The 109,663-nt window shown below is 70.4% G+C and carries 117 protein-coding genes and 2 tRNA genes (2 of these 119 only partly in view); 53 read left to right on the forward strand and 66 right to left on the reverse strand.

Features of this window, described 5'->3' with window-relative positions:
* From N0B31_RS09330 to N0B31_RS09340, 3 genes are all read right to left on the reverse strand, one after another.
* Positions 1-390, reverse strand: the beginning of a protein-coding gene (locus tag N0B31_RS09330) for an alkaline phosphatase D family protein (RefSeq protein ID WP_260643592.1). It extends 1,359 nt beyond the left edge of the window; only the first 390 of its 1,749 coding nucleotides appear in the window; the start codon lies at positions 388-390; its stop codon lies off the left edge, out of view.
* Between the two features lie 56 nt (positions 391-446).
* Positions 447-2,474, reverse strand: a complete 2,028-nt coding sequence (locus tag N0B31_RS09335; RefSeq protein WP_260643593.1) for a PAS domain S-box protein — start codon at positions 2,472-2,474, stop codon at positions 447-449.
* Positions 2,475-2,724: 250 nt separating this feature from the next.
* Positions 2,725-2,797, reverse strand: a tRNA-His gene (locus N0B31_RS09340).
* A gap of 120 nt (positions 2,798-2,917) precedes the next feature.
* Between N0B31_RS09340 and N0B31_RS09345 the strand changes: the two genes are divergently transcribed.
* Positions 2,918-3,370, forward strand: a complete 453-nt coding sequence (locus N0B31_RS09345) for a DUF5814 domain-containing protein (protein WP_260643594.1) — start codon at positions 2,918-2,920, stop codon at positions 3,368-3,370.
* A gap of 15 nt (positions 3,371-3,385) precedes the next feature.
* Here the strand turns inward: N0B31_RS09345 and N0B31_RS09350 are convergent, their stop codons facing one another.
* Positions 3,386-3,802 carry a DUF8146 domain-containing protein gene (locus N0B31_RS09350; protein WP_260643595.1) on the reverse strand — a complete coding sequence of 139 codons (417 nt, stop codon included), beginning with the start codon at positions 3,800-3,802 and terminating at the stop codon, positions 3,386-3,388.
* Between the two features lie 139 nt (positions 3,803-3,941).
* On the opposite strand from N0B31_RS09350, the gene hutU reads away from it, so the two are divergent.
* The 4 genes from hutU to hutH are packed head-to-tail and all read left to right on the forward strand — an operon-like array spanning position 3,942 to position 9,514.
* A complete protein-coding gene (gene hutU, locus N0B31_RS09355; RefSeq protein WP_260643596.1) occupies positions 3,942-5,699 on the forward strand; it encodes a urocanate hydratase in 1,758 nt (585 codons plus the stop codon).
* Positions 5,696-6,685, forward strand: a complete 990-nt coding sequence (gene hutG / locus N0B31_RS09360; RefSeq protein WP_260643597.1) for a formimidoylglutamase — start codon at positions 5,696-5,698, stop codon at positions 6,683-6,685. Before hutU ends, hutG begins: the two co-directional genes overlap by 4 nt.
* Complete coding sequence (hutI, locus tag N0B31_RS09365) at positions 6,682-7,908, forward strand: imidazolonepropionase (protein ID WP_260643598.1); 1,227 nt, start codon at positions 6,682-6,684, stop codon at positions 7,906-7,908. Before hutG ends, hutI begins: the two co-directional genes overlap by 4 nt.
* Positions 7,901-9,514 carry a histidine ammonia-lyase gene (gene hutH / locus N0B31_RS09370; protein WP_260643599.1) on the forward strand — a complete coding sequence of 538 codons (1,614 nt, stop codon included), beginning with the start codon at positions 7,901-7,903 and terminating at the stop codon, positions 9,512-9,514. Before hutI ends, hutH begins: the two co-directional genes overlap by 8 nt.
* Positions 9,515-9,532: 18 nt before the next feature.
* Here the strand turns inward: hutH and N0B31_RS09375 are convergent, their stop codons facing one another.
* From N0B31_RS09375 to N0B31_RS09385, 3 genes are all read right to left on the reverse strand, one after another.
* Positions 9,533-10,141 carry an RPA family protein gene (locus N0B31_RS09375; RefSeq protein WP_368389233.1) on the reverse strand — a complete coding sequence of 203 codons (609 nt, stop codon included), beginning with the start codon at positions 10,139-10,141 and terminating at the stop codon, positions 9,533-9,535.
* The gene (locus N0B31_RS09380; protein ID WP_260643601.1) at positions 10,138-11,073 is read right to left on the reverse strand and encodes a replication factor A; all 936 of its coding nucleotides are present in this window, start codon (positions 11,071-11,073) and stop codon (positions 10,138-10,140) included. Before N0B31_RS09380 ends, N0B31_RS09375 begins: the two co-directional genes overlap by 4 nt.
* Positions 11,074-11,212: 139 nt before the next feature.
* A complete protein-coding gene (locus N0B31_RS09385; protein WP_260643602.1) occupies positions 11,213-12,070 on the reverse strand; it encodes an alpha/beta fold hydrolase in 858 nt (285 codons plus the stop codon).
* Positions 12,071-12,172: 102 nt separating this feature from the next.
* Here N0B31_RS09385 and N0B31_RS09390 point away from each other — a divergent pair, with 102 nt between their 5' ends.
* Entirely contained in the window at positions 12,173-12,460 is a 288-nt protein-coding gene (locus N0B31_RS09390; RefSeq protein WP_260643603.1) for a DUF7091 family protein, read from the forward strand.
* A 93-nt stretch (positions 12,461-12,553) separates the two neighbouring features.
* Positions 12,554-14,587 carry a DUF7289 family protein gene (locus tag N0B31_RS09395; protein ID WP_260643604.1) on the forward strand — a complete coding sequence of 678 codons (2,034 nt, stop codon included), beginning with the start codon at positions 12,554-12,556 and terminating at the stop codon, positions 14,585-14,587.
* A gap of 9 nt (positions 14,588-14,596) precedes the next feature.
* Here the strand turns inward: N0B31_RS09395 and N0B31_RS09400 are convergent, their stop codons facing one another.
* The 6 genes from N0B31_RS09400 to N0B31_RS09425 all read right to left on the reverse strand — a co-directional run bounded on the left by N0B31_RS09400 (position 14,597) and on the right by N0B31_RS09425 (position 20,786).
* Positions 14,597-15,397, reverse strand: coding sequence for an enoyl-CoA hydratase/isomerase family protein (locus tag N0B31_RS09400; protein ID WP_260643605.1), 801 nt, complete (start codon positions 15,395-15,397; stop codon positions 14,597-14,599).
* Positions 15,398-15,669: 272 nt separating this feature from the next.
* Positions 15,670-16,497 (reverse strand): ABC transporter ATP-binding protein, encoded by an 828-nt coding sequence (locus N0B31_RS09405; protein ID WP_260643606.1) that lies wholly within the window; start codon positions 16,495-16,497, stop codon positions 15,670-15,672.
* The gene (locus N0B31_RS09410) at positions 16,494-17,666 is read right to left on the reverse strand and encodes a branched-chain amino acid ABC transporter permease (RefSeq protein ID WP_260643607.1); all 1,173 of its coding nucleotides are present in this window, start codon (positions 17,664-17,666) and stop codon (positions 16,494-16,496) included. Before N0B31_RS09410 ends, N0B31_RS09405 begins: the two co-directional genes overlap by 4 nt.
* A complete protein-coding gene (locus N0B31_RS09415; protein ID WP_260643608.1) occupies positions 17,667-18,533 on the reverse strand; it encodes a branched-chain amino acid ABC transporter permease in 867 nt (288 codons plus the stop codon).
* Positions 18,534-18,569: 36 nt separating this feature from the next.
* Positions 18,570-19,880 (reverse strand): ABC transporter substrate-binding protein, encoded by a 1,311-nt coding sequence (locus tag N0B31_RS09420; RefSeq protein ID WP_260643609.1) that lies wholly within the window; start codon positions 19,878-19,880, stop codon positions 18,570-18,572.
* A gap of 126 nt (positions 19,881-20,006) precedes the next feature.
* Positions 20,007-20,786 (reverse strand): SDR family NAD(P)-dependent oxidoreductase, encoded by a 780-nt coding sequence (locus N0B31_RS09425; RefSeq protein ID WP_260643610.1) that lies wholly within the window; start codon positions 20,784-20,786, stop codon positions 20,007-20,009.
* Between the two features lie 71 nt (positions 20,787-20,857).
* Here N0B31_RS09425 and N0B31_RS09430 point away from each other — a divergent pair, with 71 nt between their 5' ends.
* The 4 genes from N0B31_RS09430 to sod all read left to right on the forward strand — a co-directional run bounded on the left by N0B31_RS09430 (position 20,858) and on the right by sod (position 23,840).
* The gene (locus tag N0B31_RS09430; protein WP_260643611.1) at positions 20,858-22,264 is read left to right on the forward strand and encodes a cryptochrome/photolyase family protein; all 1,407 of its coding nucleotides are present in this window, start codon (positions 20,858-20,860) and stop codon (positions 22,262-22,264) included.
* A gap of 40 nt (positions 22,265-22,304) precedes the next feature.
* A complete protein-coding gene (locus tag N0B31_RS09435; RefSeq protein ID WP_260643612.1) occupies positions 22,305-22,511 on the forward strand; it encodes a hypothetical protein in 207 nt (68 codons plus the stop codon).
* A gap of 42 nt (positions 22,512-22,553) precedes the next feature.
* Positions 22,554-23,102, forward strand: coding sequence for a hypothetical protein (locus N0B31_RS09440; protein ID WP_260643613.1), 549 nt, complete (start codon positions 22,554-22,556; stop codon positions 23,100-23,102).
* Between the two features lie 126 nt (positions 23,103-23,228).
* Positions 23,229-23,840 (forward strand): superoxide dismutase [Mn], encoded by a 612-nt coding sequence (gene sod / locus N0B31_RS09445; protein WP_260643614.1) that lies wholly within the window; start codon positions 23,229-23,231, stop codon positions 23,838-23,840.
* A 90-nt stretch (positions 23,841-23,930) separates the two neighbouring features.
* Here sod and N0B31_RS09450 read toward each other — a convergent pair whose 3' ends face one another.
* A complete protein-coding gene (locus tag N0B31_RS09450) occupies positions 23,931-24,371 on the reverse strand; it encodes a DUF7522 family protein (RefSeq protein ID WP_260643615.1) in 441 nt (146 codons plus the stop codon).
* Positions 24,372-24,507: 136 nt separating this feature from the next.
* Between N0B31_RS09450 and N0B31_RS09455 the strand changes: the two genes are divergently transcribed.
* Positions 24,508-24,774 carry a DUF5827 family protein gene (locus N0B31_RS09455; protein ID WP_260643616.1) on the forward strand — a complete coding sequence of 89 codons (267 nt, stop codon included), beginning with the start codon at positions 24,508-24,510 and terminating at the stop codon, positions 24,772-24,774.
* Between the two features lie 13 nt (positions 24,775-24,787).
* On the opposite strand, the gene N0B31_RS09460 is transcribed toward N0B31_RS09455, so the two are convergent.
* On the reverse strand, positions 24,788-25,168 hold the full coding sequence (locus N0B31_RS09460; RefSeq protein WP_260643617.1) for a hypothetical protein: 381 nt from the start codon (positions 25,166-25,168) through the stop codon (positions 24,788-24,790).
* Positions 25,169-25,292: 124 nt separating this feature from the next.
* Here N0B31_RS09460 and N0B31_RS09465 point away from each other — a divergent pair, with 124 nt between their 5' ends.
* Entirely contained in the window at positions 25,293-26,108 is an 816-nt protein-coding gene (locus N0B31_RS09465) for an ATPase (protein WP_260643618.1), read from the forward strand.
* A 33-nt stretch (positions 26,109-26,141) separates the two neighbouring features.
* Here N0B31_RS09465 and N0B31_RS09470 read toward each other — a convergent pair whose 3' ends face one another.
* Both N0B31_RS09470 and N0B31_RS09475 read right to left on the reverse strand, forming a co-directional pair.
* A complete protein-coding gene (locus N0B31_RS09470) occupies positions 26,142-26,471 on the reverse strand; it encodes a DUF7562 family protein (protein WP_260643619.1) in 330 nt (109 codons plus the stop codon).
* Positions 26,468-28,078, reverse strand: a complete 1,611-nt coding sequence (locus tag N0B31_RS09475; RefSeq protein ID WP_380628454.1) for an NADH-quinone oxidoreductase subunit D — start codon at positions 28,076-28,078, stop codon at positions 26,468-26,470. Before N0B31_RS09475 ends, N0B31_RS09470 begins: the two co-directional genes overlap by 4 nt.
* 210 nt (positions 28,079-28,288) lie before the next feature.
* On the opposite strand from N0B31_RS09475, the gene N0B31_RS09480 reads away from it, so the two are divergent.
* Entirely contained in the window at positions 28,289-28,948 is a 660-nt protein-coding gene (locus N0B31_RS09480) for a helix-turn-helix domain-containing protein (protein ID WP_260643620.1), read from the forward strand.
* A 90-nt stretch (positions 28,949-29,038) separates the two neighbouring features.
* Complete coding sequence (locus N0B31_RS09485; RefSeq protein WP_260643621.1) at positions 29,039-29,413, forward strand: hypothetical protein; 375 nt, start codon at positions 29,039-29,041, stop codon at positions 29,411-29,413.
* On the opposite strand, the gene N0B31_RS09490 is transcribed toward N0B31_RS09485, so the two are convergent.
* The 7 genes from N0B31_RS09490 to N0B31_RS09520 all read right to left on the reverse strand — a co-directional run bounded on the left by N0B31_RS09490 (position 29,410) and on the right by N0B31_RS09520 (position 35,522).
* Positions 29,410-30,015, reverse strand: a complete 606-nt coding sequence (locus N0B31_RS09490) for an MBL fold metallo-hydrolase (RefSeq protein ID WP_260643622.1) — start codon at positions 30,013-30,015, stop codon at positions 29,410-29,412. The genes N0B31_RS09485 and N0B31_RS09490 overlap by 4 nt on opposite strands.
* 95 nt (positions 30,016-30,110) lie before the next feature.
* Positions 30,111-30,911, reverse strand: coding sequence for a creatininase family protein (locus N0B31_RS09495; RefSeq protein WP_260643623.1), 801 nt, complete (start codon positions 30,909-30,911; stop codon positions 30,111-30,113).
* Positions 30,912-30,977: 66 nt separating this feature from the next.
* A complete protein-coding gene (locus tag N0B31_RS09500) occupies positions 30,978-31,871 on the reverse strand; it encodes a mechanosensitive ion channel family protein (RefSeq protein ID WP_260643624.1) in 894 nt (297 codons plus the stop codon).
* A gap of 50 nt (positions 31,872-31,921) precedes the next feature.
* A complete protein-coding gene (locus tag N0B31_RS09505) occupies positions 31,922-32,584 on the reverse strand; it encodes a cyclase family protein (protein ID WP_260643625.1) in 663 nt (220 codons plus the stop codon).
* A gap of 39 nt (positions 32,585-32,623) precedes the next feature.
* On the reverse strand, positions 32,624-33,433 hold the full coding sequence (locus N0B31_RS09510) for an aldo/keto reductase (protein ID WP_260643626.1): 810 nt from the start codon (positions 33,431-33,433) through the stop codon (positions 32,624-32,626).
* A 72-nt stretch (positions 33,434-33,505) separates the two neighbouring features.
* A complete protein-coding gene (locus N0B31_RS09515) occupies positions 33,506-35,005 on the reverse strand; it encodes a PQQ-dependent sugar dehydrogenase (protein ID WP_260643627.1) in 1,500 nt (499 codons plus the stop codon).
* A 61-nt stretch (positions 35,006-35,066) separates the two neighbouring features.
* Complete coding sequence (locus N0B31_RS09520) at positions 35,067-35,522, reverse strand: pyridoxamine 5'-phosphate oxidase family protein (RefSeq protein ID WP_260643628.1); 456 nt, start codon at positions 35,520-35,522, stop codon at positions 35,067-35,069.
* A 133-nt stretch (positions 35,523-35,655) separates the two neighbouring features.
* On the opposite strand from N0B31_RS09520, the gene N0B31_RS09525 reads away from it, so the two are divergent.
* From N0B31_RS09525 to N0B31_RS09535, 3 genes are all read left to right on the forward strand, one after another.
* A complete protein-coding gene (locus N0B31_RS09525; RefSeq protein ID WP_260643629.1) occupies positions 35,656-36,414 on the forward strand; it encodes a DUF6498-containing protein in 759 nt (252 codons plus the stop codon).
* 131 nt (positions 36,415-36,545) lie between these two features.
* A complete protein-coding gene (thyA, locus tag N0B31_RS09530; RefSeq protein ID WP_260643630.1) occupies positions 36,546-37,568 on the forward strand; it encodes a thymidylate synthase in 1,023 nt (340 codons plus the stop codon).
* Positions 37,565-38,074: a dihydrofolate reductase gene (locus N0B31_RS09535; protein ID WP_260643631.1), complete on the forward strand. Its 510-nt coding sequence runs from the start codon at positions 37,565-37,567 to the stop codon at positions 38,072-38,074. The genes thyA and N0B31_RS09535 overlap by 4 nt, the downstream gene beginning before the upstream one ends.
* A gap of 6 nt (positions 38,075-38,080) precedes the next feature.
* Here N0B31_RS09535 and N0B31_RS09540 read toward each other — a convergent pair whose 3' ends face one another.
* Positions 38,081-39,016 (reverse strand): ADP-ribosylglycohydrolase family protein, encoded by a 936-nt coding sequence (locus N0B31_RS09540; RefSeq protein ID WP_260643632.1) that lies wholly within the window; start codon positions 39,014-39,016, stop codon positions 38,081-38,083.
* Between the two features lie 52 nt (positions 39,017-39,068).
* The gene (locus N0B31_RS09545) at positions 39,069-39,461 is read right to left on the reverse strand and encodes a DUF5518 domain-containing protein (RefSeq protein WP_260643633.1); all 393 of its coding nucleotides are present in this window, start codon (positions 39,459-39,461) and stop codon (positions 39,069-39,071) included.
* A 120-nt stretch (positions 39,462-39,581) separates the two neighbouring features.
* On the opposite strand from N0B31_RS09545, the gene N0B31_RS09550 reads away from it, so the two are divergent.
* The 4 genes from N0B31_RS09550 to N0B31_RS09565 all read left to right on the forward strand — a co-directional run bounded on the left by N0B31_RS09550 (position 39,582) and on the right by N0B31_RS09565 (position 44,777).
* Positions 39,582-39,767: an HVO_2922 family protein gene (locus tag N0B31_RS09550; RefSeq protein WP_368389225.1), complete on the forward strand. Its 186-nt coding sequence runs from the start codon at positions 39,582-39,584 to the stop codon at positions 39,765-39,767.
* A gap of 60 nt (positions 39,768-39,827) precedes the next feature.
* Positions 39,828-42,947, forward strand: coding sequence for an FAD-binding and (Fe-S)-binding domain-containing protein (locus N0B31_RS09555; protein ID WP_260643634.1), 3,120 nt, complete (start codon positions 39,828-39,830; stop codon positions 42,945-42,947).
* A 141-nt stretch (positions 42,948-43,088) separates the two neighbouring features.
* Positions 43,089-44,348 (forward strand): helix-turn-helix transcriptional regulator, encoded by a 1,260-nt coding sequence (locus N0B31_RS09560; RefSeq protein ID WP_260643635.1) that lies wholly within the window; start codon positions 43,089-43,091, stop codon positions 44,346-44,348.
* Positions 44,349-44,441: 93 nt separating this feature from the next.
* Positions 44,442-44,777, forward strand: coding sequence for a hypothetical protein (locus N0B31_RS09565; protein ID WP_260643636.1), 336 nt, complete (start codon positions 44,442-44,444; stop codon positions 44,775-44,777).
* Between the two features lie 27 nt (positions 44,778-44,804).
* Here the strand turns inward: N0B31_RS09565 and N0B31_RS09570 are convergent, their stop codons facing one another.
* Positions 44,805-45,713: a CHAD domain-containing protein gene (locus N0B31_RS09570; protein ID WP_260643637.1), complete on the reverse strand. Its 909-nt coding sequence runs from the start codon at positions 45,711-45,713 to the stop codon at positions 44,805-44,807.
* Positions 45,714-45,822: 109 nt separating this feature from the next.
* On the opposite strand from N0B31_RS09570, the gene N0B31_RS09575 reads away from it, so the two are divergent.
* Positions 45,823-46,473: a hypothetical protein gene (locus N0B31_RS09575; RefSeq protein WP_260643638.1), complete on the forward strand. Its 651-nt coding sequence runs from the start codon at positions 45,823-45,825 to the stop codon at positions 46,471-46,473.
* 39 nt (positions 46,474-46,512) lie between these two features.
* On the opposite strand, the gene N0B31_RS09580 is transcribed toward N0B31_RS09575, so the two are convergent.
* Positions 46,513-49,032 (reverse strand): hypothetical protein, encoded by a 2,520-nt coding sequence (locus N0B31_RS09580; protein WP_260643639.1) that lies wholly within the window; start codon positions 49,030-49,032, stop codon positions 46,513-46,515.
* A gap of 30 nt (positions 49,033-49,062) precedes the next feature.
* The gene (locus N0B31_RS09585; RefSeq protein WP_260643640.1) at positions 49,063-50,115 is read right to left on the reverse strand and encodes a hypothetical protein; all 1,053 of its coding nucleotides are present in this window, start codon (positions 50,113-50,115) and stop codon (positions 49,063-49,065) included.
* Positions 50,116-50,265: 150 nt separating this feature from the next.
* Between N0B31_RS09585 and N0B31_RS09590 the strand changes: the two genes are divergently transcribed.
* Positions 50,266-50,340, forward strand: a tRNA-Glu gene (locus N0B31_RS09590).
* Between the two features lie 76 nt (positions 50,341-50,416).
* Here the strand turns inward: N0B31_RS09590 and N0B31_RS09595 are convergent.
* The 3 genes from N0B31_RS09595 to N0B31_RS09605 form a co-directional block, all read right to left on the reverse strand.
* Positions 50,417-51,160 (reverse strand): HNH endonuclease, encoded by a 744-nt coding sequence (locus N0B31_RS09595; protein ID WP_260643641.1) that lies wholly within the window; start codon positions 51,158-51,160, stop codon positions 50,417-50,419.
* 1,617 nt (positions 51,161-52,777) lie between these two features.
* Positions 52,778-53,668, reverse strand: a complete 891-nt coding sequence (gene ppk2 / locus N0B31_RS09600) for a polyphosphate kinase 2 (protein WP_260643642.1) — start codon at positions 53,666-53,668, stop codon at positions 52,778-52,780.
* Positions 53,669-54,117: 449 nt separating this feature from the next.
* Complete coding sequence (locus tag N0B31_RS09605) at positions 54,118-56,058, reverse strand: methyl-accepting chemotaxis protein (RefSeq protein ID WP_260643643.1); 1,941 nt, start codon at positions 56,056-56,058, stop codon at positions 54,118-54,120.
* A 176-nt stretch (positions 56,059-56,234) separates the two neighbouring features.
* Here N0B31_RS09605 and N0B31_RS09610 point away from each other — a divergent pair, with 176 nt between their 5' ends.
* Positions 56,235-57,098: a hypothetical protein gene (locus N0B31_RS09610; RefSeq protein WP_260643644.1), complete on the forward strand. Its 864-nt coding sequence runs from the start codon at positions 56,235-56,237 to the stop codon at positions 57,096-57,098.
* Between the two features lie 21 nt (positions 57,099-57,119).
* Here the strand turns inward: N0B31_RS09610 and N0B31_RS09615 are convergent, their stop codons facing one another.
* A complete protein-coding gene (locus N0B31_RS09615; RefSeq protein WP_260643645.1) occupies positions 57,120-57,344 on the reverse strand; it encodes a hypothetical protein in 225 nt (74 codons plus the stop codon).
* Positions 57,345-57,512: 168 nt separating this feature from the next.
* Here N0B31_RS09615 and N0B31_RS09620 point away from each other — a divergent pair, with 168 nt between their 5' ends.
* Positions 57,513-58,355, forward strand: a complete 843-nt coding sequence (locus tag N0B31_RS09620; RefSeq protein ID WP_260643646.1) for a ZIP family metal transporter — start codon at positions 57,513-57,515, stop codon at positions 58,353-58,355.
* A 29-nt stretch (positions 58,356-58,384) separates the two neighbouring features.
* On the opposite strand, the gene N0B31_RS09625 is transcribed toward N0B31_RS09620, so the two are convergent.
* On the reverse strand, positions 58,385-58,921 hold the full coding sequence (locus N0B31_RS09625; RefSeq protein WP_260643647.1) for a hypothetical protein: 537 nt from the start codon (positions 58,919-58,921) through the stop codon (positions 58,385-58,387).
* Between the two features lie 104 nt (positions 58,922-59,025).
* Here N0B31_RS09625 and N0B31_RS09630 point away from each other — a divergent pair, with 104 nt between their 5' ends.
* The 7 genes from N0B31_RS09630 to N0B31_RS09660 all read left to right on the forward strand — a co-directional run bounded on the left by N0B31_RS09630 (position 59,026) and on the right by N0B31_RS09660 (position 66,718).
* Entirely contained in the window at positions 59,026-60,783 is a 1,758-nt protein-coding gene (locus N0B31_RS09630) for a MutS-related protein (protein WP_260643648.1), read from the forward strand.
* Positions 60,784-60,848: 65 nt separating this feature from the next.
* Complete coding sequence (locus N0B31_RS09635) at positions 60,849-62,033, forward strand: alpha-hydroxy-acid oxidizing protein (RefSeq protein WP_260643649.1); 1,185 nt, start codon at positions 60,849-60,851, stop codon at positions 62,031-62,033.
* Between the two features lie 625 nt (positions 62,034-62,658).
* Complete coding sequence (locus N0B31_RS09640) at positions 62,659-62,943, forward strand: hypothetical protein (protein WP_260643650.1); 285 nt, start codon at positions 62,659-62,661, stop codon at positions 62,941-62,943.
* A 103-nt stretch (positions 62,944-63,046) separates the two neighbouring features.
* Complete coding sequence (locus tag N0B31_RS09645) at positions 63,047-63,244, forward strand: hypothetical protein (protein WP_260643651.1); 198 nt, start codon at positions 63,047-63,049, stop codon at positions 63,242-63,244.
* A 258-nt stretch (positions 63,245-63,502) separates the two neighbouring features.
* Entirely contained in the window at positions 63,503-64,456 is a 954-nt protein-coding gene (locus tag N0B31_RS09650; RefSeq protein ID WP_260643652.1) for a transcription initiation factor IIB, read from the forward strand.
* A gap of 79 nt (positions 64,457-64,535) precedes the next feature.
* Positions 64,536-66,125, forward strand: a complete 1,590-nt coding sequence (locus N0B31_RS09655; protein ID WP_260643653.1) for a succinic semialdehyde dehydrogenase — start codon at positions 64,536-64,538, stop codon at positions 66,123-66,125.
* Positions 66,126-66,196: 71 nt separating this feature from the next.
* Positions 66,197-66,718, forward strand: a complete 522-nt coding sequence (locus N0B31_RS09660) for an Rv1443c family protein (RefSeq protein WP_260643654.1) — start codon at positions 66,197-66,199, stop codon at positions 66,716-66,718.
* 21 nt (positions 66,719-66,739) lie between these two features.
* Here the strand turns inward: N0B31_RS09660 and N0B31_RS09665 are convergent, their stop codons facing one another.
* Positions 66,740-67,609 (reverse strand): class I SAM-dependent methyltransferase, encoded by an 870-nt coding sequence (locus N0B31_RS09665; RefSeq protein WP_260643655.1) that lies wholly within the window; start codon positions 67,607-67,609, stop codon positions 66,740-66,742.
* A 92-nt stretch (positions 67,610-67,701) separates the two neighbouring features.
* Here N0B31_RS09665 and N0B31_RS09670 point away from each other — a divergent pair, with 92 nt between their 5' ends.
* Positions 67,702-68,115: a GIY-YIG nuclease family protein gene (locus N0B31_RS09670; RefSeq protein WP_260643656.1), complete on the forward strand. Its 414-nt coding sequence runs from the start codon at positions 67,702-67,704 to the stop codon at positions 68,113-68,115.
* On the opposite strand, the gene N0B31_RS09675 is transcribed toward N0B31_RS09670, so the two are convergent.
* The 5 genes from N0B31_RS09675 to lrpA1 form a co-directional block, all read right to left on the reverse strand.
* Positions 68,112-69,071, reverse strand: a complete 960-nt coding sequence (locus N0B31_RS09675) for a DMT family transporter (protein WP_260643657.1) — start codon at positions 69,069-69,071, stop codon at positions 68,112-68,114. The genes N0B31_RS09670 and N0B31_RS09675 overlap by 4 nt on opposite strands.
* A gap of 227 nt (positions 69,072-69,298) precedes the next feature.
* Complete coding sequence (locus tag N0B31_RS09680; protein WP_260643658.1) at positions 69,299-69,886, reverse strand: NAD(P)/FAD-dependent oxidoreductase; 588 nt, start codon at positions 69,884-69,886, stop codon at positions 69,299-69,301.
* Positions 69,887-69,960: 74 nt separating this feature from the next.
* Positions 69,961-70,437: an SRPBCC family protein gene (locus N0B31_RS09685; RefSeq protein WP_260643659.1), complete on the reverse strand. Its 477-nt coding sequence runs from the start codon at positions 70,435-70,437 to the stop codon at positions 69,961-69,963.
* Positions 70,438-70,505: 68 nt separating this feature from the next.
* Positions 70,506-70,766 (reverse strand): hypothetical protein, encoded by a 261-nt coding sequence (locus N0B31_RS09690; protein WP_260643660.1) that lies wholly within the window; start codon positions 70,764-70,766, stop codon positions 70,506-70,508.
* Between the two features lie 6 nt (positions 70,767-70,772).
* Positions 70,773-71,201 (reverse strand): HTH-type transcriptional regulator LrpA1, encoded by a 429-nt coding sequence (gene lrpA1 / locus N0B31_RS09695; RefSeq protein ID WP_260643661.1) that lies wholly within the window; start codon positions 71,199-71,201, stop codon positions 70,773-70,775.
* 301 nt (positions 71,202-71,502) lie between these two features.
* Here lrpA1 and ilvD point away from each other — a divergent pair, with 301 nt between their 5' ends.
* The 4 genes from ilvD (at position 71,503) to N0B31_RS09715 (ending at position 77,032) form a co-directional block, all read left to right on the forward strand.
* Entirely contained in the window at positions 71,503-73,254 is a 1,752-nt protein-coding gene (gene ilvD, locus N0B31_RS09700) for a dihydroxy-acid dehydratase (protein ID WP_260643662.1), read from the forward strand.
* Between the two features lie 53 nt (positions 73,255-73,307).
* The gene (locus N0B31_RS09705; protein WP_260643663.1) at positions 73,308-74,240 is read left to right on the forward strand and encodes a DUF3267 domain-containing protein; all 933 of its coding nucleotides are present in this window, start codon (positions 73,308-73,310) and stop codon (positions 74,238-74,240) included.
* A gap of 119 nt (positions 74,241-74,359) precedes the next feature.
* The gene (locus N0B31_RS09710) at positions 74,360-76,204 is read left to right on the forward strand and encodes an L-aspartate oxidase (RefSeq protein ID WP_260643664.1); all 1,845 of its coding nucleotides are present in this window, start codon (positions 74,360-74,362) and stop codon (positions 76,202-76,204) included.
* A 66-nt stretch (positions 76,205-76,270) separates the two neighbouring features.
* On the forward strand, positions 76,271-77,032 hold the full coding sequence (locus N0B31_RS09715; RefSeq protein ID WP_260643665.1) for a hypothetical protein: 762 nt from the start codon (positions 76,271-76,273) through the stop codon (positions 77,030-77,032).
* Here the strand turns inward: N0B31_RS09715 and N0B31_RS09720 are convergent.
* Positions 77,029-77,256, reverse strand: a complete 228-nt coding sequence (locus N0B31_RS09720; RefSeq protein ID WP_260643666.1) for a hypothetical protein — start codon at positions 77,254-77,256, stop codon at positions 77,029-77,031. The genes N0B31_RS09715 and N0B31_RS09720 overlap by 4 nt on opposite strands.
* Before the next feature lie 103 nt (positions 77,257-77,359).
* On the opposite strand from N0B31_RS09720, the gene N0B31_RS09725 reads away from it, so the two are divergent.
* Genes N0B31_RS09725 through N0B31_RS09735 form a run of 3 tightly spaced genes read left to right on the forward strand, consistent with a single transcriptional unit; the run spans position 77,360 to position 78,819 of the window.
* Positions 77,360-78,322 carry an alpha/beta fold hydrolase gene (locus tag N0B31_RS09725; protein ID WP_260643667.1) on the forward strand — a complete coding sequence of 321 codons (963 nt, stop codon included), beginning with the start codon at positions 77,360-77,362 and terminating at the stop codon, positions 78,320-78,322.
* 43 nt (positions 78,323-78,365) lie between these two features.
* The gene (locus N0B31_RS09730) at positions 78,366-78,497 is read left to right on the forward strand and encodes a hypothetical protein (RefSeq protein WP_260643668.1); all 132 of its coding nucleotides are present in this window, start codon (positions 78,366-78,368) and stop codon (positions 78,495-78,497) included.
* 4 nt (positions 78,498-78,501) lie between these two features.
* The gene (locus N0B31_RS09735; protein ID WP_260643669.1) at positions 78,502-78,819 is read left to right on the forward strand and encodes a DUF5658 family protein; all 318 of its coding nucleotides are present in this window, start codon (positions 78,502-78,504) and stop codon (positions 78,817-78,819) included.
* A 16-nt stretch (positions 78,820-78,835) separates the two neighbouring features.
* Here the strand turns inward: N0B31_RS09735 and N0B31_RS09740 are convergent, their stop codons facing one another.
* The 3 genes from N0B31_RS09740 to N0B31_RS09750 all read right to left on the reverse strand — a co-directional run bounded on the left by N0B31_RS09740 (position 78,836) and on the right by N0B31_RS09750 (position 80,502).
* The gene (locus N0B31_RS09740; RefSeq protein ID WP_260643670.1) at positions 78,836-79,300 is read right to left on the reverse strand and encodes a DUF8036 family membrane protein; all 465 of its coding nucleotides are present in this window, start codon (positions 79,298-79,300) and stop codon (positions 78,836-78,838) included.
* A complete protein-coding gene (locus tag N0B31_RS09745) occupies positions 79,293-79,607 on the reverse strand; it encodes a winged helix-turn-helix domain-containing protein (RefSeq protein ID WP_368389235.1) in 315 nt (104 codons plus the stop codon). Before N0B31_RS09745 ends, N0B31_RS09740 begins: the two co-directional genes overlap by 8 nt.
* Before the next feature lie 115 nt (positions 79,608-79,722).
* On the reverse strand, positions 79,723-80,502 hold the full coding sequence (locus tag N0B31_RS09750; RefSeq protein WP_260643672.1) for a hypothetical protein: 780 nt from the start codon (positions 80,500-80,502) through the stop codon (positions 79,723-79,725).
* A 177-nt stretch (positions 80,503-80,679) separates the two neighbouring features.
* Here N0B31_RS09750 and N0B31_RS09755 point away from each other — a divergent pair, with 177 nt between their 5' ends.
* From N0B31_RS09755 to N0B31_RS09770, 4 genes are all read left to right on the forward strand, one after another.
* The gene (locus N0B31_RS09755) at positions 80,680-81,804 is read left to right on the forward strand and encodes a thiamine pyrophosphate-dependent enzyme (RefSeq protein WP_260643673.1); all 1,125 of its coding nucleotides are present in this window, start codon (positions 80,680-80,682) and stop codon (positions 81,802-81,804) included.
* A gap of 93 nt (positions 81,805-81,897) precedes the next feature.
* Positions 81,898-82,587, forward strand: coding sequence for an RAD55 family ATPase (locus N0B31_RS09760; RefSeq protein ID WP_260643674.1), 690 nt, complete (start codon positions 81,898-81,900; stop codon positions 82,585-82,587).
* On the forward strand, positions 82,587-83,018 hold the full coding sequence (locus N0B31_RS09765) for a DUF8057 family protein (RefSeq protein ID WP_260643675.1): 432 nt from the start codon (positions 82,587-82,589) through the stop codon (positions 83,016-83,018). Before N0B31_RS09760 ends, N0B31_RS09765 begins: the two co-directional genes overlap by 1 nt.
* Positions 83,019-83,081: 63 nt before the next feature.
* On the forward strand, positions 83,082-83,723 hold the full coding sequence (locus N0B31_RS09770; RefSeq protein WP_260643676.1) for an HAD family hydrolase: 642 nt from the start codon (positions 83,082-83,084) through the stop codon (positions 83,721-83,723).
* Here N0B31_RS09770 and N0B31_RS09775 read toward each other — a convergent pair.
* Positions 83,720-83,890 (reverse strand): hypothetical protein, encoded by a 171-nt coding sequence (locus N0B31_RS09775; RefSeq protein WP_260643677.1) that lies wholly within the window; start codon positions 83,888-83,890, stop codon positions 83,720-83,722. The genes N0B31_RS09770 and N0B31_RS09775 overlap by 4 nt on opposite strands.
* A 187-nt stretch (positions 83,891-84,077) precedes the next feature.
* Between N0B31_RS09775 and N0B31_RS09780 the strand changes: the two genes are divergently transcribed.
* The gene (locus N0B31_RS09780; RefSeq protein ID WP_260643678.1) at positions 84,078-84,431 is read left to right on the forward strand and encodes a helix-turn-helix domain-containing protein; all 354 of its coding nucleotides are present in this window, start codon (positions 84,078-84,080) and stop codon (positions 84,429-84,431) included.
* Between the two features lies 1 nt (position 84,432).
* On the opposite strand, the gene N0B31_RS09785 is transcribed toward N0B31_RS09780, so the two are convergent.
* The 4 genes from N0B31_RS09785 to N0B31_RS09800 form a co-directional block, all read right to left on the reverse strand.
* Positions 84,433-84,855 carry a CBS domain-containing protein gene (locus tag N0B31_RS09785; RefSeq protein WP_260643679.1) on the reverse strand — a complete coding sequence of 141 codons (423 nt, stop codon included), beginning with the start codon at positions 84,853-84,855 and terminating at the stop codon, positions 84,433-84,435.
* Between the two features lie 9 nt (positions 84,856-84,864).
* Entirely contained in the window at positions 84,865-85,293 is a 429-nt protein-coding gene (locus N0B31_RS09790; RefSeq protein ID WP_260643680.1) for a hypothetical protein, read from the reverse strand.
* A gap of 150 nt (positions 85,294-85,443) precedes the next feature.
* Positions 85,444-85,875 carry a universal stress protein gene (locus N0B31_RS09795; RefSeq protein WP_260643681.1) on the reverse strand — a complete coding sequence of 144 codons (432 nt, stop codon included), beginning with the start codon at positions 85,873-85,875 and terminating at the stop codon, positions 85,444-85,446.
* A gap of 66 nt (positions 85,876-85,941) precedes the next feature.
* On the reverse strand, positions 85,942-87,282 hold the full coding sequence (locus N0B31_RS09800; protein WP_260643682.1) for a cytochrome P450: 1,341 nt from the start codon (positions 87,280-87,282) through the stop codon (positions 85,942-85,944).
* Positions 87,283-87,391: 109 nt separating this feature from the next.
* On the opposite strand from N0B31_RS09800, the gene N0B31_RS09805 reads away from it, so the two are divergent.
* A complete protein-coding gene (locus N0B31_RS09805) occupies positions 87,392-87,778 on the forward strand; it encodes a pyridoxamine 5'-phosphate oxidase family protein (RefSeq protein ID WP_260643683.1) in 387 nt (128 codons plus the stop codon).
* A gap of 16 nt (positions 87,779-87,794) precedes the next feature.
* On the opposite strand, the gene N0B31_RS09810 is transcribed toward N0B31_RS09805, so the two are convergent.
* Positions 87,795-88,256, reverse strand: a complete 462-nt coding sequence (locus N0B31_RS09810) for a DUF8743 domain-containing protein (RefSeq protein WP_260643684.1) — start codon at positions 88,254-88,256, stop codon at positions 87,795-87,797.
* A gap of 136 nt (positions 88,257-88,392) precedes the next feature.
* Between N0B31_RS09810 and N0B31_RS09815 the strand changes: the two genes are divergently transcribed.
* On the forward strand, positions 88,393-89,229 hold the full coding sequence (locus N0B31_RS09815; RefSeq protein ID WP_260643685.1) for a response regulator: 837 nt from the start codon (positions 88,393-88,395) through the stop codon (positions 89,227-89,229).
* A gap of 25 nt (positions 89,230-89,254) precedes the next feature.
* On the opposite strand, the gene N0B31_RS09820 is transcribed toward N0B31_RS09815, so the two are convergent.
* Entirely contained in the window at positions 89,255-90,766 is a 1,512-nt protein-coding gene (locus N0B31_RS09820; protein WP_260643686.1) for a phosphoenolpyruvate carboxykinase (ATP), read from the reverse strand.
* Between the two features lie 179 nt (positions 90,767-90,945).
* Here N0B31_RS09820 and N0B31_RS09825 point away from each other — a divergent pair, with 179 nt between their 5' ends.
* On the forward strand, positions 90,946-92,535 hold the full coding sequence (locus tag N0B31_RS09825; protein ID WP_260643687.1) for a spermidine synthase: 1,590 nt from the start codon (positions 90,946-90,948) through the stop codon (positions 92,533-92,535).
* 9 nt (positions 92,536-92,544) lie between these two features.
* On the opposite strand, the gene N0B31_RS09830 is transcribed toward N0B31_RS09825, so the two are convergent.
* Positions 92,545-94,119 (reverse strand): hypothetical protein, encoded by a 1,575-nt coding sequence (locus N0B31_RS09830; RefSeq protein ID WP_260643688.1) that lies wholly within the window; start codon positions 94,117-94,119, stop codon positions 92,545-92,547.
* A 124-nt stretch (positions 94,120-94,243) separates the two neighbouring features.
* Positions 94,244-95,572: a hemolysin family protein gene (locus N0B31_RS09835; protein WP_260643689.1), complete on the reverse strand. Its 1,329-nt coding sequence runs from the start codon at positions 95,570-95,572 to the stop codon at positions 94,244-94,246.
* A gap of 177 nt (positions 95,573-95,749) precedes the next feature.
* Between N0B31_RS09835 and N0B31_RS09840 the strand changes: the two genes are divergently transcribed.
* Positions 95,750-96,145: a hypothetical protein gene (locus tag N0B31_RS09840; protein ID WP_260643690.1), complete on the forward strand. Its 396-nt coding sequence runs from the start codon at positions 95,750-95,752 to the stop codon at positions 96,143-96,145.
* 56 nt (positions 96,146-96,201) lie between these two features.
* Here N0B31_RS09840 and N0B31_RS09845 read toward each other — a convergent pair whose 3' ends face one another.
* Positions 96,202-96,504, reverse strand: coding sequence for a hypothetical protein (locus tag N0B31_RS09845; RefSeq protein WP_260643691.1), 303 nt, complete (start codon positions 96,502-96,504; stop codon positions 96,202-96,204).
* 140 nt (positions 96,505-96,644) lie between these two features.
* Here N0B31_RS09845 and N0B31_RS09850 point away from each other — a divergent pair, with 140 nt between their 5' ends.
* Positions 96,645-97,892 carry an ethylbenzene dehydrogenase-related protein gene (locus N0B31_RS09850; RefSeq protein WP_260643692.1) on the forward strand — a complete coding sequence of 416 codons (1,248 nt, stop codon included), beginning with the start codon at positions 96,645-96,647 and terminating at the stop codon, positions 97,890-97,892.
* Positions 97,893-97,955: 63 nt separating this feature from the next.
* On the opposite strand, the gene N0B31_RS09855 is transcribed toward N0B31_RS09850, so the two are convergent.
* The 6 genes from N0B31_RS09855 to N0B31_RS09880 all read right to left on the reverse strand — a co-directional run bounded on the left by N0B31_RS09855 (position 97,956) and on the right by N0B31_RS09880 (position 104,162).
* Positions 97,956-99,266 carry a DUF8173 domain-containing protein gene (locus N0B31_RS09855; protein WP_260643693.1) on the reverse strand — a complete coding sequence of 437 codons (1,311 nt, stop codon included), beginning with the start codon at positions 99,264-99,266 and terminating at the stop codon, positions 97,956-97,958.
* Positions 99,267-99,696: 430 nt separating this feature from the next.
* The gene (locus N0B31_RS09860; protein ID WP_380627492.1) at positions 99,697-100,509 is read right to left on the reverse strand and encodes an ABC transporter permease; all 813 of its coding nucleotides are present in this window, start codon (positions 100,507-100,509) and stop codon (positions 99,697-99,699) included.
* Positions 100,493-101,389, reverse strand: coding sequence for an ABC transporter permease (locus tag N0B31_RS09865; protein ID WP_260643695.1), 897 nt, complete (start codon positions 101,387-101,389; stop codon positions 100,493-100,495). Before N0B31_RS09865 ends, N0B31_RS09860 begins: the two co-directional genes overlap by 17 nt.
* The gene (locus N0B31_RS09870; protein WP_260643696.1) at positions 101,380-102,504 is read right to left on the reverse strand and encodes an ABC transporter ATP-binding protein; all 1,125 of its coding nucleotides are present in this window, start codon (positions 102,502-102,504) and stop codon (positions 101,380-101,382) included. The genes N0B31_RS09865 and N0B31_RS09870 overlap by 10 nt, the downstream gene beginning before the upstream one ends.
* A 4-nt stretch (positions 102,505-102,508) precedes the next feature.
* Positions 102,509-103,606 (reverse strand): extracellular solute-binding protein, encoded by a 1,098-nt coding sequence (locus tag N0B31_RS09875; protein WP_260643697.1) that lies wholly within the window; start codon positions 103,604-103,606, stop codon positions 102,509-102,511.
* A gap of 49 nt (positions 103,607-103,655) precedes the next feature.
* Positions 103,656-104,162 (reverse strand): metal-dependent hydrolase, encoded by a 507-nt coding sequence (locus N0B31_RS09880; RefSeq protein ID WP_260643698.1) that lies wholly within the window; start codon positions 104,160-104,162, stop codon positions 103,656-103,658.
* A gap of 220 nt (positions 104,163-104,382) precedes the next feature.
* Here N0B31_RS09880 and N0B31_RS09885 point away from each other — a divergent pair, with 220 nt between their 5' ends.
* Complete coding sequence (locus tag N0B31_RS09885; RefSeq protein ID WP_260643699.1) at positions 104,383-105,984, forward strand: cytochrome P450; 1,602 nt, start codon at positions 104,383-104,385, stop codon at positions 105,982-105,984.
* A 70-nt stretch (positions 105,985-106,054) separates the two neighbouring features.
* Here N0B31_RS09885 and N0B31_RS09890 read toward each other — a convergent pair whose 3' ends face one another.
* Together N0B31_RS09890 and N0B31_RS09895 are read right to left on the reverse strand one after the other, a co-directional pair.
* The gene (locus N0B31_RS09890) at positions 106,055-106,258 is read right to left on the reverse strand and encodes a DUF7511 domain-containing protein (RefSeq protein ID WP_260643700.1); all 204 of its coding nucleotides are present in this window, start codon (positions 106,256-106,258) and stop codon (positions 106,055-106,057) included.
* Positions 106,259-106,364: 106 nt separating this feature from the next.
* Positions 106,365-107,429, reverse strand: a complete 1,065-nt coding sequence (locus N0B31_RS09895; protein WP_260643701.1) for a deoxyhypusine synthase — start codon at positions 107,427-107,429, stop codon at positions 106,365-106,367.
* Positions 107,430-107,530: 101 nt separating this feature from the next.
* Between N0B31_RS09895 and N0B31_RS09900 the strand changes: the two genes are divergently transcribed.
* Complete coding sequence (locus tag N0B31_RS09900; RefSeq protein WP_260643702.1) at positions 107,531-107,914, forward strand: hypothetical protein; 384 nt, start codon at positions 107,531-107,533, stop codon at positions 107,912-107,914.
* Positions 107,915-107,948: 34 nt separating this feature from the next.
* Here the strand turns inward: N0B31_RS09900 and N0B31_RS09905 are convergent, their stop codons facing one another.
* The 4 genes from N0B31_RS09905 to N0B31_RS09920 form a co-directional block, all read right to left on the reverse strand.
* Positions 107,949-108,335: a hypothetical protein gene (locus N0B31_RS09905; RefSeq protein WP_260643703.1), complete on the reverse strand. Its 387-nt coding sequence runs from the start codon at positions 108,333-108,335 to the stop codon at positions 107,949-107,951.
* Positions 108,336-108,445: 110 nt separating this feature from the next.
* The gene (locus N0B31_RS09910; RefSeq protein ID WP_260643704.1) at positions 108,446-108,766 is read right to left on the reverse strand and encodes a transcription factor S; all 321 of its coding nucleotides are present in this window, start codon (positions 108,764-108,766) and stop codon (positions 108,446-108,448) included.
* A gap of 58 nt (positions 108,767-108,824) precedes the next feature.
* Positions 108,825-109,355, reverse strand: a complete 531-nt coding sequence (locus N0B31_RS09915; protein WP_260643705.1) for a DUF8135 domain-containing protein — start codon at positions 109,353-109,355, stop codon at positions 108,825-108,827.
* A protein-coding gene (locus N0B31_RS09920; RefSeq protein ID WP_260643706.1) for a hypothetical protein crosses the window boundary here: on the reverse strand, positions 109,348-109,663 show its final stretch. 512 nt of this gene lie beyond the right edge of the window; 316 of the gene's 828 nt are visible here — the last part of the coding sequence; its start codon lies off the right edge, out of view — the gene reads right to left on this strand; the stop codon is at positions 109,348-109,350. Before N0B31_RS09920 ends, N0B31_RS09915 begins: the two co-directional genes overlap by 8 nt.

Here is a 109,663-nt window from a genome sequence, read left to right on the forward strand (position 1 = left end):
GCCGTCGAGGTCCACCTTCAGCGTGTGGTCGTGGGCCTCGACCCGCTCCGGGTCGGTGACCGACCCGCGGTAGACCACGTCGTCGAACCCGTCGTCGTGGGCGACCTCGACGCCGACCGGGCAGTCCGGGTCGTACTGCTCGGGGTCGATTCGCGTCCAGAGGATGACCCCCGCCGTCGTGGGACCGCCGGAGGCCACCGACTGCGGGAACGTCTCGCGGTCGGCCACCTCGTCCACCCGGAAGTCCTCGGTCGACGCCTCGGGGGTGAGCGCGAACGCGATGTCGTGACTGTCGAGTTCCGAGAGCAACCCCACGTGGTCGTCCGAGGGCGTGAGCGCGGCCGGTTCGTCGTCCCCGTCGTGGGCCGACGCCGGCGCCAACTGGTCCATCGGCGACGGCTACGCCGGCCGTCCGTTTGAGTGTTCAGGCCGAGACGGTGCGGTACTCAGTCGTCGAGCCCGATGGCCGAGGGGGTCGGTTCGCCCGCCTCGACCGCCCGCTGGGTCGCGGTCCGCAACCCGACCTCGAGGGTCGTCCCCTCGCCTTCGGGGTCGACCACCTCGAGTTCACCGCCGATGCCCGTGACGATCCAGTTGGCGAGCCAGAGGCCCAGTCCCGTCCCGTGTTCGAGCGGCGTCTCCGAGCGGCCGTCGAGGACCGCCCGCTCGTTGGAGGCCAGCCCCGGTCCCTCGTCCGAGACCCGGACGGTGACCCCGTCGTCGTCCGTCGCGACCACGACGCGCACCGTCGAGGCCGCCCCGGCGTGCTGGGCGGCGTTCTCGACGACCTCGAACAGGGCACGCTCCAGCCGGTCGGTGCCGAGCACCGGCGGAACCGACTCCGCGGCGGTGCGAACCGCGATGTCGGCCTCGGGGTACTGCTCGCGGACCCGGTCGACCACGGACTCGGCCACCGTCACCGGGTCACGCTCGGCGGGGTCGCCGGGGTCGTCGGCGACCTGCTCGAGCGTCCGGGCCTTCTCGCTGAGCGCGACGAGTTCCTCTGCCGTCTCGGCGATGGTCTCCCCGGACTCGGCGACGGGGCCGTCGTACTCCGACGCGAGCAACGCCGCGTGCCCCCGGACCACGGTCATGTCGTTGCGCAGGTTGTGCCGAAGGACCCGGTTCAGGACCGAGACGAGCGTCTCCCGCCGCTTGCGCTCGGTCACGTCCCGCTGGAAGCCGACGAAGTGAGTCACGTCGCCGTCCGCGTCGTGGACCGGCGTGACCGTCACCTCGTTCCAGAACGGCGTCCCGTCGGCCCGGTAGTTCAGCACCTCCTGCTGGACCGGCTCGCCAGCCTCGATGGCCTCGCCGAGCGCCGCGGTGGTCCCCCCGTTCGTCCGCTCGCCCTGCAAGAGCCGGCAGTCACGGCCGATGACCGCCTCCCGGTCGTACCCCGTCAGCCGAGTGAACTCCGGGTTGGCGTACACGAGCGGGTCCTCGGCTTCGCCCGCCTCGGCGATGGTGATGCCGACCTGTGCCTCCTCGATGGCCCGGTCCTTCAGCCGGAGTTCACGCTGGCGCTCGCGGCGCTCGGTCACGTCGCGGAACACCGCCTGCACGTACTGCCCGTCGTCGAGCGTGACGTGACTCGCGCTCACCTCGACGGGGATGGCTGAGCCGTCGCGGTGTCGGACCCGCAGGGGCGAGCCGTCCGGGTGGCTGTCGACGGGTCCGTCGGCCGCCACCAGCCGGTCCACGAGTCGGTCGCCCACGTCGTCGTCGTCCGGCGCCACGCCGACGACCAGTTCCCGCCACGCGGTGCTCACCAGGTCCCGCTCGGCGTAGCCGGTCAGGTCCGCCGCGGCCGCGTTCGCCTCCGCCAGTTCCTCGGTGTCGGTGTCGACCAGCACGATGGCGTCGGGCGCCGTCTCGACCAGCGACTCGTACTTCCGCTCCGACCGTTCGAGTCGGCGCTCTCGCGTGTCGATGGCCTCGCGGTGCTCGTCGAGTCGGTCCTCGTAGCGCGCCGAGGCGAGTTCCCGCTCGACGGAGCGAGCCACCAGTTCCGCGAACGACCGCTCGGCCTCGGTGAACGACCGGGAACGGGCGTCCCGGTCGACGAAACAGAGCGTCCCGAACGTCTCCTCCCCGAGAGTGAGTTCCACCCCGAGGTAACACCCGACGCCGTGTTCGGCGTAGCGGTCCTCCCACCCCGGCTCGGCCGGGACGTCCGACATCGCCAGCGGCGATTCCCGCTCCAGCGTCACCCGACAGTAACTCGTCGCGAGGGCCGACACCTCCCCCTCGGTGACGACGCCGTCCGCGTCCCCGGTGCTCAGGTACACCTCCCGCCGGTCACGGTCGCGGTCGATGCGGGCGACGTGGCCGTTCTCGACGCCGAGGTACTCGCGGCCGACCTCGAGCGCGGCGACCACACGCTCCGAGAGCGTGACCGACTCCTCGGCCAGTACCTGGTACAGTCGGCGTCGATACTGTGATGCGTCGCTGGTGTCGGTGTCGACGGTCATGGGGGTTGTGGAGGGCGAAACCGGTCGTTGGCTGGCGGTTTCCAGTTCGTTTATTCCAACGTCTCGCAGACACGAAAACGTGTTGGCCGACCGGGGGGGGACGACGGTCGTCGCCGAGGGGTCCGCGAACCGGCGGACCGGGAAACGTGGTGGACGTCGGAGGGCTGTTCCAGTCGCGCTGCGGTCGTGCGAGACGAAGGTGACGTGGCCGGGGAACTCCCCAGCCGAGCCGTGTGAGAAAGTTGGTGTAGTCCAGGTGCGAGAATCGAACCCGCGTCTCAGCCTCCACAAGGCTGAAGGATAGTCCACTACCCCAACCCGGACATGCAACCTCACCTAGTCCGATGCGACGGATATAGATTTCGCTCCGGTGCCGGTTCGTCACGGCCTCGCACGTCGCATCCGGGGGGCTTTTGTCCGCGAGCGGCCAACGCCGCGTAACAGTGGCCATCACGGACAAGATCTACGTGAAGAACCACCGGCAGTTGGCCTCGCAGCTGGAGACCAACTTCCCCAAGAGTGCCTTCTCCGGCGCCACGCTGGACCTCCTCTTTCGCGGCGAGAACCTCGCCAAACTCGACGACGCCACGCAGGAGCGGGTGCTCGACTTCGCCACGGACTTCATGGACTGTGACTGCCAGTCCAACCCCCACTGCGGACACCCGCAGGAGAAGTTCATCCGCTACCTGCTGGAGTTGCGCGAACAGGGCCTCGGCCCGGACGCCATCGTCGACGTGATGGGACAGGACTACATGCTGTACGCGTACCCTGGCGACGTGCTGGGCTTCCTCGACGACGCGGTCCGGACGCTCGAGGCGGTGGAGGAACTCGCGGAGGTGGACGGGCGGCAGGAGGCGGCCGACGAGGCGCGGGAGAAGAAACGGCGGCTGACCTGACCCGGGTCGAGCCGGTCAGCCCAGACGGAACGGCTGGTCCTCGGCGTCCTCGTCGTCGAGGTCGTCGAGCATGATTATCTCCTCGTCCTCCTGTTCGTCGAGGCGCTGGCTGAGCCGGGTGACGTAGCGCTTGTACTCGTCGAGTTGCTCGCGGAGGTGTTCGGCCTCGAGTTCGAGTCGCTCGTGTTCGCGGACGAACGACTTGGGCACCTCCACCTTCGGCGGGAACGATTCGGCGGGTGACGAGGCGCTCGCCTCGTTCAGCTCGTGCTTGGGGACGACCTGGACCTGGCCATCGTGGGCAACGAGCATATCCACGTAGTCGCGGAACACCGCCGAGAGCGAGATGTCCCGCTCCTCGGCTATCTCCCGCAGGGTCTCGAAGGCGTCCTCGTTGACCCGGAAGGAGATGGTCTTGTTCTTGTTGCCCATATCACGTCTGTTTTCCAGTTACTGCTACTTAACCGTTCGTCAGACGCTCGCACGCCAGCAGCCGACCCGTCTCCCCGCGCCGCGCGGCTGCCCGCCGCCTGCACAAGCAATATTTGCCGTGACGTTCCAAGGGACGTAGATGAGCCACCCCGACGCGGAGCCACGACCCGAGAACCGAATCGGCGAACCGAGCGAGGAGTGGCGGCGATACCAGGGGTCGCCGACCGGAACGGACCTCGAGTGTCGAGGCTGGCGACAGGAGGCCGCGCTCCGACTCCTGAACAACAACCTCGACCCCGAGGTGGCCGAGAAACCCGAGGAGCTCGTGGTCTACGGCGGCACCGGCCGCGCGGCCCGGTCGTGGGACGCCTACGACGCCATCCTCCGCGAGTTGCGCGAACTCGGCGACGAGGAGACCCTGCTCGTCCAGTCGGGCAAGCCCGTCGGGCGGTTCCGGACCCACGAGCGTGCCCCTCGCGTCCTCATCGCCAACTCCAACCTCGTCGGGAAGTGGGACGACTGGGAGCACTTCCACGAACTCGAGGCCGAGGGCCTGTTGATGTACGGCCAGATGACTGCCGGGTCGTGGGCCTACATCGGAACGCAGGGCATCCTCCAGGGGACCTACGAGACGCTCGCCGAGGCGGGTCGTCAGCACTTCCCGGACCGCGAGGGGTTGGCAGGCACCGTCACCGTCACCGCCGGCCTCGGTGGGATGGGCGGTGCCCAGCCGCTCGCGGTGACGATGAACGGCGGGGTCTGCATCGCCGCGGAGGTCGACGAGCGCCGTATCGACCGGCGCATCGAGACGGGCTACTGTATGGACCGGGCACCGGACCTCGAGACGGCCATCGAGCGCGCGGAGGCGGCGGCCGAGGCGGGCGACCCCTACAGCGTCGCGGTCCACCAGAACGCCGCGGACTTCCTCGAGGCGATGCTGGACCGGGGGTTCGTCCCGGACCTCCTGACCGACCAGACGAGCGCCCACGACGAACTCGAGGGGTACTACCCCTCGGGCTACACGGTCGCCGAGGCCGACGACCTCCGCGAGTCGGACCCCGAGGCCTACGTCGAGGCCAGTCTCGACACGATGGCCCGACACGTCCGCGCGATGCTCGCCCTGCAGGACCGGGGCGCCGTCACGTTCGAGTACGGCAACAACATCCGCGGACAGGTCGAGGAGTACCGCGGCGTGGAGGAGGCCTTCGACTTCCCCGGCTTCGTCCCGGCGTACGTCCGCCCGCTGTTCTGTCGCGGGAAGGGGCCGTTCCGCTGGCTCGCGCTCTCGGGCGAGCCGGCCGACATCCACCGGACGGACGAGGCCATCCGCGAGCTGTTCCCCGAGGACGAGGCCCTGCTGCGCTGGATCGACCTCGCCGCGGAGCAGGTCCAGTTCCAGGGCCTCCCGAGTCGCGTCTGCTGGCTCGGCTACCGGACCGACGAGGAGGGCCTGACCGAGCGGGCACGGTTCGCCCTGCGCATCAACGACCTCGTCCGCGAGGGGGAGATATCCGCACCCATCGTCGTCACGCGCGACCACCTCGACGCCGGGAGCGTCGCGTCACCGAACCGCGAGACAGAGGCGATGCGCGACGGGAGCGACGCCGTCGCGGACTGGCCCATCCTGAACGCTCTGCTGAACTGCGCGGCGGGTGCGGACATCGTGAGCGTCCACGACGGCGGCGGGGTCGGCATCGGGAACTCGCTCCACGCGAACAACCACGTCGTCCTCGACGGCACCGACCTCGCCGCCGAGAAGGCACGTGCCGTGTTCACCACGGACCCCGGCATGGGCGTGATCCGTCACGCGGACGCGGGCTACGAGGACGCCATCGACGAGGCCGAGCGCTCGGGCGTCCACATCCCGATGCGCCGAGAGGAGGGAGACGACGCATGAGCGGCCTCACCAGCGCCCCGAGGTGGCGGAGCCCCTCGCGCGACCCGAACGACGAGACGTTCGGCGATGTCGTCGAACCGGTCGAGGACGTCCGGAGCGAGGGGGGCGAGTACGACGCAGTCCTCGTCGGTGAACCGTTCGACCGCGGCGTCGTCGGGCGGAAGGGAGCGGCGCAGGCGCCACACGCCATCCGGCAGGCGCTCGCCGGCGTCAAGACCCACCACTTGGGCGGTCACGGCGTCGGCACCGTCGGGGACGCGGGTGACGCGTTCGTCGCCGTCGACTCCGGCGACGACCTCCCCGAGACGACCCGTGACCTGCAGCGACACCTCCGCGTGGTCGCCGGCTACCTCCACGAGGCGGAGACGTTCCCGGTCTTCCTCGGCGGCGACAACTCGCTCACCTACGCCAACTGTCTCCCCCTGCTGGGCGAGGGGTCGCTGGGCGTGGTGAACCTCGACGCACATCTCGACGTGCGCGAGCGGCACGAGGACGCCACCAGCGGCACCCCCTACCGCCAGCTGTTCGCGGCGGGACTGGACGCCTACGCCTGCGTCGGTGCCCGGCACTTCGAGACCTCGGGCCACTACGCCGAGTACGTCGAGAACCGTGGTGGCGTCGTCGTGACGAGCGACGAGGTGGGACAGGACGTGGCGAGCGCGGCCGAACGCGCCCTCGAAGCGATGCGGGACGTCGACCGTATCTACCTCAGCCTCGACGTGGACGTGCTGGACGCGACGGCCGCACCGGGTGTCAGCGCGCCCACGCCGGGCGGCATCACCACCCGCGAGTGCTTCGGATTGCTCTCGACGCTCGCCCGCGAGGAGCGACTCGCCGGCTTCGAGGTGGTCGAGTGTGCCCCGCCGCTTGACAGGGAGGGCCGGACCGTCGACGCCGCTGCACGGGCCGTCGCGCACGTCCTCGCCGGCCGGCAGGCGGGAATCGCCGAGCGAGCGGCGGCCGGCGAGGGGGAGACGGCCCGATGAGTCCGACGCTAGACGCGGTTGTCCACGACGCCGCGGAGGTGTTCGTCGGTCCGAACGACGACGGGACCGGACCAGAGACGGTCGAGGACGGCGCCGTCGCCATCGCGGACGGCCGCGTCGTCGCCGTCGGCCCCACCGACGCGGTGACCCGCGAACACCCACCCGAGAACGCCGTCGCGGCCGTCGACGCGAGCGGCGGGACCGTCCTGCCGGGGTTCGTCGACAGCCACACCCACGCGCTGTTCGCAGGCGACCGCTCGGACGAGTTCGCCGCGAAACTCCGGGGGGCCACGTACGCCGACATCCTCGCGGAGGGGGGCGGCATCCTCCGCACCGTCCGCGCGGTCAGGGAGGCGAGCGACGAGGCGCTCCTCAGGGGGCTGCTGGACCGACTCGACACGGTGCTCGCCACGGGCACGACGACGCTGGAGGTGAAGTCGGGCTACGGCCTCGACACCGAGACGGAGCTCCGGATGCTCGCGGTACTGGCCGCGGCCGACGCCCGCCACCCGGTCGACGTGGTGCCCACGTTCATGGGCGCCCACGCGGTGCCCGAGAGCGACGAGACCGACGCGTACGTCGAGGCCGTGGTCACGGAGCAGCTCCCGGCCGTCGCCGAGCAGGGCGTCGCCGAGTTCTGCGACGTGTTCTGCGAGGAGGGCGTCTTCTCCGTCGCGCAGTCGCGGCGAATCCTCGAGGCGGGGGTGGAACACGGCCTCGTGCCGAAGGTCCACGCCGAGGAACTCACCCACCAGGGCGGGGCGGCGCTCGCGGCCGAACTCGGCGCGGTCAGCGCCGACCACCTGCTCCACGCGACCCGCGAGGACGCCCGCGTGCTGGCCGAGACGGACGTGACGGCCGTGCTCCTCCCCGGCACGGCGTTCTCGCTCGGCGCCGAGTACGCCGACCCCGCGCGGTTCCGGGAGGCGGGCGCGACGGTCGCCGTCGCCAGCGACTTCAATCCGAACTGCTACGCGCCGTCGATGCCGTTCGCGGTGACGCTGGCCTGCGTCGGGATGGGGATGGCGCCGGACGAGGCCGTCCTCGCGGCCACCAACGGCGGGGCGAGCGCGCTCGACCGAGCCGACCGCGGGACGCTCCGCGAGGGCGCGCTCGGGGACTGTGTCGTCCTCGCCGCACCTTCGCACGTCCACGTCCCCTACCGGTTCGGTGACACGCCGGTCGCCGCCGTTCTCAAGGAGGGGGTGGTCGTCCGTGACTGAGGTGGTGCTGGACGGCGAGTCCCTCACGGTGGCGGCGGTGGTCGCCGTCGCCCGCGAGGACGCCACTGTGGCGGTGAGCGACGCGGCACGCGAGCGGGTCCGTGCGGCCCGCGACCGAGTTGAGGCCGTCCTCGATACCGACGAGCCGGTCTACGGGCTGAACACGGGGTTCGGCGACCTCGTCGACACGCGCATCCCGCGCGAGCGGGTCGCCGACCTCCAGACGAACCTCGTCCGCAGCCACGCGGCCGGCACCGGCCCAGAACTCCCCCGCGAGGCCGTCCGGGCGCTCCTGCTGACCCGCGTGAACGCGCTCGTGAAGGGCTACTCCGGCGTCCGCGAGGTGGTCGTCGACCACCTCGTAACCTTGCTGAACGAGCGGGTCCACCCCGTCGTGCCCTCCCGTGGGAGTCTCGGTGCGAGCGGCGACCTCGCGCCACTGGCACACGTCGCGCGCCTCCTGCTCGGCGAGGGCGCGGCCGACGTGGAGGGCGCCAGCGACGGCGAGTGGGTCCCCGAGCGCCTCCCCGGCGACGAGGCACTCGCCACAGCTGGGCTCGAACCGCTCGGCCTCCGGGCGAAGGAGGGCCTCGCGCTGGTCAACGGGACCCAGCTCACGCTCGGGCTGGCCGCGCTGCTGGTCCACGACGCCGAGCGACTCTGCCGGGCCGCCGACGCCGCCGGCGCACTCACGACGGAGGTGACGATGGGGTCGACCGTCCCCGTCGAGGACGCCATCCAGCGGGTCCGACCCCACGCCGGGCAGGCCGCGAGCGCCCGCGCCGTCCGCCGGCTCTGTGCCGGCTCCGAGGTCGTGGAGTCACACCGCAACTGCGACCGGGTGCAGGACGCCTACTCCATCCGGTGTCTCCCGCAGGTCCACGGCGCCGTGAGGGACGCGGTAGCCCACCTCCGCGCGGCCGTCGAGACGGAACTGAACAGCGCCACGGACAACCCCCTCGTCTTCCCGGCCGGCGACATCTCCCGCCACACCTCGGGGACCGACGCGGCGGACGTGGTCTCCGGCGGCAACTTCCACGGCGAGGTGCTCGCCCTGCGTCTCGACTACGTCCGGAGCGCGCTGACCGAACTCGCCGCCATCGCCGAGCGCCGCGTCGACCGCCTGCTGAACCCACACGTTCAGGAAGCGCACCTGCCGCCGTACCTCACCCCCGAGAGCGGTCTGGAGTCGGGGCTGATGATCGCTCAGTACACCGCCGCGTCCTGTCTCGCGGAGTGTCGGAGCGTCTCGACACCGGCCACGGACACGACGCCCGTCTCCGGCGGACAGGAGGACCACGTCAGCATGTCGGCGACGAGCGCCCACGCCACGCGGCGGACCCTCGGTTGGGCACGCACCGTCGTCGGCGTCGAACTGCTCTGTGCGGCGCAGGCCGCCGAGTTCGTCGAGGAGGGACTCGCGCACGGCGACGGGACGGCGGCCGTCTACGACGCGGTCCGCGAGGTGGTGCCGCCGCTCGACGGCGACCGGTCGCTCGCAGGTGACATCGACGCCTGCGACGCGCTGGTGGCGAACGGGGCCCTCGACGCCGCCGTCGCCGAGGCGCTCGGCTCGGCGTCGCTCGCGTGGGACCAGGACCGCTGAAAATCGGTTATCGGGCGCTCAGGCCTCTATCTCCGGCTCCGGTTCGGCGTCGCCCTCCTCGAGGGACTCCAGCGCCGCGATGACCTTGTCGCGGTACGTCTCGACCGGGAGGTCGTAGCGCTCCTCGGCCATCGCGGCGTACTCGTTGGTCTCGGCGTCGAACGCCTCGATGCGGTCGAGCGTGCGCTCGGCCGTCTCGACCACCCAACGGTCGCGGGTGGCGGCGTCGACGACGCTCACGGACTCGGGCTGGATGGACACCAGCACGCCGTCGCCGTCCTCCGGCTCGTAGGTCCGGGGCTTGCCGACGATGGCGACGTAGGCCGGCGGCTCGATCTCGCGGAGGGTCGCGGCCGCTTCGGGCTGGTACTGCCCGGCGTAGGCGAAGAACGTCCCCGTGGGGTCGACCACGCGGCCGCGCCAGTACTCGGACTCCTCGCCGATGTTCTCCTTCTCGGTGAGGGTGCCGACCACGAACACGCGGTTGGCACGCTCCCCGGTCGGGAGCAGCAGGTAGATGGGTGCACGCTCGTCGTCGGACTCGCGGAACGTGTAGCTCGCGTCGTTGAACTCCCCGGCGAACGCCCGTCGGGCGACCTCGCGGGAGGGGATCTCGGCACTCATTATATCGACCTCGCTCGGATCAGCGTCGCCTCGGCGTCCACGGCGCCGGTCAGTTCCTCCGTCTCGTTGGCCAGCACGTACCGTCCCAGCGTCGGCCCGGTGACGCGGTAGTAGGTGCCGAGCACCTTCGTCCGCATCTCGTCGGCCACGACGGTCGTGTCCAGCGCGTCCATCGCCATCTCCTTGGCCTGTTCCAGCCCGATGCCGGTCAGCGCCTCGGTGGCCTCGCGGTCGAAGATGAGCTCGTGGACGTCGTCGCCGTCGTCGAGCACCCCCTTGATTCGGAGGTCGAACTCGCCCTCGCCCTCGCCGTGCTCGGAGCAGCGGCCGTTCTGGAGGACGCGGGTACAGCCCTCCTCCGGGCAGCGCTTGATGAGCCCCGACCCGGACTGGATGTCGACGAGCGCACCCTCGACGACGGTCGAGTCGTCGCCGACCTCAATCTCCTCGTCCAGTTCGGTGATGCCCGTGGTCCGGTTCAGTTTGATGGAGTAGTTCCCCTGGTACTCGTCGGTGACGACGTTGGATAGGGCGTAGCTCTTGCCCTCCTCGAGTTTCGGGAGTTCGCTCGTCTCGAACGCGACGAACTTGATGGTGCCCGACTCGTCGCCCACGAGTCCGACCTGCGAGATGCTGTCGGAGCGGGGTTCCCAGAGGTCCGCGACCGTGACGCGGACGTCGATCCACTGTTCGTCCTCGTCGACGTCGCCGACGAGTATCGTCTCGTTGTCACCGCCGCCGCCGAGTTCGTCGCGGTCCAGCCCGGCCTCGTCGAGGTAGGTGGAGCGGACGCTCCGGCGTGCTTCGTCCAGCGGGACCCGGTACTCGTTGACGAGGGTGTCCAGCCGCGAGCGGACGTCCTCCTCGGTCAGTCCGTCTATCTTGTCCGAGAACTGCGCGTGTATCTCGGACGCAGTCGTATCTAAATCGCTCATGGTCGTGCTCGCCTCCGCGTGTGTCTCTGTGGGAGGCGTACGTCGGTTGGTGCTCGATGGTATTTAAATATACGCAAGCAGGGTGGAAGTGTAATCACAGGACTGGACGCGCCTCCACGTCGACGACGCCCTCGCTCACTCACTCGGCGAGGAACCGCCGAATCGGGTCGTTCTGCTCGGGGACGTTCAGCGACGGCGCGTGCCCGCAGTCGTACTCGTGGGCCTCCACGTCACGGGTCGCCTGCATCCGCTCGAACGTCTCGTCGGCGAGGATGTCCGAGCGCTCGCCCTTCAGCACCATCGTCGGCGTCTCGATCGACTCCCAGACGGCCCACGGGTCGTGGGCCGTCTCCTCGGTCAGGAGTGGCTCGACCACGCGCGGGTCGTAGGCGGGGGCGAACTCCCCGTCCGGTGTGCGGCGCGCCGACCCGACGGTGAACACCCGCCACTCGGCGTCCGTCATCGGCGAGAACGTGGCGTAGGTCTCGCGGTAGAACGCCTCCAGGTCGGTGAGTTGCTCGAACGACGGCGGGTCGGTGAGGTACTCGACGATGCGGTCGATGCCCTCCTGCGCCGCCTCGTCCTCCGCTGGCGTCGGTCCCACGTCGTTTAGGACGAGATGACTGAGCCGCTCGCGGAGCGGCCCGGCGGCGAGTCCCATCCCCAGCTGTCCGCCCATCGACGTGCCGACGTACCGGGCCTCCTCGATACCCAGTTCGTCGAAGAACCCCGCCAGTAGCTCGGTCATCCGGCTCCCGGTATAGAGGTCGTCGGCCTCGCCCTCGGCGGCCCACTCGCTCAGCCCCCTGCCCGGCATGTCCGGGCAGAGCACGCGGTACTCGTCGGCCAGTTCCGCCGCGAGGAAGTCGAAGTCCCGACCCACGCGCGAGAGACCGTGGACGCAGACCACGGGCGGAGCGCCCGTCTCGCCCCACGCGGAGTAGTGCAGTTCGGTCCCGTCCACGACGACGAACTCGTCGGTCCTGTCGGATGCCATGGTCCTACCGAGGACCCCGGGGGGCCAAAAGTTGGGTGTTGACGTGTGAACCCCGAGGGGGCGGGCCGAACCGCCTTTGTGCCTGCCGGCCCTCGCTCTGACATGGGCAATCGGCGCCGGCTGAAGTGGCTCCTCCGCACGAAACTGCGGTCTGCGGGCCGGCAAATCGAGGAGGCGCGCCAGCAGTACCGCGACGGCGTGGCGAGCGCGAAGTCCGGGCTCCCGCGCGACGAGCGGGGCCGCGCGAAGGTCGTCTGTCGCCGCTACGCGGAGAAGCGGGCCGTCTCGCTCGACGACGCCTCCCGACCACACTGTTTCGACCCCGACTCCGTCGACTGTCGGGGGTGTGTCGAGGACATCCGAGAGGGTGTCGTCGAGACGTGGGAGTGAGCGTGACCGGCGTCGACCGTGCTCACCAGGTGTTTTTTCAGAGACAGAAGACACTGGTACATTTATACGTCTGTTCGACACATGTTAGTTATCGTGTACGATTCGATACCGGTGGGCGACGAGGGGTCCGAGCGCGGACAGGCGGGGGTGCTGGGGTTCGCTCTACTCATCGGTATCGTCGCCGTCGGTGTGACGACCGTCTTGCTCGTCGGTGGGGCCGGCTTGGCCGACACTCAGGAGCGCGTCGAGGTCAAACAGGCCACCCAGACAATGACGCTGATCGACTCGCAGGCGTCGACCGTCGCGCTCGGCGAGAACCCGGTCCAGTCGGTGTCGGTCGATGGGATCAAGCGCTCCGGTACCCTCCAGGCGGAGGCGACCGGCCGTCTCGTCGTGGAGACGGACGACGGGACCACCTACGTCGACCAGGAGCTCGGGACGCTGTTCTACCGCAACGAGGGCGGTGAGGTCGTCGCCTATCAGGGTGGTGGCGTCTGGCGGGGCACGGGCACCGAGAGTCGGATGATCTCGCCGCCGGAGTTCCACTACCGCGATGGGACGCTCACGCTCCCGATAGTGGTGGTCAACCCGGACACGTCGGGCGCGAGCGGTGACGGTCGCGTCACGTTCACGCCCAACGGGAGCAGCCTCTCGCTCGCCCCCGGCGTCATAGAGAACGAGATCCTGACCATCACCATCACCAGCGACTACTACGTCGCCTGGGGTGGCTACTTCGAACAACGGGTCGACGGCGTCACCGTCGAGTACGACCACCCGGCGGATACCGTCGAGATAACGCTCGCCGAACTCGACATCGACGGCGACTACACGACGGGTGTGGTCGCGGCCGGCGACGTCACGGCCGAAAACGGGAACCCGAACATCGAATCCGAGGTCCTCACGAGCGGAACGGTGACCGGCGACGTGAACTGTGATGCGGGTACGGGAAGCGACTGCATCACGGAGGGTTCCAGTATCGACAACACGCCACTCGACATGGCCATCGACCGACTGATGGCCGACTCGGAGGCGAACGACCCGGAGGTGAACCTCGACGACGGTGGGACGCTCGACGACGACGGGACTGGCGACGACGTCTCGTACTACGCCGAGGGGTTCGTCACGAGCGACACCGTCACGTTCGACCTCACCGACGGGAACGTCACGCTGTTCGTCGACGGCAACGTCGGCCTCGACGGAGGGAGCATCCGAGTCGAGAACGGCGAGGATACGAACCACTACGCGAAGGTGTTCACCAACGGGGACTTCGCGATGCGGGGCGGAACGGCGAGCGTGACCGTCGAGAGCGACAACGCCACCCGGTTCCAGATGTTCGGAACCAGTGAGATGCACTTCAACCTGGGTCAGAGCAACAACCCGGGCTACGTGGGGACGGTGTACGCGCCCCGGAACGAGCCGGCCGACGGCGATAACGACCTCGTAGGCACCGGGTCGTTCAACTCCGCGAAGTGCAATACCGACGCCGACTTCTGCATGGGCAAAGGGAGCGGGACGTTCCGCGGCGCGGTCAACGCCGGACCTTTCTCCGTCCACCAGAGTACGGACTTCGTGTATGCCGACGAACTCGAGGGGTTCGAACCCTCGCTGCCGACCGGCGCGGTGCTGCCGCCGCCGATCACGTTCCTCCACGTCTCGGCCAACCGGATCGACGTCACTGGTGTGCCGGGGAGCGAGGACGTGAGCCTGCAGACGGCGACGCCGACACCGGACTCGGACGACGACGGCGACACCGATTCGGATGGCGACGGCGACTCCGACTCGGACGACGACAGTGACGCCGACTCGGACGCCCCATCGGTCGAGTCACTCACCGTCACGCCCGACGGCGCGAAGTTCGACATCACGGCCGACCTGAGCGACCCGAGCGGGGATAGTGACCAACTCGAGGAGGTAGACATCTCCATCGTCAGGAAGAAAAATGACAAAGTGAAGTACGAGAAGACAATCACCATCTCTGGCGACAGTGGTTCCATCAGCCACAAGACGACGGAGCTGAGCAACGAGAAGGAGTACGAAATTACAGTGACGGTCTCCGACTCGGACGGAGGGGACAGCGCCTCGAGCACCGAGACGGAGACGACCTGCCACAAGAACAACGGCTGCTAGCTTTAGCTTCTACTTCCCCTCGAACTCCGGCGAACGCTTCTCCATGAACGCCGTCGCGCCCTCGACGTGGTCGTCGCTCTCGAAGACGGCGGCCTGCGCGGCGGCCTCGAACGCCATCGCGTCGTCGATGGAGCGCTCGAAGCCACGGGCGAGCGCCTGCTTCGAGGCACGCAGGGCGACTGTGGGGCCGCTCGCGATCTCCTCGACGAACGCCGCGACGTCCTCCTCGAACGTCTCGGCCGGGAACGCGTGGTTCACGAGGCCGATGTCGACGGCCCGCTCGGCGTCGACGTTCTCGCCGGTGAACACGAGTTCCTTCGCGGTGTTCGAGCCGACGGCCCGCGGGAGGAAGTAGGAGGTCCCGGTGTCGACGCCGAGCCCGACCTGCCGGAAGCCGAAGGAGACGAACGCCTCCTCGTTCATCACCTGCAGGTCGCAGGCGAGCGCGAGGTTCGCCCCGGCACCGTACGCGAACCCGTCGATCTTCGCCACCGTCGGGAGGTAGAAGTCGTGGACCCGCTGGATGGCACGGGAGGTCTGGTCCTGGATGCGACGGACTGCCTCGTGCAGCGGCACCACGTCGGACATCAGTTCCATCATGGAGTTCACGTCGCCGCCGGCACAGAACGACCCGCCGGAGCCGGTGACCACCAGACAGCGTGCGTCGTTCCGGTCCTCGAGTTCGTCGAGTTTCTCGACGATACCCGAGGAGACCGGCTCGGAGAGGGCGTTCCGGTTGTCCGGTCGGTTCAGGGTGAGCGTCGCCACACCGTCGTCGTCCACGTCCAGTAGGACCGCGTCGTCTGCCATACGGCGGAACGTCCCACCGTGCCCACCTAAACCTTCCCCGGCACGGTTCGGGTCGCGACCTCCCTGGCCCGTCGTTCCGGGGAGTGTATATCAACGACCCGCGGATGCGGCGCAGAAACGCGACAGTAATTAACGCGAATATACCGACTGGAAGGTGCGAGGAACGGACGGGGCACTGCACGCGACGCTGGCGGCGCTACTCGTGCTGGCGAGTCGGCGAGCGTAGAGACAGACAGGGTGAGAGAGCGAGAGCGCGAGAGAGAACGGTCGCTTTACTCGGCCTCGCTGCCGAGGTACGCTTCCTGGACGGTCTTGTCGTTCCGGATCTCGTCGGGCGTCCCTTCGGCGATCTTCGAGCCGAAGTTGATGACGATGGCCCGGTCGATGAGCGAGAGCAGGCCCCGCATGTTGTGGTCGACGACGACGAGCGTCATCCCGTCGTCACGGAGTTCGGTCATGAGCTTCGAGAGCCCCTCGACCTCCTGCCCGGCGAGTCCGGCGAACGGCTCGTCGACCAGCAGGAGGTCCGGGTCCGTCGCCATCGCGCGACCCATCTCCAGCCGGATCATGTCGGCGTGGGGGAGCGCGTCCGGCATCTTGTGCATCGACTCACCGAGGCCAACCCGTTCGCACAGTTCTACCGCCCGGGCCCTCGTGCCGCCACGGAGCCCGGAGGTGGAGAACAGCTTGTTCGGGACGAGCGAGATCTGGACGTTCTCGACGACGGTCCGGTCCTCCAGCGGCCGGAACGACTGGAACGTGCGGGCCATCCCGCCGGCGACCATCTCGTGGAACGGCGTCCCCGTGACGTCCTCGCCGCGGTACCAGACGGTGCCGTCCGAGGGCGGGTAGACCCCCGTGATGCAGTTGAACGTCGTCGACTTCCCCGCCCCGTTCGGGCCGATGAAGCCGAGTATCTCCTGTTCCTGCACGGCGAACGAGAGGTCGTCGACGGCCACGAGACCGCCGAACCGCTTGGTCAGCCCGTCCGTGACGAGGATACCGTCGTCCGGGCCGTAGGAGTCGGTCTGGCTCCCACCGGCCGTCCCGGCGGGGGCGCTCGGTCCCTCGCCGCTCGAGGACCCGGAGTCCGAACTCATCGCTCGTCACCTCCCTCGAGCCCGACCAGTTCACGCAGCTGCGAGACGAACTTCGCGATGGCCGACTCCGCGGGCGTCCGCCCGCCGTCGGCCGCGACTGCGGCTCGCGACTGCCGTCCCTTCACGTACTGGGCGATACGCGGGAGTGCCCCCTCGGGCACGTAGAACAGGAACACGAGCGCGAGCAGGGCGAAGATGAGGAAGTACGAGTCTGCAACGGCGCCGGTCAGCGTCTCCAGCAACGGCACTCCGAAGTCCGGGAGCGCCCGCAGGAAGCGGACCGTCATGTAGAACATCAGGCCGCCGATGGCCGCGCCGGTGATGGTCCCCATCCCGCCGAGGATAGCCGCGACGATGACCTCGATGGAGAGGACGAGCGCCAGCAGGTCCGACGGAGAGGCGACCCCACCGAGCACGCGCGTGTGCAGCGCGATCGCCCCCGCGAGACCGCCGACGGCCCCACTGAGGACGAACGCGAACAGTTTGAACTTCTGCGGGTTCAGCCCCGCGGCCTGCACCGCCATCTCGTCCTCACGGATCGCCGTCAACACCGTCCCCGCATCCGAGCGGGTGATCGCGAGGAACAGCACCAGCGCGAACGCGAACACGCCGAACGCGAGGTAGTACGAGATGATGGTGTCACGCGTGAGGACGTCGATGCCCGTCAGTCCCGAGGCACCGCCGGTGATGTCCGAGGCGAACACCAGCATCGAGATGAGGATGATGGGTGTCACCAGCGTGATGAGCGAGAAGTACGGCCCGTGCAGGCGCAGCGAGGGGAACCCGATGAGCAGGCCGGCGAGCGTCGCCGCGACCACCCCGATTGGAATGGTGACGAACAGCGACAGTTCCAGCTGTGTGTTCACGATGGCGCTGGTGTAGGCCCCGACGCCGAAGAACAGCGCGTGGCCGAACGATATCTCGCCCGTGTAGCCCGAGACGACGTCCCAGGTCATCACGTAGGTGGCGAAGATGAACGCCCCAGTCAGCTGTAACACCATCAGTTCGCGGCCGAGGATGACGCCGATGGGAGCGAACACGGCGAGCCCGAGCAGGGCGAGCACGCCCAGTCGCTGGAGCGTCCCCATCTCGCGCGGGTCGACGAGTTCGAACAGCGAGCCGTCTTCGCTCGGTTCCTCCGTCATCGTGGATTCGGTCTCTCCCGACATCTATCCCTCCGCGAGTTCGCGGCCGAACAGGCCCTGTGGTCTGACGAGCAGTACGACGACGAGCACGACCAGCCCCGCCAGTCCAGCCAGTCGTTCACTCACGTAGAAGATAGTGAGCTGGTCGAGCAGGCTGATGAAGTAGGCCCCGATGACCGACCCGCGGATGGAGCCGAGCCCGCCGAGGACGACGATGGCGAACGAGAGCAACAGGGGGTTCCGACCCATCAGCGGCGTCAGGCTCTGGAACGACCCGAGGAACAGGCCGGCGACACCGGCCAGCGCGCCGGCGATGAGCCACGTGTACGTGTAGGTGCGGTCCGGGTCGATCCCGACCAGCGCGGACCCCTTCTTCGACATCGAGGTGGCCAGGACGGCCTGTCCCGTCTTCGTCCGGTTGACGAAGAAGAACAGGCCGCCGATGAGCACCCACGAGAGGACGAACCCGAGCACGCGGTTGGCCTCGATACCGCCGAGGACAGGCACCTGCCCCGTGACGAATCCCGGGATGGTGACGGCCTGTGCCCCCGCGATGGCGAGGAACACCTGCTCTACCACGAGGGTCATCACCAGGGTGAGTATCAGCACGGCCACGGGGTTGTCCCCGACCGGTTTGATGATCCCCTTGTACAGGGCGAGGTTGAACACGGCCGGGACGAGCAAGGCGACCACGGCACCTGCGTAGATGCCGAGGCCGAACTGGACGGCGTAGTACGCCGAGTACGCCCCCAGCGTGATACTCGCGCCGTGCGCGAGGTTCAGGACCCCACCGACACCGAAGATGAGGGTGAACCCGATGGCGACGAGCGAGTAGAGCGCGCCGAGCAGTAGGACGTTCACAACGACTGTCGCGATGGATACGGATGCCATATGATAGTTCTAGGGAGAGAGTGGTGAGTTGGTCGCTTACTGGTTCCAGGGGGCCGGGACGTACTCTCCGGTCGCCAGGTTGTCGGGCCAGAGCACCTCCTGGACACCGTTGCCCTCGGAGTCGGCCTGCCACTGGAAGAACACGCCAGTGGTGTAGTCCTCGCCGAAGCGAACGTCGTGCGGGAACTCACCGTCCTGGCCGAAGAACTCGATGTTCCCCGCCGTGCCGGTGTAGGAGATGTTCTCGAGTTCCGTCACGAGGTCGTCGGAGTTCACCGACTCGGCGCTCTCGATGGCCTCCTTGAGCATGTACATCGCGTCGTACGCGCTGTATCCGGTGTACACCGGGTAGCCGTCGTTGGCCTCGTTGAACGCCTCGGCGTACGGGATGGTCTTGTCGGTGATCTCGGACGTGGGAGTCGCCGTGGTCTGTGAGAACGTGGAGATCGCCGCCCCCTGTGTCGCCGAGTAGAACGACGGCAGCTGGGTCGGGACGTGGATGCCGCCGTAGCCGAACGGCCGCTGTTGCTGGGCCCACTGGACCAGCGAGTTCGTCCCCGTGTGTGCGAGTGCGGTGAAGGCCCCGTCGATGTCGGACGCCTCGAGCTGGTCGTAGACCGGCGTGAAGTCCTCGGTCCCGGAGGCGACCCGGCGCACGTCGACGACGTCGACGCCGACCTCGTCGACGAGGCGGCTCTCGATATCGCTCGTGATCGGCTCCGTCCACTTGTAGTCCTCCGCGAGGACCGCGACGGTCTCCCAGCCCATCGCCTCGAACTGGGAACCGGCGTACTGGATCATCGCCTCGAGGAGGAACACGGAGTTCACCGGCCCCACCCGGAACCAGTACTTGTTCGTCTCGTAGTCGTCGGCGACGAGTGCCGGGGCCTCGGTGCTGGCCGCCCCTGCGGTCAGGTGGACCGTCTCTGCACTGGCGAACTCCGGCATGAGCGCGAGCAACTGCTCGGAGCCGAAGATACCGACCGTGGCGTGTGCCCCCTCGGTCGACGTCAGCTCCTGGTAGCCCGTCCGCGCGGTCGAGGGCTGGTCCATCGTGTCGCGCGTGAGTACCTCGACGTCGGCGCCCGCGATCCCGCCGTTCTCGTTCATCTCGTCTGCCGCGAGCTGTGCGCTCTTGAGGATCGAATCACCGAACGGGGCGTCGGCTGGCCCCATCGCACCGATGGTGATAGTGTCGGGGATACCGCCGTCGCCGCCACCGCCGCCAGTTATCGTCTCTGTACACCCAGCCAGCGCCACCGTGGCGCTGCCCGCACCAGTCGCCTTCAGGAACGAGCGGCGGTCGACACCGCTCGCGACGCCCTTCGGCTTTCCATTGTTAACCATGGCAGTCGCTCTCACTTACGCTACACCAAGCATAAATCCACCGTCGATGATTGCGTCCCAACGTAAATAGGACGGGAACTTTCCGACATTCGGCGTGCAAAATTTACCGACCCGTGCGCGGCGAGGTCAGCGAGCGGTCCACCCGCCGTCGACGGCGAGTGTCGTCCCCGTGACGTAGGCGGCCGCGTCGCTGGCGAGGAAGACGACCGGGGCGGCCACCTCCTCCGGCTCGGCGAACCGGTCCAGCGGCGTCCGTTCCTCGATGGACGCGCGCAGTTCCTCGTTCTCGGTGAGGTCCTCGGTCAGGTCGGTGGCGACGTAGCCCGGCGCCACGCAGTTCACCCGCACGTCCGGTGCCCAGTCGATGGCCATCGACTTCGTCAGCCCCACGAGCCCGTGTTTCGAGGCGACGTAGGGGTGCTGGCGCGGCAGGCCGACCAGCCCGCCGACGCTGGCGACGTTCACGACACACCCACCCGTCTCCTCGAGGTTCGGGGCCGCCGCCCGCGCACACGCGAACGCCCCACCGAGGTTCACGTCGGTCACGAGGTCCCACGCGTCCTGGTCGACACGGTCGGGCGTCCCGAGCGCGTTCGCGGGGTTGATACCCGCGTTGTTCACGAGGACGTCGACGGGACCGAGTTCGGCCTCGACGGCCTCGAACAGCGCGTCCACGTCGTCGGCGTCGGCCACGTCGCAGGTGAGGAGGGCGCTCTCGCCGCCCCGCTCCTCGACGCCCGCGACGACGGGTTCGAGGTCGGACTCCGTGCGCGCCGTGGGTACCACGTCGGCACCGGCGTCCGCGAGGCCCAGTGCGATGGCCCGTCCGATACCGCGTCCACCGCCCGTCACCACGGCCGTCCGGCCGGTCAGGTCGAACCGCTCGTCCACTGCGTGTTCGGTCATGGCGGCTCGACTGCCGGCACGCACATAAGGCTACCCGGAGCTTCATGCGGTCCCCGCGCCTCCGTCGAGATATGCGCCTGCACTGGCACCGGCAGGACCTGCGGGGCACCGACAACACGGCGCTCGCGTGGGCCGCCGACCACGGGGACGTGCTCCCCGTCTTCGTCTTCGACGACGCCGTCCTCGAACACGGGTCGTCACCCCGCGTCCGCTTCATGCTCGACGCGCTCGCCGATCTCCGTGCGTTCTACCGCGAGCGTGGCGGGGACCTGCTGGTCCGCCACGGCGACCCCGCCGTGGTGCTGCCCGCCCTCTGCGAGGAACTCGACGCCGAGGGGGCGCTCTGGAACCGCGACTACTCCGGACTGGCACAGGCACGCGACGCCCGGGTCAAGGAGGCCCTCGCCGACCGCGACCTCGAACGTCAGTCGTTCCACGACGATATCCACCACGAACCGGGGTCCATCACGACGAACCAGGGCGAGCCGTACTCCGTCTACACCTACTTCTGGAAGAAGTGGCGCGACCGGGCCAAGGCCGACCCCTATCCCGCACCCGAGTCGGTCGTCGACCCGGCCGACCACGCTGTCGAGGCGGGCGAGATGCCCACCATCGAGGAACTGGGCTTCGAGGAACCGGACTGCAACGTGGAGCCGGCGGGCTACGAGGCCGCCCGCGAGCGGCTGGACGCCTTCTGCGAGTCGGCCGTCTTCGAGTACGACGACCGGCGGGACTATCCGGCGGACCGCGCCACCTCGAAGCTCTCGGCGCACCTCCGCTGGGGGACCATCGGTGTCCGCGAGGTGTACGCCGCCACCGAGGACGCGACGATGGCGGCCGAGACGGAGACCGAACGCGAGAACGTGGAGGCGTTCCAGTCACAGCTCGCGTGGCGCGAGTTCTACACCCACGTCCTCTACTTCAACCCCGAGGTCGTCTCGCAGAACTACAAGGAGTACGAGCACGGCATCCGCTGGCGCGAGGACGGCGAGGAACTCGCGGCGTGGAAGGCCGGCGAGACGGGCTACCCCATCGTGGACGCCGGGATGCGCCAGTTGCTCGCGGAGGGGTACATGCACAACCGGGTCCGGATGATCGTCGCCTCGTTCCTCACCAAGGACCTCCTGCAGGACTGGCGCGAGGGGTACGACCACTTCCGCGAGCACCTCGTCGACCACGACACCGCCAACGACAACGGCGGCTGGCAGTGGGCGGCCTCCACCGGTACCGACGCCCAGCCCTACTTCCGCATCTTCAACCCGATGACGCAGGGCGAGCGGTACGACCCCGACGCCGAGTACATCAGGGAGTACGTGCCGGAACTCGCGGACGCCGACCCCGACCAGATACACGGCTGGCACGAGCTCTCGCTCCCCGAGCGCAAGGCCGCCGCCCCCGACTACCCGAACCCCATCGTCGACCACTCGGAACGCCGAGAACAGGCGCTGGCGATGTTCGAGGAAGCGCGGGGGGAGTGAGGACGGTTGGGGGTGACGGGTCGACCGCTGGTGGGGGCCCGTGGTCGCCGACGGGACCCCACACGCACACCGAGTAGAGGATGGCGACCGTACCGACGCCGACGAGTGCAGTCGTGACGTATCCGGCGTACGGGACGACGAGGTGCCGGACGCCGAACAGCGGACAGTCGAGGACGCCCCCGACGTTGTCGTGTCTGACCCGCCCGTGTCGAGCCGGTCTCCCCCAGTTCTCACACCCCCCATCTGATAGGAAGGTTCAAACTCCCCGAATGACACGTTTCGACCCATCATGGACCAGACGACTGCCCGAGTGCTCTCCATCGGGATGGCGTTCCTCGCGGGCGTCCTCGTCGGCGGCGTCCTGCTGACCGCCTTCCCGCTCGGGGGCGGTGGCCCCTCCATCGTCCCGCCAGACCCCGAGAACCCACCCGTCTCCACCTCGATGGGTGGCCCGAGTTGCTGGGACCCCGAGGCCGACCTGAACCCGAACGCCGGGTGGGTCCACGAGGTGGCCGCGGGCGTCTCATACCCCGTGACGCTGAACGCGACGGTCGTCCACCCGGCCGGGACCGAGGTGGACGTCAGCGAGAGTCCCGTCACCCGCCGGTCGCCGGGCGTCTACGAGATCACCATCCGGACGACCGACGCCACGGACGGCGGCCCGACCGGGTGCGAGCGCGTCCGGACGACGCTCGAGATCGCCGCCTCGCTCCCGACGGAGTACGAGCGACTCGTCGTGACGGCCGAAGGGTACGACGACCCGCTCGTCGACGCCGAGCGCGACGACACGACCGCCGACCTCTACCCCCTCCCGAACCCGATAAACGTCACCGGCTGAAGGGTTCGTCCGGATCGGGTGACGGTCGCGTAACCACCGGACTGAAACGCCGTGTGTGGCCTGCTACCTCGGGACTACGAACCTTTAACAGTCGGCCGTGAGATAGGTAGGACGGAGGTTACAAGCATGCCAGAACACTCTGACCCGGAGCTCCCCGAACTCCCGTACGACTACGACGCGCTGGAGCCGTTCCTCGACGAGCAGGTGCTGACGTGGCACCACGACACGCACCACCAGGGCTACGTCAACGGGCTGGCCTCGGCCGAGGAGACGCTCGCCGAGAACCGTGAGGCCGGCGAGTTCGGCTCCTCCGGCGGAGCGATGCGCAACGTGACCCACAACGGCTCGGGCCACTACCTGCACACGCTGTTCTGGGAGAACATGGACCCGAACGGCGGCGGCGAACCCGAGGGTGCGCTCGCCGACCGCATCGAGGAGGACTTCGGCTCCTACGAGGGCTGGAAGGGCGAGTTCGAGGCCGCCGCCGGCGCCGCCGGTGGCTGGGCGCTGCTCGTGTACGACCCCGTCGCCAAGCAGCTCCGTAACGTGGTCGTCGACAAGCACGACCAGGGTGCCCTCTGGGGCAGCCACCCCATCCTCGCGCTCGACGTCTGGGAACACTCGTACTACTACGACTACGGCCCCGCCCGCGGTGACTTCATCGAGGGCTTCTGGGACGTCGTCGACTGGGACCACGCCGCCGAACAGTACGAGAAGTCCGTCGAGCACTTCGAGTAACGGACTCGCCACGCGGCGAGCCGTCCACCTGCGCTTTCTTTCGAGGCTCCGTGAGACAGCGACGCGTCCGTCCTGTCGTCCCGTTCCGCGTCAGTTCGCCGTGTAGCCCAGCGGTCCCGCGTCCGGCACCTCGGGCACGTCCCAGTCCGGTTCGCCGTAGCCCGGCACGTCCAGCAGTTCCGAGAAGAGGTCCGCGAACTGGACGCCAGACCCCCGGTCGACGCTCACGAGGACACCCACGGGCGAGTCGCTCCCGTCGTCGAGGAACGTCCGGAACGTCTCGAACTGGGTGAACCCGCGGACCGTGTACTCGTAGCCCGTGTAGGTGAGTTCCTCGTACGTGAGTCGCGTGATGTAGCCGTAGCGTTCGTTGTCGATGAACGCCTCGGGGTCGTGGTCCTCGAGGTGGTCGGCCACGTCGTCACGGACGTAGAGACACTCCTGGCCGGACCGGTCGAACGTCCACAGGTCTCTGAGCGCCTCGCCGGCCAGGTCCCGGACGGCCTCGAGGAGCGGCGTTGCCTCCGACATGAGATACCCTCTGGACCACACCCACCTATAACGTCGAGAGCGTTTTCACGGCCTGAACAGACCCCGGCCACGGGGCGAGGCGAGACGCGAGTGAGGGGAACGCCGCACTTACGACCGGTGGTGGCGAACGACCGCCATGCCCAAGCCGAAGTCCGAGTTCGACGACCTGCGCGCACTGGAGTTCCGCGACCCCGACGAGGTCCTCGAGTCCGACCAGATGTACACGGTCTACGAGGTGGCGCGACTGCTCCAGGGGGTGGCGGTCGACCAGGGCCTCGACGTGGAGACGGAGAACGTGTTGCTCGACTGGGCCATCCCCTGGATGATCTACCACCAGGAGTCGTTCGTGTTCGCCAACCCGGCCTCGGACGAGGAGCCGGGGTACTACGGGCTGGCCGAGTGAGGCCGGTCGGCGCTCAGGCGCTCGGCTCCTCCTCGCCGCCCCGGAACCCCATCGCGTGTTCGACGGCCGAGGAGAGGACCTCCGTGCGGCGCCGGCGGTGCGGTTCGTCGGCCGATTCCTCGTCGGGGGCGTCGACGGGGACGTCCACCACGTCGGTCTCCTCCACGGCCGCCTCGACCTCTGCCTCGGCCGCCGCCGCTGCCTCGGCGATGGCCTCGAAGTCCACGTGGGCCATCGCGCTGTAGGTCCCGACACCGACGGCCGTCCCGACGAGTGTGGCGGCCACGCGGGGGTGCTGGTACCCCGTCGCCCGGCCGAGGAGGTAGACCGCCGCCCCGGTTGCAGCCCCGTTCAGCGTCGCGTTCAGTGCACGTTCGATGCTGTTCGTGTCCATGTGATACGTCAGGTGACGAGGAGCCATAACCCCAAGATTGGCACACGGCAGACCCCTCCCGTCGGCGAGGAGCGTCCCGACCGGAACGGCGGAGTTTTGCCGGGGGCGCGCGCACCGCCACCGAATGCAACTGCTGGTCGCCGGCGGAGACCGGGTGGACGCGGGCAAGACCACGTTCTCGGTGGGGCTGTGTCGCGAACTCGACGCGCCCGGCTACAAGCCGCGTGCGGGCAACGACTACTGGTTCGACCACGACGACTACCGGCGGGCCGTCGACGCCGGCCGGCTCTACGGGAAGGACGCCCGACGGCTGACCGGGGCGGCGCCGGGCGAGGCGGACCCCGAGGCCGTCAACCCCGTCCACCGGCTCTGGACGCCCGTCCCCGGCCCGAAGCAGGGGTTGCTCGGCCGGACCGGCCGGGAGTTCCTCGTCGACCGGGTCGGCCCGCGCGGCGACGAGACGTGGGTCGTCAACGGCACCGCCGACCTGCCGAACTCGCTGGTCGAGTCGCTCCCGCTCGAGGGGGCCGTCACCGTGGACTCGGTCCCCGCGTTCAACGACGTGATGGCCGCCCACCACGTGCCGGCGTTCGAGGCGCTGGCCGACCGCATCGCGGCCGAGGACCGCGCCGTCGTCGAGTCCTACGCCGACATCGCCCGGCCGCTCGACGGCTACGAACCGGACGCCGTCGCCGTCGTGGAACCGCGGCAGGCCCGTATCTACGACGGGGCGCGCTACGCGAACGCCTGCGAGGTGGCCAGTGGGTCGGCCCGCGAGGGGACCCTGGAGGAGACCACGGAGAACGTGCTGGCGATGATCGAGCCCCGCGCCCGGGTGGAACTACCCGCGCTGACGGGCGCCCAGCGGAAGGACCCGGACGCGGTGGCCGACGAGTACGCCCCCGCCTACGAGGCGTTGCTGGCGACGGCGCTGGAGTAGCCCCACCGCCGGTCGGCCTGCCGGAGTCGGGGGCTACGGGGAGCGCCGGTGTCTGTGTGGGTCCGACGAGCCGGGGTCGTCGCGGATGAGTTCGTCGAACCGCCGGAGGAACGACCAGCGGTCGGTCTCGCCCGCCCCGGCCGCGACGAGCGTCTCCTCCAGCCCCTCGCGTGACTGGTGACAGCACTCGCGGTGACACGGCTTGCAGAGGAACTCGAAGCGCTTGCCGCGCCGGTCCCAGCGGTCGCCGTGCTTGTCGTACTCCCTGGCCTCGGCCCGGGCGACCTCCGCCCCGCACGCGATGCAGGTGACCGACTCCCCGTCGGCCTGTCCGAGGTCCCCGGCTGACGGCGGCGGACTCATCGGTCCACCTCGCCCATGATGGGGTCGAGACTGCCGAGCGTGGCGATGAGGTCCGGGACGAACTCCCCCTCGGCCATCGACGGGAGCGCCTGCAGGTTCGAGAAACACGGCGACCGGATCTTGAACCGTGCTGGCGTGTCGGTCCCGTCGGCACGGATGTAGATACCGAGTTCGCCCTTCGCGGCCTCGACTGCCCGGTAGATCTCGGTGTCCGGGTCGGGTTTCAGCGTGCGGGGGACGTTCGCCTGGACGGTGCGCTCGTCCGCGGGCCACTCCTCGAGCGCCTCGAGACACTGCTCGACGATGCGAGCGGACTGCTGGAGTTCCTCGAGGCGGACGAGGACCCTGGCGAAGTTGTCGCCGTCGGCCGCCGTCGCCACGGTCCAGTCGAGTTCGTCGTAGTAGCCGTAGGGGTCGTCCCGGCGGAGGTCGTAGTCGACGCCCGAGCCACGGGCGACCGGCCCGGTACAGCCGTACGCCTTCGCCACCTCGGGGTCGAGGACGCCGGTGTCGACGGTCCGTATCTGGAACACCTCGTTCCCCGTCAGCAGCGAGTGGTACTCGTCCAATCGCTCGGGGACGCCGTCGAGGTAGTTCCGGACCGTCTCGAAGAACGCCTCGCGCGGTTCGGGGAGGTCGAAGGCGACCCCGCCGAGGCGGAAGTAGTTGAACATCAGTCGCTGCCCGGTGAGATCCTCGAGGATGGTCTGGACGCGTTCCCGGTCCTGCATCGCGTACATGAAGGCGGCGGTGAACTCGCCCACGACGTCGAGCGCGTAGGTCCCGACCGCGAGGTAGTGCGCCAGCATCCGGGAGAGTTCTGCTGACATCGTCCTGAGGACCTGCGCGTACGCCGGCACCTCGATGTCGACGAGGTCCTCGGCAGCGCGGGCGTACGCCCACTCGTTGAGGATACCGGCCCCGCTCCAGTCCCAGCGGTCCGGGTACGGCATGATCTGGTGGCGGTAGGTGGACTGCTGGCACATCTGCTCCTCGCACCGGTGGATGTAACCGAGGTCCGGTTCCACGTCCGCGACCTGTTCACCGTCCAGCACCGTCTGCAGGTGGAGCACGCCGTGGGTCGCGGGGTGGTTCGGCCCGATGTTGAGGAGCATCGTGTCACCGTGCTCGCCCGCGCGCTGGTCCGCCGCCAGTGGGTTCTCGTGCTCGCGCAGCGTGACCACCTGTGGCTGCTCGGAGTCGTAGTCGAGCGAGAGCGGGTGGCCCTGCCACGTCTCCGGGAGCAGGATACGCCGGAGGTCCGGGTGGTCGTCGTACTCGATACCGACGAGGTCGTAGGCCTCGCGCTCGTGCCACGCGGCCGTGGGGAACACCGGCGCCGCGGACTCGCTGACCGGGTCGCGCTTCGCCGTCGGGACGACCACCGACAGTTCCCGCGTCGGGTCGTCGTACGTCCTGAGGTGGTAGATAGACTCGAAGCGGTCCCCGTACTCCTGTGCGGTCACACAGGCGCAGTGGTCGAAGCCGGCGGCCTCCTTCAACGTCGAGAGGACCGCCTGGACCGCGTCGGGGCGGACGACGAGCGCCTCGGCGTTCCGGTGGTGCTCGCTGTCGAGGGGCTGCTCGCCGACCTGCTCCTCGACCAGGCCGGCCACGTCCTCGGTTGTCGTCTCCGCAGCGGTCGTCTGTGGTTCGAGGCTCACGCCGACCACCCCCAGCCGTACGCTCGTCGCTGGAGGGTCGTCAGCGAGGGATGACGCGTCGTCATGGCTAGTCGACAGTCGGGCCGCGGGGTGCAAGCCGCTTCAGGCGAACGTGCGAGGGTGGTTTAAGTAACGCCGCGGAGAGGTGTGGTCGTGAAGTACCTCCGACTCGCCGTCCGGGAGCCCCCCGAGTCACGCAATCCGATGCACACGTTCGTGATGGAGCGCGACGAGGTGACGCTGACACAGCTCTGGAACTGGAGTACGACTGACGAGGCCGTGGACGTGGTGCTGTTCCGCGTCGTCGGTGACCGCGGGGTCTACACGGCCGCGCTGGAGGAGGTACCGTTCGTCACGGCCTACGAGACGGTCCGACTGGACGAGGAGAGCTTCTACGCCTACGTCGAACACGAGACCCGTGACGCCGACCGGGGGTTCAGGGAACCGTTCGTCGACCGGCGAGTCCTGACACTCCCGCCCATCGAGTTCGCCAGCGACGGCGAGACGAGGATGGAGGTGGTCGGCCGGCAGACGGACGTCCAGGCGGTGGTCGACGGCTTCCCCGCCGAGTTCGAGGTGCGTGTCGACCGGATCGGAAGCTACGAACACGGTCTCGACGGTGGGGCCCTGCTGACCGGGCGACAGCGCGAGGCCGTCGCCGTCGCGCTCGAACTGGGCTACTACGAGGTTCCCCGGAGCGCCTCGGTGGATGCCGTCGCGGCGGAACTCGGGTGTGCGGCCAGCACCGCGGCCGACCACCTCCGGAAGGCACAGGCCAGACTCGCCCGGCAGGCGGTCGGGACGGAACGCTGACGCGGCCCGGTGACCGCGCGTGGAACCTGAAGCACCGGCCGCGCCCACGCTGGGGGAGGCTTTTTCCTCCGACCGGACGCCGTTCCGGACGTGGCCTCCCTCGTCCGTTCGGTCGTCCTCGCGTTCTGGGTCTCGCCCGCCTGTGCCCCGATGCTATCACTGTTCCCGCCGGCGACCGGTCCGGGTGTCCTCGGCCAACTGCTCGTGGCGCTCTGTCTGGGCGTCCTCCTCGAACACCGCACCGACCACGGCGAGGGGCGCGTGTTCGCGTTCGCCCTGACGACGCTCGGTGCGTTCCTGCTCGTCGGCCTCGCGGCTGGCTACGGGGTGAACGAGCCGCCGGCCCCGGCGGCGGTGGTGGTCGTCTGCTGGCTGTTCGGCCTGAGCGTCGGCTACACGGTGTGGCTCGGTGACGGGCTGACGCGGCTCCGCGGGCGACTCGAGCGGGGCTCTACCGACGGCTAGGCCATCATCCGCGCCGCTCGGCTCGCCGTCTCGATGTCGTGGCGCGGGTTCGTCGTGATGGAGGGGCCGTGGCCCGTGTGCATCTCCGAGAGCGACGGGTCGACGAGGTCGAGCAGGCGGTCGATGGACGCGACCAGCGTGTCGCGGTCCCCTTCCTCGAGGTCGGTGCGGCCGAACGAGCCGTTGGCGAAGACGAGGTCGCCGGCGAACAGGACGCCGCCGTCCTCGCTGTAGAAGCAGAGGTGGTCGTCCTTGTGCCCGGGCGTGTGGACCGCGAGGAACTCGTGGTCGCCCAGCAGGACCCGCTCCTCGTCGGCGATGGCGTGGTCGACCAGTTCGTGGTCGGGGTCGTACCCCCACACGTCGCAGCTGAACGCCTCGACCACGCTCTCCACGTTCCCCACGTGGTCCGAGTGGGTGTGGGTCAGGACGACAGCGTCGAGCGAGGCCTCACCCAACTGCTCGCGGACCTTCGGCACCACGTCGAACGCGTTGCCGGGGTCGACGAGGACGTTCCGGCCCTCGTCGGCGTCCGCGCAGACGAGGAAGACGTTGCTCGTGAACACCCGTTCGTCGTGCGCGAGGTTCCAGATGGTGGTCATCGGCGGCAGTAGGGAGGGTGGGGCTTTGGGCGTGTCGGGCCACGTCGGTCGGCGTCGTGGCAGCCACGGACTGGGGGAGCAGCTCGTGGCCCGGCTCAGACGTGGTCGGCGGGCATCAGCGCCTCGTAGTCGGCGTCGGCGAGCCACTCACACAGCTGGACGAGTTGTTCGCTCGCGGCGTCGAACAGTTCGGCCCCCTTCGCCGCGGTGGCGTCGGTCTGGTCGCCGAACACGCCGTTCTCCGAGTTGTCCCGCGCGTCGTAGAAGGTGCGGGCACCGTTGACCATCGGCGGGCGGCCCTCGGGCTCCACCTCGCCGGCGAAGTACTTCTCGAACTCCCGGACCCCACCCTCGGCCGCGTCGTCGAGTCGGTCGTCGTGGACGAGTTCGGGCCGGAGGTGCTGTATCATCGCCGTCTCCTTCGGGCCGCCGTGGGGGCCGTTGTGCTCGAACAGGTCGTCCACGAGGTCCGGGATGGACTCGTCCCACATCCACTCGACGCAGAACGCCGTCTCGTCGGCGTGGAGGCGTCGACCCACCTCCTGCAGGTGTTCGACGTTGCCGCCGTGGGCGTTGACGTAGACGACGCGGTCGATGCCGTGGTAGGTGAGGTTCCGGGTGAACGACTCGACGTAGTCGCGGAACTCGGGCGCATCGACCCACATCGTCCCGTGGAACTGTCGGTGGTGCGGCGAGACACCGACGTTCACCGTGGGCGTACAGAGGTAGCCCGAGCGCTCGGCCGCCTCGCGAGCGAGTCCCTCGGCGATGAGGTGGTCGGTCGCGAGCGGCAGGTGCGGGCCGTGCTGTTCGGTCGACCCCAGCGGGACGATGGCGAGCGACTCCTCGGCGAAGTAGGTCTCGAGGTCCGGCCACGCCTCGTCGGCGAGATACATACTGGCCCGTCGGCCGGGGGCGTCAAGAGCGTGGCCCTCGCGGCGGTCCGCGCCGGCGCCCGTCACTCACTCGCCAGCGTCGGTGCCGTCGGTCCGCGCCACCTCGATGGCTCCCGTCACCGACTGGGCCGAGGGGGGCGCGAGCGTGATGCCCTCCTCGTCGAAGTGGCGTTTCACGCGGCGGCGGAAGTCCGAACGCACGTCGACGATGCCGCCGCCGTCCGGGTCGTCGACCCAGAACTCCGCGCGGAGGGTGATGCTGTTCTCGCCGAGGTCGACGATGCGTGTCGTCGGCGTGGGCTCCTCCAGCACCCGGTCGTGCGCGCCGGCGAGCGTGCGGAGCTCCATCAGCGCCCGCTCGGTGTCCTCGGCGTAGGAGACGAAGATGCGCTCGGTCACGCGGTAGCTGTCGCGCCCGAACGGCCGGGTCAGCGCGTTCGTCGTCAGCTGCGTGTTCGGGACGGTGATGGTCTCGTTGTCGATGGTCCGGATGCGCGTGACCCGGAAGTCGACCGCCTCCACGTAGCCCTCGCCGCCGGGCCACGAGATCCAGTCGCCGACGTTGAAGTCCGGGTCGGCGACGAGGAAGATGCCGCTGATGAGCGACCCGAACACCTCCTGGCCGGCGACGCCGAACGCGAACGTGAGCGCGGCGATGAGGATGGCCGAGTCGGTGCTGACGAGGAACGCGGCCTGCCCGCTGGCGACGAGGCCGGCGAAGATGGCGATGCCCGCGATGACCACCGACAGGTACGTCTCCGTCGCCGTGACGAGCGTGGGGTTGTTCCGGTTGCGCATCCGGACGACCCGCACCGCGCCGGGCACGACGAGGAGACGGCCGAGCAGGTAGACGACGAGGGCCACGGTGACGAACAGCGTCACGTCGCCCACGAGTTCACTGTACGGCTCGACGGCGTCCTCCACGGTGGGCGGGACGACCTGGAAGGCGTCTGGGGGCACGTCTCGGTCACGCGACGGGGACGGGCAAAAGTCCACGCCCCCGGGTGGCCTCACCCGAGTGGTCGGACGAGCACCCGACAGGGCGCGCCGTCCCCACCACGGAGGGAGAGCGGCGCACACACCACCTCGACGCGCTCACCGACGAGTGCCGACGGGTCCGCGAGGTTCTCCACGACCGGAACGCCCGCCCTCAGCAGTCGTCGGTGGACGGGGTACGGGTCGGCGTCCGAGTCACGCGACTCGCGCGGTTCGTCCGGCGAGAGTGTGTCCATCCCGAGCAGCGAGACGTCCCGCGCCAGTAGCCAGTCCGCGAGGTCGGTCGACAGCCACGGGTAGCGGTGGTACGCCTCGGTCCCGGCGTGCTCGGCCCACCCGAACGAGAGCAGCACGGCGTCCCCGTCGCGAAGCGTGTCGGCCCCAACGAGGTCCCCCCGGTCGACGGCCCGCGACCCGTCGACCTCGACGCCGAGGACGACCCCCTCGCCGGTGAGCCGCGAGAGCGGGTACTCGTCCACCGTCGGACCGTCCACGAGGACGTGCCGGGGCGCGTCGACGTGCGTGCCGGCGTGGGTCGGCGTGCAGACCCGCTGGACGTTCGCGCCGTCGCGGGCCACGTCGGCCAGCGTCTCGACCTCGGGGGCGGGGAGCGACAGCGAGTGCTCGGCGTCAGCGTCGAACAGCCGGGTCAGGTCGACGAACTCGGACACCGTCACCGCCTCAGTCCTCGCCGACTGACGTGGCCAGCGAGCACATCAGTCCGTCGTGGCGTGCCACGGCGCCTCGTCGAAGTCCACGACACGGTGCTCCTCGTCGATACCGTCGATGCGCTCGCGGGCCTCGGCGTCGAGGGCGACGTCCAGCGCCCCGACGTTCTCCACCACGTGCTCGCCGGTGGCCTTCGGGATGGCCGCGACGTGCTCGCGGTCGAGCAGCCACGCGAGACAGACCTGTGCGGGCGTGCAGTCGAGTCGCGCCGCCGTCTCGGCGATGGCCGGGTGGTCGAAGAACTCCCCGCGGGCGATGGGTGAGTACGCGACGACCCAGTAGTCGTGTTCGCGGGCGTCGGCCAGCAGGGCGTCCTGCTGGAGCATCGGGTGCATCTCGACCTGGTTGGCGAAGATGGGATTCTCCAGCACGTCGCGGGCTTCCTCGAGGTGCCGCGGCTCGAAGTTCGAGACGCCGACGTGGCGTATCCACCCCCGGTCGACCAGTTCGTCGAGCGCCGGGAGCGTGTCGGCGGGGTCGTAGGTGTTCAGCGGCCAGTGGACGTACAGCAGGTCGATGGTGTCGACGCCGAGGCGGTCCATGCTCTCCTTCGTGGAGTGGATCACGTCGTCGTACGCGAGGTTCTCGGTCAGGAGCTTCGTGGCGAGGAACACGTCCTCGCGGTCGACGCTCGACTCGCGGATGCCACGCCCGACGTCGGCCTCGTTCTCGTATCCCTGTGCGGTGTCGACGTGTCGGTACCCCACCTCGAGCGCCTGCCGGACGCTCTCGGCGCACACCTCCGGGTCGTCGTGCGCGTAGGTCCCGAACCCGAGTCGGGGCATCTCGCCGGGCATACCCGGAGGAGGGGCGGGCGGGGCTTGAATCCGGTGGCCTCGGGAGCGGCGCCGACGTGGGCGTCCCCTCGGCTACTCGGTGCGCCGTCGGGCGGCCGCCGCGGCGCCCAGCACGACCGCCACGAGCGTCGCGAGGACGCCGAACCCCGCGCCGTCGCCGCCCGAGCCGCCGGGCGTCGTCTCGCGTGGCTCGGTGACCGTCGCCGACCCGCCCGGCGTCGTCGTGAACGCCGCGTCCGTCTGTCCGCCGTCCGGGTCGTCCGCCGTCGGGGTGGGCGTCCGCGCGTCCGTCGGCACCGGGGTCTGCCCCTCCGGCGGGGCGAGTCGGTACACGGTCCCGTTCGAGAGGCAGGCGTAGAGGTTCCCCGCGCGGTCCTCGCCGAACGCCAGGAGCGGACTCGGCGGGCGGCCGTCGTCGGTGTTCGTCACCCGGAGCCGGCGGACGGGCCAGTCGTCGCCCTCGGGCGTGGCGGCGAACAGGCCGCCGGTGAAGTCACCGAAGACGTACTCGCCGACGAGACCCGGCAGGCGGCCCCGGTGGACGTAACCGCCGATGACGGCGTTGCCCGACACCTCGGCACCGGAGTGGGGGTACTCCAGCACCGGGTCAACGAGGGGGCCGGTCGGCGAGTCCGTCGGGCAGGACTCGGCCCCGTAGCAGTGGCGCCCCTCGCGGACGTTCCAGCCGTAGTTGCCGCCCCGCTCGACGACGTTCACCTCCTCGTAGCCGCTCTGTCCCACGTCCGCGACGACGAGTCGGCCGTCCGGGGCGAACGAGAACCGCCACGGGTTCCGGAGCCCCCACGCCCAGTGCTCGTCGAGGCCGTCGCGGCCGACGAGCGGGTTGTCCTCGGGGATGCCGTAGGGTCTCCCGTCGGTCCGGCCGTCCACGTCGATGCGGAGGATGGACCCGAGCAGGTTCTCGGTCACGTCCTGGCCGTTACCACCCGGGACCGCGTCGTACCAGTCCTCGACGTGACCGGTCCCCTCGTCGCCGCCACCGCCGCCGTCGCCCGTGCCGACGTAGAGGTAGCCGTCCGGGCCAAACGCGACGGCCCCGGCGTTGTGGTTCCCCTGCGGTTCGGGTAGCTCGAGCAGCGTCCGCTCGGTCGACGGGTCGACCGTCTCGCGGTCGGGGGCCACGAACTCCGAGAGCACGAACGTGTGGCTGAACTCGGAGGGGGTCCCCGAGCGCCGGGGCGCCGAGTACCGGACGTACACCGTCCCGTTCTCGGCGTACGCCGGGTGGAAGGCGATGCCGAGGAGACCCCGCTCACCCTGCGGGGCGGTCATCCGGTCGCGCACGTCGAGGAACGTGCCGGTGACGGTGCCGTCCTCGACGACCCGGACCCGGCCGGTCTGTTCGGCGACGTAGAACGCGTCGCTGCCGGGGGCCGTCTCGAAGGCGAGTGGCGCTTCGAGTCCCTCGACGACGGGGTCGAGCCGGACCGCCGGGCCGGACTGGAACGTGTCGAGCCGGGGCGGCGTCGTACCGAGACGACCAGTGACGCCGGCGGCGAGCGCGGCGCTCCCGAGGCCGAGGGCTCGGCGTCGGGTCAGCGGGGGTCCCATGGCGCTCCGTGGGGTCGCTGCCGACATAAAGACGGTACCCGGCCGGGGGCGGACGGCCCGGTCACTCGCGGACGATCGTCTCACGACGCCCGGTCAGGCTCCCGGGTGCGAGCCGGTAGAACTCGAAGGTGACCTGGGCGCTGGGGCGGCCGAACACGTCGAACATCGGGATGTGACTCCGGTCGAGGCCCGCGAGCGCGTCGGTACCGACGTCCTCGTCCTCGACGTGTTCGAGGTGGCCGGTGGCGACGACGCTCTCCCAGTGGTCCGCAGAGCGTTCGTAGACGACGAACGACACGCCGCGGTCGAGCAGGTCGGCCTTCTCGCTCTCCGGGCCGACCGCCAGGCGGAAGTAGAACGTCTCGTCGGTGGCGTCGAACCCGTAGGAGACCGGGATGGAGTGCGGTGACTCGTCGGCCTCGGTGGTGAACGAGAGGACGCCGGTGCCGCCGGACCCGAGGAACGCCGCGCGTGCCTCCCGGTCGAGTTCGCCCTGCTCACGCTCGTCTGTCGACATACGACCCTGGACGGTGTCAGCGGTCAAAAACATCGTGTCGGCGCAGGGCGAACCGCCGGACGGCGTTCGGTCCACCCGCCGCTCCCGACGCGGGGAAGGTTCATACCTCGAGACGACCCAGAGTCCGCCGAAGATGGGAACGAGTGGGGACAGGGCTCGGCTCCCCGGGTGGCTCGGGCGGTCGCGCCGGGCAGCGGTGCTCGCGCTGCTGGCGACGAACGCTGTCCCGCTCCTCGGCGTCGTCATCTTCGGCTGGTCGGTCCAGACGTTGCTGGTGCTCTACTGGCTGGAGAGCGGCGTCGTCGGCGCGTTCAACGTCCCGAAGGTCCGCCGCGCGCACGGCGCCGAGACGGCCGCGTCCCGGAAGCGGGCGCTGCGGCTGAAGTCCAACGGGTCGACGGTCAGCCTCCCGGAGGCCCCCGCGACGGTCCCCGACGAGCCCGTCCCGCGGCCGGAGACCCGCCGCGTGGCGCGGTTCTTCCTCGGACACTACGGCGGGTTCTGGCTCGTCCACGGCGCGTTCGTCTTCCTCGTGCCGCTGTTCGCGGGCGGCGCGGGGCGCCTCGGCGTGGCCGACCTCCCGACGCTGGTGTTCGCGACGCTCGCGGCCGTCGTCAGCCACGGTGTCTCCTACCGGGAGAACTACCTCGCGGCCGGGGCGTGGCGCCGCGTCTCGCCGGGGGAGCGTCTCTACGCACCGTACGGTCGGGTCCTCGTGATGCACCTCACCATCGTCGTGGGCGCGTTCGTCGTCTCCGCGGCCGGGACGTCGGTGGCCGCGCTGGTCGTGATGGTGCTCGTGAAGACGGCCCTCGACCTCCGGGCACACCTGCGGGAACACGAGCGCGAGGGGCGACGGTCGAGCGAGGGCGAGCGACCGGTCGCGCAGTGAGCGGGCACACCACTTCCGCCCTGTGGACAATCTTATTGTCGCGGCTTCGTCACCGGAGGGTAACGAGCGGTCGTCACCTGCGAGCCGGCACCGGGGCCGCGCCGGGCGGCGACCACCTCGACCCACGAACGATGCAACAGTACCTCGACCTCGTCGACCGCGTCCTCCGCACGGGGACGTACAAGCCGAACCGCACAGGCGTCGACACGGTGTCGGCGTTCGGCCAGCAGTACCGCGTTGACCTCGCAGAGGGGTTCCCCCTGCTCACCACGAAGGAGATGACCGGCTTCCGCTGGAACTCGCTCATCCACGAGTTCCTCTGGTACCTCTCGGGCGAGGAGCACGTCCGCACCCTCTCCGAGGAGACCGCCATCTGGGACGCGTGGGCCGACGACGAGGGACGCCTCGACACGGCCTACGGGCGCTTCTGGCGCCGCTACCCGGTCCCCGAGGGGGCCGACCGGCTGCCGGGCGAGAGCTGGGCGGACCCGGACGGCGACGGCGCCCGCTGGGTCAACGAGGAGGACGGCCGGCGCACCTTCGACCAGATCGGGTACGCGCTCGACACGCTGCGGGAGAACCCCAACTCCCGGCGCATCGTCGTCGTCGCGTGGCACCCCGCGAACGCAGCCGTCTCCACGCTGCCGCCGTGTCACTACACCTTCGTGTTCAACGTGCAGGGTGACCGCCTGAACGTCCACCTGACCCAGCGCTCGGGCGACGTGGCGCTCGGCATCCCGTTCAACATCGCGGCCTACAGCCTGCTCTGTCACGCCGTCGCCAACCGCACCGGCTTCGAGGTGGGCGAGTTCGTCCACAGCGTCGTCGACGCACACGTCTACTGCGGGCAGGGCGCGCGCGGCGACTGGTACGCCGACAACCTCGGCGCGCTCCAGTCCCGCCTCGCCGACGTGGACGAGCGCGAGGCGTACCTCGACGTGCGCGACTGGCTGGTCGAGGCCGCCCCCGCCGAACCCGAGGACGAGGAGGGCTACGACCACGTTCCGGGGCTGCTGGAGCAGTGTGCTCGGACGCCGAAGGCCCGGCCCACCATCGAGGTGGCGGACAAGCCGCTCGACGAACTCGTCTTCGAGGACGTCCAGCTCCACGACTACGAGTCGGCGCCCGGACTCCGGTTCGCCGTGGCCGAATGAGCGGGCGCGATAGCGCACGTCCGCGGGTCGTCCTCGTCGCCGCCGTCGCCGAGAACGGCGTCATCGGCGTCGACGGCGGGATGCCGTGGCACTACCCCGCTGACCTGCGACACTTCAAGGAGACGACCACGGGCCACCCCGTCGTGATGGGGCGGACGACCTACGAGTCCATCGTCGCCGACCTCGGCGGCCCCCTGCCCGACCGGACGAACGTGGTGCTCTCGACGCGCGACCTCGACCTCCCCGAGGGGGCGGTGCTCGCGGACTCGCTCGACCGGGCGCTCGAGCGCGCACGCGAGGCCCCGGGCGGCGACACCGTCTACGTCGTCGGTGGGGAGACCGTCTACGAGCAGTTCCTCGACCGGGCCGACGCGCTGGTGCTGACCGAGGTGCCCGAGTCGCCCGAGGGCGACACCCACTTCCCCGCGTTCGACGCCGAGATGTGGCGGGAGGTCGAACGCCGCGAGGCGGGCGAACTGGCCTTCGTCACCTACGAGCGACGCTGAGCCGGCTCAGACCGCGCTGTCGAACTCGCCCGAGACGAGGTCGGTCGCCAGCCCCCGGAGGTGGTCTGCCAGCGGGTCGCCGGCTGCCGTCCGGAGGTAGTCGACCCACCGCTCGGGCAGGGCGCTCGTGCCGAACCGGGCCCCCGCGACGGCACCGGTCACGGCGCCGAGGGTGTCGGCGTCGCCACCGCGGTTGACCGCGGTGATGATGGCCGCCTCCGCGGTGTCGGCCACGAGCGCGTCGTGGAGGCTCGTCTGGAGCGTCGAGACGACGTACCCCGAGTTGTCGAGCGCCTCGTCGTCGCCCTCGCCCACGCCGTCGAGCGCGCCCCGGAGTTCGCCGGGCAGCTCGGTCGTCTCCAGCGCCCGGGCCAGCGGGTCGGTCTCGCCGTCGAGGAACCCGCGTATCGTCCGGTTCAACACCGCACACCCGGCCTGACAGCGCGGGTCGAAGTGCGTGATGGCCGAGGAGGCGCGGCTCACACGGTCGAGTCGGCCGCCCGAGAACGCGAGGGCGTGCGGGGCACAGCGCATCACGCTCCCGTTTCCGGCGTTGCCACCCTCGGCGAGGCGCTCCCAGACCGTCTCGCCGGCCTGCAGGGCCGGCGTGCCCGACCGGAGCTCGTTGATGGCGTCGCTGGTCGTCAGCCCCACGTCGAACGGACCGGCCTCGAGCCAGTCGACGAACCGGCGCCCCACGTCGTCGGGGGCGAATCGGCCCGTCTCGACGAGGCTCTCGGCGATGCACAGCGCGAGGTCCGTGTCGTCGGTGACGGTCCCCGCGGGCTGGCGGTGGGTCCCCTGGCCGACCATCTCGCGGAGGGTACCGTGTTCGCGGTCGATATCCGCTGGCGAGCGGAACTCGACGGGGCGCCCGAGCGCGTCGCCGCAGGCGAGTCCGAGGAGCGCTCCCTTCGCCCGGTCAAGCGTGTCGTCGTCCATGGCAGTGGCTGGGGCCGGCGCGGGGAGAATCCTTCGGCACGAGCGCTCGCTGCTACAGTTCGCGGTGGAGGTACGCGCCCAGCACGCCGCCGACGGCCGAGAGCCCGACGGTGTACAGCAGGCCGAGGAGGCCGACGAACAGGAAGGCGACGAAGCCGAGCGCGCCGACGGCGCCACCGCGCGGGCCCATCATCGGGACGAACGCGAGGAAGAACCCGCCGAACAGGAACCCGACGAGTGCGAGGGGGACGATGGCGACGAGGCCGGCGTACAGCCCCACCTTCAGGCCGGCGTCGGTGTCCGGCCCTTCGAGGTAGCCCGCAAGCGCGCCACCGAGGACGGTGGAGAACGGGAGGAACGCGAGGACGATGCTGGCGAGGCCGCCGACGAGCGCGTTGACGCCGGTACTGGAGCCGTACTCGGAGAGCGGAGGGCTACTCGACATGCCCGCAGGTGGTTCGGCACCGTACAAGAAGGTTCGCCGTCCGTGTCACCGGCCCCGGAGCGGCGTCTCGGATGCGGAGTGGCCCGCGGATTCTTGCCGTTCGGGTGCCACCGTCCGTGTATGGGAGCGACGTTCGAACTCTACGAGGACCGCGAGGGGAAGTACCGCTGGCGACTCGTCCACGACAACGGGAACATCATCGCGGACTCCGGTGAGGGGTACGCGACCCGGCAGAAGGCCCGGCAGGGCATCGAGAGCGTGCGGGCGAACGCGCCCGACGCGCCGCTCGAGTCACTCGAGGACTGACGGCGCAGCGCGGCCCGGCCGTCGGACGCTTTTTAGCCACCCGCCCGCGTAGCCGTGTGCATGGCGACCGAGGGACGTGGCGGGCACGGCGAGAGCGCGCGACACGTCGACGACGACGGCAGTGACGGCGACGTACCCCCGGACCCCGCGAGCGACCCGCGGGCCGACTACGACTATCGCTCGGACGACGGAGACGCAGTGGGAGGGACCGGGACCGACCCCGCCCTCGCGGCCGCGCTGGACCGCCTCGTCGACGGCGAGGTCCGGTTCGACGAGTACACCCGCACGCTGTACGCCACCGACGCCTCTGCCTACGAGGTGCCCCCGGTCGGCGTGGTGTTCCCGCGTCACACCGAGGACGTGGCGGCCGTCGTCTCGCACTGCCGCGAGGCGGGCGTCGCCGTCCTCCCGCGCGGGGCGGGCACGTCGCTCGCGGGCCAGTCGGTGAACGAGGCCGTGATCCTGGACTTCACGAAGCACATGGACCGGGTGCGAGACATGGACCTCGACGCACCCGAGGTACGCGTCCAGCCCGGTTGCAGGCTGGGCGACCTGAACGACCGACTGGCCGACCACGGGCTGAAGTTCGCGCCCGACCCCGCGTGGGGCGACAAGTCCGTCGTCGGCGGTGCCGTCGGCAACAACTCCACCGGCGCACACTCGCTGCAGTACGGCAAGACCGACGCCTACGTCGAGTCGCTCGAGGTGGTGCTCTCTGACGGGTCGATCCACGAGTTCGGCGAGATGACGCTCGAGGAACTCCGGTCGCGGGCCGACGGCGACTGGAACCTCGAGTCGAAGGTCGCCCGCGAGGTGCTCCGCATCGTCGAGGAGGAGGCCGACGCGGTGGACGAGGCGTTCCCCGACCTCAAGCGGAACGTCTCGGGGTACAACCTCGACCGGCTGGTCGAGGAGGGTCGCGAGGCCCTCGCCGACGACGAGGCGACGGTCAACCTCGGCCGACTGCTCGCCGGGAGTGAGGGGACCCTCGCCGTCGTCACCGAGGCGACGCTCTCGCTCGAACCCATCCCGGAGACGAAGTCGGTGGCCCTGCTCGCGTACCCGGACCTCGTGGACGCGATGGAGGACGTCGCCCCCATCCTTGAACACGACCCCGCGGCCGTCGAGGTGATGGACGACGTGTTGCTGGACCTCGCCCGCGACACCAGCGAGTTCGGCGACCTCGTCGGCGAGATGGTGCCCGAGGGGACGGGCGCGATGCTGCTCGTGGAGTTCTACGCCGACTCGGACGCCGAGGGGCGCGAGAAGGTGGCCGGGCTGCTGGCCGACCGCTCGCCCGACACCCCCACCGAGGCCGCGGTGCCCGACTGGGCGCCCGAGACGGGTGCGGCCGTCCGGGCCACGCAAGCCGACGAGGCCCACGACGACGCCGAGCGCGCCCGGTTCTGGAAGCTCCGGAAGTCGGGGCTCCCCATCCTCCTCTCGCGGACGAGCGACGCGAAACACATCTCGTTCATCGAGGACACCGCCGTCCCGCCCGAGGCGCTGCCGGGGTTCGTCACGGAGTTCCGCGAGGTGCTGGAGGCCAACGGCACCTCCGCCTCGTTCTACGCCCACGCGGGGCCCGGCTGTCTCCACGTCCGCCCGCTCGTGGACACGAAGACCGTGGAAGGCATCGCGCAGATGGAGGCCATCGCCGACGGCGTGACCGACCTCGTCGTCGAGTACGGCGGGAGCGTCTCGGGCGAGCACGGCGACGGCCGCGCCCGGAGCCAGTGGAACCGGAAACTGTACGGCGACCACGTCTTCGAGCTGTTCGTCGACCTGAAGCGGGCGTTCGACCCCGACGGTATCCTGAACCCCGGACAGGTCTGCGGCGACGTCTCGATGACCGAGCACCTCCGGTTCGACGACGAGTACGACCTCGACCTCGGGTTCGAGCCGGCGCTGCACTGGGAGAACGAGAACGGGATGGCCGGGATGGTCGAACTCTGTCACGGCTGCGGGGGCTGTACCGGCCCGCAGCACACGACCGGTGGCGTGATGTGTCCGACCTACCGCGCGACGGAGGAGGAGATCCAGTCGACCCGTGGCCGGGCGAACATGCTCCGGCAGGCGATGAGCGGGACGCTCGACGCCGAGAGCACCGACCCCGAGTTCCTCCGGGAGGTGCTCGACCTCTGTGTTGGATGCAAGGGGTGTGCCCACGACTGCCCGAGTCAGGTCGACCTCGCCAAGATGAAGGTGGAGGTCGAACACGCCCACCACCAGGAGTCCGGGTCGACCCGCCGCGAGCGGCTGTTCGCGAACGTCCACACCCTCTCGAAGGTCGGGTCGGCGCTCGCGCCGCTCTCGAACGTCGTCCAGTCGCTCCCGGGGAGTGGGTGGCTGGCTGAGCGGACGCTCGGCATCGCCCGCGAGCGGTCGCTCCCTCACTTCGAGCGCGAGACGTTCCGCGACTGGTTCGCCGCACGCGAGGGCGGCCTGCCCGAGCGCGAGGCGACCCGACGGGCGGTGCTCGTCCCCGACACCTACAACGACTACTCGAACCCCGCGGTGTTGCGGGCGGCCGTCCAGGTGCTGGAGGCGGCCGGCGTCCACGTCGACGTCCCGGACACCGGCCCCACCGGCCGGGCCGCCCACTCACAGGGGTTCCTCGACGTGGCGAAGGAGCGGGCGACCGCGACGGTGGGCGAACTCGCCCCCCGCGTGGAGGACGGCTGGGACGTGGTCGTCGTCGAACCGTCCGACGCCGTGATGCTCCAGTCGGACTACAGGGACCTCCTCTCGGGGACGGCCGTCGACCTGCTCTCGGAGTACACCTACGGCGTCTGTGAGTACCTCGACCACCACGACCTGACGGCCGGCGTCGACTGGCGCTCCGACACGTCCGCCGGGTCGCTCACCTACCACGGCCACTGCCACCAGAAGGCCACGCGGAAGGACCACCACGCCGTCGCCGTCCTCCGCGGGGCCGGCTTCGAGGTGGACCCGCTCGACTCCTCCTGTTGCGGGATGGCGGGGTCGTTCGGCTACGAGGCCGAGCACTACTCGATGTCGAAGGCGGTCGCCGAACAGTTGTTCGAACTGGTGGACGCGAGTCCGGGCGACCGCGTCGTCGCACCGGGGGCGTCCTGCCGGACGCAGCTGGGTGACCGCGAGGGGAGCGAGTCGCCGCCGCACCCGGTGCAGGTGCTGGCCGAGGCGCTCGCCGACTAGCCGCTCGTGACGGGTTTCGAGGGGGCTCGCGGCCCACAGCCGACGGCGAGCGAGCGACTCGCCATCGGTGCGTGCCACAGGGATTTTATAACGCGCCGGGAGAGGTAGCAACAGATGCGACCGGACCGTCCCACGCGTGCAATGGCCCTCTCCCTCGCCCTCGCGAGCCTCCTCGTCGTCGGCGTGGGTGCGCCGCTGCTCACGCTCGGTGCGCCCACCGTCGCCGCGGGGGCACCGGCCGCGGGGACACAACCCGCGACGGCCGACCGCCCCGGCCCCGAGAGCGTCGCCGAGGCCCAGCAGGAGTTCGACCGGACCGCGTTCCTCGTCACGGTCTACGGGAACGGCACCGCGCGGTGGACGTTCCGCTTCGAGCGGACGCTCTCGAACGAGACCGAGCGACAGGACTTCGAGACGTTCGCCGACCGGTTCGACAGCGAGGAGACGGCACTCTACACGGACTTCGTCAACCGCTCGGAGCGACTCGTCAGCGCGGGGACGAACGCCACCGACCGGGAGATGGCCGCCGAGGCGTTCCAGCGCGACGCACGGGTGAGCGAACTCGGCAACGAGGGTATCGTCGAGATGTCGTTCCGCTGGGTCGGGTTCGCCACCGTCGAGGGCGACCGGGTCGTCGTCGGCGACGTGTTCGAGGGCGGTCTCTACATCCGGGCCGACCAGCGACTCGTGTTCACCCGCGGGCCGGGCGTCGTGTTCGAGGAGGCCTCCCCCTCGCCGGAGTCGATCGCCGGCGAGTCGCTGGCCGAGAGCGATTCGGTGACCTGGCGGGGCGAGCGGACGTTCGCCGACGAGCGCCCGCGGGTGGTGCTCGCGCAACCCTCGGCGTCGACGGGGACCGCCACGGCGACCACCTCGCCCGGCACGGGCGGTGGCCCGGCGGACACGGCGACCACGCCCGGCGCCGGTGGTGGCGGCGGTGGCCTCGGGATGCTCCCGCTGGTCGGCCTGCTGGCTGTCCTGTTGCTGGGCGTCGGGGGGGCCGTCGCCTACCGCTCGGGCGCGCTCGGCGGCGGCGACGCCGGCGCGGCCAGCGCGACGATTACGGGGGACGACGGCGACGGCGACGGCGGGGCCGCGGCGGCCGCAGCCGGTGCCGCCGGCGAGGCCGACCCCGAGCCCGAACCGGCGGTCACCGACGCGGAACTCCTCTCGGACGAGGAGCGCGTGATGCGCTTGCTGGACGAGAACGGCGGCCGCATGAAGCAGGTGAACATCGTCGACGAGACCGACTGGTCGAAGTCGAAGGTGTCGATGCTCCTCTCGGAGATGGAGGAGGCCGGCGAGATCTCGAAGCTCCGGGTGGGCCGCGAGAACATCATCTCGAAGAAGGGGATGGAACCCGACGCGGCGCGCTCGCCGTTCGAGGACGAGGACGCCTGAGTCCCGGCGACTGCCCGGTACCCCACGTTCACGCGGCCGAGACGGTTGCGCAACTCTCAACTGTTAGCACACCCCACTGCTATCGAGACCTATATGCCCACCATCGAAGCCGACGCCATCTCGGGCGACACCGTCGAGTCTCTGGAGGCAGTCGAGGGGTCGGGAGCCGGAATCCGGCCCGTCCTCGACCGCTACGCGGCCTTCGTCGAGGCGGTGACGGGGTTCACCCCGAGCGACGACCTCACCGCCGACGACTGTTACCGCATCGGGAACCGTATCGAGGCGTTCGTCGAGGAGCGCCATCGGGCGGGCGAGTGGGACGAGACGGTCGTCGAGGGGTACCCGGTGGTCGAGTCGCGGTCCGAGGTCCTCGCGCTCGCACGGCTCTTCCGCCGGTGTCACGAGGAGCGGGTCGAGGAGCGTCACTGAACGGTTCGAGCGGGGACCGACGCCGCCTCAGCGCTCGGGGTCGTACTCGTGGGCGGCTCGCCAGTAGGTGCCGACACGGTCGACCAGTCGGTCGGGTTTCTCGGTGAAGACGCGTTCGCCCAGCGCCCGCCCCTCGCGGTGGTACTCGGCCCGCCGGCCGAGACAGACCCGTTCGAGGGACTCGCGGACCGCCGGGTCGAACAGTTCCTCGTCTGCCAGCAGCATCGTGAACTCCGCGAGGTCGTTCGCGTCGCCGACGACGTCGGAGAGATCCTTGAGCGCCGAGCGACGGGCCTTCATCGGCCCGACCCACACCTGCCGGAGCAGGCGACAGTGATAGCGGTGGTACTTGACCCGCTTTCGCCACTCGTGGAACCGCTCGAACTCGGGGTCCTCGTACGCTTCGGCCATCCGGTTGCGCCCCCGCTTGTACGACTTGCGGAGCCCCCCGGCCACCGCGTCGTAGCCCTCGGTGGCGATGGGGAGGGTGTCGACGCGCTCGCGTCCTTCGAGCAGGTCCCGTCGCACCGCCGCCAGCCGCGCCTTGACGTCCTGTTCGCGGGCCAGCTCGTCCCGGCGCTCGACGAGCGTCTCGCGCACCTCGGCGAGCGTCCCCTCGTCCAGCGCCCCGTGTTCGATGGCCGCCGGCTCGACGTGGTCGTCGAACGTCTCGATGGCGGCGTGAGCGTCCCTGATATCGGAGACGCGACGGCCGGCGTCACGGTAGTGCGCGTTCTCCTCGCTGTAGGTCGAGAGCACCGGTCGCACCAGCCGCATCGCCGCCCGGATCTCCTTGCACCGCTTTCGGACCTCGTGGACGGTCTCGTGCACGTCGGCGTCCCCGTCGATCTCCGCGAGACCGGCCTCGACCTTCCCGTCGACGATCCGCTCGATACCCGAGGAGACCGTCTCGTCGGTCTGCAGGGTGTACTCCATCCGCGACAAGACTCGGGGCGGACGCACTTTAGTCCACGCCCCACGCGTGCCGAGCCGAGGGGGTGTCTCTCGCACCTAGCTTGATGCCCGTCGCTCGCGGGCGTCCGGTATGTCACAGCCCACGGAGACGAACGCACTCGAGGTCCGCTGGTTCGGCGACGGGCCCCCGCCGGAGCCGCTCCGGGAGTGGTTCGGTCGCCTCGGTGACGCCGACGCCGGGTCCCGGACCGATCTGTACCTCGCGCCCACCGACGCCGCGCTCAACCTCAAGCTCCGCGACGAGGGCGACGGGTTCGTCGAGGTGAAACGGCGACTGGGGGCGCCGGTCTCGCGCACGGTCGGGGGCGAGGTCGACGGGCACGTCGAGCAGTGGTACAAGTGGAGTTTCTCGCTCGACGAGCGTGCTGCCCTCCGAGCGCGGGACCCGACGGGTCTCTGGGTTCCGGTCCAGAAGTCGCGACTCCTCCACAGGCTCGACGGCGACGACGCATCCGCGTCGGGGGTGGCCGGTCCGACGGCACACGTCGAACTCACGGCGGTGACCACGCCGACCGCCAACGCCTGGACCGTCGGCGTCGAGGTGGCCGGGCCGGCGGCCGAGCTCGAACCGGCGTTCGACGCCGCCGTCGCCACGGTGTTCGCCGAGCCGTGCCCGGCCGCCCTCACCGAGGCCCGGTCGGTCGGCTACGCCGCGTGGCTCGACGCGGAACCCACGCAGGCCGGGGCCGACCCAGCGGTGCTCGTCCCCTCGCGCCGCTGAGGAGGGACGGCGGGCGGTACGGCGACCGCCGGTGTGGGCTCAGTTCCCGTCGCCTCCGCCACCCCGGACCGTCGTCGACGACGAGGCCGACCCGGACTCGCGGCCGGAGCGCCGAGTCGACGACTCGCTCGTCCGCTCGCCGTCTTCGGTGTCGGTCGCGTTCTGCGCCTCGGTCACGGTGTAGGTGAGCGTGACCGGGTCGTCGAGGCTGTAGGGCACGCCGTCGCGGTCGACGGCGTACGCCGGGCCGAGCGTGATGGTGTTGTTGCCGGTTCGAGGCGTCTCGTCGCCGAACCGCCGGGCCTCCACGCGGAGGGTGGCGATGGTGAACGAGCCGTTGGGCGAGGAGACGATCTCGAGCGACTCGGCGTGTGCACTCGACCGGTCACCGCCCATCCCGCCGCCGCCGCTGGCCGAGCGGTAGTCGAGCGTCCGCGCGAGGTCGAGGTTCAGCGAGACGGACGGCGGGCCGGTCCGGTTGGCCTCGACGCGGAACGCGCGCAGGCCGGCGTCCGCACCGGCGAGCGTGAGGTTCGTCGACGCCGAGCCGTCGGCCGGGAGCGTCAGCGTCTCGTTCCTCGGGACGACGCGCACGTCGCGCTCCTCGTGGATCACGACCACCTGGTCGGTGGCGGGTTCGGTCGCGTCGAACGTCTCGTCGGCAGTCACCGTCACGCGGTAGAGGCCGGCCGGCAGCGCACTCGCGTTCAGGGTGAGGTTCCGGTCGCCGTCGGCCGGCATCGCCACGGTGCCGTAGGGCCGGCCGTCGAACGTCCCGACGCTCTGCATCCCCCCGAACTGCGGGTCGGCCGCGAGCGCCGCCCGGAGTTCGGCGGGCGTCGGACTGGAGCCGTTCAGTCGCGTCAGGCCGACGCGTGCGGTGAACGACTCGCCCTCGGCGTCGATGGCCGCCTCGACGACGCCCTCGCCGTCGAACGTCTCGACGACGCGGTCGTCGAAGCCCGGCCCGTCGCTCGGCCCGGGTCGGGGGCGGTGGTCGGGTCGGTAGTCGAACCGGAGCCGGCGGTCACGCACCTCGAACGCGACGGCCGACTCGTTGCCGGTGATGCCGACCGTCGACCCGTTCTCGAGACCGACCCAGAAGTTCGGGGCCGTCCGCACGGCGTAGCGGCCCGACTCCAGCGTCGCCGTCTCGAACGTGACCGACCCGTTCGCCGTCGTCAGCCGACGGACGAGTCGGGGCTCGTCGAACTCGGTGTACTCCCCGGGGAGTCGCAGGAGTCCGAACGTCGTCCCGCCGGGCGCGTCGAGTCGGAGGTTCTGGCCGCGGTAGGCGGTCTGGTTCGTCGTCACGCCCGCGTGCGCTTCGAGGGGGGCCGCCGCCGGCGACGGGACCGTCGTCTCGCTCACCGTACCGCTGACGGTTATCTCGAACGTCTCGGGCGTCGACCCCGTCCGGTTGTAGCGAGTGCCGTAGAGTCGGACCGTGCCGTCCTCGAGCAGGCGGGGGACGGCGCCGAACCGCTCGCCCTCGACGCTGGCCGTCCCCACGGCACCCGTCGGGGTGACGTGCGTGAGGCGCGTCCCGCGCTCGCCGAACTCCCCGTTCAGGTCGTGGACCGCGAGCAGGCCCTCGCCGGTGTCGACGGCCGCCCGCGCTCGGACCCGCGGTTCGGCCGGGTACGTCCGACTCCAGCGGACCGCGCCGTCGGCGTCGACGCGCGCGGCCCACGGGTCGACCTCGCCGAACCCACGGACGCCCGCGTCACCGATCAGCAGCGCACCACCGTCGTCGGTCGCCGTCACGCCGGCGACGCGGCGCTCGTGGAAGCCGCCGAGCGTCACGTTCAGCTCGACGCTCCCGTTCGGCGCCACGCCGAGCACCCAGCCCTGGTCGTAGCCGAACTGGCCGCCGACCAGGTAGCCGCCGTCGTCGGTGGCGGCGAGCGACCGGGGCCGGCCACCCTCGTAGGTCCGGTTCCACGCCACCGTCCCGTCGGGAGTGACCCGGAGCAGACTCGTCGCCCGGTCACGCGTCCCGGTCGGACGGGCGAGGACCACGCCACCGTCCGGTGCGGCCACGAGGCCGCCGCGCTCGGCGAACGTGGCGTTGCCGAGCGACTCGGTCCAGACGACGGAGCCGTTCGTGTCGAGGCGGAGGAGTCGCTCCTGCGGTCGCTCGGTCGGGGGCGTCGACGCCGACCGGACCGGCCCGACGGTCTCGACGACGTAGATGGCCTCGTCCGTCGCGGCGACCGACCGCCCGACCCGGGATGCGTTGGCCGCCTCGTACGACCGCTGCCAGACGACCGACCCGTTCCGGTCGACCCGGGTGACGGTGAGGTTCGGGGCCTCGGGTGCCGTCCCGCCGACGAGGTACGTCCCGCCGTCGGGGGCCGGCGCCACGTCGAGGATGGCACCGGTACCGGGCACCGTCTCGGTGTGGTTGCTCGCGTCCGTGGCGACTGACAGCGCGGGCGAGGCGTCGCTCGCAGGCGCGTCGGCGTTCACGCTCGCCCCGACCGGGAGTCCGGTCAACGGGGCGAGAACCATCAGTACGACTGCTATCGCTACCGCGGGGACCAACCGCTTGTGCATACGTCACGAGACTGTAGGATACCGAACTTATCAGTTGCGGTCGCCCGTCCCGTGTGCACGTCGCCCGAAGGGGGTCGTCCCGTCGTCGGGCCGGGGGTCGAGGAACCGAGCCGGTGCCACCGCGGCCACGAGGACGACCGCGGGAGCGACGACGAACCCCGCCCACGTCACGAGCGCCGTGACCCCGACGAGGGCGAGCCCGACGCGCGTGCCGAGCGTCGGGCGGAGGCCGTCACGCAGTCGCCAGGCCACCCACCCGCCGCCGACGAGGGGGACGACCACGAACGCCGCCGTGACGAGCGCCCCCGGCGTCAGCCCGGTCTTCGAGAGCGCGAGCCCCATCTGGAGGGCGGCGCTCACGCCCGTCCCGACGACGAGGAGCGCCGCGACCCCGACCCACCTGGCGAAGGGGCGCGCGAGCCCGGTGGCTCGACGACGCCACGCCAGCGCCACCCCCCCGAGGAGCGTCACGGCCCACGGTCCGTAGACGAGGACGGGCGACTGGCCCTCCCAGAGGTGGGTCTGGACGAGGTCGAACGGGACGGTGAGATACTCGACCAGCGAGAACTGCTCGCGGTAGCCGAGCGCCACCCCCACCTGTCCGGCACGATCCGCCGGCTCGTAGACGGCGAGGAGGTACGTGGTGTCGCGCGTGACCGGCTGGTCGAGGTCGGCCGTGTGGTAGTTGGCCGACGGCCCGAACGGTTCGTAGCTGGGCGATCCGGGCCGCTCGCCGGGGACGACCGTCGCCCCCATGCCGTCGGGGACGACGACGCCATCGGGGACCGCGTCTGCCCCCTCGATGGCGGGACTCATCAGGACGAACCCCGGCGTGAACCCCGACGCCGACGGGGTGAACGTGCCCACCCGGAGTCGCTCACCGGCCGCCAGCGAGAACCGGTAGTACCGGACCTCGCCGGGCGCGAGGCGGTCGTAGAACGACCACGACTTGGCGGCGTCCGGGACGTCGACGGCCCGCTCTGGCGTCGTGTTGCCCTCAGGGAACGTCGGGACGTGGGCGAGCGCCGGCGTCGCCAGCAACAGGAGTGCGACGAGCGCGATCGTCACCCGGGTCGTGTGCATCGGCCTCTAGACGTCGGCACGCTGGATAACTGCTCGTCCCACCGCGGACCCACCACTCGGGTGACAGTGTGGTCCGCTCACGTGCCGATTCGACACACAGCGCCGGGAAAGCGCAACCGTTAAACGTCAATCCCCGCTACGTTCAGATGCGCTCTGATAGTGTAGTCCGGCCAATCATATTGCCCTCTCGAGGCAATGACCGGGGTTCAAATCCCCGTCGGAGCACTTCATTTTACCAAATAGAAGCTGCACAGAGCAGTATGTGACGCCTCAGATGGCTGGAATAGATTTCCATCTGTACTCAGTCAGTGTTACTGAATAGTTCATCGTCGCCACAATTCTCCACCACGTAATGACAGGGTCGACAGAGTGTGACGAGATTATCGAGTAAGTGCGCGTCGACAGGATACTCGAACGTCCGAACAGGGGTGATGTGGTGAACTTCGAGCGGCTGTTCTGCATCTTCAGCGGCGATACCACACCGTTGACAAGTGTGGTCGTCACGCTCGAGAGCGGCCCGGCGCGCCGCGATCCAGCCGGTCGTGTAGTACTCTGACGGGGCGACCTTCGAGCTGTGACGGCGTTTGTGGTCCTCGACGAGCCAGTTGTCGTAGCACTCACGATCGCAGTAGACCCGCTGCTGCCCCTCCGCCTTCGAGCGGTAAACCGCTAATTTCGCACCACAGAATGTACAGTCCACCGTCCGTTTTCCCGATTCGTCCCGCCGCCGCGGCCTACACGTCACCGACGGGTCGGCCACGCACGTCGGACAGTAGAGACCGGACTTCTCGGAGGGGTAGTAGAGAAACGTCGCCCCGCACTCGATGCACTCGGTCTCGGTGTTGCCACGGTTCCAGTCGGCCACGCCGCCCGTGTCGTAGCAGTCGGCGCAGTAGACGCGTGCCGAATCGGGGTCGTAGAACGGCATCTCGCACGTCGCACAGGTGCAGTTCGCGAGCGGTTCGTCGTGGACTTTGGTGTGGTGCTGGCGCATCCCGGCGAGAGTCTCGAACGTCCGGTCACAGCTCGGGCAGGGGTGAGTCATCGGTATCGACCCCGGGTGGTCTCGCTATCGCTCATAAACGTGTGCGTCGTGAGCGGGGACGGGTGCGCTCGGAGCGGGGTGGTCGGGGAGGCGAGTCGCCGACTGCGGTATCGCTGGTGAGAGACCCGAGTTCGCCCAGTTTCTGGTGGGGCGTTACGTGCTCGAGCCCCAGACGTCGAGAGGGGTAGTTGCTGATCGTGGCTGACTGGTGTGTTCGGGTACGTCATACTCGACTGGCGGGGGGCACGCTATCGCATGCGCCCCACACCGCCTCGGGGCGGATAGACCGGGGGTCGAAGTCGCCAACGCGAACCGTGCGGCTTCGTCGGGGACCCGGAGTCAGCGAAGAGCGTCGCCGAGGCGACCGGTCGACGTGCGAGTACGTTGCCTGAGCAGCGCGCTACCGTCGAGGGAACGGTGTTCACGAACGAGGTCGGCTTCAGGTGGAACTCGACTGTGCAGGGGTCACCGATCGAGCACGACGAGCCGCCGGACGGACGGCGAGTTCGGGGGGCGTACCAACCCGAGCGCGCCCCGAAGCCGTGGAGGGTCGACACTCGGCGTGGGGCACGGAGGGCGTCCGAGCGCTCCAATCACTCCCGCTCGAGGCACCGTTCGGCCGGACATCCGGCGGACACGCCCGGAAAAACGGTCCTGATGGACGAATCCGAGTGTCCGGTCGGGCTACCCTCTGGCTGGATGGAGTGGAACGAACGGGTCGAGGTGACACGATGGGCGATACTCAGACATCCAGATTCCTGCCTGAGGAACCCGATAGCGACGTGGTTCGACGAGTTCCGAGTCAGTCGTCGAGCGTCGTGTCACCGCTCGTCGAGCGGACCACCAGTTCCCTGCTGTCGATGGGCAGTTCTCGGACGCGCTTGCCCGGGGGTTCGGGTCGAGTGTCCGGAGGTGAGACGCACCCAGAGCGGCCAAGACGGTTCACACGGGTCGCTGGAGCCGTATCGTCATCTGTTCGAGGAGGTGTCCGGACACTCAGCCAGAACGGCTCTCGCGGCCGTGTCCGCGGGTTTCGAGCTGATCCGGCGTAGAACGGCGGACACTCGGATACTCGGGACGTCTGTTTATGCACCGAGGTACGTTCTGAGTGTCCGACCTGTTCGTAGAGGTGATAGTATGGTACCCCGTACGGTTCGGCACTGAGGCCGGGGTCGTCGTGACTGGCCACGGTGCGATGGGCTCCAGTCGAATCGATGGTCACCGATCGTGATCAGGTCACTAGACACTCGTCACCGAGCGGGGCGGCCCGCCGCGGCGTCAGGTTCGGTCGTCGGTCGCTCGGAGGGCCGCGGGCGCACCCACGCGAAGCGACAGCTGTTCCGTGGCGTGCCCGGGGCTGGGGCTACCGATACGCTCCACGAGGCACGGGTCGGGGGCGACGACTGGCTTGTCAGTGGACGCCTCGGACGGGCGGGGCCTGCGAGGCTGGCGTGGCGCCGTTCGGCCACGGCCGTGTGGTGTCTCCTCGACCTCGTGGGGGCCGGGTGCGTGAGTCCGGTACCTCGGTGTGGTCCAGTTTGGCGACCACTCGCCGTGGTCCCGCACGCGCGGCGTCACGACCCGAACCTCATCGACGATCGATGGGGGAAGGTGCAGTCAGGAGCGCTCCACGTCGCTCGCCGGGGGGTTCGACCCGTACAGCGCGGGGACCCAGTTCTGGCTGTCGATGGCCGGGCGCTCGTAGTTCGGGTCCGTCTGCCGCTCGGGGAGCTGGGTCGGCTCGGGCATGGTGTCTTCGTAGTCGATCTGTGAGAGGAGGTGACTGATGCAGTTGAGCCGGGCGTGTTTCTTCACGTCGGCGTTGATGACGTACCACGGCGAGTCCGCCGTGTCTGTGTGGGTGAACATCGCGTCCTTCGCGCGGGAGTACTCGACCCAGCGTTCCCGGGCCTCGAGGTCGATCGGACTGAGTTTCCAGCGTCGTTTCGGGTCGTTGCTCCGCTTCTGGAAGCGTCGCTCCTGTTCCTCGTCGCTGATGGAGAACCAGTACTTGAGGAGGATGATCCCCGAGCGCTGCAACATCCGCTCGAACTCGGGGGCACTCCGGAGGAACTCCCGGTACTCATCGTCGGTGCAGAAGTCCATCACCCGTTCGACGGTGGCGCGGTTGTACCACGAGCGGTCGAACAGGACCATCTCGCCTGCGGCGGGGAGGTGCTCGACGTAGCGCTGGAAGTACCACTGGGTCTGCTCGCGTTCGGTGGGCTTGTCGAGCGCGACGACCTTCACCACCCGCGAGCTCGTCCGACGGGTGATGCGGTGGATCGTCCCACCCTTGCCGGCCGCGTCTCGGCCGTCGAAACACACGACGACGCGGAGGCCCTGCTCTCTGACCCACATCTGGAGTCTGACGAGCTCCTCCTGCAGCCGCTCGAGTTCGCGCTTGTAGTACTTCTTCTTGATCTTGCCACTGTCCTTGTAGAGGTCGTCCTCGTCGGCGGTGTGCAACACGGACTCCTCGGCCGGCAATACGGGGTGTTCGGTCATCGACCTCGCCTCGCGTGGGTACGGCGAGGCCGCATCGAGCCATCCATAGCGCGTGGTCAGTGGGCAGGGTAGATAACCGTCACCTCGCAGTGAAGCTCGATTTCGCGGGGGAACTCCGTGAACCGGTCGCCGCTCACGTCGACAGCGACCGCAGCCGTCGGCACCGGTGGCGCCACGGACGAACGGCACCGTGCTGGTCGGCTGTGAGGTGCGTACTGTCTCGTGGGAGCCGCTCGGACCGGGTCGGCGGCCGCATAGAGGAGACGGGCCACCCCTCCGGTACACCCGTGACGGTCTCCTCGGCGGTCACGGTCCGCAGAGGGTCGATTCACCATCGAAATGCGACGCAGAGCCCGGTACTCGCGTCGTGGTGGAACTCACACGTACGACGGCGTGAGCACCCACTCGCGTGACCGCGAGTGCCACGAGCCGTGTGAGCCTTCGGCCACTCAGTCGGCCGGCTGGACGCTCCCGCCTGCGTCACCGTCAGCCTCGCCGCGCACGCTGAAGCGAGCGAGGAGCTGCTGGAGTCGGTCGGCCCGCTCGTTGAGCCCACTCACGGTCGTGCTGACCTCGCCGACGGTGGCAGTCTGCTCCTCGGCGGCGGCGGAGACGCTGGCGGCCCTGTCGGCGCTCTCGACGCCGATGTCCGAGACGTCGTTCACCCGCGCGACGACCTCCTCGGCGGTCGTCGCCTGGTCGTCGGTCGCCTGGCTGATCTCCCGGATGCCAGCGTTGGCCTCGGCGGCGTGTTCACGGACCGTCGTGAACGCCTCGGTCACCTCCGAGACAGCTGCGACCCCCTCCTCCATGTGGTGGGTCGCCTCGCGGGCCTCCTCGACGGTCTCGGCGGTCTGGGTCTGGGTCTCGGTCACGAGCTGTTCGATCTCGCTGGCGGACGCCTGTGTCTCCTCGGCCAGCTGCTTGACCTCCTCGGCGACGACGGCGAACCCGTCGCCTGCGGCGCCGCCGTCGGCCCCCTGACCAGCACGGGCGGCCTCGATGTTCGCGTTGAGCGCGAGTAGGTTCGTCTGTTGGGCAATCTCGCCGATGAAGCCGGTTATCTCACCGATGTCGGCCATCTTCGCGTCGAGGCGCTCGATGTTCGCGACGGTGGTGTCCAGCGCCGTCTCGACGGTGTGGACGTTCTCGATGGCCGTCTCGGCGGTCTCGACACTCTCGTCGGCGACCGTGGCGGTCTCGTCGGCGGTGTTCGCGACCGTGTCGGCCGACGCCGCGATCTCCTCGACCGTCGCCGAGAGGTCGGTCATCTCGTCGACCGCTCGCCGGAGCATCTCGCGTTGCTCGTCGGTCCCGTCGGCGATCTCCTGGACGGAGTGGCTGACGTCCTCGCTGGCCCGCTCGATCTCCGTGACGCTGGTGTCGACGACGTCGCTCTCGGCCGCGACCTCGCGTGCGAACGACTGTATCTCGCGCATCGTCCGGTCGGTCTCGGCCACCATCTCGTTGAACGCGGCCGCGACCTTCGACATCGCCTCGCTCTCGGCGTCCTCGTCGAGTCGAACGGTCAGGTCGCCGTCGGCCGCCCGTGCCATCGCGGCGCTGTAGGTCTGGGCGCGCGTCTCCAGCCGCTCGTTCAGTTCCTCGACCGCCGCCCGCTGCTCGCGGGCGTCGGCCTGCGCGGCCTCGGCCTCGGCGCGGGCCTGCTGGACCTCCGCTTTCTGCCGTTCGAGGTCGTCTATTTCCGCACGCTTGGCCTCCACCTCGGCGAGTTGCTCTTCGACCCGTTCGCGCGACTGTTCCGTGGAGATCCACTGGGTGACCAGTCCGACGGCACCGGCCAAGACGAACACCGCGTGGATACCCCCCCAGACGAACGGTCGCTCCTGTGCAGCGACGTGGTTGTAGACGTGCGCGGGGTCGACGACACCGAAGATGCCGTGTGAGATGGCGACGAAGGCGATACCCAGCACGAACGGCAGCCAGTCCTCGTACAGCGCGAGGAACACGGTCGCGACGAAGAAGTGAAAGTGCGCCTCGATGAACCCGCCCGAGAACGCCACGAGCGTCATCGAACAGAGCACGAGCGCGAACGACGCCAGCCCGGTCCGCAGCCGCCGGCCGAGCCGCGGGACCAGCGCGAACCCGGCCACCGCGGCGACGAGTCCGGGCTGTGCGAGGACCCGCCAGAACGGCGTCTCCGGGAAGGTCGCGCCGGTCACGAGTGTGTCGGTCCCGGAGTACAGCCCCAGCGCCACTAGCACCGGGACGTGGGCGAACACCGCGAGGACGATGTTTCGGTGCCGTCTCGCCCACACCCCCTCGGAGATGGTGTCCCCGCTCGGGATGTACCGGAGGAGTTCCCCCAGTGACGACAGCTGCTCGGTACCACGCACGTTCGGTGTGTTTCCGTCGACCGCTCCGGCCATACACCGACCATTCGTGTCGTAAAAATAAGCACTACGGCCACATTATCTGGTTTGAGAATTCCACGGGGCGCGATTGGGGTACCGGACGGGAGTGAACTGCACGACTGACAGCCACCGATTGCGGCAACCCTCCCCGCAACTCCCGCGGCTATCCACCCACGCCACCAGGAGTCGGTATGCACCGGGGCGCCCCGCTCTGTCTCTTCGTCCTCCTCGCACTCGCGGGGTGCGGGGCCGTCCTCCCGGGTGGTGGTCCGAGCGCCGCGACGACGCCGACGGCCACCCCCGCACCGGTTCCGGTCGACGACGGCGAGACACGCACGCTCCCGCCGGGTGTCGGGCCTGAGCGCGTCGACGCTGCGCGCCTCGCCGAGGTAACCGCCCGGAGCGTCCGCGGCGAGACCATCCGGTTCCAGTTCGACCAGCGTGAGGCCCGCCCGGAGTTCTCGCTCGGGACGGTGTACGTCGGGCCACGCCTGACCGTCGAGGCCGTGGCCGCGGACCGCTACACCGTCCGGGTCGAGGAGGTGAACGAGCGTGGCGGTGGGCTCTCCATCGAGACCTTCGAGAACGCCACGTACGTCACGCCCGACGGGACCTACCGGTACGATGGAGAGAACGTCACGGTCGCCGGGGCCGAGGACGCGTACGGGCGGCCGTCGCGGCTGGCCGCCACGTACGTCGAGACGTACCTGGACGTGGAGACGGTGGAAGTCCGCCGCCTCGGGAACGGGAGCGTGGTCGTCGAGGGCGAGGGCGGGCAGGCGGTGAACGGGACGGACTACTCGGTCCGGGCGGTCGTCGGCCCCGACGGGGTGGTCCGGTCGTTCGAGGGCATCTACACCCGCGACGGTCGGGTGCAGTTCGCCACGTTCTCGCTGTCGCCCCGGGATGCGTTCCAGCCGCCCGAGTGGTACCGGGCGGCGACCGTCACCGCGAGTCCGACGGCCACGGCGGCGACGGCGGTACCGGCCACGACGGCGACCGGTGACGGGAACGAGAACGCGAACGGGACGGTGACCCCGACCCCGACGCCGTGACCGTGCGGCGGGCGGCCGTCGTCAGGTGAGTTCCGCGAGGAAGAGCAGCACGCTGGGGGCGACCAGCAGCACGACGCCGACGAGCAGCAGGAGCGCCGGGAGCACGAGCAGTCCCGCGTCGGTCAGGAGCCACATCCCCAGGCCGGCGAGCAGGAACAGCACCCCGAGGAGCCGGAGGAGCCACGTGAACGCGCCTTCCAGTTCGGAGTCCGCGACCAGTTCGGCGGCTTCGAGCGCTTCTTCCATGGGCGTGTGCGGACTCGCCAGCCCCGTCAATCCTGTGGCCGTGGGCGCGTCGGAATCGGTGCGGAGGGGGCGAATCGAGTGGCGACCGTCGGTGCTCAAGGTTCAAGTCGACGGGTATCGACTCGCCACCACGATGCGTACATCGGAGCCGCCGACGGGGGTGTCGTGGTGGTAGTCGTCGGTGCAGTGACGGACTCGTTCGTCCGACTGGTCGGGACCGACCCCGTCGTCCAGGGGCTGGTCGGCGGTATCGTCATCGCCGCGCTGAACCTCGTCGGCGCGTCGCTCGTCTTCGTCGTCCGCGATCCCTCGGACCGGCTGCTCGACGCCGCGCTCGGGTTCGCCGCCGGCGTGATGCTCGCGGCCTCGTTCACGAGCCTCATCATCCCCGGCATCGAGCAGTACTCGGGCGGCGACCCGATACCGGTGCTGGTGGGGCTGGCGCTCGGGGCGCTGTTCCTCGACCGGGCGGACGGCCTCGTCCCGCACGCCCACTACCTCGTCACGGGCGAGCGCCGCTCGGACGCGGCGAACCCGAGCGAGTCACTCCCCGTGAGCGAGGAGCGACTGGCGGGCGTCGTGCTGTTCGTCCTCGCCATCACGCTCCACAACATGCCCGAGGGACTCGCGGTGGGCGTCGGCTTCGGCAGCGGTGACCTCGGGACCGCCATCCCCCTGATGCTGGCCATCGGCATCCAGAACATCCCCGAGGGCCTCGCGGTGTCGGTCGCGGCAGTGAACGCCGGACTGGACCGGCGGTCGTACGCCGCGTTCGCCGGCATCCGGTCGGGGCTGGTGGAGATACCGCTGGCCGTCCTCGGCGCGTACGCGGTCCAGACCGTCTCCGTGCTCCTCCCGTACGCGATGGGGTTCGCCGCCGGTGCGATGCTGTTCGTCATCAGCGACGAGATCGTGCCCGAGACCCACACCCGTGGCCACGAGCGGGTCGCCACGCTCGGGACGATGCTCGGCGTCGTCGTGATGCTCTATCTCGACATCTCGCTGGGGTAGTCGACCGGCGTCTGCGGCCACGCCCCCGTCTACGCCCCGTCCGTCTCATCCGGGGGTTCGGCGTCGCTCGGGCCACCCAGCGGGAACGCGACGTGACCGGCCCCACGCTGGAGCCCCTCGACGAGCGACCCGAGGACGGTCGTCGTCACCTGCTCGGCCAGCTGGAGTCCCCGGAGTGGCCCGAACACGAACAGGCCGAACAGGCTCCGGACCGGGTGCGAGACCGCCTCGCGGGTGTACTCCGGCGTGTCGACCGCGAGGTGCCTGACCGGCCGGTAGCGGGGGTTGTGCCGGTCGAGTTCGACCGTCCAGTGGTCGGCGTACTCGCGTATCTGGACGTGCGGTCCGCGCTCGTCCTCGCGGTAGACACGCCACGCGCCCTTGTGGACCGAGAGGGGGACGTTGGCGCGACGCAGCGGGATGTCCGGCAACGACGGCTCGGCCCACTTCGGGACCGTCACCTCGCCGTCCGGCAGGGCGTAACGGACCGTCGCGAGCGCGGCGGGCCACGACTCCGCCTCGAGCGTCGGGCGCGAGTCCGACCGGGACCGGGTGTTCGACTCCACACCCGAGGTAGGCGGCCGGACCCGATAAGTCGCCGCCCGGCGGGGGCCAACCACGACGGGGCGTGACAGCACGCTTAACCCGTCGCCGGGACACCCACCGACGAATGCGACTGGAGGACTACTGGGGCGTCGGGCCGAAGACGGCCGCGCTGTTGCGCGAGGAACTCGGCGAGCCGGCGGCCATCGAGGCCATCGAGTCGGTCGACGGACGGACGCTTGCCGCGGCGGGGCTCTCTCGCGGGCGCGCGACTCGCATCCTGCGGCGGGCCGCCGGGGGCGAGGGACTCGACCTGCTGGCCACGCGCGACGCACGGGCGGTCTACCGTGACCTCGTCGGGCTGATGGAGGAGTACGCGGTGACCGACCACGCGGCCGACCGGGTGCGCGTGCTGACGCCGCTCGCGGACGAGACGCGCGTCGTCGAGCGACTCGACCGGACCGAGCGCGCCGTCGAGTCGTGGGAGCGACTGGACGAGTCGACCCGCGAAGCCGTCCTCGCGGCGTTCGAGGAGCACGACTCGACCGGTGGGGAGGCCGACGCGGTGGAGACGGCGCTCGCGCTCCTCGAGACGGGTGTCGGCGACGAAGGTGGCGTGTTCGACCCGCTCTCTGACCTCGACGCGGGCCGACTGGCCGAGGCGGCCACCGCGCTCCGGGCGCTCCCCGACGCGGATGGCCGAGTCGGCGAGGGAGCCGACGACCGACTCGACGGGCTCCGGGCGTCGCTCGGTGCCGTCGAGGACCTGCGGGCCGACGCCGGCGGCGTCGCCGAGGCCGTCCGCGAGAGCGCGCGGGACGCGAGCGAGTTCCGCGACGCGTTCCGCTCGCACGTCACGCGCGAGACGGGCGTGGAGGGCGAACTCGTCCGCGAGACGATGCCGAGCGAGGCGCGAGCCGCGGACACGTTCGTCACCGAGGCCCTGCGCGGGCTCGCGGCGGGCCTGCGCGAGCAGGTGGACGAACGCGAGGCCGAGGTCCGGAACCGGCTGGCCGGGGCGGTCGAGGACGGCCGCGAGGACGTCGACCGGGCCGTCGAGGTGGTCGACGACCTCGCGTTCGAACTCTCGCTGGCCCGGTTCGCCGTGGCGTTCGGCCTGCGGCGGCCCGAGCTGGTGGACCGGGGCGGCGTCCTCGCCGTTCGGGGGGCGCGCAACCTCGAACTCGTGGACCGGGGCGAGTCGGTCCAGCCCGTCGCGTACGGTCTCGGTGACCACACGCTCGACATCGACGCCCCACGCGAGGACCGGGTCGCCGTGCTGACCGGGGCGAACTCGGGCGGGAAGACGACGCTGCTGGAGACGCTCGCGGGTGTCGCCCTGCTGGCCCACATGGGGCTCCCGGTGCCAGCCGAGGAAGCGCAGGTGTCGCTCGTCGACCGCCTCGTGTTCCACCGCCGGCACGCCTCGTTCAACGCCGGCGTCCTCGAGTCGACCCTGCGGTCGGTGGTCCCCCCGGTGACCGAGTCCGGGCGGACGCTCCTGCTCGTCGACGAGTTCGAGGCCATCACCGAACCCGGGAGCGCGGCGAACCTGCTCCACGGCCTGCTGACGCTGGCCGTCGAACGCGAGGCGCTCGGGGTGTTCGTCACCCACCTCGCAGAGGACCTCGAACCGCTGCCGGACACCGCCCGGACCGACGGCATCTTCGCGGAGGGGCTGACCCCAGACCTCGAACTCGAGGTCGACTACCAGCCCCGGTTCGGGACGCTCGGGCGCTCGACGCCGGAGTTCATCGTCTCCCGTCTCGTCGCGGAGTCGACGGACGCCAGCGAGCGCGCCGGGTTCGAGGTGCTCGCGCGGGCCGTCGGACAGGAGGCCGTCCAGCGGACGCTGGCGGACGCGCGGTGGAGCGAGTCCGAGTGAGGTGGGAGTCCGAGTAGGTGACGGCCGGCGGGGGGCTTTTTGCTCCGTGCTGACGACGCCCACACATGAGCAGCGAGGAGAACCCGGGGAACGCACGCCAGCGGGAGATATTCGTCAACGGCGCGGCCGGCATCGAGCCGGAGGTACCGGTCACGTTCGAGGAACTGGAGGAGGCCGCACTGTCGGTGATGGCCCCGGAGGCGGCCGACTACGTCGCCGGCGGGGCCGGCTCCGAGAACACGGTCGCACGCAACGGTGCCGCGTTCGACCGCTGGCGCATCGTCCCCCGCTTCCTCCGGGACGTCGCCGAGCGCGACCTCTCGGTCGAACTGTTCGGCGAGCGGTACGACCACCCGCTCCTGCTCGCACCCATCGGCATCCAGAGCATCTGCCACGAGGAGGGTGAGCTGGCGACGGCACGGGGGGCGGAGGACGCCGGCGTCCCGTTCGTCGTCTCATCGGTCTCGTCGTTCACGATGGAGCAGGTGGCCGAGGCGATGCCGGAGACGCGCAAGTGGTTCCAGCTCTACTGGTCCTCGGAACGCGAGGTGGCGCGGTCGTTCGTCGAGCGCGCCGAGGAAGCGGGCTACGAGGCCATCGTCGTCACGGTGGACACACCCGTGCCGGGCTGGAAGGAGCGTGACCTCTCGCGGGGCTACCTCCCACAGCTCGTCGACGGCGAGGGGATGGCGAACTACACGAGCGACGACGCGTTCTGCGACCTGCTGGACGCCCCACCCGAGGAGAACGAGTTCGCGACGGTCCAGACGTTCTTCGACGTGTTCGGCAACCCCTCGCTGACCTGGTCCGACATCGAGTGGCTCCGCACGAAGACGGACCTCCCCATCGTCGTGAAGGGGCTGCTCCACCCCGAGGACGCCCGCGAGGCCGTCGAGCGGGGCGCGGACGGCGTGATCGTCTCGAACCACGGCGGTCGACAGGTCGACGGTGCCATCTCGGCCATCGAGGCCCTGCCGCGGATCCGGGACACCCTCGGCGACGACGTGACGGTCCTGTTCGACTCCGGCATCCGGCGGGGTGCGGAGGTGCTGAAGGCGCTCGCCCTCGGCGCGGACGCGGTCTGTCTCGGCCGGCCGTACGTCTACGGCCTCGCGGTCGACGGCGAGAACGGTGTCCGGGAGGTGTGCCGGAACGTCCTCGCGGACCTCGACCTGACGATGGGCCTCTGCGGCCGGACGCGCGCCGCGGGCCTCGACCGCTCGCTCCTGCTCGACGAACGGAACCTCTGACAGGTCCGGTCGGTGAGAGGTCGAGACCAGCGCGAGATTCCCAACGCGTATCACGGAGGTTCTCGGGATTCTCCGGGCGCATGACCGTGGTGTGCCATAGCGTGTCAAAACGGCGAAAGAACTAATGTGTCACCCTCGATAGCGAAAGGTACGCTCGTTCACACGAGCGGTGACCCACCATGACCGCACTCCCGAACCCGATGGCCGCTGTGTCCTACAGCGGTGCGTCCACCATCCAGAAGTGGGCGTTCGGGCCGGAGTGCGTTGATGGGACTCACCTTCGCACCCGGCCCGCCGCGTAACGCTCGTCACGCGACGGACCGGGGTTCTCTACCCACCCCGGAGCGTCAGGCTTCGACCGCCCGCTCCGGGGGGTGTGTTCCCCATTCCTCGCGTCGAGCTACGTGGCACCGGCCGGTGTGCCGCCCGCCCCGTGTCGTCCGCGTGGCGTCCCCGACGCCACGGTCACGGTCGTCGACTTCGCCGGCGACCGACGGCACGTGAACAGCCCTCGCCAGCCCCCTCCCGGACAGCGGCGGCGCTGTCCGCCAGGCGACCACACCGCTCCCCGCGGTTCCAGACGAACCGCACGGCCCACGGCGCGTTCGACTCGCGCAGGGAGCCTATGTCAGTCCAGCGAACCCCGCAACGGGTCCGAGCGGAAGTCGAGCTGCGCGTCCCCCGCGGTGCGATGGGTGACCTCGAGCAGGGCGTCCACGACGTCCTCTCGAAGGTCGACGCCGTCGGCTGCGTCGAGCGAGCCGAGGTCCGGGACGTCCGGCCCACCTCGTTCGACATCCACGTCACCGTCGCGGCGGCCCTCGAAGTCAGGGCCGAGCGCGCGGACGTGCGCGAGACGCTGCTCGACGGCTTCGGCATCGAACGACTCGAACACGTCGAGTACGGTTGAGGCGGGCGCGTGGTCGCGGCGTGTGAGGTCCCTCCCGACGGGGGTCTCGCACACGGCCGTCCGATTCGGTCCCCGCCCTTCCGGCACCTGCCGGATGAGTACCGTGTTACGAGACCCACAGACCCGACGCACAGCAGAGAGATACCGACCGCGCCGCGCCCCGCCGCTGGCCGTCACCGCGGCGGTGGCGGCCGTCCCGCCGCTGGCAGTCGTGGTGGCGACCTACCCGGTCGTCGCCGCGGCGCTGGCGCTGACCGCGACCGTCCTCGTGGCCGCCCGACGGCGGCCCGAACGGGCGTGATGACCTGGGCGATTCCCCCCGGGGCGTTCCGACGGCGCGACGCGGTCGACCCGAAGTGCGGGTGCTGGTGCACCCTCCGTGTGGTTCGATCCCGCACGCACTCCTCGTTCGTGTCGCCGGCCCGCCCCGAGCTCCGCGTCGACAGTCGCGCAGGCGGCCGGTTCCGCACCGTGTGAACACGTGTGGAAGCCGGCAAGGCTTGCTCGAACGCGTGACACAAAGGTTTTATATATGCTCTCGCACGTCCACAAAAGTGTAATGGAAGGCCCGACACGCCAGCGAGAGCGGAGTCTCGAAACCGAGGAGCAGTCCGAGGAGGAGACGACAGGCTGTCCGGAGTGCGAGTCCGAGAACCTCGTCCAGAGCGGCGAGGGGGAACTCGTATGTGACGAGTGCGGTCTGATCCTGGAGGAGGAACACATCGACCGCGGACCGGAGTGGCGGGCGTTCAACCACACCGAACGACAGAACAAGTCCCGCGTGGGCGCGCCGACCACGCAGACGATGCACGACAAGGGGCTGACCACCCAGATCGACTGGAAGGACAAGGACGCCTACGGCCGCTCCATCTCCTCCGAGAAGCGGTCGCAGATGCACCGTCTCCGCAAGTGGCAGGAGCGCATCCGCACCAAGGACGCCGGCGAACGCAACCTCCAGTTCGCCCTCTCGGAGATCGACCGGATGGCCTCGGCACTCGGTGTGCCCCGATCGGTCCGCGAGGTCGCCTCCGTCATCTACCGGCGCGCGCTGAAGGAGGACCTCATCCGCGGGCGTTCCATCGAGGGCGTCGCCACCTCCGCACTGTACGCGGCCTGCCGGCAGGAGGGCATCCCACGCTCGCTCGACGAGGTGGCCGAGGTGGCCCGCGTCGAGCAGAAGGAGATCGGTCGCACGTATCGCTACATCGCACAGGAACTCTCGCTCGGGCTGGAGCCGGTCGACCCGGTCCAGTACGTCCCGCGGTTCTGTTCGGAACTCGGCCTCTCGGAGGAGGTCGAGCAGAAGACCCGCGAGATCATCAAGGTCACCGCCGAGAAGGGGATGCTGTCGGGCAAGTCCCCCACCGGCTACGCCGCCGCCGCCATCTACGCCGCCTCGCTCCTCTGCAACGAGAAGAAGACCCAGCGCGAGGTCGCCGACGTCGCGCAGGTCACCGAGGTCACCATCCGCAACCGCTACCAGGAGCAGATCGAAGCGCTCGGCATCCACTGACTCGGTAGCCCGGCCCCGTTTAACTACACCCGTTCTCTCGCGGCCGTAGCGTTATGCCGACAGCGCCACATATAGCGGTATGACAGTCAGCGAGTCTTCGAGCGACGTCGCGGTCGAGGCCGTCACCAAGGAACACCGGACGGTCCGCGGCCTGACCGGCCTGGTCACGCAGGCGGACGAGCGCGAGCAGATGACCATCGAGGAGCCGTACACGGGCGACCCCATCGGGGCCATCCCGCTCTGTGACGCGGCGGACGTGGACCTCGCCGTCGAGCGAGCGAGGGAGGCACAGCAGGCGTGGGCCGAGCGCGCGCCAGCCGAGCGGGCCGAGGTGCTCACGCGGTTCCGGAAGCTCGTCCTCGACCGCCGCGAGAAACTGATGGACATCGTCCAGCTGGAGACGGGCAAGGCCCGGCGGACGGCGTTCGAGGAGATACAGGTCGTGGCGATGACGGCCGGCTACTACTCCCACCGCGCCGAGCAGTTCCTCGCCAGCGAGAAGCGCAAGGGCGCCATCCCCGGCGCGACGGAGACGCGCGTCCACCACCACCCCGTCGGCGTGGCCGGACTCATCACGCCGTGGAACTTCCCGTTCGAACTCGCGCTCTCGGACGCCCTGCCCGCGCTGCTGGCGGGCAACGCCGTCGTCATCAACCCGGCCGAGCAGACCAGCCACGTCGCGCTCTACGGCAAGCGCCTGCTGGAGGAGGCTGGCCTCCCCGCCGACCTGTTCCAGGTCGTCACCGGCCACGGCCCGACCATCGGCGAGCCGCTCATCAAGGCGGTCGACTACGTCGGCTTCACCGGGTCGACGGCGACGGGCCGTATCGTCGCCGAGCAGGCCGGCAAGCACCTGAAGAAGGCCTCGCTCGAACTGGGCGGCAAGAACCCCGCCATCGTCTTCGAGGACGCGGACTTCGACCGCGCCATCCCCGGCCTGATCAACGGCGCGTACTCGAACACCGGGCAGCTGTGCATCTCCATCGAGCGCATCTACGTCCACGAGTCGCGCTACGAGGAGTTCGTCGACCGGTTCGTCGCCGCCACCGAGGACGTCGAACTCGGCGCGACGTACGACTTCGGCCCGGACGTCGGCTCGCTCGTCTCGAAGGAGCAACTGGAGAAGGTCGTCGCTCACGTCGCGGACGCGAAGTCGCGGGGCGCCACCGTCCACACCGGCGGCGAGGCGCGTCCGGACGTCGGCCCGTACTTCTACGAGCCGACGGTGCTGACCGACGTCGAACTGGACATGGACCTCTGCTGTGAGGAGACGTTCGGGCCGGTCGTCGCCATCTACCCGTTCTCGGACACCGAGGAGGCCATCGCGAAGGCCAACGACACTGACTACGGGCTGAACGGCTCCGTCTGGACCGAGGACGCCGAGTTCGGCCGCGAGGTGGCCCAGCAGATCAGGGCTGGCACCGTCAACGTCAACGACGCCTACGGCCCGACCTACGCCTCCATCGACGCGCCGATGGGCGGAATGAAAGACTCCGGCATCGGCCGGCGCCACGGCCGCGAGGGCATCCTCAAGTACACCGAGGCGCAGACCGTCGCCGTCCAGAAGGGACAGGGGATGGCCCCGCCCGACGGCGTGCCGTTCTGGCTCTACGCGAAACTGACGACGGGAGCACTACGCCTGATGGACAAGATCCCCGGCCTGCGGTAGGCCGAGCCCCACCGCCCGTTTCGCCGTCGGCCAATCGACCTTCTTCTCGCCGTGGCGCGTACCCGGTCTCGATGACGGGCGACGACACTGGCAGGAGTCTCGAACTGACGACGATACTCGACGCCCAACCGGAGCGGGTCTGGGCGGCCGTCCGGACCCCCGCCCTCCTCGAGCACGTCGCCGCGCCGCTGTTCACCTTCGACCCGGTCGACCCACCGGCGTTCCCGGAGACGTGGGGCGAGGACGAGTACCTCGTCGCGATGCGACTGTTCGGGGTTCTCCCGCTCGGCCGACAGTGGGTCCGGACCGAGCGTCTCGCGGCCCGTGAGACGCCCGGCGAGCAGTTCTACCAGCTCCGCGACGACGGGAGCGGGACGCTCGCGTCGACCTGGGACCACCGCATCACGCTCCGCGAGACGGCCGACGGCGTGACCGCGTACACGGACGAGGTGCGTGTCGAGGCAGGGGTGCTGACGCCGCTGGTCTGGCTGTTCGCGAACGGCTTCTACCGACACCGTCAGCGCCGCTGGCGGCGGCTGGTGGCGCGGTGGGCGGCGGAGGCGAGCGACACGGACTCGGTCAGGGTCGAGTAGGGCCTCCCGGTCCGGCCCTGTTCACGCCCGACAGACCGCGAGCATGTGCGCCGAGTGGTCGACGACGTACCGGTCCTCGCGCAAGACGTCGAGCGTCTCCCGGACCACCGCGCGGTGCTCGTCGGTCAGGTCGTCGAGGTGGTCGCGGCGCTGGGAGAACGGTCCCTCCAGCGCCGCGAGCGTCTCGACGCGCAGGCCGCCCGCCTCGAGGAGCGACTCGAACTCGTCGACCCGAAAGAGGTGCATCTGCTGGACGGTCGGGTCGCGGCCGTACCGTTCGAGCAGCGCCTCGTCGTAGTCGCCGGTGCGCGCGAGGTCCGCGAGCAGTTCGGTGTCGTCATCGGCCTCGGGGACCCGTCCGGCGTGGCGCAGCATCCGGGTGACGCTCGCCATGAGTCCCATCACGGAGACGAAGACGGGCGCGCCGTCGGCGGTGACCCGTCGGAGTTCGCGGACCGCCTGCTCGCGGTCGGCCGTCTCGAGGACGTGCGAGAGCGGGCCACCGAGACACAGCGTGGCGTCGAACGCGTCGTCGGGTGCCGGGAGCGCGGACACGTCGCCGCGGCCGACCGTCACCCGGTCGCCGACCCCCCGTTCGTGGGCCTTCTCGCGGGCGAGTGCCGCCTGCCGCTCCGAGAGGTCGAGCAGCGTCACCTCGTGGCCGCGCTCGGCCAGCCACACCGCGTAGCGACCCGCACCCCCGCCCGCGTCGAGGACGTGGCCCGTGGCCGGGAGATGCCGGTCGAGGTACTCGACGGTGGCCTCCCACTCCAGCCGGTGGTGGAAGTCCCGGTCGAGGCGCTCCCACTCGCGCTCGCCGTACTGGTCGTAGAACGTGGCCACGTCGAGGGGGACGTCGCCCGTGGCCTCGGGCGTCGCGTCGTCGCGCATACACGAGGGCGCCACCCGCGAGTACCTGTATCCTCGGGTCCGACGGGTCGGTCTGTCACACCTTCTTGGGGTTCGCGCCCGTCGGTCCGACCGTGCCGCGAGGGACGTACACGCTGGTGCTGGAACTGACTGCCGACGCCTCGGTCGAGGTGGGCGCCCTCGGCGAGTGCGCGTTCGAGGCGGGCCACTACGCCTACACCGGGAGCGCGTTCGGGGCCGGTGGGCTCTCGCGCGTCGACCGGCACCGCGACCTCGTGACCGGGGCGCGGGAGGTACGCCACTGGCACGTCGACTACCTGCTCTGTCACCCGGCGACACGGCTTCGGGAGGTGGTGACGACGGAGGGAGCGGACGTGGAGTGTGCCGTCGCCCGGCGTCTCCCAGACGGTCCCGTCGGAGGGTTCGGGTCGTCGGACTGTGACTGCGAGAGCCACCTCGCGACGCTCGGGGAGGCCCCCATCGAGACGGTCCGGACGGCGCACGAGCGCGCACGTCGCGACGACTAGTCCGGGGTGGGGTCGCCCACCGGGTCCTCCGGGTCGGGGGGCTCAGCCTCGCGAGCACGGGTGGTGACGTAGATGCCGCCGAGGACCACCGCGCCGCCCGCGAGCGTGAGGAGGTCGGGGACCTCGGAGAGCAGGACGACGGCGAGCAGGGTGCTCCCGACGGGTTCGCCCAGCAGCGAGACGCTCACCACGGAGGCTTCGAGGTGCCCGAGCGCCCAGTTGAACACGGTGTGGCCGAAGATGCCGGGGCCGACGGCCATCCCGAGGAACAGGAGCCACTCCTCCGTCGGGTAGTCGAACAGGGTCGGGCCGAGCGCTCGGCCGGCGGCGAGGGCGTCGCCGAGGACGAACGCGAACAGCGCGACCGCACAGACACCGTAGACGACGACCACGTACGGGACCAGCGGGACGCGCTGGCGGAGCGAGCGGCCTGCGAGGTAGTACGCCGCGACCATCACCGCCCCGACCACCGCGAGTGCGTTCCCGTAGAGCGGGCGTGAGGCCGCACCCCCGCCCTCGGCCGCGGACATCAACACCATCCCGACGAGCGCGACGGCGATGCCGGCGGCTTTCGTCCGGCCGACGCGCTCGTCCAGCAGGAGGGTGGCCCCCACGGCGACGAACACGGGCTGTGACTGGACGAGCGTGACACTCGCGGCGACGGTGGTCCAGCGCAGCGACTCGAACCACGTCGCGAAGTGGAGCGCCAGCGCCAGTCCCGAGCCCCCCGCCACGAGCAGGTCGCGCGCCGAGAGCGACCGGAGTGCCGTGCCGTAGCGGGTGAACGCGAACGGTGCGAGCAGCAGGGTCGTGAACAACACGCGGTAGAACGCCTTGACGATCGAGGGTGCGCCGCTCCAGCGGACGAGGATGGCACTCGTCGACACTGCGAGGACGGCGACGACGAGCGCCGCCAGCGGAGGGACCGACGCCTCGGCCCGGTCGACGAGGTTCACGCTCTGGGGTACGACGGGAGGTGCTTACCGGTGTCGGTCGCGCGGGACCGGAAGGTCCGCGAGTTGCGCGAACGGCGGCGCCGTGAGCGCGGCGGACACACGGACTCTCCGAGGGTTCAAGTCGGAGAGCGGGACCAGACGGCCCGTGACCTGAACACGGGGCGCGTCGGTCACGGCTGGAGTGTGGCACGCCGACGCGCCGTTAACCCACGTGCCACCTGTTCGCCCTACTCGTCGCCCTCGTCGGTGAGCAACTCGCCCACCGCTTCGGCGTCGGCCGGCACGTCGAAGTCGTGGTAGTGGTCGCCGCGCTCCTTCGAGAGGACGTTCAGCGCCGCGGCCGCCCCGTCGCCCGCGGAGATGACGGCCTGCCACTCCTCGGCGCGGACCATCGCCCCCGTCGCGTAGGCGTCCTCGACGCTCGTCTCCATGGTCACGTCGACAGCCACGAGGTCGCCGTCGAACGCACAGCCCAGTGCTTCGGCGAGGTCACGGTTCGCGCCCGTCGCCAGCACCAGGTAGGCCGACTCGTGGGTCTCGCCGTCGACGGTGACGGCGAACCCGTCGTCGGTCCGCTCGACGCTCGTGACCTCTGCCTCGTGGCGCTCGACGCCGAACGAGTCGACCTGTGCGCGCGCCGTCTCGAGGAACGCGCTCCCGTCGACCGAGCCGATGCCGAGGTAGTTGAACAGGTGGGCCTTGTGCATCCAGGTACCGTCGGTGTCGAACACCGTCGTGGAGAGGCCGTTCTTCGCGGTGAACAGGGCGGCCGAGAGGCCGGCGGGACCGCCGCCGACCACGATGACGTCGGACATCATCCCCATCGTACGCTACGGAGTGACAAAAGCCCAGGAGTGACACACACGTCACCAGCTGTCCGTTCGGGCGGCTACTCGAGGAGTTGCTTCGTCTTCCGGTGGCGATACCGGAACATCGGCTCGAAGCCCACCCAGTTGCCCAGCGGTCCCAGCGCCCCGCCCACGACGGGGAGGCTGTACTCAACCCGGTCGGCGACGATGGTCGCCCCGTCGTCGGCGAAGAAGCGGTGGGTGTGTACCCACTCGGGGAACGGTCCACCCTCCATCTCGTCGCGGAAGTAGGCGCTCCCCTCGCGTTCCTCGCGCTCGGTGATGACGGAGGTCCACGTCTGTCGCGGGCCGACGCCGCCCGGCTGCATCGCCATGTCGATGCGGCTCCCCGGCTCGAGCACATCGGGGTCGGCCTCGCCGTCGGGGCCGGTGACGCCCTCGACCTCGAGGTTCATGAACGTCGGCGTGAGCGCCTCCAGTCCCGAGACCTGCGAGTGGAACGCCCACACCTCGTCGAACGGGGCGTCGACACGGGTCTCCCGCGTGTAAATCGGCATACCACACGTAGGTCCGGGACGGTGAAAACGGCGCGGGTCCCGGTAGCGTTCGGGGGCGGTCGGCCCGGTCAGTCGGCGTAGACCAGTCGGTCCACCACGGGGTCGATGGTGACGATGGAGCCGAGCCACAGCACCGCGAGAGCGATGGTGCCGAGCCACGCCGTCGTCGGGAAGATCGGCCCGGCGCTGGCGAGGAAGAGGGACAGCGTGAGGAGGACGAGGGCGAGCGCCACGACGTCGTTCGCGAGCGCCCAGATGGCGTGCGCCTTCTCGCCGGCGGTGGCGTCGTGCCACCCCCGGCGCATCTCGTAGAGGATGTCGACGATCACACTCGCTCACTTCAGCCGTTCCTGCAGGAACGAGGGGTGGGCAGCCTCCACGCCGTCGATGGAGAGGATGTCCTCGGAGATGACCCGACCGACGGCGTCCCCGTCGGCAGCCCGGACCTCGGCCATCAGCATGTGGTCGCCGCTGGAGGTGTAGAGCTCCTCGACGGCGTCCAGTTCCTTCAGCGCCCGCGTCGCCTCGACGTAGCGCTCGCTGGCCACGTCGATACCGACGAGGGCGATGGACCTCGAGGAGAGTTTCTTCGGGTCGACGTCGGCGGTGTAGCCGACGATGACTCCGTCCGTCTCCAGTTTGTCGATGTACTTCCGGACCGTCGGCTTGGAGACCCCGACTCGTTCGGCTATCTCGGCGTAGGAGGCCTGTGCGTCGTCCTCCAGTACCGAGAGGATTCGGTCCTCCGTCGACCCCGCGCTCATGGAAGTCGCTTTGTCGGGACGGAAAAAATATGTTGCGAATCGTAAACCCGGGTGGAACGGGCCGGAGACCCCGTCCTCCGTGGCGACGAGCGGCGTGCGAACCACGGCACACAGGGGTCGGCTGGGGAGGCACGAGGGTGCTGCGGGGCGGGGCTGTTCAGTCGGGCCGTGATATCCGCGCGCGTGCCGGTTCACCCCGCCGGACGACCGCTCGCTCGCCACACCACGGGAGACCCGAGAACTTCCCAACAATATCCGCCCGACGCACGGCGTTTAAGCCGCCCCACCCCCTCGCCCCGGTATGAGCCAGCAGGAGCCACCCGAACGCGACGACGCTCCCGACCCGTCGGAGAAGCCGGACCGTCTCCCCTCGAAGGAGGTCACCGAAGGGCCCGAACGCGCCCCACACCGCGCGATGTTCCGCGCGATGGGGTTCGACGACGCCGACCTCGCCTCGCCGATGGTCGGTATCGCCAACCCCGCGGCCGACATCACGCCGTGTAACGTCCACCTCGACGACGTGGCCGACGCGGCCATCGAGGGCGTCGAGAACGCCGGCGGGATGCCCATCGAGTTCGGCACCATCACCATCTCCGACGCCATCTCGATGGGGACCGAGGGGATGAAGGCCTCGCTCATCTCGCGCGAGGTCATCGCCGACAGCGTCGAGCTGGTCGCCTTCGGCGAGCGGATGGACGCCCTCGTCACCGTCGCCGGCTGTGACAAGAACCTCCCCGGGATGATGATGGCGGCCATCCGGACCGACCTCCCCACGGTGTTCCTCTACGGCGGGTCCATCATGCCCGGCGAGCACGAGGGCCGCGAGGTGACCATCCAGAACGTCTTCGAGGGCGTCGGCTCCGTCGCCTACGGCGACATGACCGAGGAGGAGCTGGACGACCTCGAACGCCACGCCTGCCCCGGTGCCGGCTCCTGTGGCGGGATGTTCACCGCGAACACGATGGCCTCCATCTCGGAGGCCCTCGGGCTGGCCCCGCTCGGGAGTGCGTCCCCGCCAGCCGAGGACCCCTCGCGCTACGACACCGCGCGCGAGGCGGGCGAACTCGTCCTCGACGCCGTCGAACACGACCGCAAGCCCAGCGACGTGCTCTCCCGGGAGTCGTTCGAGAACGCCATCGCCCTGCAGGTCGCCATCGGTGGGTCGACCAACGGCGTCCTGCACCTCCTCGCACTCGCGGCCGAGGCGGGCATCGACCTCGACATCGAGGACTTCGACGAGATATCGAAGCGGACGCCGAAACTGGCGAACCTCCAGCCCGGCGGCACCCGCGTGATGAACGACCTCCACGAGATCGGCGGCGTGCCCGTGGTGTTGCGGCGGATGCTCGACGCCGGCCTGATACACGGCGACGCGATGACAGTGACGGGCCGCACCATCGCCGAGGAACTGGAGCACCTGGACCTGCCCGACGACGACGAGATCGAGGCGGACTTCCTCTACACCGTCGAGGAACCGCTCCACGAGGAGGGCGCCATCAAGATCCTCACCGGCAACCTCGCGCCCGACGGCGCGGTCCTGAAGGTCACCGGCGAGGACCAGTTCCACCACGAGGGGCCGGCACGCGTCTTCGAGAGCGAGGAAGACGCGATGCAGTACGTCCAGGAGGGTCACATCGAGAGCGGCGACGTCATCGTCATCCGCAACGAGGGGCCGCAGGGCGGCCCGGGGATGCGCGAGATGCTCGGCGTGACGGCGGCAGTCGTCGGTGCCGGCCACGAGGACGACGTGGCGATGATAACCGACGGTCGGTTCTCCGGTGCGACCCGTGGCCCGATGGTCGGCCACGCCGCGCCCGAGGCGTTCGTCGGCGGCCCCATCGCCGCGCTGGAGGACGGTGACGTGGTGACCGTCGACATCCCGTCGCGTGACATCTCGGTCGGCCTGACCGACGAGGAACTCGAGACACGGCTGGCCGACTGGGAGCCGCCGGCGCCGAACTACTCGTCGGGCGTGCTGGCGAAGTACGGACTGGCGTTCGACTCGGCGGCGAACGGGGCCGTGACGAACCCCGGCGTGAAGCGGGACGACTGAACGGTCGTCCGCCAGCCCCCCGTTTATCATCTCGTACCGACACTAGAGGGAGCGTGACCCCTCCCTCCGCCCCGGCGGCCGACTCCGACACCCTCCTCGCCGACCTGCAGGCCACCCGCTCGCTGACCGTCCAGTGGACGCTCGTCGGCTCCCTCGGGTTCCTCCTCTCGTTCGGCGTGTTCGCGCTGCTGTACGAACTGCTCGTCGGGGGGCCGCTCAGCCTCCGTCTCGGCCTCGACGTGCCGTGGTGGCACCCCGGACTCGACCTGCTGGCGCTCCTGCTCGCCGGGACGCTGATACTCGTCCCTCACGAGTGGCTCCACGGGCTCGCCATCCGCTACTACGGCGGAAAGCCCCGCTACGGCGTGGGCGTTTCGCACTTCGTCGTGCCCTACGCGTACGCGACGACCGACCACCGCTTCGAGCGGAACCAGTTCGCCGTCGTCCTGCTGGCGCCGCTCGTCGGCATCAGTCTCGTCGGTGTCCCCCTGATGGTCCTGACCGGGTGGGGCTGGCTCGTCCTCCCGCTCGCGGCGAACGCCGGCGGCGCCGTCGTCGACTGCTGGATGCTCCTGACGGTGCTCGGCTACCCCGCCCACGTCACCGTCGAGGACCACGAGACGGGCGTCCGCATCCTCGGCCACCCCGGCGACAGTCCACGACCGCTCTCGGTCGGCGGCCTCGTCTGGGACGCGCTGGTCGGGTCGGCGAGCGCCACCGTCGGCCTCCTCGTGCTGTTCGCCGTCCTCGGGCCGTGGCTGCTCTCGGCGCTGGGTGTCACCTCGCTCGTCTTCGGCACCCGCGGCACCCCGACGTTCCTGTTCGCGTTCGAAAGCACGGCCACGAGCGTCTCGTTCGGGTTCGGACCGGGGGTACTGGTGCTAGGTGCGGCCGCCGGGCTCGGCTACGCGTTCGTCCGGTCGCGGCGCCGCCAGCGCCGGGTGCGGGCCGAGGCGAACGACGCCGACGTGCACTCGGAGTCGTAGCCCCGACCACCGCGCCGGTTGCCGGTTTCGGTAAGGGTCGCGCGCACACGCGCGAGGGATTCTTGTGCCTCCGGCCCCTATCTCGAGATACGTTCGGCACACCGCCGAGACACACCCATATGACTCAGGAACTCCCCCCGCACGAGAGCCACGACTCTCACGAGCAGACCCCCGACTACGAGACGGTCAGCGTGCCCGTCCTCGTGATCGGTGCAGGGGCCGCGGGCGCCCGGACGGCCATCGAACTGGCCGAGCGCGGCGTCGAGACGCTCGTGGTCGGCAAGCGCGACCACGGTGACGCCCACACGACGTGGGCCGCCGGCGGCGTCAACGGCGCGCTCGGGAGCCTGGACCCCGAGGACGACTGGACCATCCACGCCGCGGACACGCTGAAGGAGGGCCACTTCCTCAACGACCCCGTCGCCGTCGAGACGGTGACCGAGGCGATGCCCGACCGCCTCCGCGAACTCGACGAGTGGGGGATGGCCTTCGACAGGACCGAGGACGGCGAGATCGCCCAGCGCTACTTCGGCGCCCAGTCGTTCCGCCGGACCGCCTTCGTCGGCGACCGGACCGGCGAGGCGATGCTCGACACGCTCGTCGCGAAGGCCCAGTCGCTCTCCATCCCGTACCGCGAGAACGTGCTCGTCACCGAACTCCTGAGCGACGGCCAGCGGGTGTACGGGGCCGTCGCCGTGGACCTCGAGGACGGCCACTTCGTCCTGTTCGAGACGGACTACGTCGTCCTGGCGGCCGGGGGCGCCTCGGCGCTCTACGGCCGGCACTCCTCGCGCGACGACGAGAACACGGCCGACGGGCCGGCGCTCGCCTACGAGGCCGGCGCGGAGCTGATGGACCTCGAGTTCGTCCAGTTCCACCCGACCGGGATGATGGGCGACCGCTACGGCGAGGAGTGGGACGGCCGCCTCGTCACCGAAGCCGTCCGTGGCGAGGGGGGCCGCCTCTACAACGCAGCCGTCTCCGCGAGCGAAGCGAGCGGAGGCTCGGGAGAACGGGGTTCTCCCGGTGGGGAGCGGTTCATGGAGCGCTACAGCCCCGACCAGATGGAGCTCGACGCCCGCGACGTCGTCGCCCGCGCCATCGCGCAGGAGGTCCGCGAGGGCCGGGGCACCGAGAACGGCGGCGTCTACCTCGACATCAGCCACCGGGACGCAGACTACGTCCGCGAGCGGCTGCCGAAGATGTACGAGCGGTTCCAGTCGCTCGGCGTCGACATCACCGAGGAACCGATGGAGGTGGCACCGACCGCGCACTACACGATGGGCGGCGTCGACATCGACTGGGAGACGGGTGCGACCCGTGTCGACCGCCTGTTCGCCGTCGGTGAGACGGTGGCGGGCGTCCACGGCGCGAACCGACTGGGGGGCAACTCCCTCGCGGAGACGGTGGCGATGGGCAAGGTGGTCGGCGAGACGGTCGCCGACCGCGACCCCGGCAGCTCCGAACTGCCCGCCTCGATGCGGGCGTACGCCGAGCGGTCGATGGCGTCGCTCCGGGAACTGGCCGCGAGCGACGGCGACGTCGCGCCGGCGGAACTCGTCGAGGAACTCCGTCGCGTGATGGACGAGCACGCCGGCATCCTCCGGGACGCCGAGAGCCTCCGCGTGGGACTCGACCGACTGGCCGGCTTGCGCGAGCGGACCGCCGACCTGCGACTGGACGGCGACCGGACGAGCGAGTCGTTCGAACTCGCGGTCGACCTCTCGTTCCTCCTGACCGTCGCCGAGTGCGTCCTGCGCGGGGCGCTCCTGCGTGAGGAGTCACGCGGTGCCCACAGCCGCACCGACTTCCCCGAGATGGACCCCGAGTGGCGGCGGAACCTCCTGTTCCACCGGACGGAGACGGGGATGGCCCACCGGAGCCGTGGCGTCGCCGAACCCAGTGAGACCGTTCGCGAGGCACTGGACGCCGGCTACGAGCTGGACTACCACCACCTCGAGTAGCGCGTCGGGGGCCCGCTCGTTTTCCGGCTTGCCAACCGCTTACCGGTCGGCGCGCCTCTCTCCGGTGTGAGAGCCGAGCACCACCGTGACACCGCTATCGAGGCGCTGGCCGACCGTGACTACCGGGCGGCCGGCGACGCCTACACGCGCGCTGGCCGGGCTGCCCTCGCGGACCCACGCGGTGCGGACGGTCCGGACCCGTTCGCCCCCGACGAGAAGGGGTGGGTCGGCCGCGGCCTGCAGTACCTCTGTGTCGCCGCCGTCGCCTACCGCGTCGCCGGTCTCGACTCGCGGGCCACCTACCGGGCCGTCGAGGGGGCGGCCGCGGCCCGCGACCTGCGGACCGTCTGGGCCGAGCCCGTCCAGCGGGCGTGCCTGACGGAGTTCGTCGGCGACTTCCACGTCGCGGGCGGCCTGGGCGGTGCGAGCGACGTGTACGCGGACGCGGCTGAGCGCTACGAAGCGGCCGCGCCAGACGACCCGATGACGTGGGCGACGACGCCGCTGTTCGAGGCGGCGAACACCGTGATACAACAGGTCGCGCGTGGGCCCGCGAACGGCGAGATAGCCGTCCAGTGGGACGACCTGCACGGGGCGGACCCGAACGACCCGGGGCCGTACCTCGCACACCGCGCGACCTACAAGGCGCGGCGGTTCTCGTCGCTGGTGGCGACGGTCGTCGACGAGGGCTCCCTCGCCGCCCCACGGGGGACGACGGAGTACGACAACGCGACGTACCGGTGTCCGTCGTGCGAGTCAACGGACGTGAACTGGACGGGTGGGTCGGTGCTGTGTCTGCGGTGTTCGGCGCGCGTGGCGGAGCGCTAGACCGACTCGACGAGGACGGCCTCCGAGCCACAGAGTAGACACTGGCCGGGGTGGCTGATGGCGACCACCTGCCGGCCACATCGGAGGCAGTGACAGAGTTCCCGTGGCGTCTCGCCCGCCTCGAGTTCCTCGACGATCTCGTCGGTCTGTGGCGGCACCGCAGCCGTCGGGCCGGCGGGGACGAACCGCGCCGCGCGGGCCGACAGGTCGGGGTCGTCGGTCACGTTCGTGATTCGTGTCGCGCGCCTAAGTGTCTCGTGGCCCCGGAACCCCCGGCGGGTTGCGCCGACCGCAGGAGGGAAAGCCACCGGTCGCCTCGCTCACTCCATGTCCGACCGACTCCGCGCGAGACTGGGGGACGCCGCCGCCCGAGCGGGCGTCGTCGCCCCGGACCTCGAGCCGTGGGCGGTCGAGGCCCGGTGGGCCGACGAGCGCTCGCGGTTCCTCGAGGTCGACGGCGCGCGGGTCCACTACCGGGACGAGGGGAGCGCGACGGCCTCGCCGTCAGGTCGTCCAGTCGCCGGTGTCACCGGCGACTCGCCGACACTCCTCCTCGTCCACGGGACGTTCGCGTCGCTCCACACGTGGGACCCGTGGGTCGACCGACTCACCGACGAGTACCGCGTCGTCCGCGTGGACCTGCCGGGCCACGGCCTGACCGGGCCGCACGCCGGTGGTTACCGGATGGCCGACCTCGTGGCGTTCCTCGAACGGGTCCGGGCGGCACTCGGGCTGGAGGCGGTGGTCGTCGCCGGCAACTCGCGGGGCGGCGAGGTGGCGTGGCGCTACGCGCTCGATTACCCCGACCGGGTGGCCGCACTCGTCCTCCTCGATTCGATGGGGTACCCGGTCCCCTCGCGGCCGGCCGTCGTCGAGGCGGCCACCAACCCCGCGCTCCAGCGGGCCTTCCGCTGGGTGACGCCGAAGTCGCTCGTCCGGCGCACGCTCTCGCAGGTGTACCACGACCCGACGGCGTGGGACGAGACGACCGTCGAGCGCTACCACGACCTGCTCCGGCGCGAGGGGAACCGCGAGGCGCTCGTCGCCATCGTGGAACGCGACCTCGACCCGACCCACCGCCACGGGGAACTGGCCGACCTCACGGTGCCGACGCTCGTCCAGTGGGGCACACACGACGCGTGGATCCCGGCGAGCGTCGGCGAGAAGTTCGCCCACGACGTGCCCGGCGCCGTCTACCGGACCTATCCCGCCGGCCACGTCCCGATGGAGGAGACGCCCGGGGCCACCGCGAGCGACCTGCGGGCGTTCCTCGGTTCTCACGTCAGATAATCTGGAGCGCACCCTTATGTACCGGCCCCGGTTCTCGCGAGCTATGAACTCGGACGAACAGTTCGCCCGCCGCATCGACACCACCGCTCTCCCGCCAGTCGCCGAGTACCTCCTGCTCGCGGCGTCGACGCTGCTGCTGGCGGCGGCGGCGAGCATGGTGCTGTTACCCGCGTGACGTGGTGGACCTCCCGTCACAGCTCGCGGACGCCGAAGGGACAGTCTGGGTCGTCGCCGTCCTCGCCTACGGCGCCGGCGACACGCTCACCACCTGGGTCGGCCTGCGCTCGGGGCGGGGAGCGGAGGCTGGGCCGCTGGCCGCGCCCCTCGTCGAGACCTACGGCATCCTCGGGCTCGTCGGCCTGAAGGTGGTCACCCTCGCCCTGTTCTACCTCACCTGGCGGGTCGCCCGTCCGCCAGCGCGGGTGGCGGTGCCGCTGGCCGTCGCCCTCGTCGGCGTCGGCGTCACCGCGTGGAACCTCGCCGTCGTCTCCGCGTAGCCGGCCGACGACGACCTCACCGCGAGGACTGGTACAGGAGCACCGTCACCGCGACGGCCGCGAACAGGTCCGGCAGGAACGCGAACCCACCGATACCGAGCCCGAGCAGCGCCCGCCGGAAGCCGAGCGCCAGCCACACGAGCGGCGAGGACGACAGCGCGTACAGCAGGAGGGCGAGGCTGAACAGCAACAGCGACCGGGTGAACGGGTTGGGCAGGTCCCGATAGAGCGAGACGTAGGTGGCCACGAGCGCCAGCAGCGTGACGACGGTGTAGGTGGAGACGAACAGTTTCAGCCGGACGAACGTCTCGATGCGGGGGCTCTGCCCGATGCGGGTCCGCGCGAGGACGAGCGAGAGCACGGCGGTGACGAACAGCGCCACGAGCAGGGCGGCGCCGGCGACGAGGACAGTCCGCTTCAGCGCGTCCCGAGCGGGGTCCGTACCCGCGTCCTCCGGTAGGGACGCCGATTCCTCACTCATCGGCGTCACCTCCCTGGGCACCCGCAGCGGTCACGTCCTCGAGGTTCGCCTTGCGGGCCACCTCGTCGAGCACGTCGCGGTTCGACTCCATCGCGTCCGTCAGGAAGTAGGTCTTGCCGTAGCCGTCACCCATCGTCATCAGTACCCCGTTCTCGGCGAGCAGTTCGAGGTGGTGCTGGACCGTCTTGTAGTCGAGGTCGAGCGCCTCGGAGAGCTGGTGGGTGTTCATCGGTGTCTCGTCGAGCGTGCGGACGATGCGCAGGCGGTTCCGGCCGCCGCGTGAGCCACCGATGAGCCACCAGAGCACCCGTCGCATCCGTCGGTCGATTGCTCGGGAGGGGTGATAAACGGGGGGTGCCGTGGGTCGGTCGAGTCGTTGCGGGCCGGAACGTCAGCGGGGATGGGGGCGGCGTCGAGGGGCGTCAGGGACGCGGGGCCGGACCGCGTGGCCGGTCAGCGCGGTCACGTGGTGCGTCCTCTGGGATCGCACCGTACTCCTGCAGGAGGTCGAGGACCGCCGCGCGGATCTCGACGCGGAACGCGCCGTCCTCGCGCATCTCCTCGACCGTCGCGCGAACCTCGACCGCCTGTTCGTCGGTCAGGTCGAACCGGTGCTGGAGGGCCGCGACTCGGCCGTCGAGCAGGGCGTCGCGTATCTCTGCGTCGGTGTAGCCGTACGCGCGGAGCTGGTCGAGCACGGCGGTCCGCACCTCGGCGGGGTAGGCACCCTCGGCGCGGGCTTCGGTGGCCGTCGCGCGGAGTTCGGCGCGCTGTTCGTCGGTCAGGTCGAGCGCGTCGGCGAACGCGCCGAGGCCGACCCGCCACCCGTCGTGGGCCTGCCGGCGGTCACGCCGGTCCTGCAGGCGCTCGCGGTCCGCGCGCAGGTCGGCAGGGTCGACCCCGGAGGCGACGAGCTGGCCGGCGACAGCCTGTCTGACCTCGGCCCGCGAAGCGCCGTCCGCGTGCATCCGGCGCACGAGCGACTCGAGTTCGGCGACCTGCGCGTCGGTCAGGTCGTAGCGCGTCTGCAGTCGGTCGAGTATCCGGTCGAGCGCCGGCTGGTCGCCGGTGTCGTCGGTGGGTGTCGCCTCGGTCTGCGCGGCGGTGGTCTGGTCCTGTGCTGGGAGGGCGGTGGCCGCACTCGCCAGTCCCCCCGTGAGGAGGAGCGTGGCGAGCACGACAGCGATGCTGGTTCGGTTCATGCCGCAGGCCACCGGAGGCGAGTTCCGCACAAGAGCGTGTGCCGAGGTCCGGCCGGGGTCGACCCGAGGTCCGTCCAAGGTCAGGCCCAGATTCACCCGAAGTCGGGTCGCGGTGTCCAACTCCGAGCGGCGGTGCGCGGGGGTCGGATTGATACCCGAGGGCGGTGAGTGACCGGTATGACCGTCGACCCCGCGGCCGTGCTGGACCGCGAGCCGGACGACCCCGTGCAGGTGCTGGACCCGGACGGCGAGGTGGTCGCACCCGACCTCCTGCCCGCACTCTCGGAGGAGGCGTTGCTCGACATCTACCTCGACATGCGCACCACCCGCCGGTTCGACGAGCGGATGGTGAGCCTCCAGCGGCAGGGCCGCATCGGCACCTACTCGCCCGCCGCGGGACAGGAAGCCTCGCAGGTGGCGACCACGCACGCCCTCCGCGAGGACGACCCCGTCAGTTACCAGTACCGCGAGCACGGCGCCGTCGTCTCGCGTGGCTTCCCCGACGAGTACGTCCTCTACTGGGCGGGCTACGAGGCCGGGAACGCGGCGCTCTGGGACAGCCACGTCTTCCCGTTGAACATCTCCATCGCCGGGCACATCCCGCACGCGACGGGGCTGGCGTGGGCCGCCGACCTGAAGGGTGACGACGCAGTCGTCGCCTGTCACTTCGGCGATGGCGCCACCTCGGAGGGTGACTTCCACGAGGGGCTCAACTTCGCCGGCGTCTTCGACACGCCGTCCGTGTTCGTCTGTCATAACAACGGCTGGGCCATCTCCATCCCGCGCGAGGACCAGACCCGGAGTGCGACCATCGCGCAGAAGGCCACCGCCTACGGCTTCGACGGGATACAGGTCGACGGGATGGACCCGCTGGCGTGCTACGTGGCGATGGACGCGGCGGCCCGGAACGCCCGCGGCGAGACCGACGACGAACGCCCCCGACCGGTCCTCCTCGAGACGCTGGAGTACCGCTACGGCGCCCACACCACCGCGGACGACCCGGACGCCTACCGCGACGACGACGAAGTCGAGCAGTGGCGCGAGAAGGACCCCATCGACCGCCTCGAGGCGTACCTGCGCGACCGTGGCCTGCTGGACGACGAGCGCGTCGAGGCGCTGGGCGAGACGGCCGAGACGCGCGTGGCCGACGCCGTCGACGCGCTCGCGGACGTCACCGCCGACCCGGACGAGATGTTCGCCGACGCCTACGCCGAGTTGCCCCCGCGGATGCGCGACCAGCGCGAGTACCTGCGTGCGCTCCGCGAGCGCCACGGCGACGGCGTGCTCCTGCGAGAGGAGTAGGCACACGGCCTCGACCCCCGCGCCGTGGGCGACTGTTTTCAGCCCTGAGAATCGGCGGGGAACGTTGATGTGTGTCCTCCCGAGCCAAGCAGTATGCGCGTACCAACCGGGGTCGCAGGGTTCGACGAGATCGTCGAGGGAGGACTCCCTTCGGGACGACTGACGGTCGTCAGCGGGCCGCCGGGCAGCGGGAAGACGACGTTCACCGCACAGTTCGTAGCCGAGGGACTCCGGCGCAACGAGCCGTCGATGTACGTCACGATGCACGAGACACAGCGCCAGCTGGTCGAGGACATGTCCCGGTACTCCTTCGGCTTCGAGACGCTGGCCCGGTCCGAGCAGTTCCACTTCGCCCACCTCGCGGACAGTTCGGGGGCGCTGAACGGGAACGGCGCGACCAAACCCTCGGTGAGCACGCTGACGAACAAGCTCGTCGCGCTGGCGAACTCGCGTGACGTGGAGCGACTCGTCGTCGACTCCACGATGCTCCTGCGTCACATGTTCGGCACCGACGAGGGCGTCACCCGGTTCGTCAACGCCCTCCGGTCGGTCGACGCGACCACCCTCCTCGTGAGCGAGATGACCGACCCCACCGCCTACGCCGACGAGCACTACCTCGCCCACGGCGTCGTCTTCTTCCACAACTACCTCGAGGGCGACGGGATGCACCGCGGCGTGCAGGTGCTCAAGATGCGCGGGACGGCCATCGACGCCGACATCCGGCCCATCGAGTTCACCGACGCCGGCCTCTCGGTGGACGGTGAACGCACGGCCGTGGCGTGATGTACCGCGACCGGTTCGGGACGAACTGGGAGCGCCTCTCGGTCGACGAGGCCATCCGCCGGGCGTTCGCACTCGGGGCCGCGAGCGAACTCGGCGAGGGCGTCGACGGCGAACGCGAGCGACTACAGGGCGTGGCCGAGACGCCCGCCGACCGCCGGATGCTCGACCTCGCGTTCGACGAGGGGCGGGCCCGCGCCCGCGGCCGACGTGGCGCCGACGAGTCAACGTGGGCGGCCGTCGTCTCCGGCGACCACGAGTTCGCCACGGCGCTCGACCCGCCACGCCACGAGCGTGGGGCGCGCGTCCCGCGGGGCGTCCCGGAGGCCGTCGGCAAGTTCCCCCTGCTCGACGAACCCGGCGACGGCCTCGAGAAGCACCGCCTCCCGGGACTGCTCGGGCGGCGCTCGAAGCGGGACGGCGACGAGGACTGAGCCGACTCGAACGAATCACACGCGACCGACGGAGCGAAGTCCCTCGCGTGTCGACGGCCGGGTATGTACGACGGCGTCATCTTCGACAACGACGGCGTCCTGGTCCCCGCCTGTGCGTTCTCGGTGTTCCGCGAGGCGGCCCACCGGACGTTCGACTCCTTCGGCGTCGACCCCGCGGCCGAGGAGGTACGGGACGTTGCGGCCGTGGCCGACCCCGACCGCGTCCGCGAGATCTGTGCCACCCACGGACTGGACCCCGACACCTTCTGGGCGCGGCGCGACCGGAACAACCACCTCGCCCAGCGACGCGAGGTGGCCGCGGGCCGGAAGGTGCCCTACGAGGACACCGGGGTGGCGCTCTCGCTCGACGTGCCGACCGGTATCGTCTCCTCGAACCAGCACGAGACCATCGAGTTCCTCGTCGACCGGTTCGGCTGGGAGTTCGGGACCTACTACGGCCGCGAGCACACACTGGCCGGCGTCGAGCGCAAGAAGCCGAACACGCACTACGTCGACCGCGCGATGGACGACCTCGCCGTGTCGAACCCACTGTTCGTCGGCGACTCCGAGTCAGACGTGCGCGTCGCCGAGAACGCCGGCCTCGACTCCGTCTTCCTCCGGCGCGAGCACCGGGCGGGCTACGACCTCTCGGTCGACCCCACGTACGAACTCGGCGCGCTGGCCGACCTCCCGTCGCTCCTCTAGAGCGCGAGGCCCACCAGTCCGAGCGTGACCGAGAGCGCGAGCAAGGTCAACAGCGCGCCGCCGAGCTGTCCCACCAGTGCACCGCCCGTGGCCGAGGCCGCCGCCACTCCCGTCGTCCCATCTGCCGCCACACCTGCCACCGGGTCCGGGGCGGTGTCGAACGGCATCGTGACCCACACCGACCATTTATTTCAACCTTCTTCAGACGCATAATTATCAGAGCGGCTCGTCTCGGGCCGACGGAAGGTTCGAGTCGGGCTGTCACTCGGGCGGCGATATCGGCGGCGCTCCCCCCGGACGAGGGTGGCGACGAGAGCCGAGGGTTCATGACGGGGCCGTCCTACTCGCCACCATATGGAGACGCTCGAGACGGCGACGCCGTTCCAGCGCTACGTGGTGCTGGCCGTGTTCGCCCACGAGGAACGCGAGGAGACGCCGGCCCAGACGTTCGACGTACGGGACTTCTGCGTCGAGCACCTGTCGTCACTCGAGGGGAACCCCTTCGAGGGCGGCGTCTCTCGGGAGTCGATCATCCGGGCGCTCTCGTCGCTCGAGGAGGAGGGGGTGCTCGAGAGCGAGGTCGTCGACGCCTCCCCCGTCGGCAAGGGACGCCCCGCCTACCGCCTCGCGGTCGACACCGAGACGGTCGAGGAGTCGCTGCTCGACGACGACCTGTTCGCGCCGCTGGTCCGGTCGCTGAGCGACTGACTCAGCGCTCCCACTCGCGGCGCCGGTCCATCGACCGCACCAGTTCGCGGTGGATGTCCCCCTGCGCGGCCGCGAGGTCGCTGACGCTCACGATGCCGTGTACCGCCAGCCCGTCACGGACCAGCAGGCGCTTGACCCCGTGACGCCTGAACGCTTCGGCGAGTCGCTCGACGGACGTATCCGGCCCCACCGGCTCGACGGGCGAGGACATCGCCGCGCGGACCGGAACACGCTCCAGCGGCGCGCCCGCCTCGAGCGCCGCCCGGACGGTGTCCGTCGTCGTCACGATGCCGACCGGCGTGCCGTCGTCGGTGACGACGACGCTCCCCACGCCCGCCCGGAGCATCGCCTGCGCGGCGTCGGCGAGGCTGGCGCCCACCCCGACGGTCACGAGGTCGGCCGTGAGCAGGTCGGCGACGCGCATCGGCGGCGGTCAGCGACCGAACAACGACCGGACGGTCCCGAGTACGCGTCCGACGAGGGTCCCGCGGCCGTCGTCGCCCCGTCGACGCACGGTGCGCCGCTGGCCGGCCGGCGGCGCCTCGGGCGCCGACTCGGCCGCCGGGGCCGCCGGCTCCGAAGCCGTCTCGGCGTCCGCCTCCACCTCCGCTTCGGCCTCGCCTGCCGCCGCCGGGTCGGCTTCCGCTTCGGCTTCCACCGTCGCGTTCGGCCCCGCAGTCGCACAGTACGGGCAGTCCTCGCCGTAGTGTGGCAGGCCACAGTCGGCACACGTCACCCGTTCGCGGCCCGGCGCGGCCCGCGCGTCCGACAGACCGGGCGCACCACAGTACGGGCAGGACTCGTTCGTGTCGCTGTAGAAGGGGAGCGCACACCCAGTACAGGCCGTCCTCGCTCGACTCATGCACCGTGGTACCACGACACGAGCATAAGTGTTCGTTCGCCCGGAGCGTCGAGAGCCCCACTCGTCGGCCGTCGCCGGTCGGGTCGGGTCGGGTCGGCGGCGTCGGCCGCCCGGGTGGGACTCCAGCGACGGCGACGGGGACTCGCCCGTCTACTCCTCGTCTGCGAGGCCGACGGTGAGGACCGGCGCGTCGGAGCGAGCGATGACCTTCTGCGAGACGCTGCCGACCATCGACTCCCGGTAGTTCCGGCGGCGCGTCCCCATCACCACGAGGTCGACGTCGTTCGCCTCGGCGTACGCGAGTATCTCGTCTGCCGGGTCACCGCGCGCGGTGGCCGTCACCGTCTCGACGTCCGCCGCCGCGAACCGGTCGGTGGCCGACGTGGTGGCCGACGCCCCCTCGCTCTCCAGTTCCGCGAGGACGTCGTCGCGCATCCGCTCGTCGAGCGTGAGGAAGGCCCGGTCGTCCACGACGTAGAGGAGGTGGACCGTCGCCCCGCGCTGGGACGCGATGTCGAGTGCGTGGTCGTAGACGCGGTCCATCGACTCCCCGTCCGTCGGGACGAGTATCCGGTCGTACATACGCGAGTGTGGGTCGCTCCCGGACAAGAGTCGGTCGGTTCCGGCGCGTCTGCCCGCGGCCGTCGCCTACTCCGCCCGCGAGATGGTCGCGTCGACCCCGTCGCCCGGTCGGAGCGTCGGCGTCACCAGCAGGTCGCTGAGCGCGTCGCGGGGGACGTCTACGTCGAAATCCTTCGTCAGCGTCGCCAGCGCCACCCGCGCGCCGTTGATGGCGAACCCGCGCCCGATGCAGGCGTGCGGGCCACTGGCGAACGCGAAGTACGGCCCCTTGTCGCCCGGACCGCGGTCGTCCCAGCGCGACGGGTCGAACTGCGCCGGGTTCTCGAAGAACCGCTCGTCGCGGTGGACGGACCACTGCGGCAGGAACACGATGGAGCCGTCGTCCACGGCGTACCCACCGAGTGTCTGGTCGCCATCGGCGCGCCGGATGACCGCCCACGCGGGCGGGTAGAGGCGGAGCGCCTCGGTGAACACCTGTCCGGTGTAGGTGAGTTTCTGCGCGTGCTCGTGGCCCGGGTCGTCGTCGCCGATGACCTCGCGGGCCTCGGCGCGCACCTTCTCGCGCACCTCGGGGTGCCACGACATGAGCGCCTGCGTGTAGGTGGTGCTGAGCGCCGTCGTCTCGTGGCCGGCGATGAGGAAGGTGACCACCTGATCACGCAGGTGGTTCTCGGGCCAGTCGGCGTGTTGCTCCGCGAGCATGAGGAAGTCGAGCATGTCGCTGGGGTTCTCCGGGTCGTGGTCGGCGCGCTTGGTCTCCAGTATCTCCTCGCCCATCGTCTTCAGCCCCTCGCCCACCGTCTGCGCCCGGTCCGAGAGCGGAAGCGGGAGCCACTCGGGCGTGATGGCGGTCGCCGATATCTCGAACTCCGCGCCAGCCTGTCGCATGAGGCGGTGCATCCGGGCGGCCCCCTCGGCGCCGATGTCCGTCCCGAACAGCGCCTCGGTGGCGGCCCGGACGGTGACGGTGGTCATGTCCCGGTGGAGGTCACGGTCCGTGTCGCCCGACTCGACGGCGTCGGCCCACTCCCCGCGGAGTCGGGCGGTCTGCTCGCCGACGCGGTCGACGTACGTCCGCAGAGGGTCGCTCCCGAACCCGGGGGCGATGGTCTCGCGCTGTCGCTGCCAGAGGTCGCCCTCGGTCTGGACGAGGCCGTTCTCCGCGATGAGCGCCGCGGCGCCGCTGGCCGGCACGCGCGAGAAGTCGTCGATGCGGTCCATCGCCTCGTGACAGAGGTCCGGGTTCGTGACGACGACGATGGAGGGGCCACCCGGTACCGACACCTCGGCGGCGTCGGGGTACCGGGACTGGATGCCTTCGAGGAACCGGAGAGGGGTCCGCGTGAACCGCAGCGCGTTGACGATGCCCGCCTCGGGCGGGTTGGGGAGCCGCTGGCCCTGACTCATGTCACGTGTTACGGGTCCGCAGGCTTTCGGTTTTCGGACGGCGACGCCCTCGCCGGTTTCGCGGGCGCGTCGCCGCCGTGCTCAAGCCCACGGCGGCCCTCCACCCGGTATGGGCGTCTCCGACGAGATCGAGCGACTCCTCACCAGCGAACCGCTGCTGGCCCACCTCGCCACCTGTCGCGACGGGCGGCCACACGTCGCCCCGCTCTGGTACACCTACGACGACGGCGTCGTCGAGGTGGTGACCACGGGCCGGAAACTGGCGAACCTCCGCGAGAACCCCTACGTCTCGCTCTCGGTGGAGCAGAGCACGGCCGGGGACCCGGCGTGGACGGTCACCCTGCGCGGCCGGGCCACCGTCGTCGAGGACGAGGCGCAGTTCCGCGAGGCCAACCGCCGCATCAACCGGAAGTACGGCGCCGGCGACGAGGCCTGGGAGGGCAACACCCTCGTCCGCATCGAGGTGGGATCGGCGAGTCACCGGGTCTACGACTGACCCGAGCGCCGACCGCTCAGCCCCCGGTCGAGCGCTCGGCCAGTTCCGACACCGTCCCCGCCGCACGCAGGTCGCCGACGGTACAGTACCACGCCCCACGCACCCCGTTGCGGTCGTTCTCCACCGGCGCGTCCAGCGGCACGAGGTCGCCGAGTTCGAACACGAGGACCGTCCGCTCGTCGCTGAACGGGTCTATCAGGGCCTCCCAGTCGGCTTCGTCCATCGGACCGGCCTCCCCCCGTCGCTGCTCGGTCCGGTCGGTCACGCGGGCGTAGTGCGTGACGGCGGAGACGGGCGCAGTCCGGTAGAACGCTAGGTACTCGAACCGCGTGCGGGTCCGGTCGTACGAGCGGGGTGCGGGGTAGAACCCCGCGCGACAGCGCTCGAACGTCGCCGGCTGGGTGGCGACGACACAGACCCGCGCGTCGGGGGGCGCGTCGTCGTCGGGTGCGTCGCTCGCGTATCGGTCGAGGTCCACACCAGCCCTAGTGGCGGCGTCGACAAGAACCGCTGCCCAGCGGCGTGGGTTGCCTCGAGCGCACCACCGGTGCGCGCCCTCGGCGATGAGCGCACGCCAAGTGAACAGTCACGCGTTCGGGAGTGTCACGATAGCCATGGACCCCACCATCCACCCCACGACCGTGTTGTTCGTCGACGACGAGGCGGGTATCCGTGACATCGCGACCCGCACGCTCGGCGAGTCGCACCCGCACCTCGACCTGACGACCCTGGCGTCGCCGGAGGCGGCGTTCGAGCACATGGAGCACGGCGACGTCGACTGCGTCGTCACCGACTACGCGATGCCGGAGATGGACGGTCTGGACTTCCTGGAGGCCATCCGCCGGACCGACCCGGACCTCCCCGTCGTCTTCTTCACGGGCCGGGGGGACGAGGTGGTCGCCAGTGAGGCGATCACCGCCGGCGTCACGGACTACATCCTGAAGGAACCGGGGACGAGGGCGTTCGAGATGGTGGGGGCGCGGGTGGACAACCTCGTCCGGGTCCGACGGGCCGAGCGCCGGGCACGGGAGACCGACCGGCGTGTCCGGGAACTGCTCGACCGGATCTCCGACGCCGTCCTCTCGCTCGACGAGGACGGTCGCGTCACCTACCTCAACGAGGGCGCCGAGCGGCTCTTCGGGTCGTTCGACGACCTCGAGGGGGCCGACCTCCCGTCACTCCTCGACGGGGGGTTCGAGCGACTCGTCGAGGAGGCCCGGACCAGCGGCCTGAGTCGCTCGCAGGAGTTCGAACTCGACGAGGGCGACCGCTCGGTGGCCGTGACCGCCTATCCGAGCGACGACGGGATGTCGGTGTTCGTCCAGGACCTGACGCCGCTGCAGTCACGGGAGGCAGAGATAGAGCGACTCCGCGTGCGACTGGGCGACTCGGAGTCGAAGTTCCGGACGCTCAAGACGAAGCTCTCGCGCCCGGTGCCGCCGAACCGCTGAGCGGGGCGACGCGCCGAGGGGCCGCTCAGTAGACGGCGTCGACCACGTCGTCCGCGAGGTCATCGAACGCCTCGAGGTAGGCCGTCCGCTCGGCGTGCAGGTCGGCCAGTCGCTCCTCGTAGTCCTCGACGTTGTCGGCGACGCCGAACGCCCCGATGTCGATGCCCGGCACCTCGCTGGGGACGGTCAGCCCCGTCGCCGCGTCCGCCTCCCACGAGACGGTACCGCGGGCGAGTTCGCGCAGGATGGTGACCGACTCCTCGACGCCGATGTCGCGGGCGCCGACGGTGCCGGTGTTGAGCAGGAAACAGTCCACGTCCAGCGACTCGATGAGGTCGCGGAAGCGGTTGCCCTCCTCGCCCTCGCTCCCGACGATGAAGGGGTTGGTGCCGACGACCCGGATGGACTCGCCGGCCGCGGACGGGTCGCCCGCCGAGGTCTGGATGGACTCGCCGAGCATGAACGCCGCCGCCGCCTCGGCCGAGGAGAGTTTCGTGACCGGCGGCATCGCCGGGTTCCGCGTGATGAAGAACACCTGGTCGACCCGGTCGAGGTCGATGTCCTCGCCGGCCGAGTCGAGACACTCGCGGAGGATGACCGCGCGCCCGTTCGTGGTGTGCCGGTCGGAGTCGAAGTCGACGGCGCCGTCGGCGGCCACGTCCACGTTCTCCAGCACCGCCGTCTCGTGCGTGACGGCGTCGTACATCGAGGGCTGTTCCTCGCGGTCGAGGCCGATGGTCTTGACGTAGAGGCCGTTGCCCTCGCTGCCGGCGACGGTGCCGTCGGGCAGGAGCGCACACACGTCGTCCTGCAGCATCGTCGCGCTCTCCTCGCCCTCCAGCCACAGCCCGTGGGCGGTGAGCGTGGACTTGCCCGTCGCCGAGAGACCGAGGAACAGCTGGCCCACGTCACGGGTGTCGCCGTCGTCGGCCAGCGTCACGCGCTTGCTGCCGGCGTGCAGACCGAGGCCGCCGGCGGCCTTCGTCCGCTGCATGAACAGTCGGAGGAACGACTTCTTCGCCTCGCCGGTGTAGTCGCTGCCGAGGACGGCCGTGATGCCGGGCTCGACGAGCGTGCGGATGGCGATCTCGTCGTGGTCGGGGAGCTGGACGGTGACGAAGTCCGGTTCGCCCGGCCCGTCGCAGGGCTCGAACAGTCGCGTGAGCGAGAGCGCGATGCGGGCCTGCTCGGCCGGGACGTAGTACCGACAGCGGTAGGTGTGGTCCGCGTGGCGGCCCATCTGTCGGTCGACACAGACGAACTCGCGGTCCGGGTCGCGCACGGCGTCGAGCGCCGTGTCGACGTGCGCGTAGTCCTCGCGTCCGAACGACCAGTCGACGTCGTTGCGGGTGCGGTCTGCCTGTCGGGACTGCTGTTCGCTGACGTACGACGGCGACCCGAACTCCGTGGTCGTCTCGAGGTGCGCCGAGAGTTCACGGAGCTCCTCGGCCGGCGGGTCGTATCGCACGTTCTCGGCCTCCACCGGGTCGGGGAGGCTGGTGTCCAGCGAGTGGGCTGTCGGCCCGGTGTCAGACATCTTGTGAAGTGGCTGGTGACGGACCGGATAAAGCCTTCCCACTTCGGCCTGCCGAGGGTGCAAAAGTTGCCGTACGGGGGCGCTAACGCGTCTCACGCGGTGGGAGACCGTCACCGCGAGCACCCCCGAGACCCGCCGCAGTCCCACAGTTCATACGCCCGTGGCCCGACGAGGCGGGTATGCGCAGTCCCCTCCCCGACCCGGACACCCTCCCGCTCTCCCGGCCCGAGGTGGCGGTGTTCGTCTCCGGCGTGACGAGCATGGGGCTGGAGATACTCGCCGGACGGATGATCGCCCCGCAGTTCGGCTCCAGCATCTACACGTGGGGGAGCATCATCGGCGTGTTCCTCGCGGCGCTCTCGTACGGCTACTGGCGCGGCGGCAAGAAGGCGACGCTCGCGACCGACGCCCGGATGGCCCGTGTGTTCCTGCTGACGGCCGTCTACGTCGCGCTCCTCCTGTTCGCCGGCGACCTGCTCCTCCGCTCGATGTCGGGGGTCCCGCTGCCGAGTCGGTTCGCCTCGCTCCCCGCCATCACGCTCCTGTTCGGGCCGCCGACGTACCTGCTCGGGTACATCAGCCCCTACGCCGCCGAACTCTCGACGAAGACGGGGCTGGGCGAGGCGTCCGGGCACGTCTACGCGCTCGGGACCGTCGGCTCCATCGTCGGCGCGTTCGGCACCACGTTCTTCCTCGTGCCCGAACTCGGTATCGACGGTATCGCACTCGTCTTCGGCCTGCTCTCGGTGGCGACGGCGCTCTGGGTCGGCTACGAGGAGTTCGGCCGGCGACAGGTGGCCGCCGTCGGCGTCGTGGCCCTCCTCCTCCTCGTCGCCGTCGCCGGCCCCGCCCTCGGCGTCACCGTCGAGGGGCGCACCGTCTACGAGACCCAGACCCCCTACCAGCAGTTGCGGGTGAGCGACCTCGGTGACACGCGCACGCTCTACCTCGACGGCCAGCGACACTCCGCGATGGACCTCGACGACCCGTACCGACACGTCTTCGACTACACGCGCTACTTCCACCTCCCCTTCCTCGTCGCCGACGACCCGGACGACATCGAGCGGGTGCTGTTCGTCGGCGGCGGTGGGTTCTCCGGTCCGAAGCGGTTCGTCCACGAGTACCCGAACGTCACCGTCGACGTGGTCGAGATCGACCCCGAGGTGATCCGGGTGGCCGAGGAGTACTTCGCCGTCGAGGAGTCAGAACGTCTCAACATCTACCGAGCAGACGGCCGCGAGTTCCTCCGGGAGACCGACACGGAGTACGACCTCGTCGTACTGGACGCCTACCGGAAGGACAAGGTCCCGTTCGAGATGACGACGGTGGAGTTCATGCAGCTCGCGAGCGACCGGCTCGACGAGGACGGCATCCTCTTCGCCAACCTCATCTCCTCGCCGGACGGCGCCGCCTCGGACTTCTACCGCGCCGAGTACAAGACGATGCACCGGGTGTTCCCGACGGTCTACACGTTCCCGACGGTGGACGCGAACGTCGTCCAGAACGTGGAGGTGGTTGCGACGAAAGACCGGACCCGCCTCACCGAGCAGCAGTTGCTCGACCGGAACGCCGCCCGCGACGTCGGTATCGACCTCGAACGCGAGGTGCGCTACTACCGTGAGCCGCCGCGGACCGAGGACGTGCCGGTGTTGCGCGACGACCGGGCGCCCGTGGACTCGCTGCTCGACCCGATGGTCGGCCAGCGCTACGTGGTGAGCGAGGCGAACGAGACGGAGACGCCGGCCGCGGTGCGGCCCGTGGCCGACTGAGGGGTTCGGCTACCGACTCGAGATGGTGTTCACCGCCGGCACGAGGTTCGTCTCCCGTTTCGCCGCCGTCGAGAGCGAGTCGGCGTCGACCAGGTGGACCAGCGGACAGTCCATCGGGACGACCAGACAGCGGACGGCCACCTCGTCGTCTGCGGGTGGGCCGTCCCGGGCGACCACGACGGGTTCGCCCGCCGGTTTCCGACCGGAGACGTCCGCCACCGCCAGTTCGACGAGTCGGTCCAGCCCCTCACCGCGACGGAGGCCCGGCGGGAGGAACGCCAGCGCCGACTCGTCGAGCACCCCGTCGAACACCAGCGAGCCGTGCCGACTCCGCTCGCGCGACAGCCCCCGACCGATGCGCTCGTGGGTCACCGACCGGTCGCTCGGGGGGACGGCGACCACCTCGTTGGGCGCCTCCGAGACCAGCACCGTACACGAGTCACGCCAGAGCGCGCCCTCGTCGATGGTCCAGCCGCCGGCGTAGAGGTACTCTCCCTCGTGGCGGACCCGGCCGAGGTAGAGGGTCGCGGGCATCGGGCACGGAGCCCCCGGCGGCGTCGCCAACACCGGCCCGACGACCGGTGGGGTCACCCCGACCCCGTCGACCACGGTCGCCTCACCCCACCCGTCCAGGGAACCGCGGGCGAAGCCGTCGCGGTCGGAGAGGGTGTACCACCCCGGGCGAGTCGACCCACCGTCGCCACCCGACCCGCCGCTGACGCCGGTGAAGAGTTCCGGCACGCCGATTATCGTCGCGTTGTTGGCGTTCCCGTTCTCACCGTACCCGAGGGCGCGCATCTGTGCCGCCGGGTCGTAGCGGTCGGCCCCCGATTCGTCCGTGAGCGTGGCCGAGAGCCCCGGCCCCCGACGCCACGCGAAGCGCCGTCCAGCCGAGTCGGTCGCCTCGGTCGCGGTGTCGCCGGTCAGGTAGGCCACGACCCGCCGCGGCGTGATGTCGCCGACGAGCGCCCCGCCACCGCCCGGGACGCGGGCGTCGGGCAGGGCGAGGACGAACCGCTCACCGACGAGCGGGTCGCCTTCGAGGTACTCGTACAGCGCGTCGAGGTCGTCACCGTCCACCTCGTCGGGAGCCCAGAGCGGTTGCGTGCGGTTCGACCGCGAGGAGTTGTGGTTCTGCGCGGGGGCCGCGTCCTCCTCGCTCCCGTCACCCAGCCCGTCACCGTCGGCGTCTGTGTCGGACGCCCGCGACCGCGGTTTGTTCGAGCGCGTGGAGTTGTAGTCCTGCACCTGCAGGGTGCTGGTCGTCACCCACCCCTCGAGTTCGACGGTCCCGCCGACACCCGCCACCTCGCCCGCGACGGTGACGGGGACGTGCGTGACGGTGGGCGGCGAGGAGCGGTGGATCCACCCGCTCGTCCCGGCGTCGGTGTCGTCACGCGCCCGCTCCGACACCGTCCCGTCGCCGGTGTAGGACGCCGCCGGTGACGCCCTGAGGTCCGTCGTCGCACCCAAGACGCTGGTGAGACAGCCGCTCGCGCCGGTGAGGCCGAGGAGGCCCACGCCCGCGAGGAATCGACGCCTGTTCGTTCGTTGCCGTCCGGTTGCCGTGTCTCTCGTATTCATCTCGATTATTCCCGAACGGACGTGTACGTCTATCCGGTGTGTTAGCTCCCCTCTCGACCACGAGGAGATAACCTTTCCGTGGGCTGGAATCTAGTCCACGGCGCCAGCGGACCCGCCGGACGACTCAGGCCGACGGGGCGTCGTCGGGCTCGTACACCCGGACCGTCGAGATCCGGGTGCCGTCGACGGCCGTCACCTCCACGACGTGGCCGGCCGCTTCGACGTGGTCGCCGGGCTCCGGGACGCGGTCGAGTCGCTCCAGCACCATCCCGCCGATGGTCTCGACCTCGTCGCTCTCGAACGCGGTCCCGAGCGCCTCGTTGACCACCGAGAGCGGGACCGCGCCGTCCACGTCGTGGCCGCCGAGCTCGTGGTCCCGGATCGACGGCTCGCGCTCGTCGGCGTCGAACTCGTCACGGAGGTCCCCGACGACCGCCTCGACGACGTCCTCGACGGTCGCGATGCCCTCGAACGCACCCCACTCGTCGATCACCCCGGCCATCTGCTGTTGCTCGTCCCGGAACTGCAACAGGAGGTCGCTGATGGCCGTCGTCTCCGGGACGACGAGTATCTCCCGGGCGAGTTCGCCTGCCGTCGGTGGTTCCTCGGCGTCGGCCTCGGTCGCACGGAGCACGTCCTTCACGTCGACGAAGCCGACCACCTCCTCGCCGTCGCCGGGCTCGACCACGGGATAGCGCGTGTGCTCGGCCTCGAGGACGGTCGTCCGGAGCGCCGCCAGCGACGTGTCGACGGGGACGCTCACCACGTCCGGTCGCGGGACCATCACCTCCCGGACGATGGTGTCGTCGAGGTCGAACACGCGCTCGATCATCTCCACCTCGGCCAGGTCGACGTGGCCCGCCTCACCCGAGCGTGCCAGCACGCGGCGTATCTCGCGCTCCTCGAGCGTCTCGTCCGTCTCGGAGGCCGGCGGGATGCCCAGCAGCCGGGTGAACGCGTTGGCCGTCCCGTTGAAGACGACGAGGCCGGGGTAGAACAGGTAGTAGAAGAGCTTCATCGGCGGCGCGACGACCAGCGAGAGCTTCTCGGCCTCCGCGATGGCGATGGTCTTCGGGGCGAGTTCGCCGAAGACCACGTGGAGGAACGTGATCGTGCCGAAGCCGATGGCGAACGCTACCAGGTGGAGGAGGTTCGACGGGAGCACTGGCCCGAGGACGGGCTCGACGAGCGACGCGACGGCCGGCTCCCCGACCCAGCCCAGCCCGAGCGAGGCGATGGTGATGCCGAGCTGCGTGACCGCGAGGTAGTCGTCGAGGTTCCCCATCACGTCCTGGAGCACGCCAGAGCCGGCACGGCCCTCGGCCGCGAGCTGTTCGACCGACGTCGAGCGGATGCGGACGAAGGCGAACTCCGCAGCGACGAAGAAGCCGTTCAGTACCACGAGGAACAGGGCGAGGACGAGCTGGCCCGCCGAGAGGGCGACGTTCACCATCGGCGTGCCTCCGGGCCTCGACCGAACGGGGGTGACGTGACCATACCCGCCCCTCTCGGCGCACCCACTAAAGTAGTCCAGAGACGTCGTGGACACGGGTCGCCGGTGACGTCTGGCGGCCCGGCCTCGACCGACGCCGCGGGTGAACTACATACGCCTCGCGACCGTAGGGTCGGTATGGCCCTGACCGACACACCGGAGGAGCGGAACCGCATCGTCCAGATCGTACTGGCCGGCATCGTCGGACTCGCGGCTGTCCGAGCGTACCGGCGCGGCAACCGAGTCGGAGGTGTCCTCGGGGCGCTCGGGGCGGTCGCGCTCGGCTACACCGCCCTGTCCGACTCCGAGCGCGAGGCGGCGACGGTCGAGGTCGACGACGTTCGGGCGCCCGCGAGCGCGGACGCGAGCACGGAGCCGGCGACCGAGAGCGAGCCGGCGGCCGAGACGGCGACGGTGGCCGAGGCGAAGCTCCGCTGTGCGGCCTGTGGCGAGCCCATCGTCCCCGGCCAGCGCCGCGGCCCCGACGAGCACGACCGGACGGTCCACGAGGCCTGCCTGCAGGCGGCGGCCTGAGCGGTCGACCGACGCCGACCTGCGCCCGCCTCGTTCCCGTACTCGCGCCCGACCGCTCAGACCCGCGACTGCCAGGCCTCGTGTCCCTCGATCTCCTCGCAGACCCGCTCGCCGTCTTCCTCGCTCCGTAGGCCGAGCGCGTCCACCATCCGTACCCGGGTCTGTCGGTCGGCGACCCGTTCGCTCTCCTCCTCGTGCCGTCGCTCGAAGTTGAAGTCCGGCGCCCGCGTCTTCCCGAGGAGGTCGGTCCCCCCAGTGCTCTCGACGGCGACGGGGACCACGCCGTACTCGGCCAGCACCCGCACCACGTCCGCTCGGTCCTGTTCGATCGCGTCCTTGAGGTCGGCCTGGAGACCCATGGTCGGTCGACACGTTCGTGACTCCCGCTATTCAATGTTGCCTGCACACACACCACACAGTCCGTCCGGTCCACGTGGGCCCCCGACGCCGGCCGGCCGTAGAGTGAAGTCGCCCCCGGCGAAGGTTCGGTCGAGTGCCCGTGACCGACGACTGGCGGCCGGCCGAGACGACGAAGGAGCTCCGCACGCAGGTGGCCCACGACGGTGAGCGCGTCCACTTCCGGTTCCGCTGGGACCAGCCGGACCCCGGCGGCTGGATACACGACGTGCTCGTCTACCACGAGGGGGCGTGGCGGCAGTTCGCCGACCCCTCGCCGTGGGTGAGCGGCGACCCCGAACACACCGGGTTCTACGAGGACCGCCTCAGTTTCTTCCTCGACGACGGTTCTGTCCGTGGGTTCGAGGCGTTCGCGGGCTGGCTCACCACCCACGAGGGGCTGCGCTCGCTCCCGAGCGAGGTGTCCGCCGAGGCCGTCGAAGCCCACCCCCACTACGGCGAGCGACTGGGGAAGTCAGACCTCCGGAAGTTCCTCCCGCAGGCGTGTGCCGGCGAGTGGTGGGCGGGCGACTGGCGCGCGGTGCGGCCCCCCGAGGAACTCCGGGCGATGAAGGAGCGCGGGGAGTTCCTCGACCTGCCGATGTGGCGTGCGCACCGCTCTGACCCGGTTGGGTACGGGACGGACGCCCACGTCCTCGACTACCGGCACGCCGACGCGGGGCGTAAGACCTACACGAGCCAGTCGTGGGACCCCGAGACCGGTCCCGAACTGATGTTCGACCCGGAGGTGGTCGAGGGAGGTGCGCTCGACCACGCCGCGCTGCGGGCCGGCGAGTTCCCCGAGCAGGGGGCCGGGACCTACGCGCTCACGCCGGACGTGACGGTGCCGTTCGACCCGAGCGTCGCCGAGTGGGAGGGCGCTGCGATCCCACGACGACCGCTCCGCGAGCCGACCGGGAGCGCCGCCGACTGGACCGCCTCGGGCACGTGGACCGGCGACGAGTGGGTCGTCGAGATGTCACGGGCGTTGTCGACCGACCACCCGCTCGACACCACGCAACTGGAGCCTGGCGAGACCTACCTGTGGGCGCCGGCGGTCCACCACGGTGCCGGTAAGCGCTGGCACTGGGTGGGATACACGCACCGTCTCGGTATCGGCGTGGAACCGGAGCCGCCGACCGCCGGCCCGGCGCCGCTGGTCGCTCGGGAGGTGGCGCGCGCCCCGACGCCCGCGGCCGTGGACTGGGACGCCCTGCCGACCCACACGACGCCGCTGGTGTTCCCCGGCGTCCAGTCGTGGACCGACCTCGTCTCGGGAGCGAACGCCGAGGCGGTCCGGACCCTCGAGACGACGATGTGGGAGTTGCACGGCCGGGACGCTGAGCAGTGAGCGGCCGAGGGTGGGGTCGCGAGCGTCAGCCCCCCGCCGCCGTCGCCACCGCCCGACCCCACCTCACGGGTTTTCGGCGCCGGGGACGCGGTCGCTCACGGGCCGCCCGCCACGCTCCGTGCGGCGGTACCACCCGTAGGCGAGGCGAGTGACGGCGCCGAGTCCGAGCAGGAGGACGAGGCCGTCGAGCACGGGGCCCACCGTCGGGAGGAGCGCCAGCAGTCCGACGAGGAGCGAGCCGACCAGCAGTCCGGCCCAGCGGTTCTCGGCCGGCCAGAACTCCACGTCGCCACCCGCGTCCACGTAGGCGAGGAGCCGTGGGATCACGCCGAGGAGCCACATCCCGACCGTGAACCGACCGTAGACGGCGCCGACCCAGCCGAGGACGAGGTAGACCCCGGTGCCCGCGATGGCCACGGGGATACCGAAGAGGCTCAACCCGAACAGCAGGAGCAAGAGCGGAGCGAGGAGCACGACGACGAGACCCGCCCCGCCGGTCCGCAACGGTTCGTTCACGCCGACGGCGGCCACCTGTCGCGAGACCCGGGGGAAGAGGCCGACGAGCACCAGCCCGAGGAGGAGCGTCGCGAGGATCCAGTAGACGTCCAGGAACGAGAGCCCCAGCCGTCGCCACGGGTTCAACTGGAGCGGCAGGGCCGTCTGGTCTCCACGCGTCACGGTGTCGACCGACCCGCCGAACCCGGCGGCTGCGACCGGTCCGCGCGACGCCGTGTCGCGGTCCGCGCTGCCCGTCGCGTCGAGGCCAGCGGCGGCCGGGGGCGTCGCCGACAGCCCCTCGTCGGTGAGGTACCGCTCGAAACTGAGGAGCGCACGCGAGGCGTCCACGGTGCCGACGACCCGGCCACGGATGGAGAACTCGCCGTCGGTGTCGGTGAGATTGACGTCGAACGTGCCACCAGCGTCGGTCACCCCGGAGCGCGTGTCGACCGTCGCGTTGCCGGTGGCGACCACCTCGAAGAACCCGGCACGGAGCACGGCGTCGCCCAACAGGGACGCGCGGAGCACGAACTCGCTGACCTGCAGGACGGTACCGTCGCCGGGACCCCGGAGCATGGGGTCGGTCGGCGCACCGCCCCACGCCTCCCCGGCCGACGGCACGGTGGTCGAATCGGAGGCCGTCACCGCGTCGACCACGCCGACGCCCCCCGCGAGGACGACCACCGCGACCACCGCGACGACCAGCAGCCGCCGCCCCGTGGGTCTGCTCCGCGCCGCGACTCGTCGTGGACGCCGATCACTCGACGTCGCGTCGCACGCCCTGCCGGCGTCGCGAGGCGGCTGTCCAGCAGCACCGCGGTGGGTCGTCACCTCGGGTGGTCGGTCGGACTCGGTGGGGGTGGGGTCGTCGGTCATGAATCTGCTCCTCGCGGCGTCGAGTACGGGAGTGGCGGGCCGGTACGTGGACTGCTCGTCGTGGCTGGCTTGCCCGGGAGACCCGATTGTAATGGCGCTCCTATGTGGGCTCGGAGGAGAGACGGCGTCGGAAGTATCGGGCTACTGCACCCTCGCTCGCCGGGCGCCCGACCGGAGCCCGGAGCACCGAGCCGGCGAGTAGGGGCGGGTTACTCCGGTGAGGAGTGGCCTCGGCACTCATAGGGCTCGTCACCACCGGCTGCCTACACCGGCTCGGCCCGGTCGCTCGTCATCGGCCACCGGGAGTTCGCCACGCCGGATGAAGAAGCCTGCGCGACGTGGCCCGGTCGCCTCGGGACCCGGTGCCGGCTCACCCACCCGGTCGGGGGTGGGCGGTCGGTTGAGGGACCTCCCGCTCGCCGGGGGCGACTCAGGTGTCGGTCGCCAGTCGGTCCAGTCCGGCGAGCGCGCCAGCCAGCAGGACGAGCAGGACCACCACGGCGAGGAGGATAGTCGAGACGACGCTCACCAGCGGGTCGAGGCTCTGTCGCAGGGAGTTCCACGCCTGGACGGGGACGGTTCGGGTGTCCGGGCCCGAGAGGAACAGCGCCATGACGAACTCCTGCAGGCTGACGATGAAGGCGACGAGCGCGGCGACGACCAGCCCCGCCCGAACCTCGGGGACGACGACCGTCCGGAAGGCGTAGACCCGCGAGGCACCCAGGTCGAGCGCAGCCTCGTGGAGTCGCCAGTCGAAGCGGGCGAACGTCGACTGCATCACGGAGAAGGTGAGCGGGGTCGCCCAGAGCGAGTGAGCCAGCACGAGCGCGAGGTAGCTCTGCTGGAGGCCGAACGCGCTGAAGAACGTGAGTAGGGTGACGCCGATGACCACGCCGGGGACGAGCAGTGGGAGGAGCGCGAGGCCGACCAGCCCCGAGTGGAGCCGGCCGTCGTACCCACGCAGACCCAGCGCCGCGGTCGTCCCGACGACCATCGAGAGGGTGCTGGTACCGGCCGCGACGAGGAGGCTGTTGAACAGCGACCGGAGCCACGTCGGCGAGGCGAGCAGTTCGTCGAACCACCGGACCGAGAGGTCGGTCGGGGGGAAGACGACGGCGCTGGAGGTGTCGAACGCCGTCGCGACGACGATCCCCAGCGGGAGGACGAGCATGGCGAACAGGGTCGCGACGACGACGCGGAACGCCCAGCTGCGGACCGCGCTCGCCTCAGCCAAGCAACTCACCTCCGTCGCCGAGTCGCCAGAGCCCGACGAGCAGCGTCGCCAGCACGACGGCGACGGTGACCACAGCGAGGGCGGCGGCGGCGGGCCAGTCGAACTCCGTCAGCAGGAGCTGCGAGACGAGGATGGCGTTCGTCTGTTCGCTCCCCGAGCCGACGAGCAGGGGTGCGGGGTAGGCACCGACGGACCACGTGAAGCTCACGATGCCCGCCACCGCCACCCCGGGCCGGGCGTGCGGGAGTACCACCTCGCGGAAGACGTGTGGGCCGGCCGCACCGAGGTCGCGCGCCGCCTCGACGAGGCGGTCGTCGAGCGTCGACAGCACCGCGTACACCGACAGGATGGCGTAGGGGACGACGATGTACAGTTGTGCGAGGACGGCCCCCGCGAGGTTGTCGACCAGCAGGAGCGGTTCGGCGAGGAGGCCGAGACCCGTGAGGAGGTCGTTCAGCACCCCCCGCGGCGAGAAGACGAGGACGACCGCGAACAGTTTGACGACGATGGTGGTGAACAGCGAGAGGACCGCGCCGGCGAGGAGCGTGGTCCGTGCCCATCCCGTGGCCCGCCACGCGGCGTAGGCGTAGACGACGGCCACCGCCACCGCGAGGAGCGTGACGAGGACGGCGAAGCCGAGCGTGAACGCGAATATCTCGTGGACGAGCGACGTCTCGACGACGTACTCGTAGCCCGCGGTCGACCACGACCCCTCGACGAACGCCCCGCCGGTCGTCCGGTCGGCCAGACTCAACCGTACCAGGTAGCCCATCGGGACGAGGAACACCAGGCCGTCGAGGACGAGCAGCGGGACGAGCAGGGCGACGGTCCGCCACCGCGGCGAGAGCGAGGCGAACGGGCGCGTCGGGCGGGCGTCGCTCAGCGACATCGGGCCCCCGACGCGTCGAAGTAGAGCGCGTCGCTCGGCGTGAACCGGACCGCCAGTCGGTCGCCGGGCTCGACGTTCGGCGCCGAGGCGACCGACGGCTCGACGAACAGGTCCGCGTCGCCCGCCGACAGCCTGACCCGCAGGTCGGCACCGCGGTAAACGGTCTCCTCGACGGTGGCGACGACCGAGACGGCCGACTCACCGCCGTCGCCGGCAGTCTGGGGCGTCATCTCGCGTTCGGCCTCGGCGGCGGGGGCGAACGCGAGGCGTTCGGGGCGCAACGAGACCGTCACCGCGTCGTCGGGCTCGAGTCCCGATCCGTCGACCGGGGCGTCGAACGCGACACCGAACGGGGTCGACAGCGTGGGCGCCCGCCCGTCGGTGACGGTACACTCGACGAAGTTGGTCGTCCCGAGGAAGGACTCGACGAAGCGGTCGGTCGGGTCGTCGTAGACCGTCTCGGGTGTGTCGACCTGGACCAGTTCGCCGCCGTCCATCACGCCGAGTCGGTCGCCGAGCGTGAACGCCTCGTCCTGGTCGTGCGTCACGTAGAGCATCGTCGTCCCGACGCGGTCGTGGATGCGTTTGAGTTCGAGTTGCATCGTCTCGCGGAGGCGACGGTCGAGACTCGACAGCGGTTCGTCCAGCAGGAGGAGGTCCGGGTCGACCACGAGCGAGCGGGCCAGCGCGACGCGCTGTTTCTGCCCACCGCTCAACTGCCCCGGTCGCGAGTCCTCGTAGCCGTCCATCTCGACCAGTTCGAGCGTCTCCCGCGCGCGAGCCTCGCGCTCCGCGGCGTCGACACCGGCCACCCGGAGCCCGAACTCGACGTTCTCCTGCACGCTCTGCTGCGGGAACAGCGCCCAGTCCTGGAACACCATCGAGGTGTCGCGCTCGTTCGGTGGCAGGTCGGTGACGTCGACACCGTCGAGTAGCACGCGACCCCCCGTGGGGGTCTCGAACCCCGATATCGCGCGGAGGACCGTCGACTTCCCGGAACCGCTGGGGCCGAGCAGGCAGCAGAGTTCCCCCTCCGCGACCCGCAGCGAGACGCCGTCGACGGCCGTCAGGTCACCGTAGGAGACGGTGAGCCCGTCGAGTTCGAGCATCGCCATCGAGTCAGTTGTCCTGGACGAACGCCCGGAATCGTTCGTTCATCTCGCTGGAGAACTCGGCCACACCGGCGAAGTTCTGGAACGCCACGTCCTGCAGTTCCTCGTTCGTCGTCGGCAGGTTCTCGGCGGTCACGTCGGGGTAGCTGGTCTCCTCGTGCGAGAAGCCGAGATTGAACGCTTCCGCGTAGGTCGTCTGGACCGCCGGGTCGAGCAGGAAGTCGACGAACTCCGTCGCCATCGCCTCCCGTGAGGTGCCGCGGACGAGCTGGTAGTAGTCGACGTAGCCCGTGGTCGGCTCCGGCACCGTGACGCCGATGGGGTACTCGTCGGTATCGCGGGCCTTCCGCAGTCCGTAGGCGAAGAAGTAGTGCCCCACGTCCGCCAGCCCCTCGGAGAGCGCGGTCCAGAGCTGCTGGGTACCCTGGTAGAAGGTGGAGACCGGGAGGCGCTCTACCACGTCGAACAGCGCGTCCATGTACTGCCGGTCGTAGACCTCGCCGGCCAGCGGTTCCTCGTCCTGCAGTAACGCGGCCATCATGAACAGTTTGAGCCAGAAGTCACTCGGCAGCGCGACGGCCTCCGCCTCGGAGGACTGGAGGTCTGCCCACGACTCGGGCGTCCACGAGACGGTATCCTCGTTGTAGACGTAGGCGTGCGCGCCGTAGGCGACCGGGACGCCGACCTCGGCCATCTGGTACTGGCGGAGGTTGGACTTGATACCGCCCGCGTTGGAGAGGTCGTCGTACGCGACCGGGACCCAGAGGTCGTCCTGCTGGCCGCGGTAGTTGGTCCGGCCGACGCCGACGGTCACGTCGAACGGCGGGTCGTCGGCCGGTGACTGGCGGATCTTCGAGAGGATGCCCTGCCAGTTGCCGGTGACCTCGAGTGTGTTGCCCGTCCGGTCCTCGTACAGGGGCTTGATCCGTTCGCGGAACACCGTCTCGTTCGTCCCGCTCCAGACGGAGACCCGGAGCGTCTCCCCGCCCGCGGAGCCGAACACGCTCGAACAGCCACTCAGTGCCGCCGTCGTCGCCGCCCCACCGGCGGCGAGGAGACCGCGTCGACTGACCGTACGAGACCGCGCCGCGTCTCGGTCTGTCATCAGCCGTCTGTAGGGGCGAGCGCGACTAAAACGGCGGGAAAGCGGCACCCTAGCCGCCGGCAGCGTCGGGGTCGGGGCGCACCGACAGCGCCCACGCCCGGCGGAGCGAGGGGAGCACCGCGAGCACCCCCGCGGCGAGGAGTACGAGGTTCGCGCCCGGGTGTCGGGCGGCCACGAGCGCCAGCGTGTACTCGGTGGCGACCAGCGGCGCGAACGGGCGGATCCCCATGGGCGTGAGGACGTCGCCGAGCAGGTGACCGAGGACGCTCAGGACGCCCAGCAGTGAGGCGAACCGGGCAGCGTCGTGCCCGGGGCGTCGGCTGGAGAGCCGCCACACCAGCCAGAGCACGGCACCGAGACAGAGCGCGGCCCACACGGTGTGGGTCGGACCCCGGTGTGCGAGCGGGAGGTACAGGTCGATATCGGGGAGTGCGGCGAGGAGGAGCATCGTCACCGTCCCGCCGAGGGCACGGCCGGGGTGGCCGGTCCGGCACAGCACGTACGCGAGGGGAGCGAACAGGAGCAGGGCGACGCCGATGTGTCCCGCCAGATACATTCTCGTCCAGAGGAGTCGGGGGAGCCACGATAATTGTACGGTGGCCGTACAGAAACTGAAGCCACTCACCGGCGAGGAAGTTTCTCCGCGAGGCCGTGAGCCGAACCCGCCGAGGACGGTGGTCCGGACCGCCGAGGGGTCCCGCGCGTCGTCCGGGGCCCCCCGTGCACTCCCCGGAATGTAGCGGCAATATTTACGTGGCGACTGCTAACAGTCACGGATGGCATACCCGTACCCGGACGGCACGCCCGGCGAACCATCGCTCCGGGGGGTGCTGGAACTGGTCCCCGACCTGGTGAGCAGTGACCCGACGGCGGTGGCCGTGAAGCTCCGTGACAGACACGGCTACGTGGTCCGCATCCCAGGGCTCCACCCCGCGCTCGACGCTGGCGTCTACCTCGTCACCCACCCCGACGACGTCCAGCGCATCCTCCAGACCGCGCCGAACGATTTCGGCCCGCTGGACGTGCCCGGCGCCCACGACTTCGGGAAGGTGGTGGAGAACAGCATCGTCAGCCTGAGTGCCGAGGACGGCAGTGACGCGTGGACCCAGCGGACCCGGATGCTCCACCCGGAGTTCACCGAGCGGGCGATGTACCGGCACGTCCCCGCGATGGTCGAGGAGACGCTCGCGTCGCTCGCGGCGTTCACGAACCCGGCCGCCGAGTCCGTGGGGTCGGCGGGGAGTCGCGTGCACACGCCGGACGGGGCGGTCTCGCTCCTGCCGGCGATGCGACGGCTCTCGCTCCGACTGCTCGGCGTCTCGCTGTTCGGGGCGGACGTCCGGGCCCACGAGGCGCAGGTCATCGACGCCGTCGACACGCTCCGGGCGGCGTTCAAGCGCCGGCAGGTGAACGTCGTCACCGGCCGTCTCACCCGCCACCTGCCCGAGGAGTTGCACTTGCCGGCGTTCCTCGGCGACCGGGTCGGCGACCCCCACATCCGTCTCGGCACGCGCACCGAGCGTGAGGTGTACGACGCGCTCGACGCCCTCGTCGGCGCGGCCGACGCAATCGCCGGGCGGCGCGAGTCGACGCCGCGCGCGTTCGACGACGGCCTCGCGACGTGGCTCGTCCGGCCCGACCCGGTGACGGGCGACGTCCTCTCACCGGACACCGTCCGACAGGAGATACTCGGCCTGCTCATCGCGGGCCACGCCACCACGAGCGCGGCGCTAACGTGGGCGTTCTACCTGCTCGCGAGTCGGCCGGCCGTCCAGGAGCGGATCCACGCGGAGGCCCGTGGGACCGACCTACTGGCGTCGCTGGAGCGGGTCCGCGAGGAGGCGGCCGCCGGGGACGCCGACGTCGACCCGCGCTCGGACACCGAGGCGGGGGCCGCGTTCCTCGACGCGCTCCCGTACACCCGGCAGGTGTGGCAGGAGACGCTGCGGCTCTACCCCGCGCTCCCCATCTTCGGGCGGACGACGAAGCGCGAGGTGGAGCTGGGTGGCGTCGAACTGCCCGCGGGGTCACACCTCCTCGTCAGCCCGTACGTCACCCACCGCGACCCGGCGTTCTGGCCGGACCCGGAGCGGTTCGACCCGGACCGGTTCGCGGACGGCGAGGAGCACACCCCGTTCGCGTACTACCCGTTCTCGGGCGGGCGACACGCCTGTCTCGGACGCGAACTGGCGACGACCGAGGCGCTGGTGGTGCTGGCGACGACGCTGGCCACACATCGCGTCGAGTTCGCCGACCACGACGCGGGGATGGGTCCCCACCCGGATTCGGCGGCCTACGAACCCGCGGTGGACGTGGACTCGGCCATCAACCTCCAGCCGGACGGGGACGTGGCCGTACGGTTCGTCCCCCGCGACTGAGCGGCCGGCGCGACGACGGTGGCCGTCGCTCGACGGGTGGCGACCGCGAGAACGAGCTGCGCCGACCGGTTCAGAGTGTCTCCTCGAGCGGCACCGCGTGGGCCGCGTCGATGGAGATCCACTGCGTGTACATCCGCTCGAGGTCGTCCTCGGGGAAGAACGTCACCTCGTTCGGTCGGTCGGCGTCGTCGACGACGCAGGTGATATCGTACCGCGGGAACTCTGCGTACAACCCCTCACTCTGCCCATCAGCACCACGTTCGGTCGTGCTCATCTCCTATCTCCCCTCCGTATCGCCCACATATAGACCTCCGGCCCCGATTATCAGCCGATAGAACCGAAAAGGATGTCGTGCCTCGCACGCGCCCCGCCGCCGTCGGTCACTCCAGCCGGTCGAGCGCGCCCGCGACGACCAGCGGCAGGGTCACGGTGGCGTCGCCGTACACCGAGACGTTCCGGGCCTCCTTGCGGAGTTTCCCCCACGAGCGCGCCTCGTCCAGCGTCGCGCCAGACAGCCCCCCGGTCTGGGGTGGGTCCATCGTCAACTGGACCGCGAAGTCGTACGCACCCGGCGTCACGAGCATCGTCTGGAGGACGTAGTTCTTCGGCACGCCGCCACCGACCACCATCGCGCCCGAGCGCTCGGCGTCGTACGCGAGGTCGTTCAGCGCGGACATGTCCGCCAGCGCGTCCAGCGAGAACGGGGCGACCTGCGAGCGGAGCCACGCCTGCAGCCCCAGCACGGAGTCCTGGATGGCGGGGACGTGGACCGGGACGTCACACTCGTACGCGGCGGCGGCGATGCCCGCGTCCTCCTCGACGCCCTCGCGCTCGTTCACCTCGGCGTTCGCACGCCCGAGTTCGGCGACGAACTCCGCGATGGAGACCGTGCCGTCGACGCCCTCACCCTCACCCTCGCCCGCGCGTTCCTCGACGACCGGGAACACCTCCTCGCGCAGGTGTGACTCGAACAGCGCGAAGTGCTCCTGCGGGAGGTAGACGTTGTAGATGCGGTCGACCTCCTCGTCGCGCAGCTGTTCGTCGTGTTCGCGCATCGACTTGCCCGGCTGCTCGTCGCGGCCGTGGTGGTGTTTCCCGCCGATGGCCTCGATGCTGTCGTGGGTCAGGTTCGCGCCCGTCGTGACGAGCGCGTCGACGTGGCCGTCCCGGATGAGGTCACTCACGATGCGGCGCATCCCGGCGGGGACCATCGCGCCCGCGAGGCCGAAGAAGACGGTCACGTCGTCGTCGAGCATCTCGGCGTAGACGTCGACGGCCTCGTGGAGGTCCGCCGCGCCGATGCCCGCACGGCCGTACTGTTCGACCAGTTCGGCGACGGTCATCCCCGCGCGCACCTCGGCGTGACCCACCGGGTCCTCGTGGAACTCCTCGCGGTGGGGGTCGTGGTGTCCGTGGCCGTCTCCGTCCGCGGCGTCGTCGGTCATACCCGGCGTCGGTCGCCGGGCGGATTGAAAGGCCCGGTTCGGGCCGGGCGGACGACCCCGACGCCACAGAGAACAAGCCCCCGTGGGTGGTAGCGTCGTGTATGCCCATCGGACCCGACGAGTGGGAGACGGGCCGCACCGCGGCGGCCGACGACAGCGGCAGCGCCGTCAAGGACCGCCTCCACGAGTTCCTCGAACTGAACCGGGGGAAGGCCTACACCGCCGACGAACTGGCGAAGGTGTACGCCCGGGAGATCGCCGGGGACGCCATCGCGGGCGAGGACCCCGCGAAGAACCAGCTCGACGCGCCCGACCACACCACCTTCCAGCGGTTCCTCGGCCGCCTCAGCGAGACCGTCTTCAGACGCTCGGGGACCGTCGACGCCGCGCTCCGCGAACTCGAGGCGGAAGGCGCCATCGAGTCGAAGGTGGTCGAGACGAGCGACGGGACCCGCACCTACTACCGGGTACGCGACGCCGAGTGAAGAAGGCGATACGATACCGCGACCGCACCGTGGTTCAGTCGCTCAACGACGTGTACTTGACGCCCTGCTGGCCCACGAAGATGAGCAGCAACGCGAACGCCGCGACGACGAGCCACCGGCCGGTCTGCGAGGTGACCGCGCCGACGGACATGTCGAGCAGTCCGAGGCCGACCGCCTGACCGAGCGCGAACAGGAACAGCGTGAACCCGACGAGGACGATGCCCCCGCGGATGAAGCCGTTCGCGAACCAGTCGGTGAGGCCCCGACCGCGTCGCCCCTGTGGCTGCTGGCCGCCCTGCTGGGCGGCCGGCTGCTTCCCGGCCCCGGACTGCTGGGCCTGTCCGCCGTTCCCTCGCTGACCGTCGGCACCGCCGCCCGGCTGTCGCTGGTCGTCAGTCTGACCGCGGTTGTCGTGGGACATCGGTATCGCGTCTCTCCGTACGACGGGTGCCCGACTTACTCCCCGGGCGCTAAGGACCGTTGCAGCCCGGGGACACTTATGACGGGGGAGGCGACAGACCGTCCCGTCCCTCAGCTGTACCCGCGCCAGCGGTAGCCACACTCGGTACACTTGAAGAAGCGCGTCGGCGGTTCGTCCGCGCTCCCGGTCTGCTTGATGGTGTACCACGCCTTCTCAGTGCCGCACTTCTCGCAGCGCACCTCGGCGGTCGGCTTCCCCTCGTCGGCCGCCTCCGGGTCCGACTCGATGACGTCGTCGAACGTCTGTTCCTCGGTGGACTCGTAGCGCTCCGAGAGGTCCGCCTCCTTGCGCTGGGTGGCGCCACACGACGAGCAGACCATCTCCTCGCCGTCGGCGTGCATCAGCGAGCCACACTCGTCACAGAACTGCATACCCTCGGCTCCGGCTTCGAACGACTAAAGCGCGGCTACTCGGGTGCCCCGACCCGACTCACTCCCGCGGGTCCGTGGTCGACTCCTCGGGGTCCGGGTACGCCTCCAGGTCACGACGCCACTCCACCACCGGACAGTCGGCCACGCGGAAGTGCTCCACGTCGACGAGTTCGAGTATGTCGGTCCCGGGGTGCTCGCAGGCCGTCTCGGGGGGCGTGGTGAAGTAGCGACACCCCTCGCAGTACCGCCGCTTGGAGACCACCACCTCGTCGCGGTCAGGGACCGCCTCGGCGGCCGCCCCATCCGGCGTCCCGACGGCGTCCGCCGTGGTCTCCACCCCCTTCCCCTCGAGGACGCGGTCGACCACCTCGGCCTCGTCGTCGAGTTCGTCGCGGTCCATCGCCTCGAAGAGGTCGTCGTCCGTCGCCGGCGTCCGCTCGCCGAGCGGCGCGTCCTCGAGTTCGGCGAACGGGTCCGAGTCCACCTCGGCCTCGACGTCGCCGAGTTCCACGAACGGATCGAACTCGCCCTCGCCCTCGCGCTCCTCCTCCTCCTCGCGCCCGCCGTCCGGGTCCGTCCCGTCACTCATCGCTCACACCTCCGGGGCCGACGAGTCGGGGCGAACTGAACATCCCGCCGCGGCCCTCCAGCCCGCCGAACGGTGCGCTACAGTGGGGGCAGGCGGCCTCCGGGAGCAGCGAGAGGTCGACGGGAGCGCCACAGGCCCCGCAGTCGGCCGACGCGATGCGCTCGCGGGCGGCCTGTCGTTTGATGTCGACGAGCGTCGCCTCGCGGGCCGCGACGGGGGTGGGCCGCTGCGTCGTCGTGGCCTCGGCCTCTGCCGCCCCCTCGGTCGGGGTCCGTTCCTCGCGGAGGGCGACGACGGCGTGCGCGACA

It is taken from the genome of Salinirubellus salinus, from assembly GCF_025231485.1.
GTDB lineage: Archaea > Halobacteriota > Halobacteria > Halobacteriales > Haloarculaceae > Salinirubellus > Salinirubellus salinus.

What these genes read in the sequence shown, in the direction of transcription:
- N0B31_RS09540 (WP_260643632.1), bottom strand. Translation starts at nt 39,016, where the DNA reads ATGGACGACGACACGCTTGACCGGGCGAAGGGAGCGCTCCTCGGACTC.
- N0B31_RS09520 (WP_260643628.1), bottom strand. Translation starts at nt 35,522, where the DNA reads ATGTCGACAGACGAGCGTGAGCAGGGCGAACTCGACCGGGAGGCACGC.
- N0B31_RS09420 (WP_260643609.1), bottom strand. Translation starts at nt 19,880, where the DNA reads ATGGTTAACAATGGAAAGCCGAAGGGCGTCGCGAGCGGTGTCGACCGC.
- N0B31_RS09865 (WP_260643695.1), bottom strand. Translation starts at nt 101,389, where the DNA reads ATGTCGCTGAGCGACGCCCGCCCGACGCGCCCGTTCGCCTCGCTCTCG.
- N0B31_RS09685 (WP_260643659.1), bottom strand. Translation starts at nt 70,437, where the DNA reads ATGCCGATTTACACGCGGGAGACCCGTGTCGACGCCCCGTTCGACGAG.
- N0B31_RS09515 (WP_260643627.1), bottom strand. Translation starts at nt 35,005, where the DNA reads ATGGGACCCCCGCTGACCCGACGCCGAGCCCTCGGCCTCGGGAGCGCC.
- N0B31_RS09440 (WP_260643613.1), top strand. Translation starts at nt 22,554, where the DNA reads ATGGACCAGACGACTGCCCGAGTGCTCTCCATCGGGATGGCGTTCCTC.
- N0B31_RS09490 (WP_260643622.1), bottom strand. Translation starts at nt 30,015, where the DNA reads ATGACCACCATCTGGAACCTCGCGCACGACGAACGGGTGTTCACGAGC.
- thyA (WP_260643630.1), top strand. Translation starts at nt 36,546, where the DNA reads ATGCAACAGTACCTCGACCTCGTCGACCGCGTCCTCCGCACGGGGACG.
- sod (WP_260643614.1), top strand. Translation starts at nt 23,229, where the DNA reads ATGCCAGAACACTCTGACCCGGAGCTCCCCGAACTCCCGTACGACTAC.
- N0B31_RS09780 (WP_260643678.1), top strand. Translation starts at nt 84,078, where the DNA reads ATGGAGACGCTCGAGACGGCGACGCCGTTCCAGCGCTACGTGGTGCTG.
- N0B31_RS09565 (WP_260643636.1), top strand. Translation starts at nt 44,442, where the DNA reads ATGCCCACCATCGAAGCCGACGCCATCTCGGGCGACACCGTCGAGTCT.
- N0B31_RS09575 (WP_260643638.1), top strand. Translation starts at nt 45,823, where the DNA reads ATGTCACAGCCCACGGAGACGAACGCACTCGAGGTCCGCTGGTTCGGC.
- N0B31_RS09560 (WP_260643635.1), top strand. Translation starts at nt 43,089, where the DNA reads ATGGCCCTCTCCCTCGCCCTCGCGAGCCTCCTCGTCGTCGGCGTGGGT.
- N0B31_RS09405 (WP_260643606.1), bottom strand. Translation starts at nt 16,497, where the DNA reads ATGAGTTCGGACTCCGGGTCCTCGAGCGGCGAGGGACCGAGCGCCCCC.
- N0B31_RS09755 (WP_260643673.1), top strand. Translation starts at nt 80,680, where the DNA reads ATGACCGTCGACCCCGCGGCCGTGCTGGACCGCGAGCCGGACGACCCC.
- N0B31_RS09615 (WP_260643645.1), bottom strand. Translation starts at nt 57,344, where the DNA reads ATGGAAGAAGCGCTCGAAGCCGCCGAACTGGTCGCGGACTCCGAACTG.
- N0B31_RS09825 (WP_260643687.1), top strand. Translation starts at nt 90,946, where the DNA reads ATGCGCAGTCCCCTCCCCGACCCGGACACCCTCCCGCTCTCCCGGCCC.
- N0B31_RS09785 (WP_260643679.1), bottom strand. Translation starts at nt 84,855, where the DNA reads ATGCGCGTCGCCGACCTGCTCACGGCCGACCTCGTGACCGTCGGGGTG.
- N0B31_RS09880 (WP_260643698.1), bottom strand. Translation starts at nt 104,162, where the DNA reads ATGTATCTGGCGGGACACATCGGCGTCGCCCTGCTCCTGTTCGCTCCC.
- N0B31_RS09430 (WP_260643611.1), top strand. Translation starts at nt 20,858, where the DNA reads ATGCGCCTGCACTGGCACCGGCAGGACCTGCGGGGCACCGACAACACG.
- N0B31_RS09555 (WP_260643634.1), top strand. Translation starts at nt 39,828, where the DNA reads ATGGCGACCGAGGGACGTGGCGGGCACGGCGAGAGCGCGCGACACGTC.
- N0B31_RS09855 (WP_260643693.1), bottom strand. Translation starts at nt 99,266, where the DNA reads ATGACCGACGACCCCACCCCCACCGAGTCCGACCGACCACCCGAGGTG.
- N0B31_RS09495 (WP_260643623.1), bottom strand. Translation starts at nt 30,911, where the DNA reads ATGTATCTCGCCGACGAGGCGTGGCCGGACCTCGAGACCTACTTCGCC.
- N0B31_RS09570 (WP_260643637.1), bottom strand. Translation starts at nt 45,713, where the DNA reads ATGGAGTACACCCTGCAGACCGACGAGACGGTCTCCTCGGGTATCGAG.
- hutG (WP_260643597.1), top strand. Translation starts at nt 5,696, where the DNA reads ATGAGCGGCCTCACCAGCGCCCCGAGGTGGCGGAGCCCCTCGCGCGAC.
- N0B31_RS09580 (WP_260643639.1), bottom strand. Translation starts at nt 49,032, where the DNA reads ATGCACAAGCGGTTGGTCCCCGCGGTAGCGATAGCAGTCGTACTGATG.
- N0B31_RS09790 (WP_260643680.1), bottom strand. Translation starts at nt 85,293, where the DNA reads ATGAGTCGAGCGAGGACGGCCTGTACTGGGTGTGCGCTCCCCTTCTAC.
- N0B31_RS09425 (WP_260643610.1), bottom strand. Translation starts at nt 20,786, where the DNA reads ATGACCGAACACGCAGTGGACGAGCGGTTCGACCTGACCGGCCGGACG.
- N0B31_RS09845 (WP_260643691.1), bottom strand. Translation starts at nt 96,504, where the DNA reads ATGGGTCTCCAGGCCGACCTCAAGGACGCGATCGAACAGGACCGAGCG.
- lrpA1 (WP_260643661.1), bottom strand. Translation starts at nt 71,201, where the DNA reads ATGAGCGCGGGGTCGACGGAGGACCGAATCCTCTCGGTACTGGAGGAC.
- N0B31_RS09640 (WP_260643650.1), top strand. Translation starts at nt 62,659, where the DNA reads ATGTCAGTCCAGCGAACCCCGCAACGGGTCCGAGCGGAAGTCGAGCTG.
- N0B31_RS09830 (WP_260643688.1), bottom strand. Translation starts at nt 94,119, where the DNA reads ATGAATACGAGAGACACGGCAACCGGACGGCAACGAACGAACAGGCGT.
- N0B31_RS09510 (WP_260643626.1), bottom strand. Translation starts at nt 33,433, where the DNA reads ATGCCCGGCGAGATGCCCCGACTCGGGTTCGGGACCTACGCGCACGAC.
- N0B31_RS09875 (WP_260643697.1), bottom strand. Translation starts at nt 103,606, where the DNA reads ATGACAGACCGAGACGCGGCGCGGTCTCGTACGGTCAGTCGACGCGGT.
- N0B31_RS09805 (WP_260643683.1), top strand. Translation starts at nt 87,392, where the DNA reads ATGGGCGTCTCCGACGAGATCGAGCGACTCCTCACCAGCGAACCGCTG.
- N0B31_RS09710 (WP_260643664.1), top strand. Translation starts at nt 74,360, where the DNA reads ATGACTCAGGAACTCCCCCCGCACGAGAGCCACGACTCTCACGAGCAG.
- N0B31_RS09460 (WP_260643617.1), bottom strand. Translation starts at nt 25,168, where the DNA reads ATGGACACGAACAGCATCGAACGTGCACTGAACGCGACGCTGAACGGG.
- ilvD (WP_260643662.1), top strand. Translation starts at nt 71,503, where the DNA reads ATGAGCCAGCAGGAGCCACCCGAACGCGACGACGCTCCCGACCCGTCG.
- N0B31_RS09335 (WP_260643593.1), bottom strand. Translation starts at nt 2,474, where the DNA reads ATGACCGTCGACACCGACACCAGCGACGCATCACAGTATCGACGCCGA.
- N0B31_RS09840 (WP_260643690.1), top strand. Translation starts at nt 95,750, where the DNA reads ATGGCCCTGACCGACACACCGGAGGAGCGGAACCGCATCGTCCAGATC.
- N0B31_RS09765 (WP_260643675.1), top strand. Translation starts at nt 82,587, where the DNA reads ATGTACCGCGACCGGTTCGGGACGAACTGGGAGCGCCTCTCGGTCGAC.
- N0B31_RS09350 (WP_260643595.1), bottom strand. Translation starts at nt 3,802, where the DNA reads ATGGGCAACAAGAACAAGACCATCTCCTTCCGGGTCAACGAGGACGCC.
- N0B31_RS09910 (WP_260643704.1), bottom strand. Translation starts at nt 108,766, where the DNA reads ATGCAGTTCTGTGACGAGTGTGGCTCGCTGATGCACGCCGACGGCGAG.
- N0B31_RS09470 (WP_260643619.1), bottom strand. Translation starts at nt 26,471, where the DNA reads ATGAGTCCGCCGCCGTCAGCCGGGGACCTCGGACAGGCCGACGGGGAG.
- N0B31_RS09795 (WP_260643681.1), bottom strand. Translation starts at nt 85,875, where the DNA reads ATGTACGACCGGATACTCGTCCCGACGGACGGGGAGTCGATGGACCGC.
- N0B31_RS09410 (WP_260643607.1), bottom strand. Translation starts at nt 17,666, where the DNA reads ATGTCGGGAGAGACCGAATCCACGATGACGGAGGAACCGAGCGAAGAC.
- N0B31_RS09740 (WP_260643670.1), bottom strand. Translation starts at nt 79,300, where the DNA reads ATGAGTGAGGAATCGGCGTCCCTACCGGAGGACGCGGGTACGGACCCC.
- N0B31_RS09415 (WP_260643608.1), bottom strand. Translation starts at nt 18,533, where the DNA reads ATGGCATCCGTATCCATCGCGACAGTCGTTGTGAACGTCCTACTGCTC.
- N0B31_RS09455 (WP_260643616.1), top strand. Translation starts at nt 24,508, where the DNA reads ATGCCCAAGCCGAAGTCCGAGTTCGACGACCTGCGCGCACTGGAGTTC.
- N0B31_RS09775 (WP_260643677.1), bottom strand. Translation starts at nt 83,890, where the DNA reads ATGCCGTTCGACACCGCCCCGGACCCGGTGGCAGGTGTGGCGGCAGAT.
- N0B31_RS09730 (WP_260643668.1), top strand. Translation starts at nt 78,366, where the DNA reads ATGAACTCGGACGAACAGTTCGCCCGCCGCATCGACACCACCGCTCTC.
- N0B31_RS09800 (WP_260643682.1), bottom strand. Translation starts at nt 87,282, where the DNA reads ATGAGTCAGGGCCAGCGGCTCCCCAACCCGCCCGAGGCGGGCATCGTC.
- N0B31_RS09630 (WP_260643648.1), top strand. Translation starts at nt 59,026, where the DNA reads ATGCGACTGGAGGACTACTGGGGCGTCGGGCCGAAGACGGCCGCGCTG.
- N0B31_RS09815 (WP_260643685.1), top strand. Translation starts at nt 88,393, where the DNA reads ATGGACCCCACCATCCACCCCACGACCGTGTTGTTCGTCGACGACGAG.
- N0B31_RS09635 (WP_260643649.1), top strand. Translation starts at nt 60,849, where the DNA reads ATGAGCAGCGAGGAGAACCCGGGGAACGCACGCCAGCGGGAGATATTC.
- N0B31_RS09660 (WP_260643654.1), top strand. Translation starts at nt 66,197, where the DNA reads ATGACGGGCGACGACACTGGCAGGAGTCTCGAACTGACGACGATACTC.
- N0B31_RS09525 (WP_260643629.1), top strand. Translation starts at nt 35,656, where the DNA reads ATGGGAACGAGTGGGGACAGGGCTCGGCTCCCCGGGTGGCTCGGGCGG.
- N0B31_RS09900 (WP_260643702.1), top strand. Translation starts at nt 107,531, where the DNA reads ATGCCCATCGGACCCGACGAGTGGGAGACGGGCCGCACCGCGGCGGCC.
- N0B31_RS09465 (WP_260643618.1), top strand. Translation starts at nt 25,293, where the DNA reads ATGCAACTGCTGGTCGCCGGCGGAGACCGGGTGGACGCGGGCAAGACC.
- N0B31_RS09885 (WP_260643699.1), top strand. Translation starts at nt 104,383, where the DNA reads ATGGCATACCCGTACCCGGACGGCACGCCCGGCGAACCATCGCTCCGG.
- N0B31_RS09400 (WP_260643605.1), bottom strand. Translation starts at nt 15,397, where the DNA reads ATGGCAGACGACGCGGTCCTACTGGACGTGGACGACGACGGTGTGGCG.
- N0B31_RS09550 (WP_368389225.1), top strand. Translation starts at nt 39,582, where the DNA reads ATGGGAGCGACGTTCGAACTCTACGAGGACCGCGAGGGGAAGTACCGC.
- N0B31_RS09890 (WP_260643700.1), bottom strand. Translation starts at nt 106,258, where the DNA reads ATGAGCACGACCGAACGTGGTGCTGATGGGCAGAGTGAGGGGTTGTAC.
- N0B31_RS09595 (WP_260643641.1), bottom strand. Translation starts at nt 51,160, where the DNA reads ATGACTCACCCCTGCCCGAGCTGTGACCGGACGTTCGAGACTCTCGCC.
- ppk2 (WP_260643642.1), bottom strand. Translation starts at nt 53,668, where the DNA reads ATGACCGAACACCCCGTATTGCCGGCCGAGGAGTCCGTGTTGCACACC.
- N0B31_RS09650 (WP_260643652.1), top strand. Translation starts at nt 63,503, where the DNA reads ATGGAAGGCCCGACACGCCAGCGAGAGCGGAGTCTCGAAACCGAGGAG.
- N0B31_RS09870 (WP_260643696.1), bottom strand. Translation starts at nt 102,504, where the DNA reads ATGGCGATGCTCGAACTCGACGGGCTCACCGTCTCCTACGGTGACCTG.
- N0B31_RS09905 (WP_260643703.1), bottom strand. Translation starts at nt 108,335, where the DNA reads ATGTCCCACGACAACCGCGGTCAGACTGACGACCAGCGACAGCCGGGC.
- hutU (WP_260643596.1), top strand. Translation starts at nt 3,942, where the DNA reads ATGAGCCACCCCGACGCGGAGCCACGACCCGAGAACCGAATCGGCGAA.
- N0B31_RS09390 (WP_260643603.1), top strand. Translation starts at nt 12,173, where the DNA reads ATGGGCAATCGGCGCCGGCTGAAGTGGCTCCTCCGCACGAAACTGCGG.
- N0B31_RS09760 (WP_260643674.1), top strand. Translation starts at nt 81,898, where the DNA reads ATGCGCGTACCAACCGGGGTCGCAGGGTTCGACGAGATCGTCGAGGGA.
- N0B31_RS09380 (WP_260643601.1), bottom strand. Translation starts at nt 11,073, where the DNA reads ATGAGCGATTTAGATACGACTGCGTCCGAGATACACGCGCAGTTCTCG.
- N0B31_RS09385 (WP_260643602.1), bottom strand. Translation starts at nt 12,070, where the DNA reads ATGGCATCCGACAGGACCGACGAGTTCGTCGTCGTGGACGGGACCGAA.
- N0B31_RS09835 (WP_260643689.1), bottom strand. Translation starts at nt 95,572, where the DNA reads ATGGTGAACGTCGCCCTCTCGGCGGGCCAGCTCGTCCTCGCCCTGTTC.
- N0B31_RS09655 (WP_260643653.1), top strand. Translation starts at nt 64,536, where the DNA reads ATGACAGTCAGCGAGTCTTCGAGCGACGTCGCGGTCGAGGCCGTCACC.
- N0B31_RS09535 (WP_260643631.1), top strand. Translation starts at nt 37,565, where the DNA reads ATGAGCGGGCGCGATAGCGCACGTCCGCGGGTCGTCCTCGTCGCCGCC.
- N0B31_RS09750 (WP_260643672.1), bottom strand. Translation starts at nt 80,502, where the DNA reads ATGAACCGAACCAGCATCGCTGTCGTGCTCGCCACGCTCCTCCTCACG.
- N0B31_RS09585 (WP_260643640.1), bottom strand. Translation starts at nt 50,115, where the DNA reads ATGCACACGACCCGGGTGACGATCGCGCTCGTCGCACTCCTGTTGCTG.
- hutI (WP_260643598.1), top strand. Translation starts at nt 6,682, where the DNA reads ATGAGTCCGACGCTAGACGCGGTTGTCCACGACGCCGCGGAGGTGTTC.
- N0B31_RS09770 (WP_260643676.1), top strand. Translation starts at nt 83,082, where the DNA reads ATGTACGACGGCGTCATCTTCGACAACGACGGCGTCCTGGTCCCCGCC.
- N0B31_RS09680 (WP_260643658.1), bottom strand. Translation starts at nt 69,886, where the DNA reads ATGTCCGACGTCATCGTGGTCGGCGGCGGTCCCGCCGGCCTCTCGGCC.
- N0B31_RS09610 (WP_260643644.1), top strand. Translation starts at nt 56,235, where the DNA reads ATGCACCGGGGCGCCCCGCTCTGTCTCTTCGTCCTCCTCGCACTCGCG.
- N0B31_RS09895 (WP_260643701.1), bottom strand. Translation starts at nt 107,429, where the DNA reads ATGACCGACGACGCCGCGGACGGAGACGGCCACGGACACCACGACCCC.
- N0B31_RS09450 (WP_260643615.1), bottom strand. Translation starts at nt 24,371, where the DNA reads ATGTCGGAGGCAACGCCGCTCCTCGAGGCCGTCCGGGACCTGGCCGGC.
- N0B31_RS09665 (WP_260643655.1), bottom strand. Translation starts at nt 67,609, where the DNA reads ATGCGCGACGACGCGACGCCCGAGGCCACGGGCGACGTCCCCCTCGAC.
- N0B31_RS09605 (WP_260643643.1), bottom strand. Translation starts at nt 56,058, where the DNA reads ATGGCCGGAGCGGTCGACGGAAACACACCGAACGTGCGTGGTACCGAG.
- N0B31_RS09725 (WP_260643667.1), top strand. Translation starts at nt 77,360, where the DNA reads ATGTCCGACCGACTCCGCGCGAGACTGGGGGACGCCGCCGCCCGAGCG.
- N0B31_RS09545 (WP_260643633.1), bottom strand. Translation starts at nt 39,461, where the DNA reads ATGTCGAGTAGCCCTCCGCTCTCCGAGTACGGCTCCAGTACCGGCGTC.
- N0B31_RS09915 (WP_260643705.1), bottom strand. Translation starts at nt 109,355, where the DNA reads ATGAGTGACGGGACGGACCCGGACGGCGGGCGCGAGGAGGAGGAGGAG.
- N0B31_RS09820 (WP_260643686.1), bottom strand. Translation starts at nt 90,766, where the DNA reads ATGTCTGACACCGGGCCGACAGCCCACTCGCTGGACACCAGCCTCCCC.